This window comes from Paraburkholderia sp. J11-2 (assembly GCF_905220185.1).
GTDB lineage: Bacteria > Pseudomonadota > Gammaproteobacteria > Burkholderiales > Burkholderiaceae > Paraburkholderia.
The window spans coordinates 1-113351 of sequence record NZ_CAJMYY010000022.1; the positions used below are offsets into that span (position 1 = coordinate 1).

The 113351-nt window shown below is 64.4% G+C and carries 110 protein-coding genes and 3 tRNA genes; 73 read left to right on the plus strand and 40 right to left on the minus strand.

Going from position 1 to position 113351, the window contains the following annotated elements; translation table 11 throughout:
• The 3 genes from U5A57_RS27480 to phaR all read left to right on the plus strand — a co-directional run.
• Positions 1-610, plus strand: a 610-nt coding sequence (locus U5A57_RS27480) for an acetyl-CoA C-acyltransferase (RefSeq protein WP_321914779.1), incomplete at its 5' end; no start/stop codon positions are given.
• 156 nt (positions 611-766) lie between these two features.
• Positions 767-1507 (plus strand): 3-ketoacyl-ACP reductase, encoded by a 741-nt coding sequence (locus U5A57_RS27485; RefSeq protein ID WP_321914780.1) that lies wholly within the window; start codon positions 767-769, stop codon positions 1505-1507.
• 149 nt (positions 1508-1656) lie between these two features.
• Positions 1657-2262 carry a polyhydroxyalkanoate synthesis repressor PhaR gene (phaR, locus tag U5A57_RS27490; protein WP_321914781.1) on the plus strand — a complete coding sequence of 202 codons (606 nt, stop codon included), beginning with the start codon at positions 1657-1659 and terminating at the stop codon, positions 2260-2262.
• Between the two features lie 100 nt (positions 2263-2362).
• On the opposite strand, the gene U5A57_RS27495 is transcribed toward phaR, so the two are convergent.
• Complete coding sequence (locus tag U5A57_RS27495; protein WP_321914782.1) at positions 2363-2644, minus strand: helix-turn-helix domain-containing protein; 282 nt, start codon at positions 2642-2644, stop codon at positions 2363-2365.
• A 726-nt stretch (positions 2645-3370) separates the two neighbouring features.
• Here U5A57_RS27495 and U5A57_RS27500 point away from each other — a divergent pair.
• Genes U5A57_RS27500 through U5A57_RS27515 form a run of 4 tightly spaced genes read left to right on the plus strand, consistent with a single transcriptional unit; the run spans position 3371 to position 5211 of the window.
• Entirely contained in the window at positions 3371-3712 is a 342-nt protein-coding gene (locus U5A57_RS27500) for a type II toxin-antitoxin system RelE/ParE family toxin (RefSeq protein WP_321914784.1), read from the plus strand.
• Complete coding sequence (locus U5A57_RS27505) at positions 3702-4136, plus strand: helix-turn-helix transcriptional regulator (RefSeq protein WP_321914785.1); 435 nt, start codon at positions 3702-3704, stop codon at positions 4134-4136. Before U5A57_RS27500 ends, U5A57_RS27505 begins: the two co-directional genes overlap by 11 nt.
• Entirely contained in the window at positions 4133-4654 is a 522-nt protein-coding gene (locus tag U5A57_RS27510) for a hypothetical protein (protein ID WP_321914786.1), read from the plus strand. The genes U5A57_RS27505 and U5A57_RS27510 overlap by 4 nt, the downstream gene beginning before the upstream one ends.
• Positions 4654-5211, plus strand: coding sequence for a DUF2441 domain-containing protein (locus U5A57_RS27515; protein ID WP_321914787.1), 558 nt, complete (start codon positions 4654-4656; stop codon positions 5209-5211). Before U5A57_RS27510 ends, U5A57_RS27515 begins: the two co-directional genes overlap by 1 nt.
• A 61-nt stretch (positions 5212-5272) precedes the next feature.
• Here the strand turns inward: U5A57_RS27515 and U5A57_RS27520 are convergent, their stop codons facing one another.
• The 10 genes from U5A57_RS27520 to U5A57_RS27565 all read right to left on the minus strand — a co-directional run bounded on the left by U5A57_RS27520 (position 5273) and on the right by U5A57_RS27565 (position 9888).
• Positions 5273-5488, minus strand: a complete 216-nt coding sequence (locus U5A57_RS27520; RefSeq protein WP_321914788.1) for a hypothetical protein — start codon at positions 5486-5488, stop codon at positions 5273-5275.
• 83 nt (positions 5489-5571) lie between these two features.
• Complete coding sequence (locus U5A57_RS27525; RefSeq protein ID WP_321914789.1) at positions 5572-6180, minus strand: hypothetical protein; 609 nt, start codon at positions 6178-6180, stop codon at positions 5572-5574.
• A complete protein-coding gene (locus U5A57_RS27530) occupies positions 6177-6797 on the minus strand; it encodes a DUF551 domain-containing protein (RefSeq protein ID WP_321914790.1) in 621 nt (206 codons plus the stop codon). The genes U5A57_RS27525 and U5A57_RS27530 overlap by 4 nt, the downstream gene beginning before the upstream one ends.
• On the minus strand, positions 6794-6970 hold the full coding sequence (locus tag U5A57_RS27535) for a hypothetical protein (RefSeq protein ID WP_321914791.1): 177 nt from the start codon (positions 6968-6970) through the stop codon (positions 6794-6796). Before U5A57_RS27535 ends, U5A57_RS27530 begins: the two co-directional genes overlap by 4 nt.
• A gap of 11 nt (positions 6971-6981) precedes the next feature.
• The gene (locus U5A57_RS27540; protein ID WP_321914792.1) at positions 6982-8064 is read right to left on the minus strand and encodes a hypothetical protein; all 1083 of its coding nucleotides are present in this window, start codon (positions 8062-8064) and stop codon (positions 6982-6984) included.
• Positions 8065-8100: 36 nt separating this feature from the next.
• On the minus strand, positions 8101-8364 hold the full coding sequence (locus tag U5A57_RS27545; RefSeq protein ID WP_321914793.1) for a hypothetical protein: 264 nt from the start codon (positions 8362-8364) through the stop codon (positions 8101-8103).
• 452 nt (positions 8365-8816) lie between these two features.
• Positions 8817-9008 (minus strand): hypothetical protein, encoded by a 192-nt coding sequence (locus U5A57_RS27550; RefSeq protein ID WP_321914795.1) that lies wholly within the window; start codon positions 9006-9008, stop codon positions 8817-8819.
• Complete coding sequence (locus tag U5A57_RS27555; protein WP_321914796.1) at positions 9005-9136, minus strand: hypothetical protein; 132 nt, start codon at positions 9134-9136, stop codon at positions 9005-9007. The genes U5A57_RS27550 and U5A57_RS27555 overlap by 4 nt, the downstream gene beginning before the upstream one ends.
• Positions 9133-9585, minus strand: coding sequence for a hypothetical protein (locus tag U5A57_RS27560; protein ID WP_321914797.1), 453 nt, complete (start codon positions 9583-9585; stop codon positions 9133-9135). The genes U5A57_RS27555 and U5A57_RS27560 overlap by 4 nt, the downstream gene beginning before the upstream one ends.
• Positions 9586-9675: 90 nt before the next feature.
• A complete protein-coding gene (locus U5A57_RS27565) occupies positions 9676-9888 on the minus strand; it encodes a hypothetical protein (protein WP_321914798.1) in 213 nt (70 codons plus the stop codon).
• A 364-nt stretch (positions 9889-10252) separates the two neighbouring features.
• On the opposite strand from U5A57_RS27565, the gene U5A57_RS41710 reads away from it, so the two are divergent.
• Complete coding sequence (locus U5A57_RS41710; protein WP_415774668.1) at positions 10253-10525, plus strand: hypothetical protein; 273 nt, start codon at positions 10253-10255, stop codon at positions 10523-10525.
• Between the two features lie 45 nt (positions 10526-10570).
• Here U5A57_RS41710 and U5A57_RS27570 read toward each other — a convergent pair whose 3' ends face one another.
• Positions 10571-10990 carry a helix-turn-helix domain-containing protein gene (locus U5A57_RS27570; protein ID WP_321914799.1) on the minus strand — a complete coding sequence of 140 codons (420 nt, stop codon included), beginning with the start codon at positions 10988-10990 and terminating at the stop codon, positions 10571-10573.
• 76 nt (positions 10991-11066) lie between these two features.
• On the opposite strand from U5A57_RS27570, the gene U5A57_RS41715 reads away from it, so the two are divergent.
• Positions 11067-11384 (plus strand): transcriptional regulator, encoded by a 318-nt coding sequence (locus U5A57_RS41715; protein ID WP_415774669.1) that lies wholly within the window; start codon positions 11067-11069, stop codon positions 11382-11384.
• 218 nt (positions 11385-11602) lie between these two features.
• Here U5A57_RS41715 and U5A57_RS27575 read toward each other — a convergent pair whose 3' ends face one another.
• The gene (locus U5A57_RS27575; protein ID WP_321914800.1) at positions 11603-11836 is read right to left on the minus strand and encodes a hypothetical protein; all 234 of its coding nucleotides are present in this window, start codon (positions 11834-11836) and stop codon (positions 11603-11605) included.
• Positions 11837-11860: 24 nt separating this feature from the next.
• Complete coding sequence (locus tag U5A57_RS27580) at positions 11861-12133, minus strand: hypothetical protein (RefSeq protein WP_321914801.1); 273 nt, start codon at positions 12131-12133, stop codon at positions 11861-11863.
• Between the two features lie 130 nt (positions 12134-12263).
• Between U5A57_RS27580 and U5A57_RS27585 the strand changes: the two genes are divergently transcribed.
• From U5A57_RS27585 to U5A57_RS27730, 30 genes are all read left to right on the plus strand, one after another.
• Positions 12264-12566, plus strand: a complete 303-nt coding sequence (locus U5A57_RS27585; protein ID WP_321914802.1) for a CII family transcriptional regulator — start codon at positions 12264-12266, stop codon at positions 12564-12566.
• Between the two features lie 68 nt (positions 12567-12634).
• Positions 12635-12814: a hypothetical protein gene (locus U5A57_RS27590; protein ID WP_321914803.1), complete on the plus strand. Its 180-nt coding sequence runs from the start codon at positions 12635-12637 to the stop codon at positions 12812-12814.
• 93 nt (positions 12815-12907) lie between these two features.
• Positions 12908-13210 carry a hypothetical protein gene (locus U5A57_RS27595; protein ID WP_321914804.1) on the plus strand — a complete coding sequence of 101 codons (303 nt, stop codon included), beginning with the start codon at positions 12908-12910 and terminating at the stop codon, positions 13208-13210.
• Positions 13211-13282: 72 nt separating this feature from the next.
• A complete protein-coding gene (locus U5A57_RS27600) occupies positions 13283-16009 on the plus strand; it encodes a VapE domain-containing protein (protein ID WP_321914805.1) in 2727 nt (908 codons plus the stop codon).
• A gap of 287 nt (positions 16010-16296) precedes the next feature.
• Complete coding sequence (locus tag U5A57_RS27605) at positions 16297-16668, plus strand: hypothetical protein (protein ID WP_321914806.1); 372 nt, start codon at positions 16297-16299, stop codon at positions 16666-16668.
• Between the two features lie 141 nt (positions 16669-16809).
• On the plus strand, positions 16810-17595 hold the full coding sequence (locus U5A57_RS27610) for a hypothetical protein (protein WP_321914807.1): 786 nt from the start codon (positions 16810-16812) through the stop codon (positions 17593-17595).
• A 230-nt stretch (positions 17596-17825) separates the two neighbouring features.
• Positions 17826-18482, plus strand: coding sequence for a hypothetical protein (locus tag U5A57_RS27615; protein ID WP_321914808.1), 657 nt, complete (start codon positions 17826-17828; stop codon positions 18480-18482).
• The gene (locus U5A57_RS27620; protein WP_321914809.1) at positions 18469-20505 is read left to right on the plus strand and encodes a phage terminase large subunit family protein; all 2037 of its coding nucleotides are present in this window, start codon (positions 18469-18471) and stop codon (positions 20503-20505) included. Before U5A57_RS27615 ends, U5A57_RS27620 begins: the two co-directional genes overlap by 14 nt.
• A 1-nt stretch (position 20506) precedes the next feature.
• A complete protein-coding gene (locus tag U5A57_RS27625) occupies positions 20507-20713 on the plus strand; it encodes a phage head-tail joining protein (RefSeq protein ID WP_321914810.1) in 207 nt (68 codons plus the stop codon).
• 1 nt (position 20714) lies between these two features.
• Positions 20715-22220: a phage portal protein gene (locus U5A57_RS27630; protein ID WP_321914811.1), complete on the plus strand. Its 1506-nt coding sequence runs from the start codon at positions 20715-20717 to the stop codon at positions 22218-22220.
• Positions 22221-22301: 81 nt separating this feature from the next.
• Positions 22302-24320 carry a prohead protease/major capsid protein fusion protein gene (locus U5A57_RS27635; RefSeq protein WP_321914812.1) on the plus strand — a complete coding sequence of 673 codons (2019 nt, stop codon included), beginning with the start codon at positions 22302-22304 and terminating at the stop codon, positions 24318-24320.
• A gap of 36 nt (positions 24321-24356) precedes the next feature.
• The gene (locus U5A57_RS27640) at positions 24357-24689 is read left to right on the plus strand and encodes a DUF2190 family protein (RefSeq protein WP_321914813.1); all 333 of its coding nucleotides are present in this window, start codon (positions 24357-24359) and stop codon (positions 24687-24689) included.
• Between the two features lie 20 nt (positions 24690-24709).
• Positions 24710-25018 (plus strand): hypothetical protein, encoded by a 309-nt coding sequence (locus U5A57_RS27645; protein ID WP_321914814.1) that lies wholly within the window; start codon positions 24710-24712, stop codon positions 25016-25018.
• Entirely contained in the window at positions 25015-25446 is a 432-nt protein-coding gene (locus U5A57_RS27650) for a hypothetical protein (protein WP_321914815.1), read from the plus strand. The genes U5A57_RS27645 and U5A57_RS27650 overlap by 4 nt, the downstream gene beginning before the upstream one ends.
• A 41-nt stretch (positions 25447-25487) precedes the next feature.
• Entirely contained in the window at positions 25488-26234 is a 747-nt protein-coding gene (locus tag U5A57_RS27655; RefSeq protein ID WP_321914816.1) for a hypothetical protein, read from the plus strand.
• Positions 26235-26292: 58 nt separating this feature from the next.
• Entirely contained in the window at positions 26293-26706 is a 414-nt protein-coding gene (locus tag U5A57_RS27660; protein ID WP_321914817.1) for a hypothetical protein, read from the plus strand.
• 23 nt (positions 26707-26729) lie between these two features.
• Positions 26730-26954 carry a hypothetical protein gene (locus U5A57_RS27665; protein ID WP_321914818.1) on the plus strand — a complete coding sequence of 75 codons (225 nt, stop codon included), beginning with the start codon at positions 26730-26732 and terminating at the stop codon, positions 26952-26954.
• A gap of 19 nt (positions 26955-26973) precedes the next feature.
• The gene (locus U5A57_RS27670; RefSeq protein ID WP_321914819.1) at positions 26974-30051 is read left to right on the plus strand and encodes a hypothetical protein; all 3078 of its coding nucleotides are present in this window, start codon (positions 26974-26976) and stop codon (positions 30049-30051) included.
• A gap of 40 nt (positions 30052-30091) precedes the next feature.
• On the plus strand, positions 30092-30775 hold the full coding sequence (locus U5A57_RS27675) for a DUF2460 domain-containing protein (RefSeq protein WP_321914820.1): 684 nt from the start codon (positions 30092-30094) through the stop codon (positions 30773-30775).
• 32 nt (positions 30776-30807) lie between these two features.
• The gene (locus tag U5A57_RS27680; RefSeq protein ID WP_321914821.1) at positions 30808-31623 is read left to right on the plus strand and encodes a DUF2163 domain-containing protein; all 816 of its coding nucleotides are present in this window, start codon (positions 30808-30810) and stop codon (positions 31621-31623) included.
• On the plus strand, positions 31620-32054 hold the full coding sequence (locus U5A57_RS27685; RefSeq protein ID WP_321914822.1) for a C40 family peptidase: 435 nt from the start codon (positions 31620-31622) through the stop codon (positions 32052-32054). The genes U5A57_RS27680 and U5A57_RS27685 overlap by 4 nt, the downstream gene beginning before the upstream one ends.
• A 5-nt stretch (positions 32055-32059) precedes the next feature.
• Positions 32060-34519, plus strand: a complete 2460-nt coding sequence (locus U5A57_RS27690) for a phage tail protein (protein ID WP_321914823.1) — start codon at positions 32060-32062, stop codon at positions 34517-34519.
• A 67-nt stretch (positions 34520-34586) separates the two neighbouring features.
• Positions 34587-36791 carry a hypothetical protein gene (locus U5A57_RS27695; RefSeq protein WP_321914824.1) on the plus strand — a complete coding sequence of 735 codons (2205 nt, stop codon included), beginning with the start codon at positions 34587-34589 and terminating at the stop codon, positions 36789-36791.
• Between the two features lie 9 nt (positions 36792-36800).
• A complete protein-coding gene (locus tag U5A57_RS27700; protein WP_321914825.1) occupies positions 36801-37160 on the plus strand; it encodes a hypothetical protein in 360 nt (119 codons plus the stop codon).
• Positions 37161-37345: 185 nt separating this feature from the next.
• On the plus strand, positions 37346-37906 hold the full coding sequence (locus U5A57_RS27705) for a glycoside hydrolase family 19 protein (protein ID WP_321914826.1): 561 nt from the start codon (positions 37346-37348) through the stop codon (positions 37904-37906).
• A gap of 13 nt (positions 37907-37919) precedes the next feature.
• Entirely contained in the window at positions 37920-38333 is a 414-nt protein-coding gene (locus U5A57_RS27710) for a putative holin (protein WP_321914827.1), read from the plus strand.
• Complete coding sequence (locus tag U5A57_RS27715) at positions 38320-38727, plus strand: hypothetical protein (RefSeq protein ID WP_321914828.1); 408 nt, start codon at positions 38320-38322, stop codon at positions 38725-38727. The genes U5A57_RS27710 and U5A57_RS27715 overlap by 14 nt, the downstream gene beginning before the upstream one ends.
• Complete coding sequence (locus U5A57_RS27720) at positions 38696-38848, plus strand: hypothetical protein (RefSeq protein ID WP_321914829.1); 153 nt, start codon at positions 38696-38698, stop codon at positions 38846-38848. The genes U5A57_RS27715 and U5A57_RS27720 overlap by 32 nt, the downstream gene beginning before the upstream one ends.
• A complete protein-coding gene (locus U5A57_RS27725; RefSeq protein ID WP_321914830.1) occupies positions 38845-40050 on the plus strand; it encodes a GNAT family N-acetyltransferase in 1206 nt (401 codons plus the stop codon). Before U5A57_RS27720 ends, U5A57_RS27725 begins: the two co-directional genes overlap by 4 nt.
• Positions 39986-40582 (plus strand): formyltransferase family protein, encoded by a 597-nt coding sequence (locus U5A57_RS27730; RefSeq protein WP_321914831.1) that lies wholly within the window; start codon positions 39986-39988, stop codon positions 40580-40582. The genes U5A57_RS27725 and U5A57_RS27730 overlap by 65 nt, the downstream gene beginning before the upstream one ends.
• Positions 40583-40604: 22 nt before the next feature.
• Here U5A57_RS27730 and U5A57_RS27735 read toward each other — a convergent pair whose 3' ends face one another.
• Together U5A57_RS27735 and U5A57_RS27740 are read right to left on the minus strand one after the other, a co-directional pair.
• Positions 40605-40928, minus strand: coding sequence for a hypothetical protein (locus tag U5A57_RS27735; protein WP_321914832.1), 324 nt, complete (start codon positions 40926-40928; stop codon positions 40605-40607).
• Between the two features lie 205 nt (positions 40929-41133).
• Positions 41134-42783, minus strand: coding sequence for a recombinase family protein (locus U5A57_RS27740; RefSeq protein WP_321914833.1), 1650 nt, complete (start codon positions 42781-42783; stop codon positions 41134-41136).
• Positions 42784-42798: 15 nt separating this feature from the next.
• On the opposite strand from U5A57_RS27740, the gene rimO reads away from it, so the two are divergent.
• The 5 genes from rimO to U5A57_RS27765 all read left to right on the plus strand — a co-directional run bounded on the left by rimO (position 42799) and on the right by U5A57_RS27765 (position 48331).
• A complete protein-coding gene (gene rimO, locus U5A57_RS27745) occupies positions 42799-44184 on the plus strand; it encodes a 30S ribosomal protein S12 methylthiotransferase RimO (RefSeq protein ID WP_321914834.1) in 1386 nt (461 codons plus the stop codon).
• Positions 44185-44189: 5 nt separating this feature from the next.
• Positions 44190-45140 carry a sugar kinase gene (locus U5A57_RS27750; protein WP_321914835.1) on the plus strand — a complete coding sequence of 317 codons (951 nt, stop codon included), beginning with the start codon at positions 44190-44192 and terminating at the stop codon, positions 45138-45140.
• Positions 45141-45188: 48 nt separating this feature from the next.
• On the plus strand, positions 45189-46373 hold the full coding sequence (gene bktB, locus U5A57_RS27755) for a beta-ketothiolase BktB (RefSeq protein ID WP_321914836.1): 1185 nt from the start codon (positions 45189-45191) through the stop codon (positions 46371-46373).
• A 54-nt stretch (positions 46374-46427) separates the two neighbouring features.
• Positions 46428-47024 (plus strand): hypothetical protein, encoded by a 597-nt coding sequence (locus U5A57_RS27760; protein WP_321914930.1) that lies wholly within the window; start codon positions 46428-46430, stop codon positions 47022-47024.
• Between the two features lie 101 nt (positions 47025-47125).
• A complete protein-coding gene (locus U5A57_RS27765) occupies positions 47126-48331 on the plus strand; it encodes a cystathionine beta-lyase (RefSeq protein WP_321914837.1) in 1206 nt (401 codons plus the stop codon).
• An 81-nt stretch (positions 48332-48412) separates the two neighbouring features.
• Here U5A57_RS27765 and serB read toward each other — a convergent pair whose 3' ends face one another.
• Positions 48413-49252 (minus strand): phosphoserine phosphatase SerB, encoded by an 840-nt coding sequence (gene serB / locus U5A57_RS27770; protein WP_321914838.1) that lies wholly within the window; start codon positions 49250-49252, stop codon positions 48413-48415.
• Positions 49253-49624: 372 nt separating this feature from the next.
• On the opposite strand from serB, the gene ligD reads away from it, so the two are divergent.
• Complete coding sequence (gene ligD, locus U5A57_RS27775) at positions 49625-50677, plus strand: non-homologous end-joining DNA ligase (protein ID WP_321914839.1); 1053 nt, start codon at positions 49625-49627, stop codon at positions 50675-50677.
• Between the two features lie 307 nt (positions 50678-50984).
• Positions 50985-51554: a DUF6013 family protein gene (locus tag U5A57_RS27780; protein WP_321914840.1), complete on the plus strand. Its 570-nt coding sequence runs from the start codon at positions 50985-50987 to the stop codon at positions 51552-51554.
• Positions 51555-51620: 66 nt separating this feature from the next.
• Here the strand turns inward: U5A57_RS27780 and U5A57_RS27785 are convergent, their stop codons facing one another.
• Together U5A57_RS27785 and U5A57_RS27790 are read right to left on the minus strand one after the other, a co-directional pair.
• Entirely contained in the window at positions 51621-52433 is an 813-nt protein-coding gene (locus tag U5A57_RS27785) for an ABC transporter permease (protein ID WP_321914841.1), read from the minus strand.
• A complete protein-coding gene (locus U5A57_RS27790) occupies positions 52430-53176 on the minus strand; it encodes an ATP-binding cassette domain-containing protein (protein ID WP_321914842.1) in 747 nt (248 codons plus the stop codon). The genes U5A57_RS27785 and U5A57_RS27790 overlap by 4 nt, the downstream gene beginning before the upstream one ends.
• Before the next feature lie 123 nt (positions 53177-53299).
• Here U5A57_RS27790 and U5A57_RS27795 point away from each other — a divergent pair, with 123 nt between their 5' ends.
• Entirely contained in the window at positions 53300-55801 is a 2502-nt protein-coding gene (locus tag U5A57_RS27795) for an AsmA family protein (protein ID WP_321914843.1), read from the plus strand.
• 97 nt (positions 55802-55898) lie between these two features.
• On the opposite strand, the gene U5A57_RS27800 is transcribed toward U5A57_RS27795, so the two are convergent.
• A complete protein-coding gene (locus U5A57_RS27800; RefSeq protein ID WP_321914844.1) occupies positions 55899-56399 on the minus strand; it encodes a hypothetical protein in 501 nt (166 codons plus the stop codon).
• A gap of 502 nt (positions 56400-56901) precedes the next feature.
• On the opposite strand from U5A57_RS27800, the gene U5A57_RS27805 reads away from it, so the two are divergent.
• The 3 genes from U5A57_RS27805 to U5A57_RS27815 all read left to right on the plus strand — a co-directional run bounded on the left by U5A57_RS27805 (position 56902) and on the right by U5A57_RS27815 (position 61226).
• Positions 56902-58554 carry a sensor histidine kinase gene (locus U5A57_RS27805; protein ID WP_321914845.1) on the plus strand — a complete coding sequence of 551 codons (1653 nt, stop codon included), beginning with the start codon at positions 56902-56904 and terminating at the stop codon, positions 58552-58554.
• Positions 58555-58629: 75 nt separating this feature from the next.
• Positions 58630-59130, plus strand: coding sequence for a response regulator (locus U5A57_RS27810; RefSeq protein WP_321914846.1), 501 nt, complete (start codon positions 58630-58632; stop codon positions 59128-59130).
• A 98-nt stretch (positions 59131-59228) separates the two neighbouring features.
• On the plus strand, positions 59229-61226 hold the full coding sequence (locus U5A57_RS27815) for a response regulator (RefSeq protein WP_321914847.1): 1998 nt from the start codon (positions 59229-59231) through the stop codon (positions 61224-61226).
• 88 nt (positions 61227-61314) lie between these two features.
• Here the strand turns inward: U5A57_RS27815 and mscL are convergent, their stop codons facing one another.
• From mscL to mfd, 4 genes are all read right to left on the minus strand, one after another.
• Positions 61315-61761: a large conductance mechanosensitive channel protein MscL gene (mscL, locus tag U5A57_RS27820; RefSeq protein ID WP_321914848.1), complete on the minus strand. Its 447-nt coding sequence runs from the start codon at positions 61759-61761 to the stop codon at positions 61315-61317.
• 200 nt (positions 61762-61961) lie between these two features.
• A complete protein-coding gene (locus U5A57_RS27825) occupies positions 61962-62972 on the minus strand; it encodes a threonine/serine dehydratase (protein ID WP_321914849.1) in 1011 nt (336 codons plus the stop codon).
• 21 nt (positions 62973-62993) lie between these two features.
• On the minus strand, positions 62994-64217 hold the full coding sequence (argE, locus tag U5A57_RS27830; RefSeq protein WP_321914850.1) for an acetylornithine deacetylase: 1224 nt from the start codon (positions 64215-64217) through the stop codon (positions 62994-62996).
• Positions 64218-64398: 181 nt separating this feature from the next.
• Positions 64399-67878: a transcription-repair coupling factor gene (mfd, locus tag U5A57_RS27835; protein WP_321914851.1), complete on the minus strand. Its 3480-nt coding sequence runs from the start codon at positions 67876-67878 to the stop codon at positions 64399-64401.
• Positions 67879-68091: 213 nt separating this feature from the next.
• On the opposite strand from mfd, the gene ispD reads away from it, so the two are divergent.
• The 3 genes from ispD to U5A57_RS27850 all read left to right on the plus strand — a co-directional run bounded on the left by ispD (position 68092) and on the right by U5A57_RS27850 (position 70643).
• A complete protein-coding gene (ispD, locus tag U5A57_RS27840; protein ID WP_321914852.1) occupies positions 68092-68811 on the plus strand; it encodes a 2-C-methyl-D-erythritol 4-phosphate cytidylyltransferase in 720 nt (239 codons plus the stop codon).
• Positions 68812-68854: 43 nt separating this feature from the next.
• A complete protein-coding gene (ispF, locus tag U5A57_RS27845) occupies positions 68855-69334 on the plus strand; it encodes a 2-C-methyl-D-erythritol 2,4-cyclodiphosphate synthase (protein WP_321914853.1) in 480 nt (159 codons plus the stop codon).
• Between the two features lie 172 nt (positions 69335-69506).
• Positions 69507-70643, plus strand: coding sequence for an acyltransferase (locus tag U5A57_RS27850; protein ID WP_321914854.1), 1137 nt, complete (start codon positions 69507-69509; stop codon positions 70641-70643).
• A 16-nt stretch (positions 70644-70659) separates the two neighbouring features.
• On the opposite strand, the gene U5A57_RS27855 is transcribed toward U5A57_RS27850, so the two are convergent.
• From U5A57_RS27855 to ompR, 3 genes are all read right to left on the minus strand, one after another.
• Positions 70660-71208 carry a peroxiredoxin gene (locus U5A57_RS27855; protein ID WP_321914855.1) on the minus strand — a complete coding sequence of 183 codons (549 nt, stop codon included), beginning with the start codon at positions 71206-71208 and terminating at the stop codon, positions 70660-70662.
• A 164-nt stretch (positions 71209-71372) separates the two neighbouring features.
• Complete coding sequence (locus tag U5A57_RS27860) at positions 71373-72722, minus strand: ATP-binding protein (RefSeq protein WP_321914856.1); 1350 nt, start codon at positions 72720-72722, stop codon at positions 71373-71375.
• A gap of 53 nt (positions 72723-72775) precedes the next feature.
• Positions 72776-73510, minus strand: a complete 735-nt coding sequence (gene ompR, locus U5A57_RS27865; protein WP_027814652.1) for a two-component system response regulator OmpR — start codon at positions 73508-73510, stop codon at positions 72776-72778.
• Between the two features lie 230 nt (positions 73511-73740).
• Here ompR and U5A57_RS27870 point away from each other — a divergent pair, with 230 nt between their 5' ends.
• From U5A57_RS27870 to U5A57_RS27880, 3 genes are all read left to right on the plus strand, one after another.
• The gene (locus U5A57_RS27870) at positions 73741-74076 is read left to right on the plus strand and encodes a hypothetical protein (protein ID WP_321914857.1); all 336 of its coding nucleotides are present in this window, start codon (positions 73741-73743) and stop codon (positions 74074-74076) included.
• Positions 74077-74321: 245 nt separating this feature from the next.
• Positions 74322-75830 (plus strand): DUF1800 domain-containing protein, encoded by a 1509-nt coding sequence (locus U5A57_RS27875; protein ID WP_321914858.1) that lies wholly within the window; start codon positions 74322-74324, stop codon positions 75828-75830.
• A gap of 68 nt (positions 75831-75898) precedes the next feature.
• A complete protein-coding gene (locus U5A57_RS27880; RefSeq protein WP_321914859.1) occupies positions 75899-77134 on the plus strand; it encodes a DUF1501 domain-containing protein in 1236 nt (411 codons plus the stop codon).
• Between the two features lie 14 nt (positions 77135-77148).
• Here the strand turns inward: U5A57_RS27880 and U5A57_RS27885 are convergent, their stop codons facing one another.
• Complete coding sequence (locus U5A57_RS27885; protein ID WP_321914931.1) at positions 77149-77991, minus strand: squalene/phytoene synthase family protein; 843 nt, start codon at positions 77989-77991, stop codon at positions 77149-77151.
• Positions 77992-78423: 432 nt separating this feature from the next.
• On the opposite strand from U5A57_RS27885, the gene U5A57_RS27890 reads away from it, so the two are divergent.
• Positions 78424-78510, plus strand: a tRNA-Leu gene (locus tag U5A57_RS27890).
• Between the two features lie 143 nt (positions 78511-78653).
• Here U5A57_RS27890 and U5A57_RS27895 read toward each other — a convergent pair.
• Together U5A57_RS27895 and U5A57_RS27900 are read right to left on the minus strand one after the other, a co-directional pair.
• Positions 78654-79100, minus strand: a complete 447-nt coding sequence (locus tag U5A57_RS27895) for a MarR family winged helix-turn-helix transcriptional regulator (RefSeq protein WP_028206975.1) — start codon at positions 79098-79100, stop codon at positions 78654-78656.
• A gap of 233 nt (positions 79101-79333) precedes the next feature.
• Entirely contained in the window at positions 79334-80491 is a 1158-nt protein-coding gene (locus U5A57_RS27900; protein ID WP_321914860.1) for a glycerate kinase, read from the minus strand.
• 428 nt (positions 80492-80919) lie between these two features.
• On the opposite strand from U5A57_RS27900, the gene tig reads away from it, so the two are divergent.
• The 8 genes from tig to U5A57_RS27940 all read left to right on the plus strand — a co-directional run bounded on the left by tig (position 80920) and on the right by U5A57_RS27940 (position 90147).
• Positions 80920-82266 carry a trigger factor gene (gene tig / locus U5A57_RS27905; protein ID WP_321914861.1) on the plus strand — a complete coding sequence of 449 codons (1347 nt, stop codon included), beginning with the start codon at positions 80920-80922 and terminating at the stop codon, positions 82264-82266.
• A gap of 160 nt (positions 82267-82426) precedes the next feature.
• Positions 82427-83080, plus strand: a complete 654-nt coding sequence (clpP, locus tag U5A57_RS27910; RefSeq protein ID WP_028206978.1) for an ATP-dependent Clp endopeptidase proteolytic subunit ClpP — start codon at positions 82427-82429, stop codon at positions 83078-83080.
• A gap of 247 nt (positions 83081-83327) precedes the next feature.
• A complete protein-coding gene (clpX, locus tag U5A57_RS27915; RefSeq protein ID WP_028216418.1) occupies positions 83328-84599 on the plus strand; it encodes an ATP-dependent Clp protease ATP-binding subunit ClpX in 1272 nt (423 codons plus the stop codon).
• A gap of 190 nt (positions 84600-84789) precedes the next feature.
• Positions 84790-87216, plus strand: a complete 2427-nt coding sequence (gene lon / locus U5A57_RS27920) for an endopeptidase La (protein ID WP_321914862.1) — start codon at positions 84790-84792, stop codon at positions 87214-87216.
• Between the two features lie 323 nt (positions 87217-87539).
• Positions 87540-87812 (plus strand): HU family DNA-binding protein, encoded by a 273-nt coding sequence (locus U5A57_RS27925; protein WP_027796408.1) that lies wholly within the window; start codon positions 87540-87542, stop codon positions 87810-87812.
• A 73-nt stretch (positions 87813-87885) separates the two neighbouring features.
• A tRNA-Val gene (locus U5A57_RS27930) sits at positions 87886-87961 on the plus strand.
• Between the two features lie 59 nt (positions 87962-88020).
• A tRNA-Asp gene (locus U5A57_RS27935) sits at positions 88021-88097 on the plus strand.
• A 103-nt stretch (positions 88098-88200) separates the two neighbouring features.
• The gene (locus U5A57_RS27940) at positions 88201-90147 is read left to right on the plus strand and encodes a SurA N-terminal domain-containing protein (RefSeq protein ID WP_321914863.1); all 1947 of its coding nucleotides are present in this window, start codon (positions 88201-88203) and stop codon (positions 90145-90147) included.
• Positions 90148-90242: 95 nt separating this feature from the next.
• Here U5A57_RS27940 and U5A57_RS27945 read toward each other — a convergent pair whose 3' ends face one another.
• A complete protein-coding gene (locus U5A57_RS27945) occupies positions 90243-90590 on the minus strand; it encodes a hypothetical protein (RefSeq protein ID WP_321914864.1) in 348 nt (115 codons plus the stop codon).
• A 204-nt stretch (positions 90591-90794) separates the two neighbouring features.
• Positions 90795-91430, minus strand: coding sequence for an arylesterase (locus U5A57_RS27950; protein ID WP_321914865.1), 636 nt, complete (start codon positions 91428-91430; stop codon positions 90795-90797).
• Here U5A57_RS27950 and U5A57_RS27955 point away from each other — a divergent pair.
• The gene (locus U5A57_RS27955) at positions 91363-91590 is read left to right on the plus strand and encodes a hypothetical protein (protein WP_321914934.1); all 228 of its coding nucleotides are present in this window, start codon (positions 91363-91365) and stop codon (positions 91588-91590) included. The two genes, U5A57_RS27950 and U5A57_RS27955, sit on opposite strands and share 68 nt — an antisense overlap.
• Entirely contained in the window at positions 91587-92327 is a 741-nt protein-coding gene (locus tag U5A57_RS27960) for an ABC transporter ATP-binding protein (protein WP_415765957.1), read from the plus strand. Before U5A57_RS27955 ends, U5A57_RS27960 begins: the two co-directional genes overlap by 4 nt.
• 66 nt (positions 92328-92393) lie before the next feature.
• Here the strand turns inward: U5A57_RS27960 and pgi are convergent, their stop codons facing one another.
• The 3 genes from pgi to U5A57_RS27975 form a co-directional block, all read right to left on the minus strand.
• A complete protein-coding gene (pgi, locus tag U5A57_RS27965) occupies positions 92394-94013 on the minus strand; it encodes a glucose-6-phosphate isomerase (protein WP_321914867.1) in 1620 nt (539 codons plus the stop codon).
• Positions 94014-94309: 296 nt separating this feature from the next.
• Positions 94310-95902 carry an NAD(P)H-hydrate dehydratase gene (locus U5A57_RS27970; RefSeq protein ID WP_321914868.1) on the minus strand — a complete coding sequence of 531 codons (1593 nt, stop codon included), beginning with the start codon at positions 95900-95902 and terminating at the stop codon, positions 94310-94312.
• Between the two features lie 120 nt (positions 95903-96022).
• Positions 96023-97318, minus strand: a complete 1296-nt coding sequence (locus U5A57_RS27975) for an FAD-dependent oxidoreductase (RefSeq protein WP_321914869.1) — start codon at positions 97316-97318, stop codon at positions 96023-96025.
• A 502-nt stretch (positions 97319-97820) separates the two neighbouring features.
• Here U5A57_RS27975 and purL point away from each other — a divergent pair.
• Complete coding sequence (gene purL / locus U5A57_RS27980; RefSeq protein ID WP_321914870.1) at positions 97821-101897, plus strand: phosphoribosylformylglycinamidine synthase; 4077 nt, start codon at positions 97821-97823, stop codon at positions 101895-101897.
• Positions 101898-102115: 218 nt separating this feature from the next.
• On the plus strand, positions 102116-103231 hold the full coding sequence (locus U5A57_RS27985; RefSeq protein ID WP_321914871.1) for a Fic family protein: 1116 nt from the start codon (positions 102116-102118) through the stop codon (positions 103229-103231).
• A gap of 82 nt (positions 103232-103313) precedes the next feature.
• Here the strand turns inward: U5A57_RS27985 and U5A57_RS27990 are convergent, their stop codons facing one another.
• From U5A57_RS27990 to U5A57_RS28010, 5 genes are all read right to left on the minus strand, one after another.
• Positions 103314-104093: a peptidylprolyl isomerase gene (locus U5A57_RS27990; RefSeq protein WP_069268088.1), complete on the minus strand. Its 780-nt coding sequence runs from the start codon at positions 104091-104093 to the stop codon at positions 103314-103316.
• Between the two features lie 71 nt (positions 104094-104164).
• Positions 104165-104473: a BolA family protein gene (locus U5A57_RS27995; RefSeq protein ID WP_321914872.1), complete on the minus strand. Its 309-nt coding sequence runs from the start codon at positions 104471-104473 to the stop codon at positions 104165-104167.
• The gene (locus tag U5A57_RS28000; protein ID WP_042269484.1) at positions 104470-105003 is read right to left on the minus strand and encodes a septation protein A; all 534 of its coding nucleotides are present in this window, start codon (positions 105001-105003) and stop codon (positions 104470-104472) included. The genes U5A57_RS27995 and U5A57_RS28000 overlap by 4 nt, the downstream gene beginning before the upstream one ends.
• A 114-nt stretch (positions 105004-105117) precedes the next feature.
• On the minus strand, positions 105118-105537 hold the full coding sequence (msrB, locus tag U5A57_RS28005; RefSeq protein ID WP_321914873.1) for a peptide-methionine (R)-S-oxide reductase MsrB: 420 nt from the start codon (positions 105535-105537) through the stop codon (positions 105118-105120).
• Between the two features lie 50 nt (positions 105538-105587).
• Positions 105588-107186: a protein adenylyltransferase SelO gene (locus U5A57_RS28010; RefSeq protein WP_321914874.1), complete on the minus strand. Its 1599-nt coding sequence runs from the start codon at positions 107184-107186 to the stop codon at positions 105588-105590.
• Positions 107187-107353: 167 nt separating this feature from the next.
• On the opposite strand from U5A57_RS28010, the gene U5A57_RS28015 reads away from it, so the two are divergent.
• The 4 genes from U5A57_RS28015 (at position 107354) to U5A57_RS28030 (ending at position 113261) form a co-directional block, all read left to right on the plus strand.
• A complete protein-coding gene (locus U5A57_RS28015) occupies positions 107354-109042 on the plus strand; it encodes a 3-(methylthio)propionyl-CoA ligase (RefSeq protein ID WP_321914875.1) in 1689 nt (562 codons plus the stop codon).
• A 236-nt stretch (positions 109043-109278) separates the two neighbouring features.
• A complete protein-coding gene (locus U5A57_RS28020) occupies positions 109279-111360 on the plus strand; it encodes a 3-hydroxyacyl-CoA dehydrogenase NAD-binding domain-containing protein (protein WP_321914876.1) in 2082 nt (693 codons plus the stop codon).
• A gap of 33 nt (positions 111361-111393) precedes the next feature.
• A complete protein-coding gene (gene pncA / locus U5A57_RS28025) occupies positions 111394-112029 on the plus strand; it encodes a bifunctional nicotinamidase/pyrazinamidase (RefSeq protein WP_321914877.1) in 636 nt (211 codons plus the stop codon).
• Between the two features lie 53 nt (positions 112030-112082).
• Positions 112083-113261 carry an acetyl-CoA C-acyltransferase gene (locus tag U5A57_RS28030; protein WP_321914878.1) on the plus strand — a complete coding sequence of 393 codons (1179 nt, stop codon included), beginning with the start codon at positions 112083-112085 and terminating at the stop codon, positions 113259-113261.
• Positions 113262-113351: the final 90 nt, after the last annotated feature.

A 113351-nucleotide genomic window follows, 5' to 3' on the forward strand; every position in this document is an offset into this window, starting at 1 on the left:
TGCGGGCCGCTTCGACGCGGAAATCGTGCCGGTGGCGATTCCGCAGCGCAAGGGCGAGCCGCTGCAGTTCGCGACCGACGAGTTCGTGCGCCACGGCGTGACGGCCGAATCGCTCGCGGGCCTGAAGCCGGCGTTCAACAAGGAAGGCACGGTGACGGCGGCCAACGCCTCGGGCCTGAACGACGGCGCGGCCGCGGTCGTGGTGATGTCGGCGAAGAAGGCCGAAGCGCTGGGCCTCACGCCGCTCGCGCGCATCAAGGCGTACGCAAGCGGCGGTGTGGACCCGAAGATCATGGGCATGGGCCCGGTGCCGGCCTCAAAGCGTGCGCTGGAGCGCGCGGGCTGGTCGGTGAACGACCTCGATCTCTTGGAGATCAACGAGGCCTTTGCCGCGCAGGCGCTGGCCGTGAACAAGCAGATGGGCTGGGACACGTCGAAGATCAACGTGAACGGCGGGGCGATTGCGATCGGTCACCCGATCGGCGCGTCGGGCTGCCGGATTCTCGTGACGCTGCTGCACGAAATGCAGCGCCGCGATGCGAAGCGCGGTCTCGCCTCGCTGTGCATCGGCGGCGGCATGGGTGTGGCGCTCGCGCTCGAACGCGCTTGATTGCGCTTCATGCGATTGCCGGGGGGCGCTGTTAGCAGCGGCTAGCGGTTCGCCCCGGCGCTGCGAGCAACGCGTGGCGCGGGTGGTGGCAGCGGGAAGGAGCGAGGCCAGGGCCGTCGAAGGGCGCGCCAGGAAAACGATAATGGAGTGTGGTTTATGTCAGAGCGTATTGCGTATGTAACGGGCGGGATGGGCGGCATCGGAACCGGCATTTGCCAGCGGCTCGCCAAGCAGGGCTTCACGGTCATCGCCGGCTGCGGCCCGAATTCGCCGCGCCGCGTGAAATGGCTGGAAGACCAGAAGGCGCTCGGTTACGACTTCATCGCCTCAGAAGGCAACGTGGGCGATTGGGATTCGACGCGCCAGGCGTTCGACAAGATCAAGGCCGAAGTCGGCGAAATCGATGTGCTCGTGAACAACGCCGGCATCACGCGCGACGTGGTGTTCCGCAAGATGACGCGCGAAGACTGGACGGCCGTGATCGACACCAATCTCACGAGCCTCTTCAACGTGACGAAGCAGGTGATCGACGGCATGGTCGAGCGCGGCTGGGGCCGCATCATCAACATCTCGTCGGTGAACGGCCAGAAGGGTCAGTTCGGCCAGACCAACTATTCCACGGCCAAGGCCGGCATTCACGGCTTCACTATGGCGCTGGCTCAGGAAGTGGCGACCAAGGGCGTGACGGTCAACACCGTTTCGCCGGGCTATATCGGCACGGACATGGTGAAATCCATCCGTCCCGACGTGCTGGAAAAGATCGTCGCGACGATTCCCGTGCGCCGCCTCGGCGCACCCGAGGAAATCGCGTCAATCGTGGCGTGGCTCGCGTCCGACGAGTCAGGCTTTGCAACCGGTGCTGACTTCTCGCTGAATGGCGGGTTGCACATGGGCTGATCCCGAGCGCAGCGCGCTTGCAGGGAGCGCGCCAAGCTGGGATCGAGGACGGCAGCGGGCCTGTTTGCTCACCGGGGCAGGCCGTTTCCGGGCTAGACCAACGCGCGACGGCAACGGCCGCCGCGCGTTGGCGCTAACAAGGGCGACACATGACGACTACAAAGAAAACCGCCGAACGTCTCATCAAGAAGTATCCGAATCGTCGGCTGTACGACACGGAGACGAGCACGTACATCACGTTGACGGACGTGAAGCAACTCGTGCTGGAGCAGGAAGAGTTCAAGGTCATCGACGCGAAGACCAACGAGGATCTGACGCGCAGCATCTTGCTGCAGATCATTCTCGAAGAGGAAAGCGGCGGTCTGCCGATGTTCTCGTCGTCGATGCTGTCGCAGATCATCCGTTTCTACGGCCATGCGATGCAGGGCATGATGGGCACCTACCTGGAAAAGAACATCCAGGCGTTCATCGACATCCAGAACAAGCTCGCGGATCAGTCGAAGAGCCTTTACGAAGGCAACGCGATGAACCCCGAGGTCTGGTCGCAGTTCATGAACATGCAGGCGCCGATGATGCAGGGCATGATGACGAGCTACATCGAGCAGTCGAAGAACATGTTCGTGCAAATGCAGGAGCAGATGCAGAACCAGGCGAAGAACATGTTCAGTAGCTTCCCGTTCAAGCCCGTGACGCCGGGCGGCGCGGCGGCACCGGCACAGGGTGCACCCGCGGACGACGAGCAAGAGAAGAAGTAAGCGGCGCGACGCACACGGCGGGTGGCGCGCGCTGGCAAGGCCGCGGCGCGCCGTGGCGAAGCGTTGCCTCGCGAGCACGCCCCCCATTGGGCCGCCGTCTTCAGGCGCTTTGCAGCGCGCGCAAGGCTTCAGGGTGCGCCACGGCCAGGCGCAACAGGGTTTGCGCGGCGCCCGTCGGCTGGCGCCGGCCTTGCTCCCAGTCCTGTAGCGTACGCGTGGAAACGCCCAGCAGCGCAGCGAAGGCGCTTTGCGAGAGTCCGGCACTTGCACGCGCGAGCGAGGCGGCGGTGGATTGGCCGCGCGTGATGCGCGCTGTGCCGGCTTTCGTCTGACGCACCGGTTTCAGCAAATCGGCCTGAAACGCGTCCATTGTCTTTTTCATATTCGCGCTCTCCACGCAGCCGGTAGAAGGATGTGCTTGATCGCGCGCAATGCGCACCGGGCGAAAATTATCCCGATGCGCAGCTGGCAGGCGAGCCATAGGTGAACGAAGTTTGATCCTGCCCATATTTCATCCGACCCCGGCGCGTGCGGGTGCGTGTCTACCATGCTGCGCCGCACGATACGCCAAACGGGTAAAATGGCGGATTGGCTTGACCCTCGCGCGGCGCAACGAACGCCCTGCGCCCCACATCTGGATGTACACGTGAAAAACCCTGTTGAATCAACGACCTCCCGCAATCCTGCTCCGCGCGTCGGGATGGTTTCCCTCGGCTGCCCGTAAGTCACTCAAAATATACCGACGACGCAGATCCTCTCGGGTGGGTTTGTGATCGCGATAATGCATGCACTGCGCATATTCACCTCAGCAGCCTTTGTAGGCCGCAAAAATCACGTCGAATCGACCCTTCCGGCGCGGTAAGTAATGCTCGGTCCGATGGTAAGATTGCCGTCGAATCGATGCGACGGTCGCCCGTTGCTTTACATCCTACTTATTCCCCAATTTCCGGTTGCAGTCTTGTTTGCTTCATGTGCGCCCAAGCCCACAAGAAAATGTCAAGCTCTGCACTTGTGAGATAACTTATACGTTAATATCTTGCGTGTAGCTGCCGTTATCCAAGAAGCGTGGTCCATCTGCGAGGTGCTAAGCGCTCGTGGGGACGGTGTATTGAGTGATATCGAGGACGAGAAGGACTTGCATCGTTGCCTCGCGTTTCTTGAGCACGCAGCCAAAAACGGGCCGGAAGCGTTCGCGGAGAACAGGACGCATCACGTAGGCGACAACCCGAAGGTCTGGCAGTTTGATGTGACTGGCACCCTGCGGTTGCTGTACTTCTACGACGACGGGCGCATGATTGTTCTCACGAAAACGTTCTACAAATCCGGTGGAAAGTCTGGGAAGACCTCCAAGTCGCTGATCAAAGCCGCACAGAAGACGTACGCGGACTATTTGAAGGCGAAGCGGGACGGAACATTGGAATTTATTGTCGGAGATGAGGATGAAGATTAGTAGCCGCTACAAGGATGCATTCAAGCAGGCTCGCAAATCTCCCGAGTATTGGACTGAACGAGCGCTGCTCGAATTGACTCGACAGTTTGTCGAGTCAATGAAGAAGCTTGGGCTAACGCAAAAAGCGTTGGCGGAGCGACTGGATAAGAAGCCCGAGGCAATCAGCAGGGTGTTCAGTGGGCGTCACAATGTGACCGTGGCAACCGCTTCGCAGATTGCCCACGCGTTGGATATGCACCTTGAGATCAGATTGGAGCCGAACGTTAGTGAAGACCGCAAATCGGTTTTCAGCGTTACGTCGGATAGTGACGCGTTCGTGCCTAGAGACGGCGTCGTGGTCAAGAGCCGCCGACTTACGCTTATTCAAGGCACGAATGACACAATCACCACCGCTCCCTCATTTGACGTTCGTAAGGCAGCATGAACCGAGAGCTTCTCGAAAAAGTATTGCCGCACCTGCACGTGCAGACGGCATTTCCCACGCGCATAAGCACGACCGTGGCGCCATGGTATGACAGGCGCGTAGCGTTTGAGAGCTTCACTCGCGTAAATTGGACAGCTACCGAGATTTCAATTGCGGAGGTTGCCTATCCCGGCAACGGTGAGGAAAAAACCCTTAGCTTGCTGAAGTTTCTTGTGTCGACGCGTACGCGAGTAGTGCGGTCTGGGGAGGGCGGCCCGCCTCCAGATGACGTCGAGTTGAACGAAGATGATGTCGTCTGCGATTTGGCGGTTGATTTCGCTGTGGAATATGTCGTGGCAGGTTGCAAACCGGATGAACTCCCGCCGGAAGCATTGAGCGAGTTCACCACGCATAACATGCCGTATCACTTGTGGCCATATTACCGGCAAACCGTCCAGGACTTGGCTCTTAGGCTACAAGTGCCTATTCCAACCATACCGTCGTTCCGCGTTCCCAAGACACACCGTCCCGAGAGCTAATGTTGGCAGACACACAAGCGAATGCGTCTGGTAAATACTATTCGGTTGACCGAAGAGGCGTTTATTTCGAAGGGAAGGAGTTGGAGCTTGTGGCGAACGGTGTGGCGAACGGCGATGTTGAGTCGCACATCCATCAGCGCTATCCGCAAGGCTTTTCCCGCCACGGTCTTCAGTATTTCCGCGACTCTTGGATACCAGGCACCTTCGAAGATTGGCGCGGCGGAATGATTGAGCAACTGCTCGAGGCGACCAGGCTCGCGCACTATCCTGACAAGCCAGGCCGGTTTCAGTCGATGTTTGCGACTGATTCGCTAGATTCTGCAAAGAGATTCCGCGAGGGGCATGGGAGTCCGGAGCATGGGATCTACGAGATTCAGCCGCAAGGCAAGGTTCATCGTGGCGATATGGCGCTGCTCGCAGTTGGCAATACGTTCGCAACGACCGACCATAAGATGCATCTTTACTGGCAAGGCAAGACGCTCGAACTGGCCGGATATAGCCCGTTCTGGGAGCACGTCATCGAGCTGCCCGCGTTAGTGGTAGGACGGGTCGCTTAGCGATCCATAGTCGGCGACATTTGAGTCGCTAGAAAAAAGCGGCGCCGTGAGGCGCCGTTTTTCATTGCTTCGGCGGTTCTGGCGGTTTCGATAGTACGCGCAGATGTCCGGCGCCCCGCAGGAAGTTCCGATAGGACTCGATCGCGACATCCCATGCGGCGCGCGCTACTTCGGGCCCGGCTTCGATGACGCGCCCATCTTTGTCGACTACCGCCAGTTGTGCTGGCTCGCCATCGGGCGTGGTGAGTGTGAAGCCTTGGTAGCTGACCGCACTCATTTCGCAGTGCGTGAGCGCGGGTACCGGTGGTGCGGCTTTCGTGCTATCTCGCGTTGGCCCTTTCGAAGGATGCGTTGACTTGGTCACTTGTCGATCCTCCTAAAACTGATTACCCAGACCCACGGGTTGGCTTGCCACGATGACCCGCCGTGGATATCACGCCACAGGCGGGCAAAGCCATTGCGGTATGTTGGTTCACCGCAATGAACGGTTTTGTTGTCGCCAGCGTCAAGCCACGAAGGCGGGCAGCCTTCGGCCCGCGCGTCGATCTCGTTGACGTGATGCAGCCTTTCGCCACGCACCGCCGACACTTCCAGCGTGATCCTGGAAGCCGCGCGCGGCATGTGAATTGACGGCCGCCATTGACGACGGATTCCGTCCGGCGATTTTTCGAGGTCCGGCCCGAGTGGATCATCGAGGTAGTCGGCCCGGTAAAACACGTCGCACGCCGGCTCGTAAGGGCCGAAAGGGTGGTTGCTGTGCTGCCATGTCTCGCGTACCCAAAGACGGTCGCCGGGCTGGCCGTGAGGGCAGTGGTACGTGTCACGCATCCACAGTTCGCCTTCGCCATCGCGGCGAATCTCCGTCGAGCTGATGTGCGATTGCTTCACGATGCGGCGTGTTTGCGTCTTCCGGCCGTCGAGGATCGCGCGGACCATCACGCCGCTGAAGAGGATTGGGCGCTCTCTCATGCCTTACCCCTTGCCAGACTGGCGCTTGTCTCCTTGGCGGCCGGCAGCATCGGAAGAGGCATCCAATGTGTGACCGCCGGCCCGAGGTGTTCGATGAACTCGGAGTGTTCGTCCTGCCAGCGCTCCGAGTCATCGAGTTCGGCGCCGGACGCGAATTTGGCGACACCGGTCCACTTGCCATTGTGAGCAAGAACGAACGTCTCGAAAGGCGGGAGGTGTTCGAAGACGCTGATCCAAGGCCGCGCGAGCGGCAACAACGCCCGTACGCGCTTAACTTCGTCAGCGAGCACGATCTGGAAGCGTAGTCCTTCGTTTATGTCAAGGCCGTACGGCCCGTAGCTCTCGACAACGGCGAGCACCTCGTTGACGTGTTCTGGGACATCGCTGTGTTGCACGGACGTGCATGTGATCGTACGTCGTGCACCTACATAGCGCGCGTGGGACGCTGCAATAAATCGAATCTCTTCGTCGGATAGCGGGCAGACATGGGCCGCCGCGAATCGATCGAGCTCGTTGAGGTACATACGCAAGTGAGGCGGAATGCTGTGCCCGCCGTACAGCAGTTCTTCCATTTGTGTGCGGACGGCGAAGTCTTGGGGTTCATGCGTAGTGCTCATTGACGGGCCTCCGTTGTGCCAGTTGTACTGCCGCTCGGGCGGCCGTTGAGCCAGGCGACGCGGTTGGCGGCATCTTCGCGCTTTGCGTGGTCAGACTCGGGGTGCCAGCGGCCGGTCGGGTCGTAATGACCGACTGTCCAAACCCACGGTTCGATCTGTTCGTAGACGTACATGGCGCCTCCTGTCACCGTCCGCTGATTGGCAACATGCCGGCATCCTGCAGCGCGAGAATGTCCGCATCGATGGCGGCGTCGAGCGCATTTTTCGACTGGTACTCAACGCCGTTGAAGTAGATCTCCGTATCGATGCGCGAAAGCAAGTGCTGGTAACGCTCGGCGTCGGTGATCGCGTGGGTAGCTATAGTTGCGGCCAATGCTGCCGGCTCGGGTGTTGTTGCAGACTTTGCGGCGGCTGGTGCGGACGGAAACGGCCACGGTTCGACGGGCGAACGCGGAGGCTGCGAATCATTGAGTACAGACGGCAGCCGCGACTGTGCTTGGGGACTCGCGGACTTCTTTGCGGCCGGCGCTTTGCCGCTCTTTGCCGCGGCGGTCTTGACCGCTTTGGGCGTCACCCGTTTGCCGGCTGCTTTGGCGTCAGCGGAAGCCTTGGCGATCACTTCGGACGCTGAGCTTCCGTAGTGATCGAGCGCCTCGAGCGCGGCATTGGCGGACAATTCGTTAGCGATGACGCGGTCAAGAATCGACTTAGGAGCGGCCAATAGCCTTAGCAATTTGCCCACGTACTGGGGCGTGTAATCGACTCGCGTGCCGATGTCTTTTTCCGACATTCCATAGCCGGCCATGCGTTTGCAGACGATGGCCGTCTCGTATGGCGTGAGGCTCGCGTCTTCGTTCTCATTGATGAGTGCGGCCTGCAGGTCGGCCATATTCGTGCCGGGAGGCGTGGGAACTGCGTAGACAAAGGCCATCTCGGCGCCTTCGCTGATGGCAATATCAAAAGCCTCCAGTCGGCGGTGGCCGTCTATGAGATAGAGGATGCAGTCGTCGCCTTCGAGGACTGGGTGCAAGAGAACGGGCTTGTCTTTGCGAAAGCCGTCGCGAAGCATTGAGTCCGCATATCTGCGAACCTTGGCCCGGTACTGGGGCGTGCGAACGCGGACATTGAATTCGGGAAGAATGCGGATATTTGCCCGAGGCACCTTCCAAAGATCGTCAGATTTCGCACCAGCGGCCGCCATCGCCTTTTTCACGTTGGCGGCAGTGAGCTCGAGGTCGAACTCGTGAGGGATTGATTTCTTGCTCATGGGTTTAAACCTAGTTTTGTTGGCGGGGCGGCGGGGTTACTCGGCGCAGCGGCGGCGCGTCGACGGGCCGCAGTAGTTTCCGCGGCGCTTCGGGGCGGGGCGCCGCGACTGCGGGCACTTGCTGGCCTGCGCCGCCTGAATGGCGCTTTTGACGTCATGAGCAGAAGGGACGGAGATCGTCTCGAGCACAACTTGACGATTCCAGCGCAGCTGATGGAGCGTGTACTGGGTGTCGTCAAGGCGACGGCGCTGCACGGTATGGCCGCCAATGCTCAGCGGGGAATTTTCTCGTTCTAGCATATGCACTCCTAAGCAGTTGACTCGTCGGCATCATTGGCGCCGGCGCGTTTCAGGTCCGTCGTGACGGGCCTTCTTGTGGCTGCAAGTCGTACTCTCGTGACAGCTTCGATAACGCGCCTCATGGCGGGCGCTTTCATTCCGTGGTCAAAATCGCCGGCGCATTGACACCAGGCCCACGTGGCGCGCAGCTCGGAATCGGGCAGCGGAGGAAACTCGAATGGTGCTACATGGCCCGACCAGCGTTTGCCCGCAACGGGGCGGTAGGTTTCTTGGCGATGTGTCATTGCCGCCTCGCGTTGGTCAGGTCTGCGGGCGCCGGGCGGCCTGTTCGTGAGTCGTTGCCGAGCCGCATGCGTCCTCGAGCGCTCCAAGGGCCGAGACCGCCATAACGGCGAAGGCAGCGATCAGGCAGATCAGCCAGAGCGGCATAGGCTTGGGTGTGCTCGGCGTCGTCATCGCTTGCCCCCGGGGCGACGGGCGTCTGTGTAGCCGGACAGGTAGGCGAAGGAGCAGGACTGCGGCTCCGGCAGGTGGCGGTCCTGCCAGCCGCGCCCGTATTCACTGATCAGTACGGCTTCATCGCGTGCGAGGCGCGGTCGCTTGGCAGGGTTCGTCCACCGGACGGTCATGGCAGCGAGCGTCATGATTGGCGCTCCTGCTGGACGCTGATTTCCTCGACGGGTTCGCTCGCCCCACGAATCAACGCGGTAAGCAGCCAGGCAGCGAGCATGGTCAGAGCGAGCCAGGCGCCGAGGATCTTCACGGCGATCATGGCCGGCCTCCTGCTCTCGCAATAGCGGCCGCCCGCTCGTGGGCTCGCGTGGCGCCTTCGCCGGATACCCCGTCGCGGTCATTCAGTCGGCCCCAATCACACTTCTGGCCTGTGGTCATCAGGCCGAGCCCGTTGCGGATGATCTTATGGGCGAATTCGAGCTCCGCGAGAAGGCTCTCGACCGTCGAGGCGGCGTGCGGGACCTCGATTTTCAGGCCCGCTTCGAAGTCGCTTCGAAACTCGGTTTCGTTGAGTCCGTTCGCTTCACAGTGGGCGGCGGCGAGGAGGTCAAACGTCTCCGTGGCCGAGCTTAGGTAGAACGCAAGGCGTGCGTCGCTTTGGATGCGTTGCAGCACTGCTGCTACGGCGACGGGGGCTTTCAGCGTCGAACATTTCGGAGTAGTCGGGGCGCTTTGGGTATCGAACGCGCCGTTGGCGGAAGTGGCCATCGTTTCGGTCCATCACAGAGTTGCGATGGACCGAAGAATAAAGCAATGCTTTAAATGTAGCAAGCATTGCTTTTGTGATGTAAAGCAAGCTCACACGCTTTGTTGAGTGACTAGCTGCGCGGTCAGAGCTTGGATCAGTTCGGCGAGATCGCTGATGGCACGGGCGGTGACGCGAGAATATAACCCGCTGACCCGGACCAGAGCTGACCCGTCAGCCTGGATTTCCAGTGTAATTCGGCCGCGCATTGACGACGCATTCGTGTATCGGCGGGGTTTTGGTTTTTTGAATTTAACGACGTTCATGTCCGCCTCCAACGGGCGGCCCTGGCCTCATCGCGACGCATCTTGCCTCTCCAAAAAATGGGGGAGGACCACATTGGCTGTGATAATTGCTTTAATGACGCGCTGTAAAGAAGTGGAAAGCAGAGATTTGTTCTTAATCAAACAAAAGTCAAGAGTTTGATGTATTTATAATACATTTATATCCGTTTAACGAAATCAATCGCGAGATCGTTTCATTATCTTAATCTCCAGTTCGAGAATAATAATTATTTACTCCCGTATGGACTCTCTTGATGGATGTCAGAAAACAATCGCGTAAAAGAAAGTGATTCAATAGAGTCGTGTAGTAATAGCTCGTTGCTCTAATCCATCAACGAAAGAGGAGATGAGTGTGGTGTATTGCAGAGGCTGCGGTAGGGAGATTCACGAGAGCGCACTTGCTTGTCCCCAGTGCGGAGCGCCCCAAATCCCACAGAAGAAGACCCGAGACGTTTCGGCATTGTGGACGTTCGTGTTCGGATTCTTTTACTTTCTGGCTAAAGGGTGGATAAAGTCAGCGGTTGTTGCGCTTATACTTGCCGCCTGCACATTTGGAGTAACCTGGCTGGTCATTCCGTTTTTTGCACAGAGATTCGTGGATGCTGTTGAAGGCGATTGATTAAATATTCATGTGAAAAGCCCCGCTAAAGTGCGGGGCTTTTTGCTACGCCTTGCGTCGTTCGCTCGCTTTGGGCGCAAAAGCTGAGCCGACAGTATAAACGTCAGATTTGCCGCGGTCGGGCGTTTTTCTTTTTGCCGCTCCGAGCAAGATCTCGAGGCCATGCGCGATTTCTTCGATTTCCTTTTCACTGTGACCGCTGACCGCACGCAAGAGGCGAGCAGCTGCCGGGCTCACCTCAGTCGCCTCTGCGGAGCCACCCAGCCACCAGCTAACCGGATATCCGGTCAAGTCGGCGAGCTTGAGCAGTTGTGACTTGGCGATCCGACCGGTCCTTTTCCAACCGTTCACAGCTTGCCGTGTTACCTCGCACGCCGACGCAACCTCGGCGTCAGAGATGTTCTTATCCTCCAACACCCATGCGAGGCGCTCTCCCAAGTGCGCGAAAGTTTGATCTGAAGTCATGATCTCATTAAAGCATTGCTTTACTCGCGTGAGCAATGCTTGCTTTTCGCAAAGCATTGCTTTATAACGTGGGCCTATGAACCGTGCCCAATTTCAACTTCACCAGATTGCGATCCTGGATCTCGCTATCCGCGAGTGCTTCCAAGGAAGTGCCGCAAATTTCGCACGTGCGGTTGGCGTCTCTCCGCAGATGGTCACCCAGTGGCGTACGCGGAACGAGAAGCGGTGGCGGCCAATCAGTGCGGACCGCTGCTTCGACGTTGAAGTGGCGTGCGGCGGTCGCGTGACTCGGCAGATGTTCCGCCCCCTAGATTGGCATCGCAAATGGCCAGACCTGGTCAGGGCGACAGTCGAAAGCGAATTCTCTGCATTATCTCAAAAGGAGCTGACGTGAAACAAAGTCTGTCATCCAAGGATAGTCGGTCGGCGCCGCCGCCTGCCCAACGACCAGAGGTATGGCACGCGGTTAGTAACTGGCGGGGCATCGCACGCTGTAAGGACCCCGACGAGTGGCTCATCAGTCTGGACGGAGCCGACAACGTTGTTCGTCTCCGCATCCCCGTTAGCGCCGCCCGTGACCTCGCAGCCGCTATCAACGGTTATTGGAATTCGCTAGCGAACGATTCCCGGTGTCCAGTCAGCGAGATCGCCGGGGATTCCGAGCCTCGAGGGATCGACGTCGAGAAGTGGCACGGAGCCGACGAATAAATCGTCCGCGGCCGATCGGGCCGAGGGGTACGAACCGAGGTTTTCGCGGCCAAAGAAAATCTCCCAACGGCCGTCTCGCCTGAGTTCAATGCTGATGGTTCCGCGGTTCGTGCAGTAGCTGTATTTCGTGATGTACATGGTGTGGCCTCTGTTGTTCGAGGATCAATGGGCGAGGTCCTTTCGCATCTTGTCCACCTGGTCAGCGGCCTTGATCAGCTGGTGAGCGAATTCCCTCGTTCGGTCAGGATTGAGCGCGAAGTAGGGCGTATCGAACGTGTCTTGGTTGCCTTGGCCATCGGGCACCTGGTAGGCAAAGCGGATTGCCACGGCGTGATCGGCTTCAACTCCGCCAAGGTGCCAGGCCGAAACCGCGAAAAGCGAAAGGTCTTCTTCGCTTGCGAAGCCGTACATATCGTGTGAGGGAGGGTGGTTCACGTGTTCTCCTGTGGTTTGTAGGATTGAGTGAATTTATTCGTAGGACTAAGCATGCCGTGTCGGGTTATGGCGCGCCACCCTGGATTCTTTCACAGGCGTTGGACTCCTTCTCTCTAAATGAGGTGAGCTTTTGACTGCAGTATCGGCGACGGTCGCTGAAAGGTCACGCAAGGCACAGAGCCTCGCCTTGCAGCGCATTTCAGCAACCGGACAAAACACCATCGCGGATGAAATCGGCCTTTCAGCGGCCACGGTTTCGAGGTGGGTGGGCGAAGACCTCGAGCGCGCGTGCCAGGTGCTGAGTGCAGCCGGTCTGAAGCTGGTCCCCGCCGAGATGCAATGTTTCCCGCCCCGCAAGGTGGCGATATTGATGGAACTGGCCCGTGACCATCTCAACCAGCTTGAGACGGTTGAACAGCTTCAATGGGAGTAGCTATGCGTAGGAGATCTTTTCATGCAACTGCGGTCTATACGTTGCCATCGGGGCGCCACGCCCGTTTCGTGATGCAGCGTCGTGTCGCTGGTGACTTTGGCGGCATCGAACTGGATTTCTGCTACCTCGACACCGCGGACACAGTGTCACTCTCGGCGGCCGGCGCGCGATCGGTCAAGCCGTTCGCCTTTATTGCGGCTGTGGACGGCGCAGCAGATGTTCTGGAGCGCGGGAGCGCGGCAGGGTGAGCCATGCGATTTACGCCTGGTATGGCCTGCTGCAACGTGTACCGCGAGCAGGCCGGCTTGTGTTGCGACTACGGGCAGCAACTCGCGTGCGCAATGGGCGAACTTGCCCGACTGGCCGAGACCGCGCCGTCTTCGGTGCCCGCCTTTCTGCGTGCTGCCCTGGAGGCATTTACCGACGAGCCTGGGTGGTTGGCCTCGGCCGCCCGGCGCACATCCGTCATGCCTTCATTTGTCGAGTGCGCGGCCCGACATTGCGCGGGGCTCCCCTCGAAAACGGACCGCCGAGAGTTCCGTGACCGGATAGCCGGCTATCTGAGCGCGGACGAACTCCGCGAATTCACTGACGCGCACGCGGCCGAATGGTCGCGGCTGCGTGGTCTTTCTCCACCAGGCTGAAATCGAGTTTCCGCGTACTGAATCCCGGTGCGTGGGGCATCTCGTGTCCGGCCGTTTCTCCCAATCCACGCAATGGCTACACTCGAACAAATCGTCCAGCAGCTACAGGCTGCGGGTCACCCGCGTCTGCCGGATGGCCACCCGATAGCAGACGGAAAGCCGCACCGCTACGGGCCAAAGAAGAAACACTGGTATTCGCTCCACGAGGTCGTGCGCGCTGGCCGCGTCATCGGTTACAGAGGGGCGTTTGGTTTCTGGTCCGGCGACGATAATGGCGCATCGCCTTTTGAATGGAGCGGCGACGCATTGTCGGCCGAGGATCTTGCGGCGACGCGCGCACGGCAGGAAGCCGTCGAGCGCGAGGAAGAGCGAAAACGGGCCGAGGCGGCCCGGCTTGCCTCCAATCGCGCTCGCACGCAATGGCAGGAGGCGCGTGACGAAGGATCGTCCGCGTACCTGGAGAAAAAGAAAATTACGCCGGAGGGCGTGCGGTTCGATGACGAGGGGCAGGTGCTGGTGCCGATGTTCCAGTACGCGGACGGCTTCCGGCTCGCCGGGCTGCAGAAGATCACGCCGAACGGCGCCAAGCGATTCAACAGGGGCATGGAAAAACGTGGGGCGGCGTTCGTTCTTGGCGACATTGGGGATGACACACAGATAGCGATGATCGCCGAGGGCTATGCGACGGGGCGCTCGATCCGTATGGCGACGGACGAGGCTGTCCCGCTCGCGGTGTGCTTTGACGCGGGCGGTATCTTTCCCGTCGCCCGCTACCTTCGCGACGCTTACCCGAACCTGCGCCTTCTCATTTGCGCCGATGACGACTGGACGCTCGAGCAGCGCGTGCGTGACCACCTCGCCGAAGAGTACGGCTACGCCGGCGATATTGAAGTCGGAGGGCCGGCGGCCAGAATCGAATGCCGGCAGACCGCGTATACGGTTCAGGTGCAGCGGGTCGCGGATGAATACGGGCTCGAGCACCTCGAGCTCGTCATTGGCAACGATGCCGGGCCGGAGCGCCGGCGTCGCTTCGAGAATACGGGCCTCAAGCGTGCGTATGAGGCGTTAGCCGCGGTCGGCAACGCCGGGGTCACATGGCCGCACTTCACGGCCCGAGGCGAGCGCAAGCTGACGGACTTCAACGACCTGCATTGCGAGGAAGGGCTCGATATCGTCAAGGCGCAGCTCGAGGCCGCATTGTTGCGTGCGTTATCGGGTGATTCGGTCGACGCGCATGCTGGGGAGCACGCGGACAAGGTGGCGCCTGACCCGTTGTATGAGCAGGCCGCCGCAATCGTGTGCGAATCGGGCCGGGCGTCGATATCGCTTGTTCAACGCCATCTGCGTATCGGATATAACCGGGCCGCGATCCTGCTCGAGGCGATGGAGTCCGCTGGCATGGTTTCGCCGGCATCGAGTTCTGGCGTAAGACGCGTGATCGGCCCGCAGGGGCCGGCGGTGACTTCGGCTGACGCTGCGATAGGGGAGTCGCGCGAAAGCCCGGCCAACGGCTCCTATACGTGGCAGATGGGCCTTCGCAGGACAGACAAGGGCGCCGTGAAGCCCGATCTCGACAATGTCATCGACATCCTGCTGAATGACGAGGCTTGGGCGGGCGTGCTCGCCTACGAGCAGTTTTCGCAACGGACCATGAAGCTCAGGCCGCCGCCGGGAGAGGCCGGTACAACCGGCGAATGGACCGACGACGACGATGTGCAGCTCACGTATTGGCTCGGCAAGACGTGGTCGATTACACCTCGTCGCGAGATTGTGGTCGATGCCGTGTCGGCCGTCGCGCGGCGCCATGCTTACCACGTGGTGCGAGACTATCTCGGCTCGCTTGAGCATGATGGCGTGTCACGGCTGGAGACGTGGCTGGTCGACTACCTGGGTGTGGAAGACTCGGAGTATGTGCGGCTGGCCGGCCAGAAATGGCTGATTGGTGCGGTAGCGCGCGTGATGCGTCCGGGTTGCAAGATGGACAATGTGCTGATCCTCGAGGGCGCCCAGGGCGCCGGCAAGTCGCGCACGATTGCCACGCTTTTCGGCCAGCAATGGACCACAGACGCAAACCTGTCCCTGTCCGACGCGAACACGCCGATTGTGATGCGCGGCAAGTGGGCGATTGAACTCGCCGAGCTCGATTCACTCAGTAAGGCAGGCACGGCCGAGGCCAAGCGGTGGATCACGACCGCCGTTGATACGTTCCGGCCGCCGTATGGGCGTCGCGCGATCGATGTGCCACGACAGTGCGTGGTCGTCGGCACGGTGAATTTCGATACCTACCTCAAGGACGAGTCAGGCAACCGGCGGTTCTGGCCGGTCAAGGTGGCCGGCACCATCGATCTCGCGCGGCTGAAGGCGGACCGTGACCAGATCTGGGCAGAGGCGTATCTCGCGTTCTGTGAATGGGAACGGGCCAATGAAGAAGCCGGCGGCGAGATGCCGTCACCGTGGCAGGTGACGCGCGATGAGGCGCCGCTGTTCGAAGTGGAGCAGGCAGCGCGTTATGAGGGCGATGTGATGGAGTCGCTGATTGCCGACTTCATTCAGCATCGCGGCAGGGTGACGGTCGAGGAGATCCTGTTTGACTGCCTCAAGCTCGAGATATCTAAGGCCACCAAGAACGAACAGCGCCGTGTTGGGAGCGCAATGAAAGCGCTGGACTGGGTGCGCAAGCGTGAAACGACGGGGGCGCGACGCTGGTACTATGTGCCCCCCGAACCGGCGCTGAAGCCCGTAGTGGTTCCTCCTTCCTCATTGCGCCGGTCCGCGGAGGATGATGATGCGCCGCTCTGAATACACACGGCGCGCCACGCGCCACGATTCGGAAAACTGTTGGCGCGCGCAAGCGTTGAAACTGGCGCGCCACTTGTGCCTTTTCAGCGCGCCGCGCCTCTTCCGTCCGCCGTCCCGCTGTCCCTTGGCCGCTCCGCATTCCTGTGCGCCGGCGCGCGACATGCGCGACGTGAGGGCGCATGTCGCGCATGTCGCGCGGACCTGCTCACATTTTCTGTTTTCAAAGGACAGTGGGACAAGAGGACGGAATGTGTCCCGAACCCGCAAGCCAGCCGAGGGGAGGGCATATGACGCTCGATGAACGACTCGATAACTGGGCGAAAGCGCAACGGTATGCGGACGGGTGCGGCGGTGGTCGTGCCGCGAGTGTCTATTTCGCGGGCGGTGGCGGTGCGGTGATATCAAGCGACATTGACCTGGCGGACGCGCGGCGCGTTGAGCTCGCTTGGCGCAAGTTGATGCCGTTCGCGAAAGCGCTGCTCAAACTGCACTACATGGAACGCCAGCCCAGCATGGTGATATGCCGAAAACTCGGCATCAGGGCTCGGCCGCCGGGAGCGTACGACCAGGCGCTTTGTCAGGCCAAGCGGGAGATCGGAGGCATGCTTGAATCAGAGGCCCGCGCAGGCATGCTTGCAAATTCCGACCATACGGACTAGACTGCGCGCAAAATCTGATCCGCCTTCGTGGCGTGCGAGTTCGGGCTGTCCCCGGACCTTCGCACGCCCAGGCAAATGTGAAAGCCTCGTCGCGCAAGCGTCGGGGCTTTTGTGTTTCTGCGGTTACGCGTGGTGGCGAGCATGGGCGGTTTCGAGCTGAAGGCGAACATCGAGGATGCGCTCGGCTTCAGTGCGAAGCTCTTCTACAACCAGATCCCTTATGCGACCGCACGCGCACTGACGGCCACGGCCAAAGCCGCGCAGGAGGCGGTGCAGGCTGAGATGAAAACTCAGTTTGACCGCCCGACGCCGTACACGCTGAACAGCGTCTACACAAAGCCGGCGACGAAAGCGGACCTGATGGCGCGGGTCTGGATCAAGGACGATACCTACAAGGGTACGCCCGCGTCGAAGTATCTCGGCCCGGAAATCTACGGCGGTGACCGGAGCCTGAAGCGATTCGAGCGGGCGCTGCAAGCACGTGGTCTGTTGCCGGCCGGAATGGTGGCCGTGCCGGGTGGCGCCGCCGAGCTCGACCAGTACGGCAACGTCTCGCGCGGTCTGATTGTCGAGGTGCTGTCCTATCTCGCCGCGTTTGGCGAGCAGGGCTACAAGGCCAACATGTCCGGGCGCAAGCGCGAACGCCTGCAGCGCGGAACGAAAACGTCACGCGGTTACAACTACTTCGTCCTGCTCCAGCGTGAGGGCAAACTGCCGCCCGGCATCTACAAGCGGCTCGCTTATGGGGCTGATCCGCGTGTCGCGCATCTGGCCTATGGCGCCGCGAAACCTGTTTTCGTTTTCGTGAAGGCACCGAAGTACAAGCCGCGTTTGCCGTTCTTCGAGGTGGCGCAGCGGGTCGGTGAGGCGCGTTACGAGGAAGAGTTCGTGAAGGCATTCGAGGCGGCGGTCTCAACCGCGCGATGAGATACACCAGCGAGCGAGTGGGCGGTCGGTCCCGGCGGGCAGCGGAGGTTGCGCATCAGACCCGCCGGGGATGCCAGGCGGCGACGGGTCCTTACTCGCGATCGAAAAATGAGGGTAATTCGAACCTCGTTTTGAACGTGATTTTCGGAAATTTTCAGGGTAGCCAGTGGGGGTAGCCAGGTAGCCAATCCGGTAGCCAGTGGTAGCCGCCCGGGTCAGGAGCGCACGATATGCCGGAGGTCAGCCAGCGGGAGTTCGCGCGCATGATGGGCGTGACGCATCGCGCCGTGCAAAAAGCGATCGCGGCAAAGCGGATCTCGGTCACGGCATCCGGGAAGGTCAACCCGGAAACAGCGCGGATGGAGTGGCAACGCAACACTGATGAGGGCCGCAAGTCTTTCGAGGATCTGTCGAGGCAAGCGCAGCACGCGGTGCAGGTTGGGTCTCAGGGTTCGAACGCGGCAAGGAGTGCCGTTGAGGCGATGCCGGCGCTGCTTGACGAGCGTGACGCGGAGACGGATGTAGGCGACGCCGACGAGGCGTTGCCGGCTGCGTCGGGAAGCGATCCGCTGATGCAGCAGTATCGGGCGGCACGCGCTGCCCGTGAGCAAACGCGGCATGCACGCGAGCAGCTCGAGCTCGAGCAGCTGCGCGGCAACCTGATCGACGTGGAAGTAGCGCAGCGCCTCGCGTTCACGGCCTTGCGGACCGTACGCGACGCGGTGATGAACGTTGCAGTGCGCGTGAAGGACGAACTGGCGGCGGAGACAGACGAAGGTCGAATTCAGCGGCGTCTTGAGGACGAGCTGGCCGCAGCGTTGAATGCGATCGACAGCAAACGCATCCTGCGGGAAATCGAGGCGGACGAATCTGATGGGAGCGATTGACCGGTTCGTCCAGACGCTGGTAGAGGCCGTTCGCCCGGACGAGCGCATCGGCATCGCCGAGTGGGCCGAGCGCTTTCGCGTCCTGCCGGAGGGTAGCCCCGAGCCGGGTAAATGGCGCAACGAGCGCACGCCGTACCTTGTGGGCATCATGGACGCCCTGTCGGGCATGCCTAGCGCCGTAACGCGTCATTCGCATGATGACACGCGGCTCTTCGACAACGCCTGGGTGCGCGTTGTCGGCATGCAGAAAGGTCACCAGCTCGGCGGATCGGCGCTCGGCGAGAACTTCATCGGCAAGTCGATTACCAGCGCAGCAGGGAACATTCTCGCAGTGTTCGCGACGAACGATGACGGCGAAAAGTGGGAGCTCGACCGGTTTGAACCGATGCGCCTCTCGACGCCAGAACTACGCCGCCGCGTTCGCGACTCGGGCAAGAAGGGAAGCGACAACACCAAGCGGCGCAAACGGTTTCCGGGCGGCATGCTGAATATCGTTTCGGCTACGCGTGCTGGGCGGCTGAAGTCCACGACCGTGCGCTACGTGCTGCTCGAGGAGATCGATGAGTACGAGCTGAACGTTGACGGCCAGGGCAACCCGATCGATTTGGCGGAAAACCGCACGAGCAACTACGGGCGGCGGGCGAAGATTTTTGCGAACAGTACGCCCACGATTGAGGGGCGATCGCAGATCGCAAAACTCTACGCGCGGGGTGACCAGCGGCGCTATTTCGCGCGGTGCCCGGAGTGCAGTCATCCGCAGTTCTTCGAATGGAAGAACATGAAGTGGCAGGACGGTGAGCCAGACACAGTGCGTTACTACTGCTCCGACTGCGGTGCTGGAAGCCCGGAACACGCGTGGAAAACGCGCGGCTATGAAGGCGCGTACTGGATGCCGACCGCGACGGGCGACGGCAAGACGGCGAGCTTTCACCTCTCGGCCCTCTATGCGCCGATCGGCTGGCGCCCCTGGGCTGAATTGGTCCGGGACTGGGTGGTCGCGCAACAGGATGTCGAGAAGCTGATCGCCTTCGTGAACAACGCGCTGGCCGAGTGCTGGCGAGACAAGACGGCGGAGCTCAAGTGGGAGGTGGTCAAGCGCCGCGCGGAGCCCTATGCACTTCGCACGGTGCCGCGCGGTGTGCTGGCCATCACAGCCGCAGTCGACACGCATCCGGACCGTCTGGAAGTCGTGGTTGACGGCTGGGGCCGCCATCTCACTAACTGGACGATCGACCATATCGTGATACGCGGGGATCCGGCCACGCCGGCGCCGTGGGCGGCGCTGGACAAGGTCCGCGAGACGGCGTTCAGCAATGCGTTCGGCGTGCCGATGCGTATCGAACTGATGGGCATCGATACGGGCGGCAACCGCACGCAGGACGTGTACGACTATTGCCGGACGCGCAAGCATCAAGGCGTGTTTGCACTGAAAGGCGCGAAGGACCGGCACAAGCCGGTCATCGGTCGGCCGACGCTGCAGGACGTGACGCGCAAGGGTGCCACATTGAAGAACGGGGTCCAACTCTGGCCGGTCGGGACCGACACGGCCAAGGCGCGTATCTACGCTGCGCTCTTGGGCGATGAGGAAGCCGAACCAGCCGATCGGCGGATGCGCTTTAGTGTGGCGCTCGATGACGAGTTCTACAAGCAGCTCTTGGCCGAGGCGTACAACGCGGCGAAGGACCGGTGGGAAAACGTACGGCCGCGCAATGAGGTTCTGGACTGCAAGGTCTACAACTTGGCGTGTGCGTACCATCCGCGGCTGCGTTTGCATCTCATGACGGAGGCGGAATGGATCGAACGTGAGGCCGTCTTTGAGCCGCGCGTGAAGGACCTATTTCACGGTCCCACGGAGGTGCCTGATGAGGGCGCTGAGGCGAACGCGGAAGCGTCCGTTGAGATGGAAGCGGAAGCGACATCGCAAGAGACAGCCGGCGCGGACAGTGAAGCGGCAGACTATTCCCAATCGCGCGGCCGCTCCTCGTGGGTCGGTGCGCGTTCAAACTGGATCAACAGGCGGTGACATGGCATTCACTCAGCAGGATCTCGACAACATCGATCGCGCGATCGCCACTGGCGAGCTCGAGGTGCGCTACGACGGCAAGGAAGTGAAGTTCCGCAGCATTGACGACCTCAAGAAGGCCCGCGATCTCGTTGCTGCGGAACTGGCAGCGCAGTCTGGCAAGCCGCGGCAGCGCTCATCGATGGCCATCACGAACATGAACTTCTGATATGCGTGAGTCGCTACTCGACAGGGCGATAAGCTGGGTAAGCCCCGCGGCCGGCATTCGCCGCATGCGTGCGCGCGTTGCACTCGATTCAGCACGGTCAGTGCTGAAATCGGAGCGCGGCTACGATGGCGCGGGCAAGGACGTGCGCGGTCTGAACTGGCGCACGCCAAGCACCAGTGGCAATGCCGAGCTTGTGCCGGCGCTTTCGGTCCTGCGTAACCGGTCGCGCGATCTCGTGCGCAACAATCCGTTCATCAAGCATGCCCTGCGTGTCTGGGCCGCGAACATGATCGGTACAGGCATTGTCGCGAAGTTCGCGAAGCCGCGTGTGCAGGCGCTATGGAATGAATGGATTGCGGTTTGCGATGCGGACGGGCTGCTCACCTTTGGCGGGCTTCAGTTGATGGTCGCGCGCGCGCTCCGGGAATCGGGCGAGTGCCTGGTTCGTTTTCGCATCCGGCTCGACACGGACGGCCTGGACGTTCCGTTGCAACTGCAGGTGCTCGAGTCGGACTACCTCGATACCTCGCGCACCGGCATGATTGAGGGCGGCTTCTGTGTGGCCGGCGTGCAGTTCGATCGTATCGGCCGAAGGGTCGGCTACTGGCTTTTCGACCAGCACCCGGGCGACATCGTGCAGATCGCCTCGAACGTGCAGAGCCGCCTGGTTCCGGCAAACGAGGTTCTCCACGTCTTTGATCCGACTGACCGGCCCAACACCGTGCGCGGTTTGCCCGAGTTCGCCGTGGCGATCTGGGCGGCGCGAGACTCGGATGAATATCGCGAAGCGCAGCGCGTACGCAAGAAGATTGAGGCGTGCTTTGCGGCGTTCGTCGTGAGTGACAGTGATATGGGCCAGCCAACTGGCCGGCGGGTACCCGGTGAGCGTACGGGGCCGACGCCGGCGCCTGTGGAGGAGATCGTGCCCGGAATGATTTCGCATCTCAACCCGGATGAGGATATCCGCTTCACGACACCGTCGCCGGTCTCCGACTATGAGCAATTCATGCGGGTCGAACACCGTGGCATCGCTGCCGGTTCCGACGTGACGTATGAGCAGATGACCGGTGACTTCAGCCAGGTGAATTTCACCAGCGGCCGCATGGGGAAAATCGAGTTCAAGCGCATCCTTGAGCAGCAGCAGTGGCTCATCTTCATTCCGCGGTTTTGCGATGCAGTCGCGAACCGGTTCGTGGAAGTGGCCTATCTGGCGGGCAAGACCCAGAAGGCGTCATGCCCGCGCGACTGGACGGCGCCGCGCATCGAGATGACTGATCCGCAGCGCGAGACTGCAGCGCTTGCCATGCAGGTCGACGAACGGTTCATCAGCCGGCAGGAGGCACAACGCCAGATGGGGCAGGACCCGGCGACGATGGATCGGGAGATTGCGGAGGACCCCTACAGGAATTCGACGCCTGCCTCGCCATCGGCGGTTGACGCCGGCGAGGGCGACAGTCCGATGCCTGACGACAGCAAGCCCGGTACGCCGGCACCGAAACAGGACTGAAGGCCCGCAAATCGCGGGCCTTTTTAATTGGAGGTTTGAATGGCGAAACCGACTTTCCAGCGGCAAGGGGTTCAACCGTCAATGGAAGCGGCACTGCCGCTCTCACGTCGCGACATGCCGATCGTTTCAGTGGATACCGCCACGCGGACGGTCGACTGCACATGGACAGCCGGTGCACAAGTGTTGCGATACGACTGGTACCGCGATCGGCCCTACCTGGAAGAGCTGAGCACAGACCCGGAGCACGTGAACATGCAACGCCTCCAATCGGGCAACGCCCCGGTGTTGAATGCACACAACGCATGGGACGTAACGGATGTCATTGGCGTCGTGGAATCCGCGTCCATGACCGGCAACGGAGCTGGAACCGCACGGCTCAGATATTCGAACCGCGACGATGTCACGCCCATTTGGCAAGACATCGAGGACAGGATTCTACGTAACGTTTCCTTTGGTGCCCGCATCAACCAGCTGGAAATGATTCCTCCTGGTGCCGAGGGCAATGAACTGTGGATCTATCGCGCAACGAACTGGGAGCCTTACGAAATCTCTCCCGTTCCGGTCGGTGCAGATCCAGACGCAACGATGCGCGGCGGGGGCGGCCCGAGCGCGGACTCGCCTCGTCTTTTCCCATGCGTATTTACCGAACGATCCATCAACAACGGGGTGCAAACCTCATCGACACAGAGGGCCAACGTCATGGCGACAACCGAAGGGCAGGTACAACCGACTCAGGAAGCCACAGCGGCGCCGGTGCAACAGCCCGGGGCGAGCGGCGCAGGACCGGATGACGGAGCAACGCAACGCGCGGAGGGCGCGCGACTCGAACGCCAGCGCATCGCTGACATTCAGGGCGCTGTGCGTGCGGCGCGTCTCACCGACTCCGAAAACCTGATTCGTGGATTTATTGACGCGGGGACTTCGGCTGATACGGTTCGTGCGGAAGTGCTGCGGCGGCTTGCGGAGCAGGGCGATGCTCAGCAGGTACAGGGGCAGCGTGTCGACGCGAGCGTGGTCGACAACTCAACGCAGCGCCGCGAGGCGATGGTCAACGCGCTCATGCACCGCGTCAATCCGGCCGTCGAACTTTCCGAGCAAGGTCGGTCGTATCGCGGCATGACGTTGCGCGAACTCTGCCGCGCCTCCCTCGAGGACCACGGCATTGCTACGCGCGGCATGAACGTGCGCGAGATCGCGGGTATTGCGCTGGGTGTGGTGCAGCGTGGCGGCTACCAGACGACCGGCGATTTGCCGCTCGTATTCGGCGCCGTGATTGCGCGCACGATGCGCCAGGCGTACCAGGCCGCACCGAAGAGCTTTACCGCCTGGGCACGGCAAACCACGATCACCGATTTCCGCCCGGTGACGCGCGTGGCGTTCGACGGCGCCGTGAAACTCGAAAAGGTCAACGAGGCGGGCGAGTACAAGTACGGCAGCCTCGTTGACAGCGGCGAGACCTACCAGCTCGGGACGTTCGGCAAGATCGTCGCCTTCACGCGGCAGATGATCATCAACGACGATCTCAGCGCCCTCGAGCGCCTGCCGATGCTGTTCGGCAATGCCGCCGCTGATCTGGAGTCGGACATCGTGTACGGCATCCTCACGTCGAATCCGAAGATGAGCGATGGGCTGCCTGTGTTCGACCCGAAACACAACAACGTCGGGACCGCAGCTGATATCGACGTCGACGCGCTTTCGGCGGGCCGAACGGCGATGCGTACGCAGAAGTCCCCCGGCGGCACGCTTCTGAATCTCTCGCCGTCAACGTTGCTGGTGCCGGCCGCGCTCGAGACGCGCGCGCAACAGATGACCAGCGCCGGCTATACGCCGAACGAGGCCGGCAAACAGAACCCGTTCACCAACACGCTCACGCCGGTGGCCGAGGCGCGGCTCGATGCGTCGAGTCCGAGTACCTGGTACCTGATGGCCAGCGTTGGCCGGATCGATACCGTCGAGTTCGCGTATCTGGATGGCGAGGCCGGCCTCTATACGGAACAGGCCGTGGACTTCGATGTCGACGGGATGAAGGTCAAGGGGCGGCTGGACTTTGCCGCCAAGGCGATCGACTTCCGCGGCATGTACCGCGTGACTGCGAAGTGACCGCGCGTTAGTTCCGACCAGCTACTGGAGATCAGCATGCAGAATTTCGTACAGAAGGGCGACACGCTCACCTTTACCAACAGCAAGGCAGTAGCAAGCGGCCAGCTCGTGCTCATCGGCTCGTTGCCGTGTGTCGCGTGTGCGAACTATCCCGCGGGTATCGAAGGCGAATACCGGACGGAGGGCGTCTACGACGTGACGGCGGTTGCAGCCGATATCGCGTCAGCCGGCGATCGCGCGTACTTCAACGGTACGGCGGTGAGTGCGACTGGTACAACCGCCATCGGCATATTCGTCCTCGACAAGGCCAAGACCGCGACGACCGCGCGCGTACGTCTCGACGGCGTAAGTGTTGCGCCGGCAGCTTGAGGGGGCACGACATGGGCGGCATGGACTATGCCCGTTTCTGGCCCGCGTTCAAGTCGGCGGGCCTGCTTGAGCGTGTGACGCTCGTCGGTGAGCCGCCGCTGGAGTTCGACGGCGGTCTCAACCGGCCGGACCGTGGCATCTTCGACGAACGCGCACAGGCGGGCGAAAACATTCTGGAATACCAGACCGCAGACGTTCCGGGCATGCGCGTGGGTGCGCAGCTCGTCATCGAGCGCGGGCCGAACGCCGGAACCTACAAGGTGACCCGCAAGCCGATGCAGGACCGCGCCGGGTACTTCTCGACGGTTCCACTGGAGCGCTTGCGATGACGTCACCCGTTGACGAAGTGCTCGACGCGTTCGCAGAAGCGGCGGGAAAAGTCCCCGAGCTTGCAGGGCACGTCTGGATCGAGCGCGAAGACGTGGTGACGCGCGAGGAGATGCCGGGCCTGCTGATCCTGCCGGGGGCACTCAATCCGGTGGACCTCGGCGACGACACGACGGTACTGCAGCTCGGCGTGCGCCTGCTGCTCTACGTTGCAGGCGCACGACCGTCCCGCAGTTTCTACCCGCTCTCGGCGGCTGTGCATCGGGAGCTCTGCTGGAGCGAGACGCTTCAGCGGCTCGCAACTGACTTGCCCCAGCCAATCGTTGAGGAGCCGACCTACAACGACTTCGACGGTTTCAGCGGGTGCGCAGAGGTGCGCTATACGCTGCGCCTGCCTGTCGAGCGTGATGACCCTTCACAACCAGCGTAATCGCGCGGCATACGCGCCAGCGCATTCAACAAGGAGGCTGTATGTATTCCAAACCGCATTGGAGCTTCGGCGCCGGCCGGCTTTACTATCGACCGCCCGGCGGTACGCCCATCAAGGTTGCCACCCTGCAGGGCGTCGATATTGATATCAGTGGCAGCCCCAAGGACCTCATCGGTGAAAACCAGTTTCCCGAAGCGACCGTCCGGGCAGGCACAAAAATTACGGGCAAGGTGCAGTCCGGCCGCTTCGATGGCCGCGTGATTTCGAACCTCTTCTTCGGCGCGTCCGAGACGGCAGGAACGATCCAGCAGGGCCTGCTTGTTCCGGTCGAAAACCAGCCGGCGCAGATCGGTGCGGACGGTACGGTGACGCCGCCGCTCGGCTCCGCAACATTCGACACGGACCTCGGCCCGACCGACCCGAAGACCGGCTGGGCATTCAAGCGGGTCGATGAAAACCCGGCAGAGGGCGAATACGTGGTCGACATTGATACGGGCGAGTACACGTTCGATGTGGCCTCGTCCGGCCGGTCCGTACTGCTCAGCTACATCAAGAGCGATGCGTCGCTGGGGGAGACGACGACAATCGCCAATGACCTCATGGGTGAAGCGCCAACGTTTGGCCTGATTTCGTACGACAAGAAAATCCTGATCGAACTGTATTCGTGCCAGTTTTCCAAACTGTCGCTACAGCGAAAGAACGAGGACTTTCTCATCCCGAACATGGAGTTCGGCGCCAGCGCAGATGATGTGCTCGGCGTGGGCCGGATCTCGATGACGACCGCCTGAGCCTGCCTCCCTGTGACTACCAGGCGCTCAACGGGGCGCCCTCTTTTTTTCGACCACGATGAACAAACGAATCCAATTGCCGCCGGACTCCGTGCTGGCCGAGGGCAGCGCGGCGCCTGCGGGCCGCGCGCACACCGTTGAACCTGATTCCATTTTCCGGTTCGCGGACCACCTCCCACGTATCGGGGGCGTGGAAGCCACGATCTGCGGCCAGAAGCTGATGATGCCGGCCCTCCTGATGCACCGCGGCGTCGAGCTCACCGAGGCAACCGAGCGTGCGGGAGCGGGCGAGATGGCCGGCGGCGCATTCCTCAGACTGCGCAACCAGATCATTGAAGAAACGCTACGGCGCAACTACCCGACCCTGCCTGATTCATGGTTCCAGTTGCTTGACGCTGCGGACTATATGGAACTGTTCGAAAAGATTGGCGAGGCGGCCTCGTTGGGAAAAACGAGGGCGGTGAGCCACTGACGCGCGAGTGGCTCGGCGAGGTCGTGCTGATGATCTGCGCGGCGTTTCCCGGCTGGACGATCGAATATGTCGAATCCATTCTGGACGCCCCGCAGTTGAACCGGTTCGTGCGCCACCTCAAGCGTGACCCCGCCACGCATTCGCTGGTCAAGTGGTTCGTGGGATATGAGCCGCCGGAGGATGAGCCAGAGAGCGAGGACGCACGCCTCGAGTCGTTTGTGACCGCCTTTCAGAGTGCAATCCGCTAACGGAAAGATGTGAGCAGCAATGGCCGATCAGCAAATCAAGTTTGACTTCGTTGCGAGTGACGACAAGCTCCTCAGCACGGCCAATTCCGTCACGCAGGCGTTGACGGGTGTAAAGGCGGCTTCGGACAAGGCGTCAGAAGGGCTCAGGCAGACGACGAAGGACGCTGAGAATGCTTCAGCGGTCTGGGGCAAGCAGAAGACCGAGATCGAGCAGCTGTACACGACGATGGGCCGCACGCCGTCAGGTGAGGTCTCCAAGCAGCTCGATACGCTCGAAAAGAAGTTTCTGGAGTTGGGCGAAGCGGCCGCAAAGGGAAACAAACTCGCGGCGGACAGTATGCGGTCTTTACTGTCCGAGGCGAAACGTGTTTCGTCGGCCGACGCGTTGCGGGCCGAGGACAAGCAGGACCCGAAGACCGGCTTCGCCGCCATGCAGGCGATGTTCACGAGCGGCGTGGGTCAGGCCGAGGGCGCCCTCGGCTCGTTGATGGGCGTGGTCAAGCAGGCGACCGGCATCCTCGGCGCGTTCGGCGCCGTGCTCGCCGGTGGCGCGGCTTTCAAGGTATCGGTCCAGTCCACGCTGGCCCTGACCGGCGAAGTGGCGGGCCTCGCGAAAAAGCTCAGCATTACGACCGACGCCGCGTCCGGCCTGAACGTCGCACTCAAGCTGGTCGGTGGTGACGCCGATGCCTACGGCGAAGCGGTGACGCACCTGAACCGGAAGGTGCGGGAGAACGAAGAAGCGCTCAACAAGATGGGCGTCCAGACGCGTGACGCGAACGGCCAGTATCGCAATCAGCAGGACATCCTCAAAAGTGCCCTGACGGCGCTGGGCAGCTACAAGGAGGGCACGGACCGCAATCTCGCGTCACAGGCGCTTTTCGGCAAGGGCGCGGACGATGTGACGAAGCTCCTGAAGATCAACGCCGAGACGATGACACGGGCGAACGATCTCGCGAAGGCCTACGGCCTGACGGTCGGCTCGGAGAACGTCGCGAACATGAAGGCGTACAAGGAGTCGCTCGCCGAGATGAAACTCGCTTTCGCGGGTATCGAGAATGCGGTAGGCAATGCCGTCCTGCCGATTCTGGTCAAGCTCGGAAGCTGGTTCACGGAGACTGCGCCGCCCGTTGTCAGCGCGTTCATTGCGATCATCCAGACGGCGGGAAGCGTGCTCGGCACGCTTGCGGAAGTGGTCGGCGACGTGTGGACGCAGGTGAAGGAGTTTTTCACTGACTGGCTTCAGGGGGCGGGCGAGATCGCGGCCGATATTGCGCAGGTGTTCGGCACGCAGATCCCGAAGGATTTCAATCTGTTCCGCGAAGTGCTCATCGGAGTGAAAGAGGCGGCCATCGGATTTCGCGTCACGATCGGCACCGTGGTCGATACGGTAGGCGCGTCGCTGCGTGTCCTGATGGAATCATTCCAGACGCTCGCCCGGGTCGCGATCGCCGCGTTCAGGCTGGACTGGAATGGGGTGGTTGCTGCCTACAACGATGGCATGAAGCGGGTCTCGAGTACGGTCTCGGGCTACGTCGACAGGATTGTGGCCAAGGTGGCGGAGGGCAACGCCCAGATTGCCGGGCTCGTGAACCAGGCCGCAAACGCAGGAAGCAAGGAAGCGCCCAAGGCCGGGGGAGGCCGCAGCTTTGAGGACTTCGCGCACGAAAAGAAGGAACGCGGTGGTGGTACGAAGTCACGCGCAGCGGAATGGGAGAACGAACTTAACCAGCTCAAGCTGGCCCATGAGAAGGAGAACGCCGAAAACGGGACGTTCATCGAATTCTCGAAGGCGCAGGAACAGGCGTTCTGGAAGGCGAAGCTCGATACCGTCCGCATGTCGAATGAGGAGCGGTATGCGATCGAGCAGAAGTATCTGTCCGCCACCCAGGAGATCAACAAGAAGGCTTTCGAGGCACGTATCGCCCAGCAGAAGGAAACGATCGCGGCGCTCGACAAGAACTACGCGGCGCAGCTTGTGATTGCCGAGGACATCGTCAAGCAGATGGCCCGCGCCTATGGCGAGGACTCGAAGGAGTTTGCCGACGCGCAGAAAGCGAAGATCGAAGTGCAGAAGCGGTTCTATGAGCAGCAAAGGCAGCTCGCGGATCTCGCCACCGCCGATCGTATGGCGCAGGCGCAAATGGAAGTGGAGGGTCAACGGGAGCTCGCGCAGCTTCGGCTCGGCCTGGGGATGAGCACGAACCAGGCATACCTCGATCAGGAGCGCGAGTTCGAGCAGCAGCTCAACGAACTCAAGCGGCAGGCGCTGCAGGACCGGCTTGCCCAGATCGACCCGCAGCGCGATCCGGTGGCTCACCAGCAGTTGCTGAATCAGCTGCTCGAGCAGGACCGGGCATATGCGCTCGCCCGGCAAAAACTCGAATCGAAGATCACGCTGGAGAAAGCGGCGCCCGGAAAGTCGGTTTTCGATTCGTTTGAACAGAGCTTCGCGAAGAGCGCGACCGGCATCCTGACCCGGGCCACGACGCTGAAGAAAGGGCTGGCGAATATCTGGACGGCGGTGGGACAGACGTTTATTGAGGAAGTGGTAGTCAAGCCGGTTGCCCGGTATGCGGCTGGACTCGCGGAGCAACTGGTGTTCGGGCAGACCGCCGCCACCACGCAGACCGCGCTGGCGACATCGACAGCAGCCACGAAGGTGGCCGCGTCATCATCGGCCGCGATGGTCGAGGGGACGAATAATGCGGTGGTGGCCGGTACAGGCGCGATGAGCGCCCTTGCCCAGATTCCGATTGTTGGACCCGCCCTCGCAGCGGTAGGTGGCCCCGCAATGATCGCGATGGTGATGGGCATGCTGGGGACAATCCGCTCGGCCTCTGGTGGCTTCGATATTCCGCGTGGCGTCAATCCATTGACCCAACTGCACGCTGAAGAAATGGTGCTGCCGGCGCAGTACGCCAACATGATTCGCTCGGCCACGAACAACGGTGGCGGCAGCACACGAAGCGATGGCGACGTGCATGTTCACATCAATACGGTCGATCGCCGTGGCGTGGAGCGCTTCTTGAGGAGCAACCAGGACGCGATGAAAGTTGCCGCGACGCAGATGAAACGCACGTTCAAAAGCAAATGATGGGCGCAGCGCTGCGCCTGGATCGAAAACGGGTTTCCAGATGAGTGATGCAGTCTATCCGACACTGCGCGGCCGGACATGGCCCATTACGCGCGAGCCGCACTTCGCCACGGTTACGCATACGGCAGCGTCCGGGCGCGAGTTCCGGTTCACGAACCAGACGATCCCGAAATACAACTTCACACTGAAATACAACTACCTCCGGCAGGACCAGAAAAGGCAGGATCTCGACGTGCTCGAGGGATTCTTTCTGGACCGGTACGGTGCGCTCGACACGTTCCTGTTTGCATATCCAGTGTCGATGCCCGGTGACGAAGCGCTCTGGAATACGCAGATCGGGACCGGCGACGGGACGCGTACAACGTTTGACCTTGTCCGCCGGCGTGCCGGCCGTCTCGAGCGTCTCTATAACTTCATCGAGGGCGAATACACGTTTGCGCCACTTATGTGGCATCCGTGGAATCCGGCGCAGGCGATGTGGACGGCAGGTAATGCTCCGATGTGGGTCAACGGGCGGGAGTGGCAGCGTGCACAGTGGAGCATCGCGAACGGCCAGGTGACGTTCAACACACCGCCCGCGGCATTGGAACCGGTCGTGCTGACGACAAAGGTGTACTGGCGGGCGCGGTTTGCCGAGGACTATGTGAGCCTGGATCACTTTTGCAAGGAGTTTCACGACGCGCAGGAGGTCAAGCTGGTAGCGACGATGGGGCCATACCTATGAACAGGCTCGATCCTGCTTCGCAGGCGTGGCTGATGAGCGATTCGCCGAAGGCCTATCACACACTCGTAGAGGTCTATCTGGCAAGTGGGAGTGCGTACTTCTGGAGCGACGGTGACGTGGACGCGGTCTGGAACGGCCGGACGTATTCCGCGAGCGGACCGGAGATTGAACGCGACACGATTACGCGCAAGCTCGGTATCGAGGTGGGCGAGTCCACGATTACCTTCCGGGCGGGACCAGAGATCGAGCTCGAGTCCATGCCGTTTGTGCAGGCAGCCCGTCTGGGCCTGTTCGACAGCGCGCGTATCATTTTGCGCGATGCAGTCTTTGCGCTCGGGGAGACGACGCCGCGCGTGGTGGTGCATCTGTTCGAAGGACAAACCGGTGAGCTCGATGTGGGCCGGTATTCGGTCCAGACGCAGATTCTCAGCTATCTCGTGCAACTGAATGTCCAGATTCCGCGCGGCGCCTTTCAGCCCCAATGCCTGTGGACCCTGTATGACCAGGGGTGCCGCGTTGACCGCAGCAAATGGATGGTGCAGGGCGCGGCCCAGGGTGGGAGCGCACGCCTCGCTGTGGTGATGGATCGGGCGCTTGTCGATGGCCAGTATGCGGGCGGCACGCTCACGGGTATCAGCGGGGCGAACATCGGGGTAAGCCGCACGATTCGCGCGAATGCCGGTTCGACGGTGAGCCTGATGATTGCGCTTCCGGCTGACGTGGTACCGGGCGATCGCTTCACGCTGCTGCCCACGTGTAACCGGACCATTGCGCGGTGCAAATCTTTCGGCAATATCGCGCGCTACCGCGGTACGCCCTTTGTACCGCAGCCGGAGGCGAGCGTATGAGCGAGGCCGAACAGCGTGAATCGATCGTGGCGTGCGCGCGAACCTGGCTACGGACGCCCTGGCATCATGCGGCGAGGGTAAGGGGCGCCGGGGTGGACTGCGTCCAGTTCGTCAACTGCGTCTACCACGAGGCGCTGGGAACGCCCCTGGTCGATGTGGACTACACGCCCGACCAGTATCTCCACCACGGGCAAGAAGTGCTGCTCGAGTACCTCTCACGGCTCTCCCGTCCCGTCCATGCCGCGTTGCCCGGCGACGTCGTGGTGTACCGGTTCGGCCGCGCGATGAGCCATGCGGGGATCGTCGTGCGGTGGCCGGAGATCATTCACGCCTCCCGCCCGGATGCGGCCGTAGTGCTCGCAGACGGGGAAGGAGGTTATCTAGCCGATCGCGAACGTGGCGTTTATCGCTGGACAGGATTCAGGGAGTAACAGGCATGGCAGGCAGCAGTACCATCGAAAACAAGTCGGTGCCGGAAATTGCGCTGCGCTTGCAGGACAGTGGATACGGAAAGCCACCGCCAATGGTGTGGGGACGCACGCGTATTCAGCCGAACCTGATCTGGTTCGGCGACTTCACCGCCATACCGCACACGACGAGTCAGTCCGCCGGTGGCAAGGCAGGCGGCACGACGATGAAGAACACGTCCTATACCTACACAGTCGCGGCCATGCTCGCCCTGGCAAACCAGATCGAAGGTGTCGGGAAGGTCTGGGCGGGAAAGTCGGTTTATACGCCGGCGGCGTTGAATCTGACCATCTTTCGCGGGGCGGACGACCAGCAGCCGTGGGGCTATCTGGTCACGAAGCATCCGGACGCGGCGCTGAATTACCCGCGGCTTTCGTATGTCGCGAGCGGGGCGTATGACCTTGGGGATTCCTCATCGTTGCCGCAGCATACCTTCGAGGTGCAGGGGCTCGGGCGCTTTGCACCGGACATACCGGACGCGACGCCGCTGCGCATCGTGACGGACATGTTAACTGACCCTGCAGGCGGTGCCCTGTTCCCGGCGGAGCACATTGGGGACATGACCGCTTTCGACGACTATTCGGTCGCAATGGGGCTGTTCATGTCCCCGGCGCTGGTTGACCAGGTGGCGGCGGTTGATGCTCTGGCGCACATCGCCGAGTTGACGGGCTCGGCGTGGGTTGACAGCAATGGCCAGATCCGGCTCGTACCGCTAACAACGGTACCGGTGGCAGGCAATGGGCGCGTGTACGTGCCGGACCTCGAGCCGGTCTTTCGGCTCACGGACGATGACTATCTCGACACGGACGGCAACGGCGAGCCGGTGCTGTGCCGGCGTGTCTTTGATACGGACGCCTACAACGAATTGCCGCTGGCCTTCAGTGACCGCGACAATGACTACAACACAAGTGTCTTTACCGCCAAGGACCAGACCAATATTGACCAGAATGGCGAGCGGCCCGCACAGCGGCTCGATGGGGGCTGGATATGCACGGCGGCAGCGGCCGAAAACGCCGCCTACCTCAAGCTCGGAAGGATGCTGTATGGGCGCAACGAATATACGTTTTCGTTGCCGCCAAAATATTTGACGCTTGAGTGCGGCGACCTCCTTGCAATGAACGACAGGAACCTCGGCATGGTCGACGAGCTCGTGCGCGTGACGCAGATCGATATCGCCGCAGACCGGCGCATGGATCTGACTGCGGAAGAGGTCACGATTGGCTACGGTGCGCCAGTCGCCTATGGGACGCAGGCCGCCCTCGGATATCGGGTCAACTTCGGTGCATCGGGTGCGAGCGTGAGCGACCCGGTCATCTTCAATGCGCCGCAGTCCCTGACCGACGGCAAGCAGGAGGTGTGGATTGCGGCCGCGGGATCGACTTCGGACTGGTCAGGGTGCGACGTGTGGGTAAGTCTCAACGGGCAGGGCTATACGAACATTGGCGCGGTGACCGCGCCAGCAGGTTACGGCATGCTGGTGAGCGCAGTCGGACCTGACGCCAACGCGCTGGACATCGATATGTCGCTATCAGGGGGCACGCTCGAGAGCGGTGACGCCGAGCATGACACGACGCTTTCCTGGCTGGGCGGCGAACTGGTGAGCTATGAGCGTGCGACGCTGCAGAGCGACAAGTCATATTCGCTCGAAGGTGTCCTGCGTGCGCGGCAGCGCACGGTCGAAGCTGAGCATGCGGAGTCGACGCGTTTCGTGCGAATCGACAGTGCCATTTTCCGGTACCGCGTGCCCGACTCGTATCTCGGTACAGAGGTGTACATCAAATTCACCAGCCGCAACGCCGTTGGCGGGGCCACAGAGGCGCTCGCGGACGTCGACGCCTATGTGCATCTGCTCGAGAGCGCGCAAACGCTTCCAGGCGGCGTGCTGCAACTTATCCTGCTCGACGCGGTTGGTGGGGACCATTTCCGCGTTGGCTGGGCTGCACAGTCTGGCGCTGCGTATCAGGTTCAGCTGCGCAGCGCCGGCGGCATAGTTCGCTCGACAGCGACAACGCTGAACGAGTGGACGTACTCCGCGAGCGACGCCGCTTCGGACGGCGGCGCACATCGGGCCTACGTGGTGACGGTCACACCGGAGAACGACATCGGAACTGGCGAGGCGTCTTCGCTTGCCGTCTCCATTCCGGCGCCACCGGCACCCAGCGCAATCAGGGAGGCGGATGGCGTACTGAGCTGGAGTGTCGTCCCGGACGCGAGCGTGGCCGGGTATATGGCGTGGCTGGCGACCGTGCCGAATTTCGACCCGAGGCGCGGCGAGGGGATACTCATCTATGACGGGCCAGATACCCAGGTACAACTCAGCGGAGTGACGCCCGGCATGACTTATTACGCACGGGTCGCCAGCTATGACGGATGGTCGAAGGATGTGGCGGACCTGAAACTCAGTTTCGTTTTCGAGTTCGTTGCCTGAGCGGCAAGCGGACACCGCCGGACAATTTGCGACCCTGCTGCGGCAGGGTCTTTTTTTGGATATCGCAATGGCCAACACTCCAACTCCGGATTTCCGCAAGATTGCGGAGGAGATGAATACGGCAACGCCTGTATCGATTACGCAGGCATGGTGGCGCAAGCTGTTCGCGCGCGTGTTTGACTGGTTTGCGGATCAGCTCTGGAAAATCCCCGCGCTGCTTGGCAACGGGACACCGGAAGATGCGCGCCGGCTGCTCGGCCTGGAGAACGTTACGATCGCCTACACGGATCGCGGCGACTGGCGGCCGGATACTGACTACAACACGAATGATCTGGTCTGGTGGGAAGGCAGCACGTACGGGGCAATGGTCACGCACCACTCGGGTAACGACTTCCGGACGGACCTGCAGGCGGGACTCTGGCGCGCGGTCGGTGGCGATCTCGGGGAGCGGTTTGATGAGCAACTGAAGTTTCGTATCGAGTATGTAGCGAACTCGGCAACCGAGCTACGGGCGCTTTCCGGAAAGGTGTATACGCGCGCGCACCTTGCCGGCTATTACGCGCCCGGAGACGGCGGTGGTGGTGGGAACTTCATCGTGGGTACGCCGGGGGCGGCCGCCGACGATGGCGGAACGGTATTTGCGGGTCCAGACGGGCCCTGGATCATTGAGCATACGGGGGACATGCGGTTTGCGAATTTCGGCGCGCTCGGCGTTCTCGGCAACGACGGCAAGCCGGTTCGCGATGAGACCGCGCAGGTCCGCGCGGCGTGTGACTGGGCGGCGAAGCGTGGAGGGACGATCAGTGCCGAGCCGTGGCAGCGCTTTATGACGTCAAGCACCATCCACATGTTTCTGCCTGGCGACTTCCAGATGAGCGGGGCACGGATCGTTGCGGCGAATGGTTTCCAGGCCACGCCGTACAACTATCGCGGCGACATTGCGTACCCTGTCGTGGTTGTCAGTGGCCGCCCGGGCGCAAACTCACCTGCGGCTGGGACCCGCGTTCAACATATCGCGGTGCAGGGACCGTACGGGGGCGACATCATGAAGCCGCCCAACATCCCGATTGATCAATACACGGTCCTGGACGGCATCCTCGTATGCGGTGACTATGCCCAGATCAGCGAGGTCTCGCTGAAGATCCTGAGTGAAGGTTTTCGGGACTGCCTGATTGTTGGGGGCGCGCATACGTATCTTGTGAAATTCGATGCGCCTAGCGTAGGCAAGGCATGGCGGCGAGGCTGGAGGTGGACCCGCACGGAGGACACGGGCGAGAATTTTTCAATCTTCGGCGGCGTCACGTACAACTGCGTCAACAGCGCAGGGAATGCAATCGCGCACTACGAGGACGGTTCGACCAATCTGGATTGCGGCATCCATAACCATTCGTTCGACTACTGCGACCGGTTCGGAGAGCTTCGCAGCGGTCGCTGGACACTGCTCGGCTGCCACACCGAGAACAACAACAACCTTCCGCAGTTCGATCTCTACAAGACTGCCCAGATGCCCGCCACCCGTCTCGTCATTGTCGGCGGTTCGTTTGGCAGCGGGAATCTGGGCAACAGGGACCCGTACATTCCGGTTGAGGTGGCCGGCGGCCGTCCGTATTTCATCGGCCTGCACGGCGGCGTGTCCCTCGAGTTCGATGCGCTTGTGTCGGGCTACAACGGCTATAACAGCACGATTGCTAAACCAGTGGAGGGGAGTCAACTGAAATGCGAGGTGAGAGGCTACGGGGACACGCGCTCGAACCAGCAGCCAGGTTTGCCAGTGCCCTACGCGGGCGCCAACCTTGTCTATAACGGCGATTTCGAATACGGCTACACCACGCCGGCTGGACTCGGCGACCAGCCGAAGGGCTGGAAGAACAATCCGGCCAGCGGTAATACCATCAACGTCATTGACAACGGCGGGCGTACCGGTGCGCATTGTCTCGAGTTCATGCTGACGAACGCGGCGTCTGGCGCGTCATGCGTTCAGGACATTCCCGTGTCCGCGGGTGACGCGCTCTACATCGGGGGATGGGTCAACGCGATCGCCATGGCCGGCGGTTACGTCACGTTGCAACTCCTGCTCTATGCCGCGGATGGCACGCTCATCAGCAGTTCGGTAGCAACATGCGGTCAGGTGACAGGTCCAACGGGCGGCTATACCGCCCTCGGTGGCCAACTCATTGTCCCGGTGGGCGTGTCGCGGCTCAACCTTCAGTGCTATGTAACTGCCACGGTTGGCCAGATCCGGTTTGACGATATTTTTGCCTGCAAGATTTGAGGACTACAAATGGACTTGTGCATCAAGGCCGCCGCACTGGCTGCGTTCGAGGGTGTTTCATCCACGATGCTTCGGGTGACGCTTTCGACGCCCACCGGCGGCACCGCGTACAACGTGGACGGCTACGACTATCAGCCCGCTTCGCTGCCCGTAGGGGGCGGCATAGCAAGGTTCGCCTGTGCGGTGCCCGGCGTCTATATCGCAGCCGCGATTGCGCGCGATGCGAACGATACGCCGGCCTCTGAGCAGGTCACGCAGGCGTTCGTCGTGGCCATGTCCGCGAGCGGTCCGGTTATCACGCTTGGTACGCCGGACAAGCTGGAACAGCCTGCGCCCGACGCGCCGATTGAGGTCACGGTGACGGACTAGGCTCCCCCTTGTTTTGTAGCGTTTCTTTTAGATTCTGAACCGCCTCCGGGCGGTTTTTCCGTTTACGGCCGCCTCTCGCGGCCGTTTTTCTGGGGAGGTGGCAGATGGATAAGAGCGTCTTTCAACGCGCAGCACGGCTGACCGACGCGCTTGCGGCTCGCTGGTACGGGCCAGTGAGTGCGGCGATGAGCGAATTCGCGATTAACACGCCGAAACGTCAGGCGGCATTTATCGCGCAGATCGGACACGAGTCCGGCGGGTTTACACAATTGGTCGAGTCCTTCAACTACGCTCCGGCGGCGCTGGCGCTCTTCTCGCGCGTGCCTGCGCTCATGCGCGAGAAGCTTGGCCGGCAGCCGGGAGAGAAAGCCGTGCCGCTCGAGCGGCAGCAGCAGATTGCCAATCTTGCCTATGGCGGTCGGTATGGAAACGGCGACGTGGCCAGTGGTGATGGCTGGCGCTATCGGGGACGCGGCCTGAAGCAGGTCACGTTTCGCGATAACTACACGGCGGCAGGTCGCGCTCTCGGTGTGGATCTTGTCACGCAGCCTGACCTGCTCGCCACTAACGATACGCTCGCGGCGCGCTCGGCCGGCTGGTTCTGGAAGGCGAACGGTTGCAATGAGAAGGCCGACGCCGGGGACTTCGCCGGGACCACGCGAATCATCAACGGCCCGGCCATGGAGGGCCAGGACAAGCGCGTCGCGCTGTGGGCGGCGGCGAAGTCGGCGATCGGACTCGCCTGAGACAGGAGGCTCGATGCCAGCTACTACGACAACGGCCCTCGCGGTGCTCGCTGGGGGCAGTGCAGCCGGGGCGACGGCCGCGAGCATGTGGATGGGGGTGCCGCTGCACGGCGCTATCTTGGTGGGCAACGTTTGTGGTGCCTTCATTTACCTGTTGGAAACCGAGGAAAGCCACCGGTGGAAGAAATATCTCTACTGGTTCCTTTCCCTGGTGCTGGGGTACGGCGTAGCGCCGAGCATTGCGCTGCGCATCAGTTGGCTACCCGACATGCTCGCCGGCGCCTTGGTGAGCGCCTTGGTCGTTGTCGTCATGACCGCGCTGTTCAAGCAGGCCACGAAGAGTGCACCGGACATCGCCAGGAGTATCGGTACTGCTGCCAAGAATCGCGTTGATCAGTTCACCGGGGGCGACCATGACAACCAATGAACTCGTGATGCGCGTTGTTCACGCACTCATGGCTGAAATGGAGGCGCCGACCTACGAGATCTTCGCCTGGCGCCTCGCGAATGCGGTGGTGCTCGGCATCCTCTCATGGCGGGTGGGTTTTCCGAACGGACGGCCAGGGCGCGCGCTGTCCCCAGGTGAACGCATCGCGCGCACGCTGGTCGCCGCGATGGCGGGGGCCACCTGCGTCGCCATCCTTGTCGGTATCTACGGATTGCCTTTCGAAGTTGTCCTGAACGTGGTGTACGCGGGTGCCGCCTGGATCAGGGGCGGGGCGTTGACGGCGTTCGCGGACGGTGGTGCCCATATCGTTCAGGAGGCGGGCCATGACGGACTCGGCAAGGGTGGATCTCCCGGTACGGATTCCGGGGCGTAACGGCTTCAAGTACCGGCCACAGTACGGCGTGATTGTCGTATGCCGCAACGAGGCCGAACAGCGTTCAATCTACGAGGCGCTGCGCGCGCAGGGCCACAAGGTCAAGGTGGTGTGCGTATGAAGGTGTCCATTCATCACCGCTGCCCGGAGGCCGACTCGTACCGGGCCGCGCGCGTCAAAAGCCTCTTCAACGTGGAGAGCGGTGCGACGTTCGACCTCGAGGCCGAGCTGCGCATCGATGACGACCGCTGGAGCATTGGCGTCATCGTTGGGCCGTCCGGCTCGGGCAAGTCGAGCATCGGGCGGCAGCTCGGCGCGTGCTATGAACCAAAGTGGCCGGAGGACGTTCCGATCATCGACGCCATCGGGGACAGCGGCGACAGCGGCGCCGGCCGCCCCTTCGATGAGGTGGCGGGGGCGCTCTCGGCCGTGGGCCTCGGGAGCGTGCCGGCGTGGCTCAGACCCTACCGCGTCCTCTCCAATGGTGAGCGTTTCCGGGCGACGCTCGCGCGCCTGGTGTGTGAGGCGCCGGCGCTCGCGGTGGTCGATGAGTTCTCGTCGGTGGTCGACCGCCAGATCGCGCGTGTGGGTGCCGGGGCCTTTGCGAAAGCCTGGCGCCGCACGCGCGGGCGGGCGGTGCTGCTCTCGTGCCACTACGACATTCTTGAGTGGCTCGAGCCGGACTGGGTGTTCGATACGGCGACGGGCGAATTCGACCGGGGGCTGCTTCGACGTCGGCCTCGACTGGAACTTCACATTCACGAAACCGACTGGCGTCACTGGCCGGAGTTTGAACCGCATCACTATCTGAAGCTGCCCCGCATGATTGCGTCGACGTGCTACGTCGGCTGGATCGACGGAGCGGCCGTCGCGCACGTGGCGGTCAGCACGCGGCCGGGGCTCGTCGAGGCACGGGCGTGTCGGCTTGTGGTCATGCCGGAATGGCAGGGTGCGGGCGTCGGCATGCGGTTCCTCAACGCGGTCTGTGAGGCGTGGCGCGGGGGCCGGAATCGCTATGGCAAGCCTATGCCGATGCTGTTCCACACGAGCCACCCCGGACTGGCCGCCGCGCTGCGGCGGGACCCGCTCTGGACGCAGGTATCTGCCAGTCTCTGCGGAGGGGACAAGGCACGCAGCGCCGAATCCATCGCAGGCAGCGCCGCGCGTGCCGGCTATTGCGAGACCGTCAAAAGCGGTTATGGCGGCCACTTCCGGGCCGTCCAGGGGTTCCGCTATCTCGGGCCGGAGGAGGGCCAGCATGCGCGTGATGATCGTGGGCCAGAAGTGGCTGGCCGTGGAACTGCTCAGGCAGTGCCGGCGTGAGGGCCACGCGGTGGCCGCGGTGGCCGGGGTGCCGGGCGACCGGCTCCTCGAGGCGGCGGCCGTCGAGGGCGTGCGGTCGGTCGCCGCCACGGGGGCACTGGACCCGGCCGCCGTGCCCGCCGGCGTCGACGTGATCCTGTGCGCGCATGCGCATGGCTTTGTACCGGCCGCCGCGCGACAGCGGGCACGGTTCGGGGCGCTGGGCTTTCATCCTTCGCTGTTGCCGCGGCATCGCGGGCGGGATGCCGTGCGCTGGACACTGCACATGCGCGAGCCGGTGGCGGGGGGCTCGCTTTACTGGCTCGATGACGGGGCCGATACCGGGCCGGTGGCGCTGCAGGACTGGTGCCACGTGCGGCCGGGCGATACGCCGGCGGGGCTGTGGCGCCGGGAGCTCGCGCCGATGGCGCTGCGCCTGTTCTCGCTTGCGCTCGGGCTGCTCGAGGCGGGTGGATTGCCGGCGGTGCCGCAGGACGCGGCGCTGGCGACATGGGAACCGGCGTTTGCGGCCGGGCCGCTGGTCCGAGGGTAGGCGGGCCGCACGGCGGTGCTGCTCAGCCGCCCTCGCGCCGCCGGCGCCGGGCGCGGCCCGGGGTTTCGCCGGGGTAGGCCAGGCCGCGCTGGCGAGGCGTGGGCGGGTCGGTGAGGCAGGGCTCGGCGTCGAGATCCGCGCAAAACAGCGTCCAGATGGTGCCTGGGGTGTTCACGGCGCCGGCGCGACGGGCATCGAGCGCCACGCGCACCGCGTTCGCGGTCCGGATGGTGCCGTGCAGGCGGTCGATCTCGCGCAGCAGGCGCAGCACGACCGGCGTGGGGTGCGCGTCGTAGATCGCAGCGAGCTCGGCTGCGGTGAGCGGCGGGCGGTGGCGGTGGTCCATGTTGTCATTACGCGACACTGTGATTTTATACAGTATCACGCCATGCGTCAGCGGGAAAGCGGGAGGGCGGCGGGCAGGCAGAAAAGGGGCAGAAAAGCGCCCGCCGGCGCTGCTACAGGACTGCTACAGCAGGGGGAGGGAGGGCCGCCGGGCGGGCGGTGGCGGTGTCATTCCACCCCCTGAACTATAGGGCGGTTTAGGTCGCTTACGTGGTCGCCGGCGGCGTGACCATGGCTGTATCGAAGTCCTCACCCGCACGCCATTCGCCGGTGCGCCTGTCAACGTGAAGGATGCGGGTGCTACCGCGCTTTGCGACGAGAACGAGCCCGATCGTATCCTGACCAGTACTCGGTTCGAAGCCGGACTGATAGATGACAATGCGCGAAAACGTATCTGCGACGAGTTGTCGGGCCATCATGCGTGCGTCGTAGTCGAGCAGTTCGACACCCTCGACGAGGGCGCGCCACGCATCGGCGGCGGCGGGGGTAGCTGATGACGCCGACGCGGCAACGTGGTGCTCGAGCGACTCCACTTCGCGACGCTCGCCGGCGAGCTGCTTTTCGAGTTCTCGAAGCCGCTGCAGGATGGCGGCCGGGGTGTCGCCGTCGTCAACCAGTAGCGCGTCGGTGACGCGTTTGACCTTCGTTTCGAGGTCGGAGACGCGGCCACGCGCGCCGGCCAGTTGGGCGTTGAGCGTAGCTGTTCCATCATCGCCCTCCAGCAGACGCGTCAGGTTCAGTTGGTCCGAGCAATACAGCATGAGCGCCCGTTCGATCGGTACAACACTGGTGGTCGTGCTGATCTTGCAGCCGTTGCCCGTGGCGTAGGTGACGCAGTTGATGCGGCGGTGACCAGGCTGCGGCCGACCGTCCTCCATACGCTTACGCCCCATCGAATTCTGAGCCACGATCGCCGACCCGCAATAGCCGCAGTAGGTAATCCCGAGGCCGGTCACCACGCCAGGTATCTCGCCCTTGCCCTTGCGGCGGCCACGCTGCTCGGCGAGATAGCGCAGATCGGCGAACTCGGCGGGTGTCAGGAGAGCAGGGTAGTAGCCTTCGAGCCGATACGCTTCGCCATCGATCTCGACCGACTTCTCACCGACCAGCATCCGGTTCGCGAGAAGCTTGTAGATATGTGATGACTTGGTGAGGCCGGACTCGCTGATCTTGAGCCCGAGCTCGGCCAGTTCGCGCACGATGCGTACTGCGCCGTGCCCTTGCCTGAACATCTTGACGACCTTCTTTACGGCTTCCGCCCGCTCGGGCATCAGCTCGAAGCCGCCTCCCTTCGATTCCTGCACCCAATGCGGGTCCTTTCCGACCCTGATTGGCGCGCGCCACGTGCCCGCAATCCAGCCTTGGCATTGCCGCCGGATCGCGGCCTTTACGCGCTTGCTTTTAGTGTCCGATTCCTCATGCGCACGAATCATCACCAGCAGGCTGTAAACGAGGTCCATCGGCTGTGCTTTTAGACGGGCGCGGTTGTATTCGCGGCCGTCGCTTGCTGTTACCACCGTAATCCCGGCGTTTACAATCTGCGCGAGCTGCGCCTGAGCCTGTAGGGGCTCGGCGCGGCTCAGGCGATCCAGGCCCTCGACGACCAGCACCGACCCCGCAGGCACCTGACCATCCTCAACCGCGCGCAGGAAAACGCCGAGGGCTCCTTGGCGAACGTGGCGCTGGTGGTAGGCCGAAAGACCCTCGTCCCGGAGTGATAGGGACGAATCAAGATGCATCTCATGGTTTTCCGCCCATCTGGCGGCATATTCCAACTGCCGATCAATGCTTCCACCGGCCGCTTGTTTTGGGTCGGAGAAGCGCAAATAGCTGTAAACTCTCGGCTTTGTTGTCATTCCAAGAATCCCCACATGTCCAAGCTGCAAACCGCCACGAATTCAGACGCTCCGCGTATAGGTATAGTATCCCTCGGCTGCCCGAAGGCGCTTGTCGACTCCGAGCAGATCATTACCCAGCTGCGCGCCGAGGGTTACGAAATCTCGGGGTCTTACGACGGTGCGGACCTCGTCGTCGTCAACACGTGCGGCTTCATCGACGAAGCCGTGCAGGAGAGCCTCGACGCCATTGGCGAAGCGCTTTCCGAGAACGGCAAGGTGATCGTGACCGGTTGTCTCGGCAAGAAGGCGAGCGCGAGCGGGTCGAACCTGATCGAAGAAGTGCATCCGAAGGTGCTCGCCGTGACGGGCCCGCACGCGGTGGGCGAGGTCATGCAGGCGGTGCACAGCCACCTGCCCAAGCCGCACGATCCGTTTGTCGATCTCGTGCCGGCCGCCGGCATCAAGCTCACGCCGCGCCATTACGCGTACCTGAAGATCTCCGAAGGCTGCAATCACCGCTGCACGTTCTGCATCATCCCGTCGATGCGCGGCGACCTCGTGTCGCGCCCGGTCGCCGAGGTCATGCTCGAAGCGGAAAACCTCTTCAAGTCCGGCGTGAAGGAACTGCTCGTGATCTCGCAGGACACGAGCGCTTACGGCGTGGACGTGAAGTACCGCACCGGTTTCTGGAACGGCAAGCCGATCAAGACGCGCATGACCGACCTCGTTGCCGCGCTCGGCGAACTGGCTGCGCAATACGGCGCCTGGGTGCGCCTGCACTACGTCTACCCGTATCCGAGCGTGGACGAAGTCATTCCGATGATGGCCGAAGGTCCGTTCAAGGGTCACGTGCTGCCGTATCTCGACGTGCCGTTCCAGCACGCTCACCCTGAAGTCCTCAAGCGCATGAAGCGCCCCGCGAACGCGGAGAAGGTCATGGAGCGCGTGAAGGCCTGGCGCGAGATGTGCCCCGATCTCACGATCCGCAGCACGTTCATTGCCGGTTTCCCTGGCGAAACGGAAGAGCAATTCGAAACGCTGCTCGACTTCATCCGCGAGGCCGAACTCGACCGCGTGGGCTGCTTCGCCTATTCGCCGGTTGAAGGCGCAACGGCGAACGAACTCGACGGCGCGTTGCCCGACGAGGTGCGTGAGGAACGCCGCGCACGCTTCATGGAAGTCGCGGAGGAAGTCTCGGCCAAGCGTATTCAGCGCAAGGTCGGCAAGACGCTCAAGGTGCTGATCGACGAGATCAACGCCGACGGCGGCATTGGCCGCACCGCGGCGGATGCGCCCGAGATCGACGGCGTGGTCTATGTCGCGCCGGCGACCAAGGCGTCGAAGCGCTACAAGGTCGGCGACTTCGTTTCGGTGAAGATCACCGGCGCGGACGGCCACGACCTCTGGGGCGAGGTCTGAGCGGCATGACGAGCGTCGCCCCGCAAGTCCTCGCTTATGGCGAGGCCATGGTCGAGTTCAACCAGGCGTCGAAAGACCGCCCCGAGTATTTGCAGGGCTTCGGCGGCGATACGTCGAACTTCGCCATCGCGGCGGCTCGCCAGGGCGCGCGCACGGGCTTCGTCTCGGCGGTCGGCGACGATCATTTCGGACGCCTCCTGACCGACCTTTGGACGCGCGAAGGCGTCGATACCTCGACGGTGCGCGTGGACGCGACGGCGCCCACTGGCGTCTACTTCGTCTCGCATGGCCCGAGCGGCCATGCCTTCGACTATCTGCGCAAAGGGTCGGCCGCGAGCCGGTACACGCCGCGCGATCTGCCGCTCGACACCATTGCGGCTGCGCGCGTGCTGCATCTTTCCGGCATTAGCGTGGCGATCAGCGACAGCGCCTGCGACGCGGCGCTCGCCGCTGTCGAGCATGCGCGCGCCAACGGCGTGCGCGTGAGCTTCGACACCAATCTGCGCCTGAAGCTGTGGCCACTCGCGCGGGCGCGCGGCGTGATGAACGAGGTGCTGCGGCTCACCGATATCTGCCTGCCTAGCTGGGACGACGTGGCGGTACTCACGGGCCTCGAAGACCGCGACGCGATTGTCGATTACCTGCTCGCGCGCGGCGCTCGTGTGGTTGCGCTCAAGCTGGGCAAGGACGGCGCCTACGTCGCGACGCCCGACGAACGGCGCGTCGTGCCTGGCCACGTGGTCGCAGCCGTGGACGCCACGGGCGCGGGCGACTGCTTTGGCGGCGCATTCGTCGCGCGCCTCGCGGCCGGCGACGAACCGTTCGCGGCGGCACGCTATGCGAACGCGGCCGCCGCGCTTTCGACGCTGGGTTTTGGCGCCGTGGCGCCTATTCCTTATCGCGAGGACGTCGAGCGCTTGCTCGCCGATGGCCCTCCGGGCGCAACGCGCCAATAACGCGCCAATAACGAGATTCATCCAATCAGGAAGACGAGGAGCGAGACTATGGAACGCGAAGTAGTGGTGGCAAGCGGTGTGCGTACGGCAATCGGCGACTTCGGCGGCAGCCTGAAGGACTTCTCCCCGACGGATCTCGGCGCACGCGTGGTGCGCGAGGTGCTCTCGCGGGCGAACGTGGAGGGCGACGCGGTCGGTCACGTGGTGTTCGGCAACGTCGTGCACACGGAGCCCAAGGACATGTATCTCGCGCGTGTGGCCGCGATCAACGGCGGCGTTGCGCAGCACGCGCCGGCGCTGACCGTGAACCGCCTGTGCGGCTCGGGCCTGCAGGCGATCGTGTCGGCTGCGCAAACCATTTTGCTCGGCGACGCCGACATCGCGATCGGTGGCGGCGCGGAGAACATGAGCCGCGCGCCGTACTCGATGCCGGCCGCGCGTTTCGGCCAGCGCATGGGCGACACGCAACTCGTCGACATGATGATCGGCGCGCTGCACGACCCGTTCCAGACGATCCATATGGGCGTGACGGCGGAAAACGTCGCGAAGAAGTTCGGCATCACGCGCGAGGCGCAGGACGCGCTTGCGCTCGAATCGCACCGCCGTGCGGAGCGCGCGCTCGCCGAAGGCCGCTTCAAGGATCAGATCCTGCCGGTCTCGATCAAGTCGAAGAAGGGCGAAGTGCTGTTCGACGCCGACGAACACGTGCGCCACGGCGCCACGCTGGAGGACTTCTCGAAGCTCAAGGCGGTGTTCGCGAAGGAGAACGGCACGGTCACCGCGGGCAACGCGTCGGGCATCAACGACGCGGCGGCCGCCGTGCTGCTGATGAGCGCCGACGCCGCTCGTGCGCGCGGTGTGAAGCCGCTCGCGCGCCTCGTCTCGTATGCGCATGCGGGCGTCGATCCGGCGTACATGGGCATCGGCCCGGTGCCGGCCACGCAGAAGGCGCTCGAGCGCGCAGGCCTGAAGGTCAGCGACCTCGACGTCATCGAGGCCAACGAAGCCTTCGCGGCGCAGGCCTGTGCGGTATCGCAGGAACTCGGGCTCGACCCGGCCAAGGTCAATCCGAACGGTTCGGGCATCTCGCTCGGCCACCCGATCGGCGCGACCGGTGCGCTCATCACCGTGAAGGCGCTGTATGAACTGCAGCGTATCGGGGGGCGCTACGCGCTCGTGACGATGTGTATCGGCGGCGGCCAGGGCATTGCGGCCATCTTCGAACGCATCTGATACGCACTACGCCCCGCCAGCTGTGCAAGTGAAGGAAGGATTCAGATGGAAGCAATGACGCAAGCACAGCGGCCGCCGCGCGCGGCCGCCCGACGGGGCGGCGCGATCAAGGCGCGCGGCTGGATCGCCGCCGCGGCCGCGGCTGCGGCGGTCATGGCGCTCGCGCTGCCGCTCGCGGCGCGCGCGCAGGACGCGAGCGCGCCGCCGCCCGCCAAGTCCACGCTCAAGCCGAACCCCGAGTTCGCGAAGCTGCCGCAATACGTCGGCACGCTCGGTAACCGTCAGATCGTCATGCGCCTCGGCGCAAAAGCCGGCGACGACGACCCGACTGGCGTGCATGGCGAATATCAGTTCACGGATACGGGCGAGGTGGTCCTGATCGCGGGCGACCGCGCGGAGGCCACGCTCGAAGCCGAGGACTCGAACGACGGCACGCATATCTCCGGCAACTGGGTGGGCACGTTCGCCGACGACGGCTCGCTGTCGGGCGACCGCATGGATCCGGACGACTCGCACCCGGTCCCCTTTGATCTGAAGCCGCTCGCGGCGGGGGCTGCGGCGCCCGCCGTGTCGACTGGCGCGGCGAGCGCATCGACGCCGAACGGCGCGCACGCCGTGAACGGCGTGAGCAATCTCGTGATCGGGCAATAAGCGCCGCTACGGGTGTTACTCTTCGCTATGCGGCGTCGCGCGCGTCTTTCGCGCAGGCCCGCGCCGCAACGTTCTCGCGCCTCAACCGAATTCGCTCCAACATGACCCAATCCGACTCCCGCCGCGCGTTGCAGACGCGCATCATTCACCCGCAAGACGACCTCACGCCCGGCTTCGAATCGTTTGCCGCGCCGGTCACGCGGGCTTCGACCGTGGTGTTTCCCGACCTCGCTTCGGTGCGCGCGCTCGACTGGCGCAACGACGCGCAATGGCGCTACGGCCTGCACGCCACGCCCACCTCGGCCATGCTGCAAAAGCGCATCGCCGAGATCGAAGGCGGCACGCATGCGCTGCTGCAACCCTCGGGACTCTCGGCCATCTCGAACGTCTACTTCGGACTGCTGAAGTCAGGCGACGACGTGCTGATTCCCGATAACGTCTATTCGCCGAACCGCGATCATGGCGACTGGCTCGCACGCGATTTCGGCCTCACGGTGCGCTACTACGACCCGATGATCGGTGCGGGCATCGCCGAGCTGATCCAGCCGAACACGAAGCTGATCTGGCTGGAAGCACCCGGCTCGGTGACGATGGAAGTGCCCGACGTGCGCGCGATCACCGCGGCGGCGCGCGCGCGCAATGTGGTGACGGCCATCGACAACACGTGGTCGGCTGGCCTCGCCTTCAAGCCGTTCGAGCACGGCATCGACATTTCGGTGCAGGCGCTCACCAAGTATCAGTCGGGGGGCAGTGACGTGCTGATGGGCGCGACCATCACCGCCGACCGCGATCTTTATCTCAAGCTCAAGGCCGCGCGCATGCGCCTTGGCATCGGCGTTTCGGTCGACGACTGCTCGCTCGTGCTGCGCGCGCTGCCGAGCATGAAGGCGCGCTTCGAGGCGCACGATCGCACCGCGCTCGCACTCGCAGGCTGGCTCAAGTCGCGCCCCGAAATCGCGGCGATGCTGCACCCGGCGTTCGAAGATTGCCCGGGCCACGAGTTCTACAAGCGCGACTTCACGGGCGCGGGCGGCCTTTTCTCCGTGGTGTTCGACGAGCGTTACAGTGCGGCGCAGATCGACACGTTCTGCGAGTCGCTCGAGCTCTTCGCGTTGGGCTGGAGCTGGGGCGGGGCGCATAGCCTCGCCATGCCGTACGACGTCGGTTCGATGCGCACGGCAGCGAGCTGGCCGCATCGCGGCACGCTGGTGCGCTTCTACATCGGCCTCGAAGAAGAGGCCGATCTGCGCGCCGACATCGAGCGCGCGCTCGCAAGGCTTGCGGAAAAAGCAAGTACGCCTGAATAATCCGCGCGAAACAACAACGGCCGCTCGCGTCCACGAGGACACGAGCGGCCGTTGTCTTTTCTAACCGCGGCGCAATCCCGATCAGAACAGACGCAGCAAGCCGTCGAGCCCGACGAAGTTGAACGCGACGCTCGCGGCCTCGCGCACCACCGGCTTCGCGCGGAACGCAACCGACAAACCCGCTACGCCCATCATCTTGAGGTCGTTCGAGCCGTCGCCCATCGCGATTGCGCGGCCTGGCTCGATGCCGATCTGCGCACAGGTTTCGGCAAGCGTACGCGCCTTCACGTCGGCGTTGACGATCTCGCCGGTCACGCGTCCCGTGAGTTTTCCGTCGACGATTTCGAGCGAGTTCGCGCGCGTGTAGTCGAGCCCGAGACGCGCCTTCAGGCGCTCGGTGAAGAACGTGAAGCCGCCGGACACGAGCAGCGTTTTCAGGCCCGCTGCCTTCGCGCCCGCGAGCATCTGCTCGGCGCCCGGCGAGAGCAGCAGTCGCTCCTCATACACACGCTCCAGGGCGCTCGCGTCGAGCCCCTTGAGGAGCGCCACGCGGCGCGTGAGGCTTTCGTTGAAGTCCTTGATCTCGCCGCGCATCGAAGCTTCGGTAATCGCCGCGACCTCGGCCTTGAGGCCGCAGAAGTCCGCGATTTCGTCGATGCATTCGATCGTGATGAGCGTCGAGTCCATGTCCATCGCCACGAGGCCGAAATCGGCCAGCGTGCGCTCCGCTTCGACGAATGCGTAGTCGAGCTGGTGCGTGCCGCAGTAGACCTCGAGGTCGGCCCGCTGGGCAGGCTCGGCATGCTCGATGCGGACCGCGTGAGCGTCGATCGGCGTGAGGCGGCTGCCGCGGGCGAGGCCGAGAAGCGGCTTGTGATGGACGGTGTCGAGCGGGGCGGGACTCTGGATGACGAGGTTCATGGCAGGACGGGCAAAGCCGACGCACGGCGTCGTCGGATTGATCGGATGAAATCGGATGAAAAAGGGCGCTGTCGCGCGTGCAAGAGCCGGAATTGCGCTCTGCAGTGCGCGGCAAAGCCCGTCATTGTAACTTCCCGCCGATCGCAACGGTCGTCTGCCACGTTCGCCGCGCGCTTCTCCTCATGGCAGATATTTCCCCGTTTTTCGGCACACGCTTGCGATCACCTTGCAGCGACGAAAGCGCTCATTCGAGGCACAATGAAAGCTCGTGCGGCAGTCTGACGGGGGCGGCTGCCGCGTGCCGTCAACCGAACGTGTCGCGACTCGCGTCGCGCGACGCGTCATGTGCGCGAGGGCGCCAGGGGAACCGGTATGCAGGACGCTCGCAAGGCCCCAACCAGGACATCTGCCCGAACGCCGCGCGGCGAGCGGGCCTCGAACTCGGACGCCGCCGCGCCGGCCACGCCTGCCGCGTCCGTGCACCGCTTGCCTCGAACCACGCGGCGCCGGCGCGACGACTCGGCAGAAACCGAAATCGACGGTATACGCATCACGAGTGCGAGACGCGTTATCGATGCCGACAGCGGCACGCACAAGCTCGAACTCGTGCGCTACTACGCGCGCGCTGCGGGCTGGATTCTGCCGCAACTGCGCGATCGCCCCGTGTCGCTCGTGCGCGCACCGCGCGGCTTGAGCGGCGAGATGTTTTTCCAGCGCCACTGTGGGCGGGCGCCGCTGCCCGAACTCACCGAACACGAAGGGCTCGACCCGGGCCATCCGCCGCTGCTCACGATCGATACAGCGCGCGCGCTGGTGAGCGCCGCGCAGATGGACGTTATCGAGTTGCACACCTGGAACGCCAGCGTCCACGACATCGAGCGGCCCGATCGGGTTGTCTTCGACCTCGACCCCGATCCGGCGCTGGGCTGGGACCGCGTGATCGAGGTGGCGCAGTCCACGCGTGCACTGCTTGCGGAACTCAAGCTCGAGTCATTCTGCAAAACGAGCGGCGGCAAGGGGCTGCATATCGTCGTGCCGCTCACGCCCGAGGCGGGCTGGGAGGACGCGAAGGCATTCGCCCGTGCGGTTGCGCAGCATCTGGCCGCGGTCTGGCCCACGCAGATCACGGCCACTATGGGCCCAGAGCACCGCAAGAAGAAGATCTTCATCGACTATCTGCGCAATGCGCGCGGCGCGAGCACGGCGCTCGCGTATGGCGTGCGGGCGCGCCCGGGCATGGGCATATCCGTGCCGATCGGCTGGGACGAACTGGAGGCGACGACGGGTGGCGCGCAATGGACGCTTGCAACCATCGACGCGCGTCTCGCCCGGATCGAGCAGGCTGATCCCTGGGGGGCCTATGGAAGCGTTCGGCAGAAGTTGACGGCGGAGCTGACGCTGAGTCTGGAGTCAACCGGCAAGTAGTGACGCCGTGAGCGTGAGGATGTTTTGCGCGCCGCCTATGCACAACGGATCGTCGATGCCGATGAAGTACGGCGCATGACCACGCACAGACGGACAGCAAGCAAATTACCCGCGATGACAAGCAGGATAAAACCTGGTCCGTTCGATGCATGCGCTCGGCGCAAGGCAGCGCGCGGCGCGCTAGACTGCTAACAGACCATCCGCCGCACGGGAGCGGTGCGTCGTACCGGCTTTTCGCGGCTTGCCGCGTTCGTTGCGTACGCCGCCATTGCCCACGGGCGCGGCCGTTCCCGCCAGGAGGTGACGCATGCCTTGCCGCAGCTCCCGCCATACTCGCCGCCGTCGCGCGGCGCTCGTCCCGTTCGTCCTAGCCGCGTCTTGCGTCATCGCGCTGCCCGCGCTCGCGGCCACGCCGATCACGGTCACCTCGAAGGCCGCGACCGACGGGCCGATCCGCTACACGGTACGGGTCGTGTCGAAGGCGTTCGGCGACGCTCAGGAGACCCGCACGCTGCGCTCGGGCGACACCGACGACTTCACGTGGCGCACCACGCCGCCGGGCGGCGCAGTCGCGACGCCGCAAGGCTGCCCGGACTACGCCTCGTTGCCGCTCGACGCGAACGGCGCGATGGTCAGGCAGACCCAGGTTCGCCTTGCGCCAATCGTCGCGAGTAACGGCACGGCCACCGTGCAGGTGAGCTTCCGCGCCCAGGCGCCGCACGGGACGCAAACGGTGTCGAGCAACGGCGCATCGCTTACGTGTCCTGCTGTGGTTGCGCATAGCGAGGTCGCGCACCTCACGATGCCCACCAATGGCACTGCGAAAACGCTCAAGCTCAGCGACGGCACGCAGATCACGATCTCGGCGCAGCGCTAAAGCGCGCCGTAAGCGGGATGGCCGGCGTAGCGCGTAAAGCATCGAGCGCGGGCCGGCCGCACACGTCTAGGCGCGTGCCTTGCGTTCGATAAGCCGCGCCGCGAGAAAGCGGTGTTCCGGCGAGAAGAGGCGCCGGTACGCGAGCAGCACCGCGCCCACCGTGCCGAGCGCCGACGAAGCCGCGATCAGGAACATGATCACGATCTGATAGCGCACGGCTTGCAGCGGCGATTGCCCCGCGAGCACCTGACCCGTCATCATGCCGGGCAGGCTCACCACACCGACCACGGCCATCTGGTTGAGCGTCGGGATCATGCCGGCGCGCACCGCCTCGCGGGCGCTAGCCTGCGCGGCCTCCCAGCGTGTCGCGCCGAGCGCGAGCGCAGTCTCCACACGGTCGCGCCGCGCGGTCAGCTCCTGCATCATGCGCTCCACGCCGAGCGATACGCCCGTGAGCGTGTTGCCGAGAATCATGCCGAGGATCGGAATCGCGTATTGCGGCTCGTACCACGGCCGGATGCGGATCACCACGAAAAGCCCGACTGCCGCCACGAGCCACGCGCTCACCCAGATCGACACGATGCTGTCCGCGCGTTGCCCGCCATACGTGCGTGCGCCGCGCTGCGCCCCGGCGAAACCGGCGATCAGCGTCATGAGCGCCATCAGCGGCAGCACGACGTACCAGCGGTTGAATGCGAACACCCAGCCGAGCACATAGCCGATCGCGAGCAACTGCACGACGGTGCGCACGGCGGCCCACGCCAGCTTGCGCTCGAGGTCGAGCTTGAGCAGCACGGAGACCGCGCCGTTGACGAACACGAGCAGCGCCGCGATGGCGACGTCGCCGATGCCGAGGTTCTGCAGTACGCCGGGGCTCATTGTGCGGCTCCCTGAGTGAATGCCGCGCGCGTGGCGGGTTCTTCGAGCACGCCCGCGCGCATTGTCAGATGCCGCTCGCCCACGCGCTGTGCCTGGGCGGGATCGTGCGAAACCCAGACCGTGGCGCGCGCTGTGCGCGCCTCGTCGAACCAGCCGGCCACCAGCGCCTCGACGGCGCGCGCCGATTCGGGGTCGAGAGAGGCGGTCGGCTCGTCGAGCAGCAGCGCTTCGGGATCGAGCTGGAGCACGCGCACGAGTGCCACGATTTGCGCTTCGCCGCCCGAAAGCTCGGAGGTATCGCGCGCGAGGAAGTCGCTGGAACGGCCAATGGCGGCGAAGAGGGCGTTCGCGCGTGCCGCGTCGAATCGCGCGTCGCGGTAAGCCGCTAGCGTATAGGGGTAGCGCAGGTTGTCTTCGACGCTGCCGTCCAGCAGCGCGGGCCGCTGCCGCAGGTACGCAATATGCCGCCGATACTGGGCGATGCGCCCGCGCGTGACCGGTTTGCCGTGCCAGCGCACCTCGCCGCCGTCGAGCGGGTCGAGCAGCGCGAGCGCGCGCAGGAACACGCTTTTGCCGGAGCCGGACGGGCCCGCCAGCACGGCGCGCTCGCCCGCTAGCAGCGCGAAATCGGTGGGATGCAGCAGCCACTGGCCGCGTTGCGCGTCGCGCCGGGCGATCTGGCGGGCCTCGACGAGCGGCGCGCCATCGGCGTGGAGTGGGGGGAGTGGGTTGTGCTTGAGCATCGAAAGATTGCAAACATGGCGGGTACGACAAGGCGTGCGAAACAGTATGTAACCGGGCACGCTGACTGCTCTTGCGGTATTGCAACATGGCAGGCCGACAACAACGCATAACGTGGAGTCCGCATGACGTCACCGCAGCCCAAGCCCTTTAACCTTGGCCGCACGCTCGCCAGGATCATCGCATGGCTCGTCGCGGTTGTCGTCGTGTTGGTTGCGGTGCTCGTCGTTTTCATCCTGACGTTCGACTGGAACCACGCCAAACCCTACGTAAACGAAAAGGTCACCGAAGCCATCGGGCGGCCGTTTGCGATCGAAGGCGATCTCAAGGTGGGCTGGCAGAGGCCGCCCGGCGAAACGGGCTGGCGCGCGTGGGTGCCCTGGCCGCGCTTTTCGGCCACGCAGATCGCGATCGCCAATCCCGACTGGACGAAGTCCCCGCATTTCGCCACGCTCGACGCAATCGACTTCGAGGTGGCCGTGCTGCCGCTGCTGGCTCACGACATCGTGATTCCGGCGATCAATCTCGTGAATCCGTCGATCGACGTCGAGCGTCTTGTCGACGGGCGCAACAACTGGACCTTCAAGCTGCCCGCCTCGAGCGGGCCTTCGACGTGGCGGCTCGACCTGCACGACATCACGTTCTCGAGCGGCAATATCGCCGTGAGCGACCAGCAGACGAAAACCGACGTGAAGATCGCGGTGAGCCTGCTTGGGCAGGGCATCCCGATCGGCAAGGTGATGGAGGAGCAGGAAGCGGCGTCGCGCGAGGGCTCTGCGCAGGTCATAGGGCGCGCGGGCGCGAACCGGCTGACACAGCAGGTCAACAAGCAGGCTTCGGAGGCGGCTGCTGCCAGCGCGGCTAGTGCGACCAGCGAGGCGAGCGCAGCGGCGGCTTCAGGCACGACGGCCGTAACAAGCGCGCCTGCAACGGGCTCGCAAACGCTCGCCGCGAGCGGTGCCAGCGGTCCGATCGCCGGCTCGGGTGCCGCGCCCGCACAGCCGCTCACGCAAGAGCCGTTCTACGCGATCGGCTGGACGATCAAGGGCACGTACGGCAAGACGGCGCTCGCGGGCAGCGGCAAGCTCGGCGGCGTGCTCGCCCTGCAGGACGCGAAGCGTCCGTTCCCGATTCAGGCCGACATGCGCGCGGGCGACCTGCACATCGCGCTGGTCGGCACGCTCACCGACCCGACGCACCTGGCCGCCGTCGATCTGCGCCTATGGCTGCAGGGACAAAGCCTGGCGCATCTGTACAACCTCACCGGCGTGACGCTGCCCGAAACGCCGCCGTATGCCACGGAAGGCCACTTCGTCGGCAATTTCAGGCGCGGCGCGAGCGTGTTCCGCTATGAGAACTTCACGGGCCGCGTGGGCGGCAGCGACCTGAACGGCACGGTGGTGTACCAGCAGCGCACGCCGCGGCCGCTCCTGAGCGGCGAACTGGTTTCGAACCTGCTGCAGTTCTCGGACCTCGCGCCGATCATCGGCGCAGACAGCACGGCGAGCAAGGCAAAGCGCGGCGACACCGTTGCGCAGCCGGCCGATCGCGTGATCCCGGTCGAGCCGTTCCGCACCGACCGCTGGAGCGCAATCGACGCCGACGTCAAGTTTACGGGCCGGCGCATCATCAAGCAGGGCAGCTTGCCGGTTCAGGACCTCTACGCGCACGTCATGCTGACGAACGGCGTGCTCGTGCTCGATCCGCTGCAGTTCGGTGTGGCGGGCGGCACGCTCGGCACACGTGTTTCGCTCGACGGCAGCGGCGCGCCGCTCAAGGCGCGCGGCACGCTGGAGGCGCGTCACCTGAAGCTCAAGCAGCTATTCCCGAACTTCAAGACGATGCAGTCGGCGCTCGGCGAGATCAACGGCGACGCTTCGCTTACGGCGACCGGCAACTCGCCGGCGGCGCTCGCCTCGACCTCGAACGGCGAGGTGAAGCTGCTTGTCACGCAGGGCACGATCAGCCGATTGCTCATGGAGGCGGCGGGCCTGAACGTGGCGAACGTGGTGTACGAGAAGCTGTTCGGCACGCGCGACGTGAATATCAACTGTGCGGCGGCCGACTTCGTCGCCACCAACGGCGTGCTCGATCCGCGCGTGTTCGCGCTCGACACCGACGACGCGGTGATCAACATCGACGGCCCGATCGACCTGCGCGACGAATCGATGAACATGAAGGTCCATCCGCATACGAAGGGCTTTCGCATTTTCACGCTGCGCTCGCCGCTCTACGTGAGGGGCACATTCAAGAACCCGCACGTAGGCGTGGATGCGACGGCGCTCGCGCTGCGCGGCGGCGCGATGATCGGGCTCGGACTTATCAACCCGTTCGCCGCGCTGATTCCGCTCATCGCGCCGAGCAACAACAAGCCGCTGCCATGCGACGCGCTGTTCGCGCAGATGCGTGAACATCCCGTGGCGCCGCCGCCGGGCCAGAAAATGCGCGCGCTGCCGAAGCCGGACCTCGCAAGCGCAGGCGCGGGCGCGAGCGCCGCTGCGGCGACGGATAAGGGCAATAAAGGGGAAGGGGGCGTGAAAGCGAGCCCGGCCACGCGCGACGCGCCGTCGCCAGCCTCGACTGCAACGCCGACGCAAGGGCAGCAGCCGCTCTACAAGGGAAGCTGATTCGGGAAGCTGAAGCGGAAAAACCGCTGCGCCGGGTGTATCGACCCGGCGCAGCGGTGCAGTGAACTTCGTTGAGCGCGCCGACCTGGCGCAACGACTAGCGCAACGAGCGCGGCGCGGTGTCGCCGGCGGCGTCCTGGCGGCGCGTGACGCGGCGGGTGGTCATGGTCGGACGTGCCGCACCGAACTCGGGCAGGACCCGGCTGCGTGCGCGGCTCGCGAACACAAGAAAGCCGAAGCCGTCCGCTTCATACCAGTAACCGCCGTTCTCGAGGCCTTCGATCGGCTGCTCGAGCGCGTGAGCGATCGATTCGATGCAGCGCTTGCGCAATTCACTCGTGCCCGGATACGGTGGCTGCGCTCCGCGCACGCTGCACAGGAGCACATCGAGCCCCGGCAGGATATGCGCATAGAGCACGGGCTCGTCCTGCGCGCGTGCTCGCGCGATCTTGGTATCGAGTTGGCCGAACGGCTTGAAGTGGCTCAGCACGGCGAGAAATGACTCGTCGCCGTCAGCCTTGACGCGTTTGCGCTTTTTCGGGAAGGACATAAAAATTCGCCTGAAAAAGGTGGATTGCAGTACACGCAGCGTTCCCATGCGACCACTCCCGGACTGGTGCGCCGCACGTCGATCCTTTATAGCACACGGATTTGCTGCGTTCACGAGGATAGAGATGGGGACGGTCCGCTCTTGCGGCGCGCGGAGCGCCTGAAGCGATCCGGACCTGCGCGGCCCGCCTGCTGCCCCTCTTTCAAAACCCTCATTGCGTTCGCAAACGCCATGCCGGATCGCACGTCGCGCTCATGTAGATATCCCGGCGCTCTCTCGCTCGTCTCCGTCTCAATAATAGACCTGTGTGTGCGCTCGGTGTGGCGAATTGCCGCAAAAAAACGGGTTTTCCGCGACTCAACGTGTGTGGTGTCACATACATTGTCATCCTGAAAAATCGCGCAGATAATGTTGCGGTTCTGTTGCCCGCGGTTGTCCGGGGCGCCTCGGGCCGATTGGCGTTGCGTGGGTGCATGCCGCGGGACGCATTGCAAATAAACTGGCGAAAAGCACGGCGCGCCGCCCAGACCCGCCACCGAAGCAGGCCAACATGAAACTCTTCGCCAAGGGGCTCTTGCTGATCGCGATTCCGAGCGTCGTCGAACTGGCGCTGCTCGGCGTCGTGTTCGACACCCAGGGAAAGGCCGCGCTCGCGGCCAAACGCGCCGAAAACACGCAGCAAATCCTTTGGCAAGCCAACAGTCTCGTCGACCCGCTGCTGCGCGAAGCCGCGCGCGTGCGCACGGGCATCGTGCTCGAAGATCCTTCATTCATCGATCGCCACGCCGTCTGGACCGAGTTCGCCGACCGCATCACGTTGCTCGCGCGTATGGTCGCCGACAATCCTCCCCAACTCGCGCGCGTCGAGCATATGCGCAACGCCGCCTATGCATGGCGCAAAGAAGCGGGTGAAATTGCCGATGCACTACGCATGGGCCGCAGCACGTCGTTCGCTCAGGTGGCGGGCAACGGCATGCCTCCGGAGATCGAGACGGTGCGCGAAGTGCTCGGCGACTTCATCGCCGAGGAAACGCGGCTCGACGAGGCCCGCGCGGCCATGCTGCGCGAGACGCGCGAGCGCCAGCAGGACGCGCTGATCTTCGCGGTGGTGGGCTCGATGCTGATCTGGGGGTTCACGGCCATGGCGTTCGCACGCAACGTGGGCGTGCGCCTTGCCGCGCTCAGCGCGAACGCCGAGCGCCTTGGGGAAAGTGCGCCGCTTGCGCCGCCGCTCACGGGCAACGACGAAATCGCCGCGCTCGATGCGGTGCTCCATCAGACGAGCGCGCAGCTGCGCGTGGCCGAGCGCGAGCAGGCCGCGCTGAAGGCGCAGCTCCAGGCGCGCGCCGCGGACCTCGCGAGCGCCAACGAACATCTGCGCCAGGAGAGTCAGGACAACGAGATGTTCATCTACAGCGTCTCGCACGATCTGCGCTCGCCGCTCGTGAACCTGCAGGGCTTTTCGAAGGAGCTGCAGGTATCGTGCGACGACTTGCGCGCCCAGGTCGACGCGGCGGGCTTGCCCGAGCACGAGCATCGCGCGATGACCGAAGTGCTCGACGGCGACGTCGACGAATCGTTGCAATTTCTGCGGCAGGCGGTGGCGCGCGCAGCGGCGATCATCGACGCGCTGTTGCGTCTCTCGCGCGCCGGGCGCCTTGAATACCGTTGGCAGCGCGTGAACGTGGCGCGGCTCGTCGAGCGCGTGCTGGGCGGCCTCTCCGAGGAACGCGCGCAGGCGGCGCGCATCGAGGTGGGCGAGCTGCCGCCCGCCTGGGGCGATCCGGCGGCCATTGAACAGATATTCGGCAACCTCATCGAGAATGCGTTGCACCATCTCGATCCCGCGCGCCCGGGCCGGGTCGAGATCGGTGCGCTCGCTGCCGCTAGCGAATCCGCCGACGAAGCCGGCAAAAGCGCGGGCAAGGATGCAGGAAAAACAGGGGCCGCGGAGCCTCTCGAGCGTACGCGGACTTATTTTGTGCGCGACAATGGCGTTGGTATCGCGCAAGCGTATCTGCCCAAGCTGTTCCGCGCGTTTCAGCGGCTGCACGGCGGCGAATCGCCCGGGCAGGGCACGGGCCTCGCGCTCGCCAAGCGGATTGTCGAGCGGCACGGCGGGCGCATCTGGGTGGAATCGGCCGAGGGCGCGGGCTCGACGTTCTTCGTCGCGCTGCCTGACCAGCCGTTGCGCACCACATAGCGGGCACTCGGGCGCGCCTGCCGGCAAGCTTTCAACAAGTTTCGAAAAGTTCATGCGGTACGTAGGAGAGTCGAGATGACGAACGGGGAACAGGTCAGCATCGTGCTGATCGAAGACGACGACGGGCACGCCACGCTGGTCGAGCGCAACCTGCGGCGTTCGGGGATTTCGAACAGCTTCCTGCGCTTTCGCGACGGCCAGGAGGCGCTCGATTACTTTTTCGGCACGCCGGGCGACAATCCGGCAGCGGCGGCGAACTGGGCGACGCGCGACGCGCTCAGCAATTTCGTCGTGCTGCTCGACTTGCGCATGCCGCGCGTGGACGGCTTCGAGGTGCTGCGGCGCCTGAAAGCGGAGCCCGCCACGGCGTCGGTGCCGGTGATCGTCCTCACGACCACCGACGACCCTCGCGAGATCGAACGCTGCTATGAACTCGGCTGCAACGTGTACATCACGAAACCGGTCGAATATGACGCGTTCATCGAGGCCGTGCGCCGACTCGGCTTCTTTCTCCAGGTCGTCAAGCTGCCGCCGGGCCATCGCTTCGTCCAGGCGCGACCGGCCGGCGCCCAGTAACGGATCGCGCGGGCATCGCGCATGGAAACATCACGCATTGGCAACCGAATGAAAGCAAGGCGACACGCTCGACCCATGCCTGAAGGGACGCTTCGCGCATGACGGAGGAACCCACGATGCTGGACGGCGCGCGCGTGCTCGTCGTCGACGACGACGAAGGCATCCTGCGCCTCGCCCGCAAATCGCTACTGCGCGCGGGTGCGCGCGTGGACACCTGCACGGGCGTGGGGGAGGCGCGCGCGTTGCTCGCCGTGCAGACGCCCGACGTGCTCGTACTCGACTATCAGCTCGACGGCGCGGAAACGGGCCTCGACTTCTTCCGCCGTCTGCGTGCCGACGACGTGCGCGTGCCGGCGATCCTCGTGACGGGCTTCACCGACGAGTCCCGCGTGATCGCCGCGCTGCGCGCGGGCGTCTCGGACGTGGTGCCGAAGTCGGGGGACTATCTCGACTATCTGCCGGAAGCCGTCGCGCGCGTGCTCTCGCAGGTGGCGCTGCAGCGCGCCTCCGACGAAGCGCTACTGCTGCGCGATCGCGAAGAGCACTACCGTACGCTCTCCGAAGCGTTGCCGCACCTCGTGCTCACCTGCGGCGCGGACGGCAATTGCGACTTTGTCTCGAAGCAGTGGCTCGACTATACGGGGCTCGACGCCGGCCAGTCGCACGGTCTCGCCTGGCTCGACGCCGTGCACGCCGACGATCGCGAAGAGATTCGCCACACCTGGCTCGAAGCCGTGGGCAGCGGCGCCACCGACTATCGCCATGAGTTGCGCATTCGCCGCCGCGATGGCGTGTATCGATGGTTCGACGTCCGAATCGTTGCGATGCGCGACCCGCGAGGCGGCGTGAACAAATGGTTCGGCAGTTGCACCGACATCGACGCGCAACGCGAAGCGACCGAGGAGCGCGAGCGCCTCCTTGCCTCGGAGCAGGCAGCGCGTCAGACCGCCGAAGAAGCCAACCGCGCGAAAGACCGCTTCCTCGCCATGCTCTCGCACGAGTTGCGCACACCCCTCACGCCGGTGCTCGCGGGCACGCGGCTGCTGGAGCAGATCCCGGCCCTGCCCGACGCCGCGCGCTCGGGCGTACTGATGATCCGCCGCAATATCGAACTCGAGGCACGTCTGATCGACGACCTGCTCGATCTCACGCGCGTGGCCAATGGCAAGCTGAGCCTCGCGCTCGACACGGTCGACGTGCACGAGGTGATCGAGGCCGTGCTCGAGCTTTTCCATAGCGAAATCCAGATCAAGCAGCAGGATGTCCATGTCGACCTGCGCGCCCAGCAGCACTATGTGCGCGGCGATCGCGCGCGCCTGCAGCAGATGCTCTGGAATCTCGTGCGCAACGCCGCGAAGTTCACGCCCGACGGCGGCCACATTTACGTACGCACGCGCGACGAGCGCACGCACGTGGAGATCGAGGTCGAGGACACAGGCATCGGCATCGCGCCCGAGCAGATCGGCAAGCTCTTTCATGCCTTCGAACAGGGCAGCCACAATCTCACGCGTCAGTTCGGCGGGCTCGGGTTAGGCCTCGCCGTGACGCGGGCGCTGACCGAGGCGCACGGCGGGAGCGTGAGTGCGAGAAGCCCCGGTGCGCATTGCGGCGCGACCTTCACCATCGTGCTGCCGAGCGCCGCGCGAGGCGAGGGCGCCGCCGCGGTGGCCGAGCGTCGCGGGCCGCATCGGGTGGGCGCGCTGAACATCCTGCTGATCGAGGATCACGAGGATACCGCTGAGGTCATGTCGCAACTGATGCGCTCGGGCGGCCACGAGGTGGCGGTGGCAGGCAGCGTGGCCGGTGCGCTCGCGCTCACGGCCAGCATGGCCTTCGACCTCGTGGTAAGCGACATCGGTTTGCCGGATGGCTCGGGCATCGACTTCATCCGCGCGTTCCGTGCGCAATCAACGGCGCCTGCCGTCGCGCTCACCGGCTTCGGCACCGACGACGACGTGCGCCGCAGCGTCGAAGCGGGCTTCACCGCGCATCTCACGAAGCCCGTCAACTTCGAGCAACTCGAACGGCTGATCGAAGAGGCCGCGGCCGCGCGCAGTGCGTCGGCCGCGCCCGATTCCGCCGCGCCGGCTCCCTGAGTCTTCCTTGAGCCTCGCTTGAACCGGGCATAAAAAAGCCCGCGCGGCCTTGCGGCGGCGCGGGCTTATGTCTGGACGCTCGCGCGGATCAGCGCGGATTGTTCTGCAGCGAATCGCGGATCTCGCGCAGCAGCAGCACGTCTTCAGGCGTGGGCGCCGGCTCGGCGGGTGCAGCGGGCTGCGGCTGGCGCAGCTTGTTGATGAACTTCACCATCAAAAAGATGATGAACGCGAGGATGACGAAGTTGATCACCGCGGTGATGAACGAGCCATAGCCGAACACGGCCACGCCCGCAGTCTGCAGATCCTTGTACGACTCGGGGTTGCCTTTATAGCTGGCCGGAATGTGTCCGAGCCGCACGAACATGTTTGAGAAGTCGAGGCCGCCCGTGATCACGCCGATGACCGGCATGATGAGATCTTTCACGATTGAGTTGACGATGCTCGAGAACGCACCGCCGATGATCACACCGACGGCGAGATCCATCACGTTGCCTTTGACGGCGAATTCCTTGAACTCCTGGACGATGCTCATGAGCGGGCTCTCCCTGAATGGCGCGGCACGGGGCTGGGGTCAATACGGCGTATTGGCGCAATCATAGCGAACGCATCCGTATCGCGGTAGCAATTTGACATTCCCTGACCTTTCTCCGGGGACTGGCGACGAAGTTCTACCGGACGCACGCGGCGTGCCCACCGCGCTGATTGAAGCCCGTCTTTGGCCTGCTTTCGACTTCAGTGCGCGAGCGAGATCTGCTCGTGAAAGGTTGCTGGATCGGTGTTGCTGCCACCCAGCAGCACGCCTACGCGCTTGCCTTGCAGCGTGTCGCGCAGCGGCCCGAGCAGCCCCGCCGTGGCTGCGGCGCAAGCGGGCTCCACGGCGAGCTTGAGTTGCTCGAAGAGCACGCGCATCGCGCTGCGCAGCGCGTCGTCGGAGACCGTGACGATGCGCTCGAGATGACGGCGGCACAGCGTATAGCTGTATTGCTCTGCATGCGACGCCATGAGCGAGTCGGCGATCGAGTGCATATGCGTCAGGCGCACCGTGTGGTTTGCGGCGAAGCTGCGGCTCATCACGTCCGAACCCTCGGGCTCGACGCCATACACGCGCACGCGCGGGTTCGCGAGCCGCAACGCTGTGGCAACGCCCGCAGCGAGCCCGCCGCCGCCGACGGGCACAACGACCGCGTCGAGATCGGGCGCCTGGGTGGCCCATTCATAGCCGAGTGTGGCCGTGCCGAGCACTGTGCGATAGCCGTTGAACGGATGCACGAAATAGCGTCCCTCGTCGGTCTCGATACGGCGCACGATCTCGAACGCCTCGCTGCTGTTGCTTGCCACGACGATTTCCGCGCCAAAGCGCCTGCATTGCGCGACACGCGCCGCGCTCGTGGTGCGTAAGAGCACGACCTTCGCGCTGATGCCCAACCGCATCGCCGCATACCCAACCGCCATGGCGTGATTACCGCCCGACACGCACGTGACGCCGGCGCTGCGTTGCGCGGCATCGAGCGCGAGCAGATGCGTGAACGCACTGCGCACCTTGAAGCTGCCGCTCGACTGCAGCAGCTCGAACTTGAAGTTCACGAGCGTCGCTTCGAGCGTGGACAGATCGTGGCGGTCGAACACCGGCGTGCGCAACACCCACGGCGCGAGCGCGAAATGCTGCGAAGCGATCTCGTCGAGGGTGGGGATTGCCTCACCGTCTATCGTGTGGCTGGTGGGAAGCGGCGAGGCGGTGGACATGATAGTGCGCGTCCAGCGAGATTACTGCGCCAGGGCTTCGACGGACATGCCGTGCACGAGCTTGCGCAGGAAACCTTCGCACGCCGCGAGCTGTTCGAGCGAGACATATTCGTTCGGCTTGTGCGCCTGCTGGATGTCGCCGGGCCCGCACACCACGCTCGGAATGCCCGCGCGAGCAAAGAGGCCCGCCTCGGTGCCGTAGGCCACCTTGCGGCGTGCGTCATCGGCGGTGAGCGCGCGCACGAGTTGCGTGATCGCGGCCTGCTCGGTGGCGTCGAGGCCGGGGGCCGCAGCGATCTTCGTGAACTCGATCGCGCCCACCGCGTGCTCGCGTTGCATCTTCGGCACGAGCGTTTCGCGCGCGTACTGTTCGATGCGCGCGAAGATCGTGTCGGGGTTAAGCGTCGGCAGATTGCGGAACTCGAACGCGAAACGGCATTCGGCCGGCACCGTGTTGATCGCATTGCCGCCTTCGATCGTGCTGGTTTGCGCGGTCGTGAACGGCACGTCGTAGAGCTCGTCGAACGGGCCGTTCGCGCGGAATTCGTCGGCCATGTCGCGGATGTAGCAGATGAGGCGCGCCGCGTACTCGATCGCGTTCAGCCCGCGCGGCGTGAGCGACGAATGCGCGGCCTGGCCGCGCACGCAGCACTGGTACGCGTTGATGCCCTTGTGCGCCACGATGGGGCGCATGCTCGTGGGTTCGCCCACGATGCAGCCTTCGGGCTTCACGCCGCGCTTCACGAGTTCTTCGATCATGAGCGGCGCGCCCACGCAGCCCACTTCCTCGTCGAACGAGAGCGCGAGGTGCAGGGGCTTGGCGAGTTTCGTCTTCTGGATCTCGGGCACGAGCGTGAGCGCCGCGCCGATGAAACCCTTCATGTCGCAGGTGCCGCGGCCATAGAGCAGGCCGTCGCGGATCTCGGGCTTGAACGGGTCGCTGTCCCATTTCTGGCCGTCCACGGGCACCACGTCGGTGTGGCCGGAGAGCACGATGCCGCCGTTCGTTTCGCCGTCATGCGCGGGGATCGTGGCGAACAGGTTGGCCCATTTGCCGTCGCGGCCATAGGTGAGCGTCGATTCGATGCCGCGAGCACGCAGATCGTCGCGCACGGTCTCGATCAGGCCGAGATTCGGATGGCGGCTGACCGTGTCCATCGAAACGAGGCGGGTGACCCAGGGGAGCGAGGCGGGAAGGGAGGCGGAAGGCGTAGACGACTGCGCTGTTTCAGCGGCGAGGGACATATTGGGCTCCAGCTTGCTTGTATTCTTCATCTTACCCAAAAAGAATGCGGCAAGCCAAAGCGGGCAGTGCGGCGTCACACGTTCCCGACGATTGCGGTGTACATGGCGCGCTGCAGCATGACGTGAAAACGCCCGCGCGGAGGGCAAACCGCGCGGGCGTCCGAAGATGCGCTAAGGGCGCTTAGCGCGACGCGCCAGCGCGATTGGGTGCACCGAGCGCGCGCAACGTCTCCTTCACGGTAGCCACGCGCACGGCGAGGTCGGGGCTGCGCGTTTCGATGCGCAGCTTGTCCTGGCCCGCGAGCTTGATGTGCTTGTGCTTCTGCACCATCTCGATGATGCGCATGGCGTCCACGGGCGGATTCGGCACGAACTGCAGGCCGATGACCGCTTCGCCCGCATCGATCTTCGTGATGCCGAGCGGCTTCGCCGCCAGTCGCAGACGATGCGTTTCGATCAACGCGTGGGCCTGTGCCGGCATCTTGCCGAAGCGGTCGATCAGTTCTTCCTGGATGCCGTCGATCGAATCGTCGTGCTCGCAGTTCGCGAGGCGCTTGTAGAGCGACAGGCGCTCCTGAACGTCGCCGCAATAGTCGGCTGGCAGGATCGCGGGTGCGTGCAGGTTGATCTCGGTGGTCGCCGCGAGCGGCGCGTTGAGATCGGGCTCGCGGCCGTCTTTGAGCGCTTTCACGGCGTCGTTGAGCATGTCCGTGTAGAGCTGGAAGCCGATCTCCTGGATCTCGCCCGACTGCTTGTCGCCGAGCACTTCGCCCGTACCGCGAATTTCGAGGTCGTGCATCGCCAGATAGAAGCCCGAGCCGAGTTCCTCCATCTGCTGGATGGCTTCCAGCCGCCGTTGCGCCTGCTTCGTGAGCCCTTGCGGATCGTGCACGAGCAAATACGCGTACGCCTGGTGGTGCGAGCGCCCGACACGGCCGCGCAACTGGTGCAACTGCGCCAGACCGAACTTGTCGGAGCGGTGGATCAGGATCGTGTTCGCGGTCGGCACGTCGATGCCGGTCTCGATGATCGTGGTACAGAGCAGCACGTTCGCGCGCTGCGCCACGAAATCGCGCATCACGGCTTCGAGTTCGCGCTCGTGCATCTGGCCGTGCGCCACCGCAATGCGCGCTTCGGGCACCAGCGCTTCGAGCATCGCACGGCGGTTCTCGATGGTCTCGACTTCGTTGTGCAGGAAGTACACCTGGCCGCCGCGCTTGAGTTCGCGCAGCATGGCCTCGCGAATCACGCTGTCTTCCTCGCGGCGCACGAAGGTCTTGATGGCGAGCCGCTTTTGCGGCGCGGTCGCGATCACGGAGAAGTCGCGCAGGCCTTCGAGCGCCATGCCGAGCGTACGCGGAATCGGCGTGGCGGTGAGCGTGAGCACGTCCACTTCCGCGCGCAGCGCCTTGAGCGCCTCCTTCTGGCGCACGCCGAAGCGGTGCTCCTCGTCGATGATGACGAGCCCGAGGCGCTTGAACTGCACATCGGACGACAGCAGCTTGTGCGTACCGATTACGATATCGACGCTGCCGTCGTTGATCTGCTGGATCGCGCCGCTCACTTCCTTCGCGGACTTGAAGCGCGAGAGTTCGGCAATGCGAACGGGCCAGTCGGCGAAGCGGTCCGTGAAGGTTTGCGTGTGCTGCTCGGCGAGCAGCGTGGTGGGCGAGAGAATCGCCACCTGCTTGCCGCCCATCACGGCGATGAACGCCGCGCGCAACGCGACTTCCGTCTTGCCGAAGCCCACGTCGCCGCACACGAGGCGGTCCATCGGCTTGCCGCTCGTCATGTCGCCGATCACGGCGGCGATCGCGGCCGCCTGGTCGGGCGTTTCCTCGAAGCCGAAGCTTTCCGCGAACTTGACGTAGTCGCGCGGTTCGAGCGCGAACGCGTGGCCTTCGCGCGCGGCGCGGCGCGCGTAGAGATTCAAAAGCTCGGCCGCGGTGTCGCGGATCTGCTGCGCGGCCTTGCGGCGTGCCTTTTCCCACTGGCCGGAGCCCAGCGCATGAAGCGGCGCGCTATCCGGATCGGCGCCGCTGTAGCGTGAAATCACGTGCAATTGCGAGACCGGCACGTAGAGCTTGCTGCCGTTCGCATATTCGAGGTGCAGGAATTCGGTATCGCCTTCGCCGAGGTCCATCGTCACGAGGCCGTGATACCGGCCGATGCCGTGTTGCGCATGGACCACCGGATCGCCCACCTTGAGTTCGGAGAGATCGCGCACCATCGAATCGACGTTGCTCGCCTGCTCCTGGCGGCGACGGCCCGCACGGCGCGCAAGCGGGCCGTAAAGCTCGGTCTCGGTGATGACCGCAAGCTCCTCGCCCCGCAGCGAGAAGCCCGTGGAAAGCGGCGCGACGCCCAGCGCGAAGCGCTCGTCGCCGGTGAGCCAGTCCTCGAAGCTGTCGGCGCCCGCGGGGCGCAGATGGTTGTCGGCGAGCAGTTGCGCAATGGTTTCGCGCCGCCCCGCCGACTCCACTGCGAACAGCACGCGGTTCTTCGTCGTGTCGAGATAGCTGCGCAGCGAGGCGAGCGGGTCGTCGGCGTGGCGGTCGATTGCGAGATTCGGCAGCGCCGTGGCCCAGCCGCCCGCGCTCGCAGCGGGCAGCACGAGGCGCGCGAACGGCTTTGCGAACGCGAAGAAGTCCTCGTCGGTCAGGAAGAGGCGCTGCGGCTCCAGGATCGGCCGCTCGCGGTCGTGCGAGAGGAAGTTGTGGCGCTGCTTCGTGTCGTTCGTGAAGCGGCGGATCGACGCGTCGAGGTCGCCCGAGAACACCAGCTGGGCGTTTTCCGGCAGATAGTGGAAGAGCGTAGCCGTCTCTTCGAAAAAGAGCGGCAGGTAGTATTCGATGCCGGCCGACGGCACGCCATTGCCCATGTCCTTGTAGATCGTCGCGCGGCTCGGGTCGCCCTCGAACACTTCACGCCAGCGGCTGCGAAACGCCGTGCGCGCTGCTTCGTCGAACGGAAACTCGCGGCCAGGCAGCAGGCGCACGTCCTTCACGGGGTACAGGCTGCGCTGGCTGTCCGGGTCGAACGCGCGAATCGAGTCGACCTGGTCGTCGAAAAGGTCGATGCGGTAGGGCAGCGGCGAGCCCATCGGAAAGAGGTCGATGAGCGAGCCGCGCACGCAGTATTCGCCGGGGCGCACCACCTGGCTCACATGCTCGTAGCCCGCGAGCGTGAGCTGCGACTTGAACTTCGCTTCGTCGAGGCGCTCGCCCTGCGAGAACGAGAACGTATAGGCCGCGAGAAACGACGCGGGCGGCATGCGGTAGAGCGCCGTGGTGGCCGGCACGATCAGGATGTCGCAGCGGCCTTCGCCGAGATCGTGGAGCGTAGCCAGACGCTCTGAAACGAGGTCCTGGTGCGGCGAGAACGTGTCGTACGGCAGCGTTTCCCAGTCGGGCAAGAGGCGCACGCGCGCCTCCGGCGCGAAGAACGGAATCTCCTGAGCGAGCCGCTGGGCATCCACGGCGCTGGCGCAAATCACGGCCAGCAGCGGCGCCTGGCGTGCGCCGGCGCGCGCGGCCTCGCGGTAGCGCGCGATCAAGAGCGCGTCGGACGAGCCGTGCGTGCCGTCGAACGCGAAGCGCTGCCCCGGCTTGACGACGGAGACGGGGGACGGAGATTGCGAGGAAGCGGCGATATCGGACATAGGCAACAGGGTGGCCGACGCGTGTGTCGGTAGGGTGGCCAGTTCAGTTCGGGCGGAGTGCAACGCCAGAATATGGGGGCCGGTTACTGGTCTTCAAGTGAATCCGGCGCGTTTCGACGACGTTTCGCCGACGTTTTGCGGGCGTCCGGCGTGCGGGTAAGGGACCTATTATAAAATCCGTCCTTTACTTTGACTCATGCGGCTCGCGACACCGTGACTTCACGCCTTTTTGCCCTGATTCCGTGCGCCGGCACCGGCAGCCGTTCGGGCTCGGCCATGCCGAAACAATATCGAATCGTTGCCGGACGCGACCTCCTGCACTATACGCTCGCCGCTTTCGACGCCTGCAACGAATTCTCGCAAACCCTCGTGGTGATTTCTCCCGACGATAACCACTTCGACGCCCGGCGCTTCGGCGGCCTGCGCTTTGCCGTGCGGCGTTGCGGCGGCGCCTCGCGCCAGGCCTCGGTCTATAACGGCCTGGCTGCGCTCGCCGAATTCGGCGCAACCGACAACGACTGGGTGCTCGTGCACGATGCGGCGCGCCCCGGCATCACGCCCGCGCTGATTCGCACGCTCGTCGAGTCGCTCAAGGACGACCCCGTGGGCGGCATCATGGCGCTGCCGGTGGCGGACACGCTCAAGCGCGTCGCCCCGAAGGACCCCGCGGCGCCCGGCGTACACATCGCGCGCACCGAATCGCGCGACGGACTCTGGCAGGCCCAGACGCCGCAGATGTTCCGTATCGGCATGCTGCGCACGGCCATCGAGCGCGCGCAGCAAGACGGTCACGATCTCACCGACGAAGCGAGCGCGATTGAATGGCTGGGTCACGCGCCGCGTCTCGTGCAGGGCAGTCTGCGCAACTTCAAGGTGACGTACCCCGAAGACTTCGCGCTCGCCGAAGCGATCCTCAGCCGGCCCGCAGAATAAGCGCACCGCAATCCCTACACCTGAAACCCCTGGAACCCCACACATGGACATCAGAATCGGACAAGGCTACGACGTGCACGCGCTGGTGCCTGGCCGCCCGCTCGTGCTCGGCGGCGTGACGATCCCCTATGATCGCGGCCTGCTCGGCCACTCGGACGCCGACGTGCTGCTGCACGCCATTACCGACGCGCTGTTCGGCGCCGCCGCGCTCGGCGACATCGGCCGCCATTTCCCCGACACCGACAAGCAGTTCTACGGCGCCAACAGCCGCGTGCTGCTGCGCGAATGTCTGCGCCGCGTGCAGGAGGCGGGCTTCGCGCTCATGAACGTCGATACCACGGTGATCGCCCAGGCGCCCAAGCTCGCACCCCACATCGAATCGATGCGCAAGACGATTGCCGAAGACCTGAACCTGCCGGTCGAACGCGTGAACGTGAAGGCGAAGACGAATGAAAAGCTCGGCTATCTCGGCCGCAGCGAAGGGATCGAAGCGCAGGCGGCTGTACTGCTGCTGCGCGCGTGATCTTCCGTTCAGCCCTTGTTTTGAAGGGCTGAACGGCGCAGAGCAGGGCGCGTGCCTGCTCCGCGCCCTACGGCGATGATTGCAATTGCAATCATCGCCGTTGCTTTTCTTGTCGATTAATTTCCGTTTTTTTCGTCCCATACTGAACCGCTATCCGGAAGTGGGGAGGGCAATGGCGGGAGTTGAAAAACGCGTGAAAGGCCTCGACGGCCTGCGGGCGCTTGCAGTCGTGCTCGTGTTCCTCTCGCACAAGGCCCACGTCGACGCGATCGATGCGGGCAAGATCGGCGTCTGGCTGTTCTTTCTGATCAGCGGTTATCTGATCATTGGAGAGCTGCATCGCAATCGGGTTCGCATCGAACAGCGCGGCGCTCGCACGGCCGCGCTGCTGTACGTTTTCTTCATGAAGCGCACGCTGCGCATTTTTCCGGTGTACTACCTGCTGCTCGTTGCACTCACCATCGCGCATGCGAGCTTCTATCAGCGCGAGGTTGACCTCGGGCTCGCGTGGCATTTCGTATTCCTCTCCAATTACTGGATCGGCGTGGTGCACGATGGCTGGCCCGGCACCGTTTCGCATTTCTGGAGCCTCGCGGTCGAACAGCAGTTCTATCTCGTCGCGCCGTTTGCGCTGCTGTTCATGCGCGCGTCGCGCCATCTCGCGCTTTGCGCGGTGGTCATTGCGGCGGCTGCGTTCGCGCATCTCGCGCTGTACGAGGAAGGGGCGATCGCGCCGCTGATTTACGCGTTTTCGCCATGGAATTTCGCCATGCTCGCGCTCGGCGGCGCACTGGCGATCGGCGGTGCGCGCGTGCCGTTGCGCCCGGGGGTGTTCAGTGCGGTGTGGTTCGTCGGGGCGTGTGCGGCGATCGCCGGCTTCGCGCTGGCGCGCGCCGATTGTGCCGAAGGCGTGAACGGCGCGACGATACAGTCGGGCTTCTTCGACATCGGACTCGCGCTCGCGCTCGGCACGCTGTTTCTGTGGCTCGTGCGTCGCCAGGACAGCATGGTCGTTGCGGTGCTGGAAGTGCGGCCGCTCGCGTATCTCGGCACGATCAGCTACGGCTTCTATCTGTTTCACAACCTCGTGCCGTCGCGCCTTGGCGTGGCGCCGGGGTTTTACGCGCGGCTCGATGTGCCCGATGGTGCGCAGCCCGTTCTTGCGCTCGTGCTGCAGTTCGCGTTAGCCGTGCTGCTCGCGCATCTGTCGTGGCAGGTTCTGGAAAAACGCGTGCTCGAGTGGAAGCGACCGCTCGAAACGGCAATACGCAACCGCCTGCCCACGCGCGCAGCGGCGAGCCGGACTTGATGCAACAGCGCGAGGTCTAGAGCGTCTCGCCGCCCACCACGCGGCCGTCGGGGCACAATTCGCCGGTCTGCAGCCCGTCGAGCACGCGCAGTACTTCTTCGGCGCTGCGCCCGACGTTCAGGTTGTTCACCGTGACATGCTGGATCGTGTTGTCGGGATCGACGATGAACGTTGCGCGCAGCGACACGCCCGCTTCCTTGTCGCGTATGCCGAGCTGATCGATGAGCTCGCCCTTCACGTCGCCAAACGAATAGTGATTGAGGCGATCGAGCGTCTTGTCCTCGCGCCGCCACGCGAGCTTCACATATTCGTTGTCGCAACTGCCGCCCATGACGACCGTTTCGCGGTCATCGAATTCCTTGATGAGCCTTGCGAACGCGATGATCTCGGTGGGGCAAACGAGCGTGAAATCCTTGGGGTAGAAGTAGATGACCTTCCACTTGTTGGCGAAGGTCTGTTCGGTGATCTCGATGAACGCCGATTCGCCGTTTTCCACGGGATGGTTGAAGCCGGGCTTCGCGGCGGTGACGGTGAAGGCCTCGAGTTTGTCGCCGACGGTTTTCATGGGGCAGTTCCTCAGACGAGAGGCGGGCAGCGCGGCCCGCTTTGACGCCGCGCGCGCGAGAGCGCAACGCGGCATGCCGATGAAAACGATTGTCGCAGGTGCGGGCGGCGCGTGATGCGAGGGTGCGCCGCCGCCGGCTTTCGGTCAAGCTAGGGGAAAGCGGCTCAGGTGCCCTTGGCGAGCGGGAACTCGATCGTCACTTCGAGACCGGGGCCCGGCAGCCGGTTGCGCAGGCGCAGCGCGCCGCGATAGCGGCCCACGAGGCGCTGCACGATGGCCATGCCGAGGCCGGTGCCGTTCGCCTGCGTGCGAGCCGTGTCGACGCGGTAGAACGGCCGCGTGACGAGCGGGAGCTGATCCTCGGGAATGCCCGGGCCTTCGTCGACCACCGAAAGTTCGACGCGCGAGTGCGAGACGCGCGTTTCGAGCATGATGTGCGGAATACCGTCGGTTTCGCTCGCGCCGTATTTGCGTGCGTTTTCGATCAGATTGCCCACCACGCGGCGCATGTCGGTGTCGTCGGCTTCGATCATGGCCGAAGGCGCGAGCCGCGTGATGAGGCGCACGCCGTCTTCGCTCGCCATGCGCGCGGCCATCTCGCCGGCAATGACCGAGAGATCGACGCGCTCGGGCATGCGCTGGGCGGGGCGCGCGTAATCGAGGAAGCGGCCGATGATCATGTCCATCTGCTCGATGTCGTCGATCATCGCGTCCTTGGTCGCCTGATCGGACGGACTCATCTCCGTTTCGAGCCGCAGGCGCGCGAGCGGCGTGCGCAAATCGTGCGAGATGCCCGCGAGCATCAGCGCGCGGTCGGCCTCCAGCTGCTCGAGGTCGCGCACCATCTGGTTGAACGAGCGATTCGTTTCGGCGGCGACGCCCATGCCGCTCTCGGGCAAGGGCGCGGGAGGCTGCCCGGAGCCCAGCATGCGCGCCGACATGGCCAGACGCGCGAATGGCCGGTTCACGAGGCTCGTGATGAAGGCCGCCCCGAAAAGCGATAGCGCGAGCGCGGAAACGCCCCATCCGACCCACTGCAGGCCTGTGACGTTGTCGAGCTGGTCGCGGTCGAGCGCGACCCAGTAGTCGTCGTCGTCGATCTTGAAGCTGATCCACACGCCCGGAATGTCGTTCACGGACTGCGCGATGATCGTGTCGTCGCCAAGACGCCCGCGAATGTCATGCTCGATCAGACGATTGAGCGACTCGTCGGGCTGGAGCTTGTACTTGTCCGTGGTTTCGCGCGGGTACACACGCACGCCCTCGTTGCTCTCGAGATCCTGCAGCAGCGCGCGGCGCAGATCGGGATCGGAGTAGAGGAGCGCCGTGCGCGTGAGCTTCACGATCGCGACGAGCTGGAGCGCCACGCGCTGCGCGCGCGGCTCCCGCTCGATCACGCGAAAGCTCTGGAACCACGCGGCGAGACTCACCGCGATGAGAAGGGCGATCAGCAGGAAGGTGCGCCAGAACAGATCGCCGAACGCGAGCGTGAGCAAACGCCGGTCAATCCGCATGGACCCTTCCCGTTTCAACAGAGGCAGTGCAGACAACGAGACTCCATCCAGGATCAGGCGGCGCCGTCGGGGATGAACACGTAGCCGAGGCCCCAAACCGTTTGAATGAAACGCGGGCTGCCCGGATCGGGTTCGATGAGCTTGCGCAGGCGCGAGATCTGCACGTCGAGGCTACGGTCGAACACTTCGTATTCACGGCCGCGCGCAAGCTCCATGAGCTTTTCACGCGAGAGCGGCTGGCGCGGATGACGCGCGAACACCTTGAGCACCGAGAATTCGCCCGTGGTGAGCGGAATTTCCTGGCCGGCCTTGGTGAGCGTGCGCGTGGCGAGATTCAATGCGAATTCGCCGAACTCGAACACCTCGGTGGTTTCCGAAGGCGCGCCCGGCAGTTCAGACGGCGCCTGACGGCGCAGCACCGCATGAATACGTGCGACAAGTTCGCGCGGGTTGAAGGGCTTGGGCAGATAGTCGTCGGCGCCCATTTCGAGCCCGACGATGCGATCCACGTCCTCGCCCTTGGCGGTGAGCATGATGATGGGCGTGCGGTCGTTGCTGCCGCGCAGACGGCGGCAGATCGACAGGCCGTCTTCGCCTGGCAGCATGAGGTCGAGCACCAGCAGGTCGAAGCGCTCGCGCACCCACAGCTTGTTCATGGCGGGGGCGTTTTCGGCCACGTAGACATTGAAGCCCTGCTCGCCGAGGTAGCGGCGCAGCAGGTCCCGGAGTCGGGGATCGTCATCGACAACGAGAATTTTGGACGGGTTTTTGGTTTCCATGCCTGGCATCTTAGCGCGATTGGATACTGATGCGAGTTTGCACCAATTATCAGGTTACAGTCAGTTACAAAATTTACCCGTGCTGTGCCACGACGGCAAGCACTGACAGATAGACTTCTTTACGTAAAGCGGCTGTTCGGTAGATACTTCATTCGACTTTAAAATTCATGCCCGCGCCGAGCCGGGTTCGCACATGTATTCGAGGTAGCCGTTTGCCGCGTCAAGAAGGGAACAAAACGATGGGAGGGGTCAGGCCGACAATGCGCCACACCATGCTTGCACTGGCGCTAGCCGGTGGCGTGGCGGCTGCACTGGAGTCGTTGCCGGCCCGGGCCCAGCCCTCCGCAGACCGCTACGAGAACCCGCAGTCCTTTGCCCGCTCTCAGGGCGGCAAGCCATCAATGCGGCGCATACGCAGCGATACGGTTCCGCGTCCAGCGTCTGACATCAACCAGCGTCCTGCCGTTCCCCCCGACCTCGATCAGCGCCGCCGCGACGGCCATATGACGCCCGACGAGCGACGTCTCTTGCGTCAGCATATCGAAGACGCTGTGCGCGAACTGTACAAGCGCTAATACTGCTTTCGGCGTGCGTCAACGCCGCTGCGCGGCGATAACGTTTACGCAATATTCAATTCGCGACGCGTTCACGCCTTTCTCGCGCCTTTCACGATTTTATCGGCATGCCATCGTGCATTCGCGCCGTGCAAACGCGCTGAAAAAAACCGTAGCAATTGCGTAGTCAACATCCGTTTTGCCACAGCCGTTAAGCCGGTACATTCATTGACTGCGCCGGCGGTTTCGTCGTGCGCCCGTTTATCATGAGCGACTCCAGACGGTCGAGGCCAAACGCGCAGTCCGACGTGCACGCGTCGGCGCCAGACACTGGCGCGGATGCGCGGCTCGACGCCGACGACGCCCGCCATCTTCTCGTACGTACGGGCTTCGCGCCGCGCGAGAGCGAAGTGGCGCCTTATGTGGGTCTCACGCGAGAGCAGGCTGTCGCGCGACTCGTCGGCAGCGCGCGCAGCGAGGCGCTCACGCCGCTGCCCGCATGGACCGCCGAAGTGCCGCCGAGCCGGGCGCAGCGCAATGCACGGACCCCGGAAGAGCGTCAGGAAGCGCAGCGCCAGCGCGGCGCGCGCTACGACGAATTGCGCGCGTGGTGGCTGCGCGAGATGCTCGTCACGTCGTCGCCGTTGACCGAGCGCATGACACTTTTCTGGCACAACCACTTCACCTCGGGCCAGGACAAGGTTGGTGAGCCGCAGTTGATGGCCGCGCAAAACGCGCTCTTGCGGCGCGACGCGCTGGGTAGTTTCGCGAACCTGCTGCATGCCGTCGCGAAGGATCCCGCGATGCTGCTTTACCTCGATGGCGCGAGCAATCGCAAGGGCAGGCCCAACGAGAATTTCGCACGTGAAGTGATGGAGTTGTTCACGCTGGGCGAAGGCCAGTACTCGCAGCGCGACGTTGCCGAAGCGGCGCGCGCGTATACGGGTTGGAGTCTCGATCCCGACACTCAGGCGTTCGTCTGGCGCGTCGACCTGCACGACGGTGGTGAGAAGACCGTGCTTGGCCGCAGCGGGGCGTTCGACGGCGATCAGGTGCTCGACATCCTGCTCGCGCAGCCGCAAACTGCCCGATATGTATCCGGCAAGCTGTGGCGCGAGTTCATCTCCTCGACGCCTGACGAGGCGCAGCTCACAAACGTCGCCGATCGTTTTCGCGCGAGCGGCTATGAGGTCGGCGATGCGCTTCGCGCGCTACTCGTGACGCCAGCGTTCTGGGATGAGCGCAACCGTGGCGTGCTCGTGAGTTCGCCGGTGGAGTTCATCGTCGGCACGGTGCGCCGGTTCGACGTGGTGTACGGCGACACGTTGCCATTTGCGCGCCGCTCGGCGGCGTTGGGCGAGAATCTGTTTTACCCGCCAAACGTGAAGGGGTGGCCAGGCGGGGCGTCGTGGATCAACAGCGCGACGCTGCTCGCACGCAAGCAGTTCGTCGAGCAGTTGTTTCGTGCGACGGAAGCGGGGCGGCCGCCTGTGTCGGGCGCACCCGCCAAGGTCGCGGCAAGCATGCCGCAAAGCATGCAAAACGTGGCGAACGCAATGCGCCGCGATGTATTGCAAGGCGGTATGCGCTTCGATCTGGATGGCTGGCTTTCGCGTTACGGTCTCACTGCCGATGCCACGCCCGGTCTTTCAGCGCAGTTGCAAATGCAGCACGCGATCTTGCCGCTCGCGCCTGTCGATGCGATCGCGGTTGGCAGCAGTGCGGGTTCCTGTCTCCAGGCACTGCTGATGGATCCGGTGTATCAATTGAAGTGACGCATGGGCATGAACGGCCGAATCCCTGGCGGCAGCGTATGCCGCTGCACTGACAAGCGAGGCAAGCCATGAAGCGACGCGACTTTCTTGCAGCCGGTGCGACGGCCGCCGCCGCGATGGCGAGCTCTGCGCTATGGCTGCCTGGCGCCGCGCGCGCACAAGGGGCAACGCCCGCGCCCCCGGGCCTTGCTAGCGGCTACGAGAACCTGCTGATTCTCGTCGAGCTCAAGGGCGGCAACGACGGCCTCAACACGGTCGTGCCTTTTGCCGATCCGCTTTATTACCGCTACCGGCAAGCCATTGGCGTGCCACGCGCGCAGGCGATACAACTGGACGAGCGCACGGCGCTGCATCCGGCGCTCGCGCCGCTCATGCCGATGTGGCGGGCGCACGAGCTTGCAATCGTGCAGGGCGTGAGCTACGCGCAACCGAATCTGTCGCACTTTCGTTCGATCGAGATCTGGGACACGGCTTCGCGCTCCAATGAGTATCTGCGCGAAGGCTGGCTCACGCGCGCGTTCGCACGCGAGCCGGTGCCGCCAGGATTTGCCGCCGATGCGCTCGTGCTCGGCAGCGCCGAGATGGGTCCGCTCTCGAACGGCGCGCGCGCCATCGCGCTCGTGAATCCGGCGCAGTTCGCGCGCGCGTCGCGCCTCGTCACGCCGGTCACGCTCAAGGAGCGCAACCCGGCGCTCGCGCATATCCTCGATGTCGAGAACGACATCGTGCATGCCGCCGATGCCCTGCGGCCACGCCCGGGCAACTACGCGCTGAAGACGGCGTTTCCTTCGGGTGCATTCGGCGCCTCGATCAAGACGGCCATGCAGGCGCTCGCATCGAGCGACACCGCGCAAGGCGCGCCGGTGGCGGGGCGCGGCGTCGCGGCGATTCGTCTGACGCTGAACGGCTTCGACACGCACCAGAACCAGCCGCAGCGTCATGCCGATTTGCTGCGCCAGTTCGCCTCGGGCATGGAGGCGATGCGCTCGGCGCTCGTGGAACTCGGGCGTTGGGATCGCACACTGATCGTGACGTATGCGGAATTCGGGCGGCGCGTGCGCGAGAACCAAAGTCGCGGCACCGATCACGGAACGGCTTCGGCGCACTTCGTCGCAGGCGGGCGGGTAGCGGGCGGGCTCTATGGGCAGGCGCCGCAACTCGCGCAGCTCGATGGCAATGGCAATTTGCCCGTAAGCGTCGACTTCAGGCAGATCTACGCGACCGTGCTAGGCCCGTGGTGGGGGCTCGACGCACAGGCCGTCCTGCAGCAGCGCTTCGAGCCGCTGCCGTTGCTGCGCGCGTAACGTAAGCGCGAGCCTCAGCTTCGGCGCGCGGCGCGCCAGGCGATCCACAGTTTGCGCACGGGCGTGAGCACGATCTGCTGATGCAGCACCTGGTAGCCTTCGCGCTCGACTTCGTCGAGCAGCGCGAGTTCGAGCGCGGCGAGCGCACGCAAGGTGCGCTGGTCGCGGCGCGCCGAGGCGGGAATCGCGTCGAGCGCGGCGTGCACCGCTTCGCGCGCACGCGAGGTCTGGAACTGCATGAGTTCAGTGAACTCCGCGCTGTAGCGCCGGTTGATGAGATCGGCGGCGGTGACGTTATAGCGCTGCAATTCGTCGATAGGCACGTAGATGCGGCCATGGCGCGCGTCGTTGCCGATCTCCGGCACGAACTGGGCGAGCATGAGCGCGTTGCCAAGCGGCGCGGCCCAGCGCGCGGCGTCCTGGCGGTCCTCTTGCGTGCGCGCGCTGAGTTGCGCCACGAGCGAGGCGAACGTGCCGCCCACGCCGTCCATATAGCGGCGCAGATTCGGCAGATCGAGATAGCGCGCCTGCTCGAAATCCATCTCGAAGCCAGCGAGCAGCGCCTGCAAGCCAGGATAGACGGCCTTCGAATCGCCGAGATGCGTGGCGAGCGCCTGCGTGACCGGATGCGCGGGATTGCCCGCGGCGAGCGCGGCCAGTTCCTTTTGCCACCAGGCGAGCTTCGTGCGGCCGACGGTGGGGTCGCTCGTTTCTTTCGCGGTTTCCTCGAGTTCGCGGCGCAGCGCGAAGAGCGCGGTCAAGAGCGGCTGGCGTGCGGCGCGGGCCTGACGCAGCGCGTAGTAAGTGCTCGAACCAGGGGGAGCCGCCTTTTGCAGGCAGTATTCGTCGAAGTTCACGGCGTTTGGAGATGTGGGGCAAAGCGGCTCGCGCGGCGACCAGAGCGCGGCGCGACGGTAGAGCCGCGATTCTAGCATCGGCGCGGCTTCGGCCAGGCCGGGCGGGGCTCGCCTGCGCCCTCGACGATGCGCCTGCCATGACCCCTCGCGCACTGTTTTCAGGATGCAGACAAGCGCCAGGCAATCGGTTAGAATCTCGCGCTTGCGCTTTCTGACGCTTAGCTGGAAGCACGCGGCCGGCACATAATGAAGCATCGCCGCCGGCAGGCGTAGTCAGAAAGCAGGCTGGATTGCGGGCGAGGTGGACAACATCGACCGGCGTCTCACGAGGACTCGATCAGTCGGCATGTCGCACAGGGTTGTATCGCGCGCGTTTTCTGGAGTGAAGCGCAGCGGTCCTGCCGGGCGCAAGAACAGAAGCGCAAAGAATTCGCGTGAGTGGCGAAATTGGTAGACGCACCAGGTTTAGGTCCTGACGCCCGCAAGGGTGTGCCGGTTCGAGTCCGGCCTCACGCACCAAAGTAAAAAGGCCATGTACCGTCAGGTACATGGCCTTTTTGTTTGTGTGACGTTTGCGCGATGCACTCGCGATGGCGGCCTGGATGTTGCCCGATCCTGCCCGCCATCTGTTTAGCTTATTGCCTCTGCTCGCGCGGACCGCCTTACAGTTCGGTCTGCATGGCTTCGATCACCTTGTCGAGCGCACGCGCGAGTGCGTCGCGCTCCTTGTCGTCGAGGCTCGCGAAGAGGTCGACATTCCACTTGCGCGCGATGGGCATGACCTTGCGATACAGCGCGCGTCCATCGGTTGTGAGCGAAACGAGCACGAGGCGTCCGTCTTCCTCGCTCGTGTCGCGCTGCATGAGGCCGCGGCGCATCAGCGCCTCGGCTGCACGGCTTGCCTGGCTCTTGTCGAGATTCGCGTGACGCGCAAGCTCCATCACGGAAAACGGGCCGAACGCCCCCACAGCTGCAATGAGCCGAGCCTCCGGAAGTGTGATGCCGAGCTTCGCCTGGTAGCGTTCGCTGGCGCCCCGTTCGGAGAGTTTGTTCAGGACATGCAGCCGATAGGTGAGGAATTGTTCGAGTCCGGCTTTGCTTGCCTTCATGGGAGTCCTGGTCTGGTCGCTTGGGAAGGGCGCGATCGTGTCGCGATTCCATGATTGTTGCCCCATCTTGCGCGCGGGTCAACGCATCCGAACCCTTGTGCGGCTCGTTCGGTTCGGTGCACGAATCTATTAATCGCTTACTGCGGAATGTGTGGCCCGCGTATTCAACAGATCGGACTGCGAAATCCCGGGGGCATCGCCAAAGCCGGGGCGGCGTGCCCCGGCGAATTTGCCTAGTTGGATGTACGCGCAGCGTATTTGAGGCGGGCGAGCTGCTCCGCTTCGTTGGCGAGCAGGCGTGCGGCGTCGCGAATCGCGGTTTCGAGCGTGATGGGGCCCGGCGCAGGCGAGAAGCAGCCGCTGAAATGCTCCGCGAGACGCGGCAGGGCGGCTGCGTCCACGGCGCCCGAGAGCAGCGTGGCGGGCACGCCCACGGCTGCGGCGTGGCGGCAGGCGATGAACGGCGCCTTGCCGTGCAGTGTCTGCACGTCCGAGCGGCCTTCGCCGGTGATGAGCCAGTCGGCGCGATCGAGTGCTTCGTCCAGACCGATGGTGCGCGCAACGACTTCGGCGCCGGGCTCGAAGCTCGCGCCGAGCATGCGTAGCGCGAAACCGAGGCCGCCGGCCGCACCGGAGCCGGCTTCGTCGCGCACGCGGCGACCCAGCGCCGCTTCGAGCAGGTCAGCGAAACGGCCGAGCGCCGCGTCGATCGGCGCGACCTGCTCCGGCGTCACGCCTTTTTGCGGACCGAACACGGCAGTCGCGCCGTGCTCGCCCGTGAGCGGATTGTCCACGTCCGACATGCCGACGAACGACGCCTCGCGAAGTCGCGCGTCTAGCCCGGAAACGTCCACCCGTGCGACTTGCGCGAGCGCTTGCGGCGTGGGCGCCAGCGGCTTGCCAGCGGCGTCGAAGAGTTGCAGGCCGAGGCCCGCGAGCAAACCGGCGCCTGCGTCGTTGGTGCTGCTGCCGCCGAGCGCCACGTAAAAGCGCCGCACGCCTTCGTCGAGCAGCGCGCGGATCGCTTCGCCCATGCCGCGCGTGCTGCGCGCCTCCACCGGCACGCCCATGCCGACAGGGTCCGTGATGCCGACGATCTCGGCGGTTTCGACGATCGCGCTGCCGTCGCTCAGCAGCCCGACCGCGGCGTCGCGCTTCGGGCCCGCTGCGCCTTCCACGGTCATGACCCGGCGCTCGCCGCCGATCGACAGCATCGCGTCGAGCGTGCCTTCGCCGCCATCGGCCATGGGACGGATACGGATGTCGGCGTCGGCGCGCACGCGGCGGATGCCCTCGGCGATCGCGGCGGCGACCCCGTCCGCGCTGAGCGAGCCTTTAAAAGAGTCTGGAGCAATGACGATAACGGGAGCGTCAGTCGACGAATTCGGCATGGTGTCTCTGCTGGAAGAATTGTGTTGGGAGCGGCTGCGGCCGGCGGGGCGTCCGGCGCGAGCGTAAGCTTAACAGCCTCGCCGCGTGGGCTGGATAACGGCGTTGCGATAGCGCGCATCGGAGCGCGCTTCAGGCGCGTAGCGGTTCAAAAGCAGGCCGAAATCAGGTCAAAAACAGGCACATAACACACGCAAACGGCAATTCCACTGGTACCGGGAAATAGTTTGCTAAAATACTTGGCTCTTTTGACGGAACCGCACCGCAAGCCGCCCGTTTCGGCGCTGTTGAGCGGCGCACGAGGCGCCTGCGTTCAGCTCCAAAGCGGGTTGCTGGACCCCGGTTGACCCCGGCGGGCCCCCAGCGGACTGCGGCACGCAAAGACCACAGATTACTGATTCGCTCGAACAATTTTAGGACGATTGAAGCCATGGCTAACGTTGTTGAAAACCTCGGCAAGCTCGAACGCCGCGTGACGATTTCCCTGCCGAAGGACGCCGTGCAGAAAGAAATCGATTCGCGCATCCGTAAACTCGCAAAGAACGTGCGCATGCCGGGCTTCCGCCCGGGCAAGGTGCCGCTCAAGATGGTCACGCAGCAGTATTCGGGCCAGGTCGAAGCCGAAGTCCTGAGCGACAAGGTCGGCAAGGAATTCTTCGACATCAGCCGCGCCGAGAATCTGCGCGTTGCCGGCCAGCCGAGCTTCGCACCGAAGTCGGAAGCCGCTGAAGGCGACTACGCGTTCGACGCGACCTTCGAGGTCTACCCGGAAGTGAAACTCGGCGACGTCGCAACGGCCGAAATCGAGCGCACGACCACGAGCATCACCGAAGCCGAAATCGACCGCACGCTCGACATCCTGCGCAAGCAGCGCGTGCACTTCCACGCTCGCGGCGAAGCCGGCGAGCACGGTGACGGCGGCGCCGACACCGCAGCGAAGGAAGGCGACCGCGTGACGGTCGACTTCGTCGGCAAGATCGACGACGTCGCGTTCCCGGGCGGCACCGCCGAAGGCTTCGCCTTCGTGCTGGGCGAAGGCCGCATGCTGCCGGAATTCGAAAAGGCCGCGATCGGCCTGAAGAAAGGCGAGTCGCGCGAATTCGACCTCGCGTTCCCCGAGGACTATCACGGCAAGGACGTCGCCGGCAAGACGGCGAAGTTCACGATCACGATGCAGCAGATCGAGTGGCCGCACCTGCCGGAAATCGACGGCGAATTCGCCAAGTCGCTCGGCATCGCCGACGGCGACCTCGTGAAGATGCGCGCTGAAATCAAGGACAACCTCGAGCGCGAAGCGAAGCGCCGCACGCAATCCATCGTCAAGAACCAGGTGATGGACGCGCTGCTGAAGATCGCTGAGCTCGACGTGCCGAACGCACTCGTCGAGCAGGATCAGGAACGCCTCGTCGAAATGGCGCGCGCCGACCTCGCGCAGCGTGGTGTGCCGAACGCCAAGGACGCGCCGATCCCGGCCGAAATGTTCAAGGAACAAGCCGAGCGCCGCGTGAAGCTCGGTCTCGTGCTCGCCGAACTCGTGAAGGCCAACAGCCTCGAGGCGAAGCCGGAGCAAATCCGTGCTGAAGTCGACGAATTCGCGAAAAGCTATGAGGACCCGAAGGAGGTCGTGCGCTGGTATTATTCCAACCAGCAGCGTCTGGCCGAAATGGAAGCCTACGTCGTCGAATCGAACGTCGTGGACTTCGTGCTCGGCAAGGCCAAGGTGACGGACAAGCAAGTTAGCTTCGAAGAACTGGCAAGCGCGACGGCGCAGGCTTAAATCTGCCCGCTACGGCGTGCCGGCTGTCGGAGCGACCGACGGCCAGCACGCCGTTTTTGTATCCGCAGGTTTTAGCCATGCTGCCCGTGTGGTTGATTTAACCAGGGTCCGTCGCCATACCGGTATATCAGAAGAACTTTTCCAGACAAGGATGCACCGCATGACCATTCGCGCTCAATCGCTGGATACGTTGACCTCCCACTCGTCGCGAGACTTCGACCCGCAGGCGCTCGGCCTCGTGCCGATCGTCGTCGAAACGAGCGGTCGCGGCGAACGTTCCTACGACATCTACTCGCGCCTGCTCAAGGAGCGCGTGGTGTTCCTGGTCGGCGAAGTGAACGACCAGACGGCGAACCTCGTGGTCGCCCAGCTGTTGTTCCTCGAAAGCGAAAACCCGGACAAGGACATCAGCCTGTACATCAACAGCCCGGGCGGCTCGGTCTCGGCCGGCATGGCGATTTACGACACGATGCAGTTCATCAAGCCGGACGTTTCGACCCTTTGCATGGGCCTCGCGGCCAGCATGGGCGCGTTCCTGCTGGCGTCGGGCGCCAAGGGCAAGCGTTTCGCGCTGCCGAATTCGCGCGTGATGATTCACCAGCCGCTCGGCGGCGCGCGCGGCCAGGCTTCGGACATCGAAATCCAGGCTCGCGAAATCCTGTACCTGAAAGAGCGCCTGAACCAGTTGCTCGCGCACCATACGGGTCAGCCGGTCGAGCGCATTGCGCGCGACACGGATCGCGACAATTTCATGTCGGGTGACGACGCTCAGGCATACGGTCTCGTCGACCAGGTTCTGCACAAGCGTCCTTAAGCTGCGAGAGCGGTTTTGCGCGTCCGACCCTGCGAAGGGCGGCGCGCAGGCGCAGTCCTGAAGGATCAGCTCGGCCCCCGTACAAAAGGGGATAGCCGACGCCGCGCAGACCTTGTGGAATAATCGGCAAACGCGCTTCGCGGCCTGCGGCCCCCAACGCCGTCACAGCAAGCGGTTCACGCACCCTCCGGCCTCGCTGGGGGAAACGGCGTATCATGTAACAGAGTGTCCGGAGGCTCATTTATCCATGGCGGACAAGAAAGGTTCTAACAGCGAGAAGCTGTTGTATTGCTCGTTTTGCGGCAAGAGCCAGCATGAGGTGAAAAAGCTCATTGCTGGTCCGTCGGTCTTCATCTGCGATGAATGTATCGACCTGTGCAACGAGATCATTCGCGACGAAGCCGCCGGTGCGGGCGTCGACGCGGCGCTGTCGCGCTCGGACCTGCCGAGCCCGCAGGAGATCCGCGACATCCTCGACCAGTACGTGATCGGGCAGGAACGCGCGAAGAAGATCCTCGCAGTGGCGGTGTACAACCACTACAAGCGTCTGAAGCACCTCGACAAGAAGGACGACGTCGAACTCTCGAAGAGCAACATCCTCTTGATCGGGCCCACGGGCTCGGGCAAGACGCTGCTCGCGCAGACGCTCGCGCGCCTTCTGAACGTGCCGTTCGTGATCGCGGACGCCACCACGCTGACCGAAGCCGGTTACGTGGGCGAAGACGTCGAGAACATCATTCAGAAGCTGCTGCAGAACTGCAATTACGAGGTCGACAAGGCCCAGCGCGGCATCGTCTATATCGACGAAATCGACAAGATCAGCCGCAAGTCGGACAACCCGTCGATCACGCGCGACGTGTCGGGCGAAGGCGTGCAGCAGGCGCTGCTCAAGCTCGTCGAAGGCACGATGGCTTCGGTGCCGCCGCAGGGCGGCCGCAAGCATCCGAACCAGGATTTCATCCAGGTCGACACGACCAATATCCTGTTCATTTGCGGCGGCGCGTTCGACGGTCTGGAAAAGGTCATCACCGACCGCACGGAAAAGACCGGCATTGGTTTTGGCGCGAGCGTGAAGAGCAAGCAGGAGCGCGACACGGGCGAAGTGCTGCGCGAAACGGAACCGGAAGACCTGATCAAGTTCGGCCTGATTCCCGAACTGATCGGCCGTCTGCCGGTGGTCGCGACGCTCGGCAAGCTCGACGAAGCCGCGCTCATGAAGATTCTGGTCGAGCCGAAGAATGCGCTCGTCAAGCAGTATCACAAGCTCTTCAACATGGAGCGCGTGGAGCTGGAAATTCGTCCGGCCGCACTGCAGGCTGTCGCCCGCAAGGCGATCCGCCGCAAGACCGGTGCGCGTGGCCTGCGCTCGATCCTGGAACAGGCATTGCTCGACGTGATGTACGAGCTGCCGGCCATGAAGGGCGTGAGCAAGGTCATCATCGACGACAACGTGATCGACGGCGACGGCAAACCGCTCTTGATCTACGAAGACGCTCCGAAGGTCGCAGGGTCGAACTGATGGTGGTGATCGGCTAAAGAGTTCCGGAAAAAGGCCGTTCATACAATGGGATGAACGGCTTTTTCGTTTATCTTGTGGTCGATGGCGCACTATTTTGGAGTCACTGAACTTTTCCCACACGCGCGAGGCTTGCAATCGGTATCTCAGGCCTCAATTACCGAACAATTGATTCCACTCATGGGGAAATGAAATGTCAGGAACCCAACTCCTCCCGCCGGAACGCACCACGCTCCCGCTGCTGCCGCTGCGAGACGTCGTAGTTTTCCCGCATATGGTGATTCCCCTTTTCGTGGGCCGACCGAAATCGATCAAGGCCCTCGAAGCGGCAATGGAAGGCGGCAAGCACATCATGCTCGTCGCCCAGAAGACTGCCGCGAAGGATGAGCCGACCGAAAAAGACATGTATGAAGTAGGGTGTGTCGCCAACATCCTGCAAATGCTCAAGCTGCCCGACGGCACCGTGAAGGTGCTCGTGGAAGGCCTGCAGCGCGCGAAGACGCTTTCCATCGAAGAGCAGGAAACGCAGTTCTCGTGCGAAGTGATGCCGCTCGAGCCGGACCACGCCGACAGCGCAGAAACCGAAGCGCTGCGCCGCGCGATCGTCTCGCAGTTCGACCAGTACGTGAAGCTCAACAAGAAGATCCCGCCGGAGATCCTGACCTCGCTGTCGGGCATCGACGAAGCCGGTCGTCTTGCTGACACCATTGCCGCGCATCTGCCGCTCAAGCTCGACCAGAAGCAGCACATCCTCGAGATGTTCCCGGTCGTGGAGCGTCTGGAGCATCTGCTCGCGCAACTCGAAGCCGAAATCGACATTCTCCAGGTGGAGAAGCGCATTCGCGGCCGCGTGAAGCGCCAGATGGAAAAGAGCCAGCGCGAGTACTACCTGAACGAGCAGGTCAAGGCGATCCAGAAGGAACTGGGCGAAGGCGAAGAGGGTGCGGATCTTGAAGAACTCGAGAAGCGCATCACGGCCGCGCGCATGCCGAAGGAAGCCAAGAAGAAGGCCGACGCCGAGCTCAAGAAGCTCAAGCTGATGTCGCCGATGTCGGCCGAAGCCACCGTCGTGCGCAACTACATCGACACGCTGATCGGCCTGCCGTGGCGCAAGAAGAGCAAGGTCAACAACGACCTCTCGAACGCCGAAGCCGTGCTCGATGAAGACCACTTCGGTCTCGAGAAAGTAAAGGAACGCATTCTCGAGTATCTCGCGGTGCAACAGCGCGTGGACAAGGTCAAGGCGCCGATCCTGTGCCTCGTCGGCCCTCCGGGCGTCGGCAAGACGTCGCTCGGCCAGTCGATTGCGCGCGCAACGAATCGCAAGTTCGTGCGCATGGCGCTGGGCGGCGTGCGTGACGAAGCCGAGATCCGCGGCCACCGTCGTACGTACATCGGTTCGATGCCGGGCAAGATCCTGCAGAGCCTGACCAAGGTCGGCGTGCGCAATCCGCTCTTCCTGCTCGACGAAGTCGACAAGATGGGCATGGATTTCCGCGGCGATCCGTCGTCGGCGCTGCTCGAAGTGCTCGATCCGGAACAGAACCACACGTTCGCCGACCACTACATCGAAGTCGATTTCGATCTCTCCGATGTGATGTTCGTCGCCACGTCGAACTCGCTGAACATCCCGCCGCCGCTGCTCGACCGGATGGAAGTCATCCGCCTCTCGGGTTACACGGAAGACGAGAAGGTCAGCATCGCCCAGCGTTATCTCCTGCCCAAGCAGAAGAAGAACAACGGGCTGAAGCCGGGCGAAATCGAAGTGACCGAAGACGCGATCCGCGACATCATTCGTTACTACACGCGTGAAGCGGGCGTGCGTTCGCTCGAGCGCGAAGTGTCGAAGATCTGCCGCAAGGTCGTGAAGATGCTGCTGCTGAAGAAGGCCGACAAGGCCGTCACGGTGGACAGCGCCAACCTCGACACCTTCCTCGGCGTGCGCAAGTACGACTTCGGTCTGGCCGCGAAGGAAAACCAGATCGGTCAGGTCACGGGCCTCGCGTGGACGGAAGTTGGCGGCGATCTGCTGACGATCGAAGCGGCGGTCATGCCCGGCAAGGGCAATGTGATCCGCACGGGTTCGCTCGGCGACGTCATGAAGGAATCGGTCGAAGCGGCACGCTCGGTGGTGCGTTCGCGTTCGCGTCGCCTTGGCATCAAGGACGAGGCGTTCGAGAAGCAGGACATCCATATCCACGTGCCGGAAGGCGCGACGCCGAAGGACGGTCCGTCCGCAGGCGGTGCGATGACGACGGCGCTGGTGTCCGTGCTCACGGGCATTCCGGTGCGCGCCGATGTCGCGATGACGGGCGAGATTACGCTGCGCGGCGAAGTGCTGCCGATCGGCGGGCTGAAGGAAAAGCTGCTTGCAGCGCATCGCGGCGGCATCAAGCTCGTGCTGATTCCGGAAGAGAACGTCAAGGATCTCACCGAGATTCCGGACAACGTGAAGAACTCGATCGAGATCGTGCCGGTTCGCTGGATCGACAAGGTACTCGAACTCGCACTCGAACGTGTGCCGCAGCCGCTGCCGGAAGAAGAAGTGAAGGCCGAGGACGCCAAGGCGCCCGTGGCCGAATCGAAGGACGCCGGCACGACGGAAGTCGTCAAGCACTAAGCCTTCTGTAAGCGCTCAAGCACAGCGCACTCCACCCCGAAAAGCCCGCGGCATGGTCCGCGGGCTTTTTTTTTGCGCGTCACAATCCATGACGTTGCGGTGACAACCAGCGGTCTTTTCCGCGATTTCCCACTTGTTCGAATAATCCCTCGAATATTCCCTCGAATATTCCCTCGAATCGCCCGCCAAATCAGGCTGAACCCCGCTTGACACGGCCCTTTCGGCCCCGTTAAATGAGCGGTCCCCGCGCTACGCCGGGGACGTCTATCCAATAAGTTGACCTTCTTTCTTACGATTGCCCAAACACATTCTCGGGGGCTGGAATGAATAAAACGGAACTGATCGACCATATCGCGCAACAAGCCGACATTTCGAAAGCGGCTGCGGGACGCGCACTCGACGCCGTGATCGGCGGCGTCAAAGGCACGCTCAAGAAGGGCGGCTCGGTCACGCTCGTCGGCTTCGGCACGTTTGCCGTCGGCAAACGCACGGCGCGCACGGGCCGCAATCCGCGCACTGGCGACGCGATCAAGATCAAGGCGGCGAAGGTGCCCAAATTTAGGCCTGGCAAAGCGCTGAAGGATGCGCTAAACTAGCGGGCTCGCTACCTGATAAGGGTAGCGCAGCAGAAGTCGCAGTGCCGGAAGCAGCGCAGGAAAGCATGAAGCTGGGTGCTTAGCTCAGTTGGTAGAGCGGCGCCCTTACAAGGCGTAGGTCGGGAGTTCGAGCCTCTCAGCACCCACCACAGCTTCAGTTCCGGTACCTTGCGCCGCGAGTGGAAACACAAAAGCGCGCAAACCGCATGGAGCGGTAGTTCAGTTGGTTAGAATACCGGCCTGTCACGCCGGGGGTCGCGGGTTCGAGTCCCGTCCGCTCCGCCAAGGATATCTCGACAAGAAGGCGAACTCCGGTTCGCCTTTTTTGTTGGCCGCTGTTGTAATATCGGGCGTTCCATTTTTTGGCGCCCTCAACGTCTGGTCACGCATGCTCGACTTTTTCCGCAATCACAAACGCCTGATGATGTTCATGCTGCTCCTGGTCATTCTGCCAGGGCTGGGCTTCGTCGGTATTCAAGGTTTCCGCGGCTTCTTCGATGAAAGCGCGAACGTCGCAAGCGTCAACGGCCACAAGATCACGCGTGTCGAATACGACAACGCTGCGCGCCAGCAACTCGACCAGGCCCGCCAGGTCCTCGGCGCGCAATTCGATGCCAGCCTGTTCGACACGCCCCAGCATCACAAGGACATTCTCGACGGGCTGATCCAGCAGCGCGTGCTCGTGGACGAAACGCAGCGCCTGCATCTCACCGCCTCGGACGACGCCGTGCGCCGCGCGCTGCTCGCCGACCCGGTGATCTCGTCGCTCAAGAATCCCGACGGCTCGATCAATCTCGACCAGTACAAGCAACTGCTCGCCATGCAAGGCATGACGCCCGAGCAGTACGACGAGCGCGTGCGCTATAGCCTTGCCATGCAGCAATTGCCGGCGTCGATCATCAGCAGCGCGTTCACGCCGAAGGCGCTCGCGCAGCAGCTCACCGGCCTCTCGGAGCAGCAGCGCGAAGTGCAGGGCCTGGCGTTCCACGCGAGCGACTACGCGCCCAAGGTCCAGCCGACCGATGCACAACTGCAGGCGTATTACGACGCGAACAAGAACGCATTTGCCACGCCGGCCACGGCGCAGATCCAGTATCTCGTGCTCTCGGCGGCTACGGTGGCCGCCGGCGTGCAGCCGAGCGACGCCGACCTCAAGAAGTACTACGACGACAACATTGCGCACTACCGTACGCAGGAAGAAGTGCGCGCGAGCCATATCCTGATCACGGTGCCGAAGAACGCGAGCGCCGACGTGCGCAACGCCGCGAAGCAAAAGGCCGAATCGATCCTCGCCGAAGTCAAGGCGCATCCGGATCAGTTCGCGCAGATCGCGCAGAAGGAATCGCAGGACCCGGGTTCGGCCTCGAAGGGCGGCGACCTCGGTTACTTCGGCCCCGGCATGATCGCGGGCGGCCAGGCGTTCGACGACGCGGTCTTCAAGCTCAAGAAAGACGAGATCAGCGGCGTGATCCAGTCGGATTTCGGCTATCACATCGTCAAGGTCACCGACCTGAAGCCGGCGGTCACGAAGCCGTTCGACGACGTGAAGGCGCAGATCGCGAACGACGTGAAGGCCCAGCAGGCCGCGAAGCTGCTCGCCGAAGCGAGCGACGGCTTCACGTCGGTGGTCTACGAGCAGGCCAAGAGCCTGCAGCCGGCCGCGGACAAGTACAAGCTGACGATCCAGACGGCCACGGTCACGCCGAAGCCCAATGCAACGCTGCCGCCGGATAGCCCGCTGAACAACCAGAAGTTCCTCGACGCCGTATTCGCGAGCGACTCGGTAAATCAGCACAACAACACCCAGGCAATCGACGTCGGCAACAACACGCTGATTTCGGCGCACGTGACGAACTACCAGCCGGCCGCCGTGCCTGCCTTCGCCGCGGTCAAGGATGCCGTGCGCCAGAAGGTTGTCGCTCAACTGGCCGCCGACATGGCTCGCAAGGACGGCGAGGCCAAGCTCGCAGAATTCCAGAAGTCGAAGTCGACCGATGGCTTCTCCTCGGCGCTCAAGGTGTCGCGTAACGACGCTCAGGGCCTGCCGCCTGGCGCGCTCTCCGCGGTCTTCAAGGTCGATTCGCAGAAGCTGCCCGCCTACGTGGGCGTGGACCTCGGCAAAGACGGCTATGCGATCTACCGCGTGAACAGCGTGACGAACGGTCCGGCCGCTGACGGCCAGCGTCTGGCCGCCGCGCAGCAACAGCTTGCCCAGGTGGGTGGGCAGTCGCAGGTGCAGTCGTATCTCGACGCACTGCGCGACCGCTCGAAGGTCAAGCTCTACGGCTCGCTCGGCTCGGCCAGCCAGTCAGGCGACGGCGACAGCGGTCAGTAAGCGCGACCCGCGTATCCGCCCGTTAGCGGAGAACGCCGCAGCAAAAAAAGCCCCGCGATGCATCGCGGGGCTTTTGCGTTGTGGCGAGCGCGAAATCAGAGGCAGGCGTTGATGTCGCCGGTGGCGTCTGCGCCCCCACTGCCGCCGGAGCGGAAGCCAACCCACGTCTTCGCGCTGGCACTCCACGCCGGGCGCACCGTTGCGGCTGCGCCGTTGGGCGGCTGCTGGCCAGGGACGTAGACGTCGACAGCCTGGTTGTTGGCGAGCACGGACTGCGAGACGACTTGCTGTTGCGACTTGTCGGCCCATTTTTGCGCGATGCATTGCGCAACCGCCGTGGGCGGTTGCTGGCTGGTGCCGACGGACTGCGCTCCGCTCGGCATCGGCTGATTGGCGCAGGCAGCAAGCGCTGCTGTAACGACAATGAGAGGTAAATATTTCACGCTTCTTCCCTCCAGTCAGGGTCGGTCGGATTCAGACGACGCAGCTTCTCGGGCTCGCGTGTCTGACGCAAACGGTGGCCAATGGCGAGACGCGCTTACCCGCCGCCACGCCGTCCAAGGCGAGATCGGCCTGAACGCGCCAGGGGCGGGGCCTTGCGGCCGGGCGCCCGGTGAGGACGCCCGCAGATTTGTCCTGTTGCCGCCTCAGCGCCGTGCGCTGTCGCCTAGCAACGGCTTGAGCGTTGGCCACACGTTGTCGAGCAGCAATGGCTGTGCCTGCTGGGTGGGATGGATCTGATCGGCCTGGAAGAGTTCGGGCTTGTCGGCGAGGCCGGCGAGGAGAAAGGGCACGAGCGGCACGTTCAGTTCCTTCGCAAGCCGTTCGTAGATCGCGTGGAAATCGCGCGTGTAGTCGGGCCCATAGTTGGGCGGCACGTACATGCCGATCAGCACGGGCTTCGCGCCGCCCTTGCGGATCTGCGCGACGATGGCGCGCAGATTGCTCTCGGTTGTCGTGAGCGGCACGCCGCGCAGCGCGTCGTTCGCGCCCAGTTCGACGACCACGATCGAGGGCTTGATGCGCTGCATGACGAGCGGCAGGCGGGTGAGTCCGCCGCTTGTCGTGTCCCCGCTGATGCTCGCATTCGCAACGTTATAATCAATGCGCTCACTGGCCAGGTGCTGGCGCAGCAGGGCCACCCAGCCTGTATCGCGGGGCAGGCCGTATTCGGCGGAAAGGCTGTCGCCGAGCACGACGATATTGGGTTTTGCCATGGCGGCGGGGCTCGTCGCCGCGTTGGCAGTGGGCGCGGGCGTAGCCGCGAGCGCGGCGCCGGTCATGCCAAACGATGTGCCAAGCACTGCAGCGGCGGTTAAGCTGGTGATCGAGGCAAATGCAGAAACAAACGCGCTGAAGCGGGACCCGGTGCGGGAGAGGGTGGCGCGCCGCGCGGCGCGTTTCTGGTTCACGGCTAACCTGTGCGTCATCATGTGCGAATGAATAGCGATCCAGTCATCGAAGTACGGGGTTTGTGCAAGCGGGTGACCGACGCCACCGGCGAGCTGACGATCCTCGACGGCATCGACCTCACCGTGCAGGCGGGCGGGAGCGTTGCGATCGTCGGGGCGTCCGGTTCCGGCAAGTCGACGCTGCTCGGCCTGCTGGCCGGCCTCGACAGCGCGAGCGCGGGTTCCGTGCGCCTGCTCGGTCATGAGCTTACCGGCATGGCCGAAGATCAGCGCGCGGCGCTGCGCAACGGCTCGGTGGGTTTCGTGTTCCAGTCGTTCCAGCTGATGCCGCATCTCACCGCTTTGGAAAATGTCGCGCTGCCGCTCGAACTGCAGGGCGGGATGTCGACGCGTGATGCTTTCGCCCGCGCGCGTACGTTGCTCGAGCGCGTGGGTCTTGCCGAGCGCACGGGCCACTATCCGAAGCTGCTCTCGGGCGGCGAGCAGCAGCGCGTGGCGCTCGCCCGCGCATTCGTGACGCGCCCGGCCGTGCTGTTTGCCGACGAGCCCACCGGCAGCCTCGACGCCGCCACGGGCCACGCCGTCATCGACCTGATGTTCGAGCTCAATCGCGCCAACGGAGCGACGCTCGTGCTCGTCACTCACGATGTCGATCTTGCGCAGCGTTGCGATGCGATCATCACGATCGAAGCGGGCCGCCGCGTGGCCAACACGCCGCATGGCGCGGCCGCTTCGCGCAGCGCAAGCAACGTCGAAGCCGGGCGCTAGTGCGCGAGCAACCAGCAAACCAATAAACGGCGTGCGCAGCCCATGCGCACGCCGGATCGACGCGAATTAACGCTTGAGCGCCGCACGGGCGCGCGCGATCAGCGCGGCCGTGGACGAATCGTGCGGCTTCACGTTCCCGCTCGCCGCGTTCAGGTCGGCTTCGACCACCTTGCCGAGGATCTTGCCAAGCTCCACGCCCCACTGGTCGAACGGGTTGATGTCCCACACGCAAGCCTGCACGAGCACCTTATGCTCATACAGCGCGATGATCGCGCCGAGCGAGCGTGCGGTAAGCGCGTCGACGAGCAGCGTGGTGGTCGGCCGGTTGCCGGGGAACATGATGTGCGGCACGAGTTCTGGCTTGTCCGGGCCCGCGATCTTGCGCGCTTCTTCCTCGGTGCGGCCAAGCATCAGCGCCTCGCTCTGCGCGAAGCAGTTCGCGAGCAGCTTCGGATGATGGTCGGCCAGCGGATGCTCGGGCGTGAGCACGGCGATGAAGTCGATCGGCACGATCGTCGTGCCCTGGTGCAGCATCTGGAAGAACGCGTGCTGGCCATTCGTGCCCGGCTCGCCCCAGGTGATCGCCGAGGTCGCATAGTCGACGAACTTGCCGTCGAGGCGCGCCTGCTTGCCGTTGCTCTCCATTTCGAGCTGCTGGAGATACGAGGGCAGGAAGTGCAACGCTTCGGAATAGGGCGCGACGAGATAGCTCTGCGAGCCGAAGAAGTTGCGATACCAGACGCCGATCATGCCGAGCAGCACGGGCAGGTTCTTCTCAAGCGGCGCTTCGCGGAAGTGCTTGTCCATGTCGTGCGCGCCGGCGAGCAGTTCGTCGAACTGCTGCGGCCCGATGGCGATCATGATCGAGAGGCCCACAGCCGACCACAGCGAATAGCGGCCACCGACCCAGTCCCACATCTCGAACACGTTTTCTTGGGCGATGCCGAATTTCACGACTTCGGCCGGATTGGCCGAGACGCCCACGAAGTGCTTCGCGAGTTCGCTTTCCGGGCAGCCGTGCTTGACGAACCAGTCGCGCATGGACAGCGCGTTGGTCATGGTTTCGAGCGTCGTGAACGTCTTCGAAACGATGATTGCCAGTGTTTCTTCCGGGTCGATGTTTTCGATCGTGCGCCACAGGTCCGCGCCGTCGACGTTCGAGACGAAGTGCGAGGTGATCTCGGGCAGCTCGAGATGCTTGAGCGCGTGCACGACCATCTTCGGCCCGAGGTCCGAGCCGCCGATGCCGATGTTCACAACGTGGCGAATGCGCTTGCCGGTGTAGCCGGTCCATGCGCCGCTGCGCACGGCGTCGGCGAACTTCGCCATCTTTGCGCGCTCAGCGAGGATCTGCGCGTGGAACGGGGCGTCGGGCTCGGTGGCGCGCAAGGCGGTGTGCAGGGCCGCGCGGCCTTCAGTCGGGTTGACGACTTCGCCTTTGAACATCGCATCGCGGCGCGCTTCCACGCCGGCCTCGCGAGCGAGCTGCACGAGCAGCTTGAGCGTGGCGTCGGTGATGCGGTTCTTCGACAAGTCGGCGCCGAGGCCGGCGCCTGCGAACGTGAAGCGTTCGGCGCGCGTCGGCGCAGGGTCGTTGGCGGGAGCGAACCAGTCGCGCAGCTTTTCGTCGCGGATCTGTTCGTAATGCGTCTGTAGCGCGGACCAGGCGGGGAGCGGATTCGTCATGTTCGTCTAGCGAGGGATCACGAATAGGAGGGCGGCAGGTGCGGTTCGCCGGTCAGGCCGAACGCGCGCTTCGCGCGCCGCGGAGAAAGCACGGGCCGCCTCCGGTGAGAGGCGGCGTGCGGAGGATCAGTATAGCGGCCCCGCGCGACACTGCGCAGCGTTCTGGCGCTTGCGGCGGCAATGTGCGCGAGAGGCGGGGCGAAGGTCCTGGCGAAGCAAACTGCGTGCCGCGCGGGCGAACGTGCGGCGTGCGGCGTGCGGCTTCGGGCTGCGCTCAGGCTCCTTTCATGCTGCGTTCAGGCAGTGAAGCCCGGCGCATAAAAGAGCCGGTTCATGAGCTTGCGCACAACCGGCGCGAGTTCGCCGGCGGTGAGGCCCGCCGGGCCGTCGCCTTGTGCGCACAGCGTGTCGGCGGCAAGGCCGTGCAGATAGACGCCCGCGAGCGCCGCCTCGTAGGGCGGCAGGCGCTGGGCCAGCAGCGCGCCGATCATGCCGCCGAGCACGTCGCCGGTGCCGCCCGTGGCGAGGCCGGCATTGCCGGTGGGATTGACGGCCACGCGGCCGTCGGGTGCCGCGATCACGGTGCCGCTGCCCTTGAGCACTGCAACCGCCGCATAGCGGGCCGCGAGTGTCCGCGCTGCGGCCACTCGGTCGCGCTGCACGGCGGCGGTATCGCAGCTCAACAGCCGTGCCGCTTCAAGCGGGTGCGGCGTGAGCACGCAAGGCGCCCCGCGCGTGGCGGCCGACTGTACGACGTGCGACGCAAGCGCTTCGTCGCGCGCGACGAGATTGAGCGCGTCGGCATCGAGCAGCACGGGGGCGTGGAGGCGCAGGATGGTGTCCACCAGCTGCCGTGCGGACGCGCTGCCGCCCATCCCGCATCCTGCCGCCACGGCGTCCATCGCATCGAGCGCGAGCCGGGCCGCCGCGTGCAGCATGAGTTCGGGGTGCGGGGCGTCGTACGGCGGCGCGTCGTTGCCGAGAAAGCCCACGTGAACCTTGCCCGCGCCGGTGAGGAGCGCCGCGCGCGCCGCGAGAATCGGCGCGCCGCACATGCCTGTGTCGCCGCCCACGACGGCCAGTGTGCCGAACGTGCCCTTGTGAGTGGCGAAGTCGCGCGCGGGCATTGCGGCGGCGAAGAGCGACGGTGCGTTCAGGCGCACGGCGCCCGCGGTGTTTTCGGTGTCGATGCCGATCGGCGCGACCGCGACGGCGCCCGCGTAGTCGCGCCCGAAACCCGTGTACAGGCCGGGCTTGGCGGCGATGAACGTGACGGTATGTGTCGCGCGCACGGCGGGGCCGCTGCCGACCAAGTTGCCCGTATCGCTGTCGAGGCCGCTCGGCACGTCGAGCGAGAGCACGTGGCCATGGCTGCGCGCGCGTGCCGACAGTCTTTCGGCGAGTTCGGCGAACACGCCTTCGAGCCCGCGCGCGAGACCGATGCCGAACATCCCGTCGACGAGCCAGCCGTAAGCGTCGAACGACGCGGGCACGGACGAAGCGAGGGGCACGCCCGCCGCGCGCGCCTCGGCGAGCGCCCAGCGCGCGTCGTCGGGCTTGACCTCGGCTGGCATACAGACTTCCACGGTGACGCCCGCGCGATGCAGTTCGGTGGCGACGACGAGCGCGTCGCCACCGTTGTTGCCGGGCCCCGCGACGAGCCACACGGGTTTGTCGCTCGCCCACGAGGGCGCGTGCGCGAGCTGCTCGCTCAGGAAGTGCGCGGCGGCGGCGCCTGCGCGCGCCATCAGGGCGTGTGCAGGCAAGGCCGACTGTGTGGCGACTTCGGCCTTGCGCAACGCTTCGACGGCAAGAAGCGGCACCGCACGATCGTGCGGATTGACGAGCACCGGTTGCCCGGCGCCAGAGAAGTGGGGAGCGTGCGTCATGGCGATGCGGTTCCGGGAAGCGACATCGCAACGATACCCGAGCATGCCTTCAGACGGCACGCCTCAGATGCGCGGCGGACCGGCGCGGCGGCAAGGCAACGCCGCGCACGCACGCCTCGCTTAATCGCGGCCTGGCCAGAGCGCCTTGATGGTATCGGCCGGCAGGTCCGGCGCCGTGTTGGAGATCTGCTGGGCGACGAGGCGCGCCGAGCCGAGCGAAAGCGCCCAGCCCGCCGGCCCGTGGCCTGCGTTGACGAACAGGCGCGGGTGGCCCACGTTGCCGACCGCCGGCAGGCCGTCGGCGGAAAGCAGCTTCATGCCTTCCCACGCAAGCGCGGCCGAAATGCGCGCGGCGCCCGGCGCCCAGTCGCGCGACGCTTCGCCGAGCAGCGCGAGCGCGTCCTCGGTGAGCCCCTCCGGCAGTGCGTCGTCGACTTCCTTCGCACGCAGCAGCACGGCGGCGCCCGATATGCGCAGCCGGTGATTCATACGCGCGATGGCGATGCGCTTGCCTGCATCGACGATCGTGGTCTGCGGCACGCATTCCTCACGCGCCACCGGCGAATTGAGCGTGTGCATGCGCAGCGGATAGAACGGCATCTTGAGGCCGAGCGGCGCGAGCAGCCCTGGCGTTTGCGCACCCGCGGCGACCACGATCGCGTCGCCCGAGATCACCTCGACGTCGTGCGAGCGGCCCGCTTCGTGCGCAGGCGGCGCAAGTTCTACTGCCGCGCGCCGGTCTTCCAGGCGAATCGCGCTGACTTCGCGGCTCGTTTCGAACTGCACGCCGCCCTGGGTGTCGAGCACCTGCTTGAGCAGCTTCACGAAGAGCGGGCAGTTGGCGACCCGGCCAGTCTCGAAGTGCACTCCGCCCGCAAACGGCGGATCGGCGGGGATGGTATGGTCGAACGCCACGCATTCCGCGGGCGAAAGCGCGTGGTGGGGCGTCTCGAAGCGGCGCAGCTGTTCAAGAGCCGGCTGGGTGAGCGACCATTCATCGCTGCCGCGCACGAGATAGAGCAGGCCGTCGCGCTGCTCGTAGTCGAGCTGGAAGCGGGCGTCGATGTCGGCGAGTGCCGCTTGCGCGGACTCGATAAGCGGGCGCAGGAGCGCATAGCGCTCGGCGAACGCCTCGGAGCCGTGCAGCGTGGCGAGGCGCTTGACGAAGCCATGCGCCTGGCCGCGCCAGCCGGTCTTGCTGATCACACCGCCGGACGATTGCCGGCCATTGCGCAGGAAGGTGGGGCCGAACCAGACGTCGAGCGGCGTGGGCAGCGCAATGCCGCTATGGCCATAGGTCGCGCCTTGCGCAACGGTGGCGTGGCGTTCGATCACGCAGACGCGGTGCCCGGCCGCGCGCAGCTGCCAGGCGGTGGCGATGCCGGCGATTCCGCCGCCGATGACGATGACATCCATGACGATACGATCTGCAGGCAGGTGACGCGCCAAGGTGCGGGCGTCCTGCGAAGGTGGGGCGTGCGGCGCGCCGAAACCATGCCCGGGTGCGCCGATCAGACGAAACGCGCAATCATAGCAGCGAAAGCGCCCGCGTCGCCATGCGCGAGGCCGGGGTGCCACATGCGTCTTGCGAGGCCGCCGGCGCCTTGCGGGCCAAGCCTCGGGCACGTCGAGGCGCATGCATCGATGCGCCCGGCATATCGCAAATTCAGTGCTTTTCGCGTGCGGTTTGCGTTGCCGTCCGTCATGACTGTCTCGAAATACGGTGCGATGCGCCTGCAAAGCCGTCCGCGGCGCGGCCGCAGGGGCGGCCAGGACAGTCCTTCCGGGTTATAATCGCGGTCTCCCTTCGCCTGACCGTCGCCATCCCCGCGCGACGCATCGCCACCTTGCGACGTGTTTCGCGCGAGGCGAAGCCGCGACGCAACTCTGACGCAACCTCGACGCAACGCCCCAGTCCATGGCCCACTTCTCGTGTTTCCCCGGCGCTTCGGCCCTTTCCGACTTCCGTCAGACCCGCCTGCTCGAGACGCTTCAGCGTATCGACGCCAACATCGTCGGCGTGCACGGCCAGTATCTGCATTTCGTCAACTCGGCCACGCCGCTCTCCGCTGACGACAGCGCGAAGATCGAAGCGCTGATGCACTACGGCGCGCCCTTCGCGGCCCCGCAGGAGCGCGGCAGCGCGCTCACGTTCCTCGTCGTGCCGCGTTTTGGCACCGTGTCGCCGTGGGCGAGCAAGGCCACGGACATCGCACACCATTGCGGTCTCGAGCACCTGCGCCGCATCGAGCGCGGCGTCGAGTACACCGTGGTGCTCAAGTCGGGTCTGCTCGGCGGCAAGAAGACGCTTTCGGAAGAGGCGCACGCGGCCGTCGCGGCGGCGCTGCACGACCGCATGACGGAGAGCGTGGCGCCTTCGCGCGACGCGGCGCTGCACCTGTTCGACGAACTGCCGGCCCGCCCGATGCAGACGGTCGACGTGCTGGGCCACGGTCGTGCGGCTCTCGAAACGGCCAACGGCGAATTGGGCCTCGCGCTCGCCGACGATGAAATCGACTACCTTGTCGAGAACTTCAAGAAGCTCGAGCGCAACCCGACCGACGTCGAGTTGATGATGTTCGCGCAGGCCAACAGCGAGCACTGCCGCCACAAGATCTTCAACGCGAGCTGGACGATCGACGGCCAGGACCAGGATATGTCGCTGTTCGCGATGATCCGCAATACCGAGAAGATCAGCCCGCAAGGCACGATCGTCGCGTACTCGGACAACTCGTCGATCATGGAAGGCGCGGTCGCGGAGCGCTGGTTCCCGCGCAAGACCAACGCCGACGGGACGCCTGGCGAACAGTACGGCCGCCACACCGAACTCACGCACACGCTGATGAAGGTGGAGACGCACAACCACCCCACGGCGATCTCGCCGTTCGCCGGCGCGGCCACGGGCTCGGGCGGCGAAATCCGCGACGAAGGCGCGACGGGCCGCGGCGCGCGCCCGAAGGCGGGTCTCACGGGCTTCACGGTCTCGAACCTCGATCTGCCCGACGCGCGCGAAGCATGGGAAGACGCCCGCGACGCGGCTGTGCCGCTCACGCTGCGCAATCCCGCCGACACGCAGGGCGCCTATGGCCGCCCGGACCGCATCGCTTCGCCGCTGCAGATCATGATCGACGGCCCGCTCGGCGGCGCCGCGTTCAACAACGAATTCGGCCGCCCGAACCTCGGCGGCTACTTCCGCACCTACGAGCAGAACGTTGCGGGCACCGTGCGCGGCTATCACAAGCCGATCATGATCGCGGGCGGCCTCGGCAACATCAGCGCCCAGCACACGCACAAGCACGACCTGCCGGCCGGCACGCTGCTGATCCAGATCGGCGGCCCGGGCATGCGCATCGGCATGGGCGGCGGCGCGGCCAGCTCGATGGCGACCGGCACCAACACCGCCGAACTCGACTTCGACTCGGTGCAGCGCGGCAATCCCGAGATCGAGCGCCGTGCGCAGGAAGTGATCAACTCGTGCTGGCAGCTGGGCGAGCGCAATCCGATCCTGAGCATTCACGACGTGGGCGCGGGCGGTTTGTCGAACGCGTTCCCGGAACTCGTCGACGGCGCGGACAAGGGCGCGCGCTTCGAACTGCGCGAGGTCCAGCTCGAAGAGTCGGGGCTTTCGCCGCGCGAAATCTGGTCGAACGAATCGCAGGAACGCTACGTTCTCGCGATCGCGCCCGCCGATCTGGCCGAGTTCAAGGCGATCTGCGAGCGTGAGCGCTGTCCGTTCGCCGTCGTGGGTGTCGCAACCGACGCGCGCGACCTGAAGCTCATCGACACCGACGAGCACGCACTCGCAGCCAACGGCGGCCACCAGCCCGTCGACATGCCGATGGACATCCTGCTCGGCAAGCCGCCGCGCATGCATCGCAACGTCGAACACGCGAGCGTGCCGCTTTCGCCGGTCGAAGTCACGGGCATCTCGTTCGACGAAGTCGCGAAGAGCGTGCTGCGTCACCCGACCGTGGGCAGCAAGACGTTCCTCATCACCATCGGCGACCGCTCGGTGGGCGGCACGACGGTGCGCGACCAGATGGTCGGCCCGTGGCAGGTGCCGGTGGCCGACTGCGCGATCACCGCGCTCGACTACGCCGGTTACAAAGGCGAAGCGATGACGATGGCCGAGCGTACGCCGCTCGCCGTGATCGACGCGCCGGCATCGGGCCGCATGGCCGTGGGCGAGGCGATCACCAATATCGCGAGCGCACCGATCCTGTCGCTCGACAAGCTCAAGCTTTCCGCGAACTGGATGGCCGCGTGCGGCGCACCGGGCGAAGACGCCGCGCTGTACGACACCGTGAAGGCGATCGGCATGGAGCTGTGCCCGGCGCTTGGCATCGGCATTCCGGTGGGCAAGGATTCGCTCTCCATGCGCACGAAGTGGAACGAGGAGGGCGTGGCGAAGGAAGTGGTCGCGCCGGTTTCGCTCATCATCTCGGCGTTCGCGCCGGTCGAAGATGTGCGCCGCCATCTCACGCCGCAACTGCGCCGCGTTGACGAAGTGGGCGAGTCGGTCCTGATCGCCATCGATCTGGGCCGCGGCAAGAACCGCATGGGCGGCAGCATCTTCGCGCAGGTCACGCAGCAAGTAGGCGACGCGGTGCCCGACGTGGACAGCGCCGAAGACCTCAAGCAGTTCTTCACGGCCATCCAGCAACTGAACGCGAACGAGCAGCTGCTCGCGTACCACGACCGATCGGACGGCGGCCTGTGGGCGACGGTTTGCGAAATGGCCTTCGCGGGCCACACGGGCGTGTCGCTGAATGTGGACATGCTCACGCTCGACAGCGAGCACGAGTCCGACTACGGCGACGCCAAGGACTGGGCGAAGCAAACGAGCGGCCGCCGCGAAGACCGCACGCTGCGCGCGCTCTTCTCCGAAGAACTCGGCGCCGTGATCCAGGTGCCGGCACAGCAACGCGACGCCGTGATGGCGGTGCTGCGCACGCACGGCTTGTCGGTCTGCTCGCACGTGATCGGCACGCTGAACCCGCGCGACTCGATCGAAATCTACCGTGACGCCAAGCGCATCTACGACGCGCCGCGCGCCGAACTGCAGCGTGTGTGGAGCGAAGTGAGCTGGCGCATTGCGCGCCTGCGCGACAACCCCGCCTGCGCCGACTCCGAATACGACGCGCTGCTCGACGCCGCCGACCTTGGCATGCAGCCGCATCTCACGTTCGATCCGGCCGAGGACATCGCCGCGCCGTTCATCGGCAAGGGCGCGCGTCCGCGCGTGGCGATCCTGCGCGAGCAGGGCGTGAACTCGCACCTCGAAACCGCGTACGCATTCGACCGCGCCGGCTTCGACGCGCACGACGTCCACATGAGTGACCTGCTCGAAGGCCGCGCCACGCTCGCCGACTTCGCGGGCGCGGTGGCCTGCGGCGGCTTCTCGTACGGCGACGTGCTGGGCGCTGGCGAAGGCTGGGCCAAGACGATTCGCTTCAACGCGAAGCTCGCGGACATGTTCGCGGCGTTCTTCGCGCGTCAGGACACGTTCGCGCTCGGCATCTGCAACGGCTGCCAGATGCTGTCGAGCCTCGCCTCGATGATCCCGGGAGCCGAAGCCTGGCCAAAGTTCACGCGCAACAAGTCGGAGCAGTTCGAAGCGCGCTTCTCGCTCGTGGAAGTAGAGAGCTCGCCGTCGATCTTCTTCAACGGCATGGAAGGCTCGCGCATTCCGGTGGCGGTCGCGCACGGCGAAGGTTTCGCGGACTTCTCGCAGCAGGGCGACCTTTCGAAGGTGGCCGTGGCGATGCGCTACGTCGACCATCGTGCCCAGGCCACGGAAGCCTACCCGTTCAACCCGAACGGCTCGCCGCAAGGCATCACATCGGTCACGACGCCCGACGGCCGCTTTACGGTGCTCATGCCGCACACCGAGCGCGTGCAGCGCACGGTGACGATGAGCTGGCACCCCGAAGCCTGGGGCGAGGCGAGCCCGTGGATGCGTGCGTTCCAGAACGCGCGCAAATGGGTGGGCTAACACGCTGACCGGACCGCGCGCGGACGTTTGACGCCGGGGCACGCCAACGCGTTCGCCTCGACTGAAAACCCCGGCCATGCCTCGATTGCGAGTGCGGGCCGGGGTTTTTGCCTTTCGGACGCCGACCGGTGAGTCTTGCGGCGAATACCGGCGCTAATCGCCGCATTTTTCGCGGCGATTAGCTTGTGCGTGCGGCGAATACGTCTCATAATCGCCGCATGAATAGCGGCGAATACACCTACATCTGGCAAGCCGGCGACTGGCCTCAGTGGCGCTTCGATCTGACGGCGCTCGCCGAGCCCATGGCCGAGGTCAGTCGCGCCCAAGGCTTGCTGGTGGGCCGGCTGGCCGATGTCGGCATGGCGCTGCGCGATCAGGCGAGCCTCGCGGCGCTCACGGAGGACGTGCTCAAGACGAGCGAGATCGAAGGCGAACAGCTCAATGTCGCCTCCGTGCGCTCGTCCATTGCGCGTCGAATGGGCGTGGACATCGGGGCGCTCGCGCCCGTGGATCGCCACGTTGAAGGCGTTGTGGAAATGGTGCTCGACGCGACCACCAACAGCCGCGCGCCGGTCACGCGCGAGCGCCTGTTCGGCTGGCACGCCGCGCTGTTTCCTACGGGCTACGCGGGTCTCTCGCGAATCAATGTCGGCGCATGGCGCGACGATGCGAGCGGGCCCATGCAGGTGATCTCGGGGCCGATTGGCCGTCAGCGCGTGCATTTCGAGGCACCGCCCGCGACCCGGCTGGAGGCCGAGACGCGGCGCTTTCTCGACTGGCTCAACGGCCCGGCACAGGAGCCGCCGCTCATCAAGGCCGCCCTCGGCCATCTATGGTTCGTCACGCTGCACCCGTTCGACGACGGCAACGGCCGGGTGGCGAGAGCCATCGGCGACTTGCTGCTCGCGCGCGCGGACGGCAGTGCGCAGCGCTTTTACAGCCTCTCCGCGCAGATCCAGCGGGAGCGCAAGGGCTATTACGACATTCTGGAGCGCACGCAGCGCGGCTCGATGGACGTCACGCTGTGGCTCGCCTGGTTCTTCGACACGCTGCATCGCGCGGTCGATCAGGCGCAGATCACGCTGGACGCGGTGCTCGCCAAGGCGCGTTTCTGGCGCGACTGGGCCACGACGCCGTTCAACGAGCGGCAAGTCAAGCTGCTCAACCGTCTGCTCGACGGTTTCGACGGCAAGCTCACGAGCGGGAAGTGGGCCGCCATCGCCAAATGTTCGTCCGATACCGCGTTACGCGACATCAACGATCTCGTGGCGCGCGGCGTGCTGCGCAAAGCGCAGGGCGGCGGGCGCAGCACGAGCTACGAGCTCAACGCGTAGCCACAAACAAAAACCCCGCGCCTTCGAAAGGTCGCGGGGTTCTTACGAGCGGCGCAAGTGACGCATGTGCCGCGATTCGGCCTTACTGAATCTTCGCTTGCTTGCGCAGATTCTCTTCGAACGCCTGCAGCTTTTCCTGCTGGATCTGCTGAACGATCTGCGGGCGCACCTGCTCGAGCGGCGGCGGCGTGACCGGGCGGATATCGTCCACGCGGATGATGTGCCAGCCGAACTGCGTGTGCACCGGCGTATCGGTCATCTGGCCTTTCTGCAGATGCGTGGCCGCGGCCGCGAATTCCGGCACATACGCCTTCGGGTCCGACCAGTCGAGGTCGCCGCCGTTCTTGGCCGAGCCCGGGTCCTTCGAGTATTGTTTCGCGAGGTCTTCGAAGCTGGCGCCGGCCTTGATCTTCGCGATCAGGTCCTTGGCCTGCTGCTCGTTGTCCACGAGGATGTGGTGCAGGTGGTATTCGCTGCCGCCCGCGTCCTTCGTGAGCTGGTCGTAGCGCGCCTTGACTTCGGCGTCGGTCGGCTGGTTGTTCTTCACGAAGTTCTGAATCAGCGCGCGCAGCACGACGGTCTGCTGGGCCACGGCGATTTGCGCCTTCACGTCGGGGTTGTTCGGAATGCCCTCGCGAATGGCTTCCTGCATGAGGATTTCGCGGTTCACGAGCTCTTCGCGCACCGCCATTTGCAGTTGCGGCGAATCCTGCTGGCCTTGTTGGACGAGTTGCTGGACCAGCGCATCGGCGCGCGCTTTGGGAATCGGCGTGCCGTTCACGACGGCGATGTTCTGCGCAAAGGCGGGGGCCGCCGCGCACGCAGCCAGCAACACCCAGAGATGGGTCTTCTTCAAGGTCATCGGAAAGTCCTAACGGGGCGAACCAAAATGGCGAACAAAAGAATCAAGCAGATCGAAATCTAACGTGGGGCTTACCGGGGCAGCGCCGCGGCTTCTTCGGGCGTGAGCGCCGTGATCGCGAGTGCGTGAATGCCGCGCTGCATGGCTTCGGCCAGCGCATCATACACCATGCGATGCCTTGCCACGCGGGCTTTCCCCGCGAATGCGGGCGCAACGATCGTGACATGATAGTGACCGCCGGCAGCGGCGCCGGCGTGTCCGGCGTGCTGCGCGCTGTCGTCGCGCACCTCGATGGAAACGGGCGCGAGCGCCGCGGTCAGGCGCGTTTCGATGAGCGCCATACGCTCGGCCGGGCTCGCGTTGAGAAAGACGTCGCTCATTCTTCTTCCTTCATGTAACGCGAAAGCCACAGGCTCTGGCCGACGATGAACACCACCAGGATGCCGGTCGCGCCGAAGAGCTTGAAGTCGACCCACGCGTCGGTGGAGAAGTGGAACGCCACGAACAGATTGAGAATGCCGAGCAGCGCGAAGAAGATCGACCACACGAAGTTCAATTGCGTCCAGATGCGCGGCGGCAGTGTGATCTGCTTGCCCATCATCGCTTCGATGAGGTTCTTGCCGAAGGCCACTTGTGAAACGAGCAGCACGACCGAGAACGCCCAGTAGAGCACCGTGGGCTTCCACTTGATGAAGGTTTCGTCGTGCAGCATCAGCGTGGCGCCGCCGAACACGACGACGATGCCAAGCGAAAGCCACAGCATCGGGTCGACCTTGCGGTGGCGGAACGCCACCCAGGCGATCTGCACGAGCGTCGCACCGATCGCCACGGCCGTCGCCGTGAAGATGCCCCACAGCTTGAATGCGACGAAAAAGAGGATGATCGGGAACAGATCAAACAGGAATTTCATTATCGGCCTGAGAGGTTACAAAATGAGCCCCGTGCAAAAGAGGGCACGTCGCTTTCAAGGCCCTGTTTCACCCGATGGGGCCCCGCGCGGGGCGCGGGGCTGCCTTGCCAGCGTTCACTTGGGCTCGAATTGTAGCGCAGCCGAATTGATGCAATACCGAAGGCCCGTTGGGGCCGGACCATCTTCGAACACGTGGCCGAGGTGTGCGCCGCAGTTCTTGCAGCGCACCTCGATGCGCAGCATGCCGTGCGTACGGTCGGTTTTCTCCTCGATCACCTCGCCGTTGATCGGGCGGAAGTAGCTCGGCCAGCCGCAGCCCGCGTCGAATTTCGTGTCGGACTCGAAGAGCGGCGTGCCGCAGCACACGCAGTCGTACACACCCCGGTCGAAGTGGTCCCAGTACTTGCCCGTGAACGCGCGCTCGGTCGCGGCGTGGCGCGTGACCTGGTACTGCGTTTCGTCGAGCTGCTCCCGCCATTGCTCGTCGGCTTTGTAGCCCGGGTAGGCGGTGGAGTTATGGTCGTCCTGGCTCATGTTGGGTTCCTGTCGGGTGGGAAACACGGATCACGTAGATGGGGGCGCGCTCACGAAGAGCAACTGACTTCGAGCGAACTCGCCCAGTCGGGCGGCAGCCCCGCGTACGACGCGTGCTCGGGCTGCTCGTCGAATGGCCGCTCCAGCACCTTCGCGAGCCGTTCGACCTCGCTGAAGTCCTTTTGCGCGGCGCGCTCGATCGCGGTTTGCGCGAGGTGATTGCGCAGCACGTATTTCGGATTCGTGCGGTTCATCGCCTCGGCGCGCGCGGCGTCGTCGCGTGTTTCGTGCGCAAGGCGCGCGCGGTAGTCGGCCGCCCAGGCGTCGAAGGCGGCGCGATCGAGAAAGAGGTCGCGCACGGACGTGTCGCCGCTCGCGTCATGCTTCGACACGCGCGCGAGATTGCGATACGTGAGCGTGAAATCGGCCCGGTTGGCATGCATGATTTCGAAGAGCTTGTTCGCGAGCGCGTCGTCGCCTTCGCGCGCATGCGCGAGGCCGAGCTTCGCGCGCATGCGCGCTTCGAGTGCCGGCGCGAAGTGCCCCTTGAAGCGCTCGAGCACGCCTTGCGCGTCGGCCACCACGCGCTCGCCGCGCTTCTTTTCGTCGGCGATGTCGTAGTGCGCGCCGAACAGCGGCACCAGGGCCTGCGCGAGGCAAAAGAGATTCCAGTAGGCAATCTGCGGCTGCATGCGGTACGCGTAGCGGCCCTGCGAATCCGAATGATTGCAGATGTGGTTCGCGTCGAAGCCGTCCATGAAGCCGAACGGACCGTAGTCGATCGTGAGGCCGAGAATCGACATGTTGTCGGTATTCATCACGCCGTGGCAGAAGCCCACGGCCTGCCACTCGACCATCAGCGCCGCCGTGCTGCGCACCGCTTCGTCGAGCAGGGCGAGGTACGGGTCGTCGGCTTCGCGCAGTTGCGGATAGAAGCGCGCGATCACGTGGTCGGCGAGCGCACGCAACGCATCGACGTCGTCGTGCGAGTAGAAGTGCTCGAAGTGGCCGAAGCGCACGAAGCTCGGCGACACGCGCGTGACGACCGCGGCCGTCTCCATCTCTTCGCGGCGCACGGGCTGGTCGGAGCCAGTGACCGTGAGCGCACGCGTGGTCGGAATGCCGAGATGATGCATGGCCTCCGAGCACAGGAATTCGCGGATCGACGAGCGCAGCACCGCGCGGCCGTCGCCCATGCGCGAGTAGGGCGTGCGGCCCGCGCCCTTGAGCTGGATCTCGTTGCGTTTGCCCTCGTGCCCGACTTCACCGAGCGTGAGTGCGCGGCCGTCGCCGAGCTGGCCTGCCCATACGCCGAACTGGTGGCCCGAGTAGACCGTTGCGTACGACATGGTCGATGGCGAGCGCTCGCGCGTGAAATTCCCGCAAAAGAACGCCGCGAATGCGGGATCGGCAGCAGCGGATGCATCGAGCCCGAGTTGCGCGGCTATGCCCTTCGAAAAGCCGACGACGTAGGGTGCTGGCAGTGGCGCGCCCGGCAGCCGCGTATAGAAGCGGGCGCCGAGCGCGGCAAAGGCGTCGTCGCGCGGCGCGATCAAGGCGCGTTCGAAGTCGGCGAGCGGACCGGTGGCGGGCGTGTGCGTAGCGGACGAGCCGCCTTGGGATTCGGGTGTGCCTGGTGAAAACGACATATTGAGGGCCTGTTGAATACTCGATATTGTAATTCCGCACCCGCCGGCGTGCTGGAGCACGTTCGAAGCCTGCCGGCGTGCCGCCCGATGCGCGAAAGTAAAACGTGAAAGCGCGACGCGAAAGATTACGACACACAACGCCGATCAACGCGAGGAGACCGCCAACGATGAGTGCGCCGCTGCTGGGACAGATGATGGATGTGCCGCTCACGCTCTCGTCGTTGATCGCGCATGCGGCGCGCCATCATGGCAGCGCGCAAATCGTCTCGCGCCGTATCGAGGGCGATATTCATCGCTACACCTACCGCGAATGCGAGGTGCGCTCGAAGCAGCTTGCACAGGCGCTCATCGCGCTTGGCGTGGCGCCGGGCGAGCGCGTGGGCACCCTGGCCTGGAATGGCTATCGGCATCTCGAAGCGTATTTCGGCGTGACCGGTTTCGGCGCCGTGTGCCACACCATCAATCCGCGTCTTTTTCCCGAGCAGATCGCATGGATCGTCAATCACGCCGACGACCGCTACGTGCTGTTCGACATCACGTTCGCTGCGCTCGTCGATACGATCGCGCCGCAATGCCCGAACGTACGCGGCTGGATCGCGCTGTGCGACGAGTCGCACCGGCCGCCCATGCGCACGGAAGTGCTCTGCTACGAAACACTGCTCGCGGCGCAAGACGGCAACTACACGTGGCCCGAACTCGACGAGCGTAGCGCGTCGAACCTTTGCTACACGTCCGGCACCACGGGCAATCCGAAGGGCGCGCTCTACACGCACCGGTCTTCGGTGCTGCACGCCTACGCCGGCTCGCTGCCCGACGCGCTGGGACTATCCGCGCTCGACGCCATTCTGCCCGTCGTGCCGATGTTCCATGTGAATGCGTGGGGCATCCCGCATGCCGCGCCGCTCACGGGCACGAAGCTCGTGGTGCCCGGCAAGGATCTCGACGGCAAGTCGCTCTACGAACTCATGGAGGCCGAAGGCGTGACCGCCTCGGCCGGCGTGCCGACTGTCTGGCTCGGCCTGCTCGCGTACATGCGCGGCGCGGGCGTGCGCTTTTCCACGCTCAAGCGCACGGTGATCGGCGGTTCGGCGTGCCCGCCCGCCATGCTGCGCACCTTCGAGGACGACTACGGTGTGCAGGTGATCCACGCGTGGGGCATGACGGAGATGTCGCCGCTCGGCACGCTTGCGAAGCTCAACTGGGAGCAGTCGAAGCGCCCGCGCGAAGCGCAGCAAGCGCTGCTCGAGAAGCAAGGGCGCGTGATTTTCGGCGTGGACATGAAGATCGTCGGCGAGAACGGGCGGGAGCTGCCGTGGGACGGCGTGACGTTCGGCGACCTGCATGTGCGCGGGCCGTGGGTGATCGACCGCTACTTCCGGCAGGACGGCGGCTCGCCGCTCGTGGAAGGCTGGTTCCCCACGGGCGACGTCGCCACGATCGACCCCGACGGCTTTCTGCACATCACCGACCGCAGCAAGGACGTGATCAAGTCGGGCGGCGAGTGGATCAGCTCGATCGACCTCGAAAACATCGCGGTGGCGCATCCGGCCATTGCGGAGGCCGCGTGCATTGCGTGCGCGCATCCGCGCTGGACCGAGCGGCCGCTCATCGTTGCCGTGAAGAAGCCCGGCGCCACGGTCACCCGCGAGGAACTGCTGGCCTTCTTTGAAGGCAAGGTCGCGAAATGGTGGCTACCCGACGACGCCGTGTTCGTCGAGGAATTGCCGCACACGGCAACGGGCAAGCTGCAAAAGCTCAAGCTGCGCGAGCAGTTTCGCTCGTACGTGCTGCCGACTGCGCTTGCGGTGGAAGGTTGCCCGTTCGATCCGGCGCAAGACGTCGCGAAACACGACTAAACCACAGCGCGCAACCGCGCAAAGGTTCTCCGGCGCAGCCTCTGGCTGCGTTTTTTTTCTTCCGACTTTTGCCCGCCGGCCCGCCAGATCCGCCCATTCAGTACAAACCCTGGCATGCGCAGCGCAGCAAAAAATTGAACGAACGTTCTTTTTTGGGTATTCTGCCTGCTGACCGGGAATGTCGGACAATGAAGCCGACGACGCACATCGCGGCCCGCAAGCATGGAGGCAGGCAAATGGCAGTGGACTACACGACTCGCGACGGCGTTGCCGTCATCACGCTCAATAATCCGCCCGTCAACGGCCTCGGGCATTCGACCCGCGCGGGCATTGTCGAGGGCCTCGCGCGCGCCGCGAGCGATCCGGCCGTTTCGGCCATCGTGATCACGGGCGCCGGCAAGGCGTTCTCGGGCGGCGCGGACATCACCGAATTCAATACGCCCAAGGCGATGCAGGAGCCCACGCTCCACACCGTCATCAAGGAAGTCGAGAAGAGCGCGAAGCCGGTCGTCGCCGCGATCCACAGCGTGGCGATGGGCGGCGGTCTCGAACTGGCGCTCGGCGCGCACTACCGTATTGCCGCGCCGGGCGCGCAGATCGCGCTGCCGGAAGTGAAGCTCGGCATTCTGCCGGGCGCGGGCGGCACGCAGCGCCTGCCGCGTGCGATCGGCCTCGAAGCCGCCCTCAACATGATCGTGACGGGCGCCCCGGTGATGAGCGAAAAGCTCGCGAATTCGGGGCTGTTCGACGCGATGGCGCAAGGCGATCTGCTCGAAGAGGCCATCGCTTTCGCGCGCAAGGCGGCTGACAAGCAAGGGCCGCATCCGCTCGTGCGCAACCGCAAGATCGAGCATCCGAACCCCGAAGGCTTCCTGCAGTTCTCGCGCAACACCGTTGGCGCGATGGCGAAGAACTATCCCGCGCCGGTGAAGTGCGTGGATGCCATCGCAGCGGGCGTGAAGCAGGGCTTCGACAAGGGTCTCGTGTTCGAGCGCGAATGCTTCCTCGAACTCGTGCAGACGCCGGAAAGCCGCGCGCTGCGCCACGCGTTCTTCGGCGAGCGTGCCGCGAGCAAGATTCCCGACGTGCCGTCGAGCACGCCCACGCGCGACATCCAGCAGGTGGCCGTGATCGGCGCGGGCACGATGGGCGGCGGCATCACGATGAACTTCCTCAACGCGGGCCTGCCCGTCACGCTGCTCGAAACGAAGCAGGAAGCGCTCGACCGCGGCGTCGCCACGATCCGCAAGAACTATGAAGCCCAGGTCAAGAAGGGCAAGCTCACGCAGGAGAAGGTGGAAGCGCGCATGGCGCTCATCAGCCCGACGCTTTCCTACGACGATCTCAAGCAAGCCGATCTCATCATCGAAGCGGTGTTCGAAGAACTCGGCGTGAAGGAGCAGGTGTTCAAGCGCCTCGACGAAGTCGCCAAGGCCGGCGCGATTCTCGCCTCGAACACCTCGACGCTCGACGTCGACAAGATCGCGGCCTTCACGAAGCGTCCGCAGGACGTGGTGGGTCTGCACTTCTTTAGCCCTGCCAACGTGATGAAGCTGCTGGAAGTCGTGCGTGGCAAGGAAACGGCCAAGGACGTGCTCGCCACCGTCATGCAGGTCGCGAAGAAGATCCGCAAGACGGCCGTGGTGTCGGGCGTGTGCGACGGCTTCATCGGCAACCGCATGATCGAGCAGTACGTGCGCCAGGCGCTCTATATGCTCGAAGAAGGCGCGCTGCCCGCGCAGGTGGACCGCGCGATCGAGAAGTTCGGCTTCGCCATGGGCCCGTTCCGCATGAGCGACCTGGCCGGCAACGATATCGGCTGGGCGATTCGCAAGCGCCGCTATCAGGAACATCCGGACATGAAGTACTCGAAGATCGCCGACCGCCTGTGCGAAACCGGCCGCTTCGGGCAGAAGACCGGCGCGGGCTGGTACGACTACAAGGCGGGCGAGCGCAACGCGCTGCCTTCGAAGCTCGTGGACGACATGATCGTGGCGTACTCGAAGGAAGCCGGTGTCGAGCGCCGCAAGATCAGCGACGAGGAAATCGTCGAGCGTCTCGTGTTCTCGCTCGTCAACGAAGGCGCGAAGATTCTCGAAGAGGGCATCGCCTCGAAGGCGTCCGACGTCGACATGGTCTATCTCACGGGCTACGGCTTCCCGCTGTGGCGCGGCGGCCCGATGCTGTACGCCGACACGGTCGGCCTCTATAACGTCGCGCGCGCCATTCGCCGCTATGCGCAGCAGCGCAACGGCGAGGCGTGGGAAGTCGCGCCTTCGATCGTCGAGCTGGCTGCCAAGGGCGGTACGTTCAACTAAGTTTCATCGAGAGCGAACAGGCGGACGAACATCATGAGAAGCGCAGACGACGTGCTCCTGCTGATCGACCTGCAATACGACTTCATGCCGGGCGGGGCGCTTGCCGTCGCGCATGGCGATGAAGTCGTGCCGGTCGCCAACCGGCTTGCGCAGGGCTTCAGCCATGTGGTGCTCACACAGGACTGGCACCCGGCGCAGCACGTTTCGTTTGCGGCCAACCACGCGGGGCGCGCGCCGTTCGAGACAACGACGCTGCCCTATGGCGAGCAGGTGCTGTGGCCCGTGCATTGCGTGCAGGGCACTGAAGGCGCGGCGTTGCATCGCGACCTGAATGTGCCGCATGCGCGCGCGGTGATCCGCAAGGGCCATCACGCCGACGTGGACAGCTACTCCGCGTTTCTCGAAGCCGACCGCAAGACGCCCACGGGCCTCGCGGGTTACTTGCGCGACGTGGGCGTGAAGCGCGTGTACTGCTGCGGCCTCGCGACCGACTATTGCGTGGCGTGGTCCGCGCTTGACGCGCGCGCCGCGGGCTTCGAAACCGTGCTGATCGAAGACGCTTCGCGCGCCATCGACCTGAACGGCTCGCTTGCCGCCGCGTGGGAGCAGCTGCTCGCCGCCGGCGTGAAGCGCGCGCAGTCGGCCGAGGTGCTGGCATTGTCCGCTTGAACGCTCGATCAAAGACATCCTCTGGATTCAATATTCGTAGTGGGAGACATCGCATGACTGACGCCGTAATCGTATCGACCGCCCGCACGGGCCTCGCCAAGTCCTGGAAGGGCGCCTTCAACATGACGCACGGCGCCACGCTGGGCGGCCATGTGACGCAAGCCGCCGTCGAGCGTGCGAAGATCGACCCCGCGCGCGTGGAAGACGTGATCATGGGTTGCGCGAACCCCGAAGGCGCGACCGGCGCGAATATCGCGCGCCAGATCGCGCTGCGCGCAGGCCTGCCCGTGAGCGTGGCGGGCATGACGGTGAACCGTTTCTGTTCGTCCGGACTCCAGACGATCGCGCTCGCCGCGCAACGCGTGATCGCGGGCGAAGGCGATGTGTTCGTCGCGGGCGGCGTGGAATCGATCTCGTGCGTGCAGAACGAGATGAACCGCCACATGATGGCCGAAGGCTGGCTCAACCAGCACAAGCCCGAAATCTACTGGAGCATGCTGCAAACGGCCGAGAACGTCGCGAAGCGCTACGAGATCTCGAAGGAGCGCCAGGATGAATACGGCGTGCAATCGCAGTTGCGTGCTGCGGCCGCGCAGGCCGCGGGCCTCTTCAACGACGAAATCGTGCCGATGACGGTGCTCGCCGGTGTCGCCGACAAGGCCACCGGCCAGCTCGTCACGAAGGAAGTGACGATCGCCGCCGACGAAGGCATCCGCGCCGACACCACGCTCGAAGGCGTGTCGAAGATCCGCACGGCGATGCCGGGCGGCGTCATCACCGCCGGCAACGCGAGCCAGTTCTCGGACGGCGCGAGCGCCTGCGTCGTGATGAACGCGAAGGTCGCGGAGCGCGAAGGCCTGCAGCCGCTCGGCATCTTCCGCGGTTTTGCCGTGGCGGGCTGCGAGCCGGACGAGATGGGCATCGGTCCCGTCTTCGCGGTGCCCAAGCTCCTCAAGCAGACGGGCCTGAAGGTCGAGGACATCGGCCTGTGGGAGTTGAACGAAGCGTTCGCAGTGCAGGTGCTGTATTGCCGCGACAAGCTAGGCATTCCCGCCGACCGCCTGAACGTGAATGGCGGCGCGATTGCCGTCGGCCACCCGTATGGCGTGTCGGGCGCTCGCCTCACGGGCCACGCGCTCATCGAAGGCAAGCGCCGCGGCGCGAAGTTCGTCGTGGTGACGATGTGCATCGGCGGCGGGCAGGGTGCTGCCGGCCTCTTCGAAGTCGTTTGACGCAGGGCGCGGCGGATTCGCAAGCGTTCGCCGCTGTCCCGGCCAGGCCACCGCTTTGCGCGCGTTGGCGTGCGCCGGGCCGCCCTCGCG

Coding starts and splice junctions, on each gene's coding strand:
- U5A57_RS27815 (WP_321914847.1), top strand. CDS start 59,229: ATGACGGAGGAACCCACGATGCTGGACGGCGCGCGCGTGCTCGTCGTC.
- U5A57_RS27985 (WP_321914871.1), top strand. CDS start 102,116: ATGAATAGCGGCGAATACACCTACATCTGGCAAGCCGGCGACTGGCCT.
- purL (WP_321914870.1), top strand. CDS start 97,821: ATGGCCCACTTCTCGTGTTTCCCCGGCGCTTCGGCCCTTTCCGACTTC.
- U5A57_RS27620 (WP_321914809.1), top strand. CDS start 18,469: ATGGGAGCGATTGACCGGTTCGTCCAGACGCTGGTAGAGGCCGTTCGC.
- U5A57_RS27505 (WP_321914785.1), top strand. CDS start 3,702: ATGAAGATTAGTAGCCGCTACAAGGATGCATTCAAGCAGGCTCGCAAA.
- U5A57_RS27625 (WP_321914810.1), top strand. CDS start 20,507: ATGGCATTCACTCAGCAGGATCTCGACAACATCGATCGCGCGATCGCC.
- U5A57_RS28020 (WP_321914876.1), top strand. CDS start 109,279: ATGGCAGTGGACTACACGACTCGCGACGGCGTTGCCGTCATCACGCTC.
- U5A57_RS27795 (WP_321914843.1), top strand. CDS start 53,300: ATGACGTCACCGCAGCCCAAGCCCTTTAACCTTGGCCGCACGCTCGCC.
- U5A57_RS27530 (WP_321914790.1), bottom strand. CDS start 6,797: ATGAGCACTACGCATGAACCCCAAGACTTCGCCGTCCGCACACAAATG.
- U5A57_RS27615 (WP_321914808.1), top strand. CDS start 17,826: ATGCCGGAGGTCAGCCAGCGGGAGTTCGCGCGCATGATGGGCGTGACG.
- clpP (WP_028206978.1), top strand. CDS start 82,427: ATGACCATTCGCGCTCAATCGCTGGATACGTTGACCTCCCACTCGTCG.
- mscL (WP_321914848.1), bottom strand. CDS start 61,761: ATGAGCATCGTCCAGGAGTTCAAGGAATTCGCCGTCAAAGGCAACGTG.
- U5A57_RS27940 (WP_321914863.1), top strand. CDS start 88,201: ATGCTCGACTTTTTCCGCAATCACAAACGCCTGATGATGTTCATGCTG.
- U5A57_RS27780 (WP_321914840.1), top strand. CDS start 50,985: ATGCCTTGCCGCAGCTCCCGCCATACTCGCCGCCGTCGCGCGGCGCTC.
- U5A57_RS27750 (WP_321914835.1), top strand. CDS start 44,190: ATGACGAGCGTCGCCCCGCAAGTCCTCGCTTATGGCGAGGCCATGGTC.
- mfd (WP_321914851.1), bottom strand. CDS start 67,878: ATGTCCGATATCGCCGCTTCCTCGCAATCTCCGTCCCCCGTCTCCGTC.
- U5A57_RS27895 (WP_028206975.1), bottom strand. CDS start 79,100: ATGAAGGCAAGCAAAGCCGGACTCGAACAATTCCTCACCTATCGGCTG.
- U5A57_RS27735 (WP_321914832.1), bottom strand. CDS start 40,928: ATGGACCACCGCCACCGCCCGCCGCTCACCGCAGCCGAGCTCGCTGCG.
- U5A57_RS27975 (WP_321914869.1), bottom strand. CDS start 97,318: ATGGATGTCATCGTCATCGGCGGCGGAATCGCCGGCATCGCCACCGCC.
- U5A57_RS27875 (WP_321914858.1), top strand. CDS start 74,322: ATGAGCGACTCCAGACGGTCGAGGCCAAACGCGCAGTCCGACGTGCAC.
- U5A57_RS27950 (WP_321914865.1), bottom strand. CDS start 91,430: ATGACCGGCGCCGCGCTCGCGGCTACGCCCGCGCCCACTGCCAACGCG.
- U5A57_RS27555 (WP_321914796.1), bottom strand. CDS start 9,136: ATGATCGCCGTGAAGATCCTCGGCGCCTGGCTCGCTCTGACCATGCTC.
- U5A57_RS27740 (WP_321914833.1), bottom strand. CDS start 42,783: ATGACAACAAAGCCGAGAGTTTACAGCTATTTGCGCTTCTCCGACCCA.
- U5A57_RS27705 (WP_321914826.1), top strand. CDS start 37,346: ATGAGCGAATTCGCGATTAACACGCCGAAACGTCAGGCGGCATTTATC.
- ompR (WP_027814652.1), bottom strand. CDS start 73,510: ATGCCAGGCATGGAAACCAAAAACCCGTCCAAAATTCTCGTTGTCGAT.
- U5A57_RS27860 (WP_321914856.1), bottom strand. CDS start 72,722: ATGCGGATTGACCGGCGTTTGCTCACGCTCGCGTTCGGCGATCTGTTC.
- U5A57_RS27515 (WP_321914787.1), top strand. CDS start 4,654: ATGTTGGCAGACACACAAGCGAATGCGTCTGGTAAATACTATTCGGTT.
- U5A57_RS27540 (WP_321914792.1), bottom strand. CDS start 8,064: ATGAGCAAGAAATCAATCCCTCACGAGTTCGACCTCGAGCTCACTGCC.
- U5A57_RS27510 (WP_321914786.1), top strand. CDS start 4,133: ATGAACCGAGAGCTTCTCGAAAAAGTATTGCCGCACCTGCACGTGCAG.
- U5A57_RS27810 (WP_321914846.1), top strand. CDS start 58,630: ATGACGAACGGGGAACAGGTCAGCATCGTGCTGATCGAAGACGACGAC.
- U5A57_RS27690 (WP_321914823.1), top strand. CDS start 32,060: ATGGCAGGCAGCAGTACCATCGAAAACAAGTCGGTGCCGGAAATTGCG.
- serB (WP_321914838.1), bottom strand. CDS start 49,252: ATGAACCTCGTCATCCAGAGTCCCGCCCCGCTCGACACCGTCCATCAC.
- U5A57_RS27955 (WP_321914934.1), top strand. CDS start 91,363: ATGGCGGCGGGGCTCGTCGCCGCGTTGGCAGTGGGCGCGGGCGTAGCC.
- U5A57_RS27715 (WP_321914828.1), top strand. CDS start 38,320: ATGACAACCAATGAACTCGTGATGCGCGTTGTTCACGCACTCATGGCT.
- U5A57_RS27630 (WP_321914811.1), top strand. CDS start 20,715: ATGCGTGAGTCGCTACTCGACAGGGCGATAAGCTGGGTAAGCCCCGCG.
- rimO (WP_321914834.1), top strand. CDS start 42,799: ATGTCCAAGCTGCAAACCGCCACGAATTCAGACGCTCCGCGTATAGGT.
- U5A57_RS27645 (WP_321914814.1), top strand. CDS start 24,710: ATGGACTATGCCCGTTTCTGGCCCGCGTTCAAGTCGGCGGGCCTGCTT.
- U5A57_RS27485 (WP_321914780.1), top strand. CDS start 767: ATGTCAGAGCGTATTGCGTATGTAACGGGCGGGATGGGCGGCATCGGA.
- tig (WP_321914861.1), top strand. CDS start 80,920: ATGGCTAACGTTGTTGAAAACCTCGGCAAGCTCGAACGCCGCGTGACG.
- U5A57_RS27725 (WP_321914830.1), top strand. CDS start 38,845: ATGAAGGTGTCCATTCATCACCGCTGCCCGGAGGCCGACTCGTACCGG.
- U5A57_RS28015 (WP_321914875.1), top strand. CDS start 107,354: ATGAGTGCGCCGCTGCTGGGACAGATGATGGATGTGCCGCTCACGCTC.
- U5A57_RS27545 (WP_321914793.1), bottom strand. CDS start 8,364: ATGCTAGAACGAGAAAATTCCCCGCTGAGCATTGGCGGCCATACCGTG.
- U5A57_RS27990 (WP_069268088.1), bottom strand. CDS start 104,093: ATGACCTTGAAGAAGACCCATCTCTGGGTGTTGCTGGCTGCGTGCGCG.
- U5A57_RS27605 (WP_321914806.1), top strand. CDS start 16,297: ATGACGCTCGATGAACGACTCGATAACTGGGCGAAAGCGCAACGGTAT.
- U5A57_RS27660 (WP_321914817.1), top strand. CDS start 26,293: ATGAACAAACGAATCCAATTGCCGCCGGACTCCGTGCTGGCCGAGGGC.
- U5A57_RS41715 (WP_415774669.1), top strand. CDS start 11,067: ATGAACCGTGCCCAATTTCAACTTCACCAGATTGCGATCCTGGATCTC.
- U5A57_RS27970 (WP_321914868.1), bottom strand. CDS start 95,902: ATGACGCACGCTCCCCACTTCTCTGGCGCCGGGCAACCGGTGCTCGTC.
- pgi (WP_321914867.1), bottom strand. CDS start 94,013: ATGACGAATCCGCTCCCCGCCTGGTCCGCGCTACAGACGCATTACGAA.
- U5A57_RS27610 (WP_321914807.1), top strand. CDS start 16,810: ATGGGCGGTTTCGAGCTGAAGGCGAACATCGAGGATGCGCTCGGCTTC.
- U5A57_RS27640 (WP_321914813.1), top strand. CDS start 24,357: ATGCAGAATTTCGTACAGAAGGGCGACACGCTCACCTTTACCAACAGC.
- U5A57_RS27785 (WP_321914841.1), bottom strand. CDS start 52,433: ATGAGCCCCGGCGTACTGCAGAACCTCGGCATCGGCGACGTCGCCATC.
- U5A57_RS27680 (WP_321914821.1), top strand. CDS start 30,808: ATGAGCGATTCGCCGAAGGCCTATCACACACTCGTAGAGGTCTATCTG.
- U5A57_RS27710 (WP_321914827.1), top strand. CDS start 37,920: ATGCCAGCTACTACGACAACGGCCCTCGCGGTGCTCGCTGGGGGCAGT.
- U5A57_RS27650 (WP_321914815.1), top strand. CDS start 25,015: ATGACGTCACCCGTTGACGAAGTGCTCGACGCGTTCGCAGAAGCGGCG.
- U5A57_RS27900 (WP_321914860.1), bottom strand. CDS start 80,491: ATGCCGAATTCGTCGACTGACGCTCCCGTTATCGTCATTGCTCCAGAC.
- phaR (WP_321914781.1), top strand. CDS start 1,657: ATGACGACTACAAAGAAAACCGCCGAACGTCTCATCAAGAAGTATCCG.
- U5A57_RS27675 (WP_321914820.1), top strand. CDS start 30,092: ATGAGTGATGCAGTCTATCCGACACTGCGCGGCCGGACATGGCCCATT.
- U5A57_RS27995 (WP_321914872.1), bottom strand. CDS start 104,473: ATGAGCGACGTCTTTCTCAACGCGAGCCCGGCCGAGCGTATGGCGCTC.
- ligD (WP_321914839.1), top strand. CDS start 49,625: ATGCAGGACGCTCGCAAGGCCCCAACCAGGACATCTGCCCGAACGCCG.
- U5A57_RS27870 (WP_321914857.1), top strand. CDS start 73,741: ATGGGAGGGGTCAGGCCGACAATGCGCCACACCATGCTTGCACTGGCG.
- U5A57_RS27695 (WP_321914824.1), top strand. CDS start 34,587: ATGGCCAACACTCCAACTCCGGATTTCCGCAAGATTGCGGAGGAGATG.
- U5A57_RS27560 (WP_321914797.1), bottom strand. CDS start 9,585: ATGGCCACTTCCGCCAACGGCGCGTTCGATACCCAAAGCGCCCCGACT.
- argE (WP_321914850.1), bottom strand. CDS start 64,217: ATGTCCCTCGCCGCTGAAACAGCGCAGTCGTCTACGCCTTCCGCCTCC.
- U5A57_RS27760 (WP_321914930.1), top strand. CDS start 46,428: ATGACGCAAGCACAGCGGCCGCCGCGCGCGGCCGCCCGACGGGGCGGC.
- ispF (WP_321914853.1), top strand. CDS start 68,855: ATGGACATCAGAATCGGACAAGGCTACGACGTGCACGCGCTGGTGCCT.
- U5A57_RS27790 (WP_321914842.1), bottom strand. CDS start 53,176: ATGCTCAAGCACAACCCACTCCCCCCACTCCACGCCGATGGCGCGCCG.
- U5A57_RS27960 (WP_415765957.1), top strand. CDS start 91,587: ATGAATAGCGATCCAGTCATCGAAGTACGGGGTTTGTGCAAGCGGGTG.
- U5A57_RS27805 (WP_321914845.1), top strand. CDS start 56,902: ATGAAACTCTTCGCCAAGGGGCTCTTGCTGATCGCGATTCCGAGCGTC.
- U5A57_RS27570 (WP_321914799.1), bottom strand. CDS start 10,990: ATGACTTCAGATCAAACTTTCGCGCACTTGGGAGAGCGCCTCGCATGG.
- clpX (WP_028216418.1), top strand. CDS start 83,328: ATGGCGGACAAGAAAGGTTCTAACAGCGAGAAGCTGTTGTATTGCTCG.
- U5A57_RS28000 (WP_042269484.1), bottom strand. CDS start 105,003: ATGAAATTCCTGTTTGATCTGTTCCCGATCATCCTCTTTTTCGTCGCA.
- U5A57_RS27525 (WP_321914789.1), bottom strand. CDS start 6,180: ATGAGAGAGCGCCCAATCCTCTTCAGCGGCGTGATGGTCCGCGCGATC.
- U5A57_RS27495 (WP_321914782.1), bottom strand. CDS start 2,644: ATGAAAAAGACAATGGACGCGTTTCAGGCCGATTTGCTGAAACCGGTG.
- U5A57_RS27575 (WP_321914800.1), bottom strand. CDS start 11,836: ATGTACATCACGAAATACAGCTACTGCACGAACCGCGGAACCATCAGC.
- lon (WP_321914862.1), top strand. CDS start 84,790: ATGTCAGGAACCCAACTCCTCCCGCCGGAACGCACCACGCTCCCGCTG.
- msrB (WP_321914873.1), bottom strand. CDS start 105,537: ATGAGCCAGGACGACCATAACTCCACCGCCTACCCGGGCTACAAAGCC.
- bktB (WP_321914836.1), top strand. CDS start 45,189: ATGGAACGCGAAGTAGTGGTGGCAAGCGGTGTGCGTACGGCAATCGGC.
- U5A57_RS27855 (WP_321914855.1), bottom strand. CDS start 71,208: ATGAAAACCGTCGGCGACAAACTCGAGGCCTTCACCGTCACCGCCGCG.
- U5A57_RS27825 (WP_321914849.1), bottom strand. CDS start 62,972: ATGTCCACCGCCTCGCCGCTTCCCACCAGCCACACGATAGACGGTGAG.
- U5A57_RS27600 (WP_321914805.1), top strand. CDS start 13,283: ATGGCTACACTCGAACAAATCGTCCAGCAGCTACAGGCTGCGGGTCAC.
- U5A57_RS27850 (WP_321914854.1), top strand. CDS start 69,507: ATGGCGGGAGTTGAAAAACGCGTGAAAGGCCTCGACGGCCTGCGGGCG.
- U5A57_RS27800 (WP_321914844.1), bottom strand. CDS start 56,399: ATGGGAACGCTGCGTGTACTGCAATCCACCTTTTTCAGGCGAATTTTT.
- U5A57_RS27535 (WP_321914791.1), bottom strand. CDS start 6,970: ATGTACGTCTACGAACAGATCGAACCGTGGGTTTGGACAGTCGGTCAT.
- U5A57_RS27700 (WP_321914825.1), top strand. CDS start 36,801: ATGGACTTGTGCATCAAGGCCGCCGCACTGGCTGCGTTCGAGGGTGTT.
- U5A57_RS27595 (WP_321914804.1), top strand. CDS start 12,908: ATGGGCGAACTTGCCCGACTGGCCGAGACCGCGCCGTCTTCGGTGCCC.
- U5A57_RS27520 (WP_321914788.1), bottom strand. CDS start 5,488: ATGAGTGCGGTCAGCTACCAAGGCTTCACACTCACCACGCCCGATGGC.
- U5A57_RS27670 (WP_321914819.1), top strand. CDS start 26,974: ATGGCCGATCAGCAAATCAAGTTTGACTTCGTTGCGAGTGACGACAAG.
- U5A57_RS27685 (WP_321914822.1), top strand. CDS start 31,620: ATGAGCGAGGCCGAACAGCGTGAATCGATCGTGGCGTGCGCGCGAACC.
- U5A57_RS27655 (WP_321914816.1), top strand. CDS start 25,488: ATGTATTCCAAACCGCATTGGAGCTTCGGCGCCGGCCGGCTTTACTAT.
- pncA (WP_321914877.1), top strand. CDS start 111,394: ATGAGAAGCGCAGACGACGTGCTCCTGCTGATCGACCTGCAATACGAC.
- U5A57_RS27635 (WP_321914812.1), top strand. CDS start 22,302: ATGGAAGCGGCACTGCCGCTCTCACGTCGCGACATGCCGATCGTTTCA.
- U5A57_RS27565 (WP_321914798.1), bottom strand. CDS start 9,888: ATGAACGTCGTTAAATTCAAAAAACCAAAACCCCGCCGATACACGAAT.
- U5A57_RS41710 (WP_415774668.1), top strand. CDS start 10,253: ATGAGTGTGGTGTATTGCAGAGGCTGCGGTAGGGAGATTCACGAGAGC.
- U5A57_RS28010 (WP_321914874.1), bottom strand. CDS start 107,186: ATGTCGTTTTCACCAGGCACACCCGAATCCCAAGGCGGCTCGTCCGCT.
- U5A57_RS27730 (WP_321914831.1), top strand. CDS start 39,986: ATGCGCGTGATGATCGTGGGCCAGAAGTGGCTGGCCGTGGAACTGCTC.
- U5A57_RS28030 (WP_321914878.1), top strand. CDS start 112,083: ATGACTGACGCCGTAATCGTATCGACCGCCCGCACGGGCCTCGCCAAG.
- U5A57_RS27550 (WP_321914795.1), bottom strand. CDS start 9,008: ATGACGCTCGCTGCCATGACCGTCCGGTGGACGAACCCTGCCAAGCGA.
- U5A57_RS27925 (WP_027796408.1), top strand. CDS start 87,540: ATGAATAAAACGGAACTGATCGACCATATCGCGCAACAAGCCGACATT.
- U5A57_RS27765 (WP_321914837.1), top strand. CDS start 47,126: ATGACCCAATCCGACTCCCGCCGCGCGTTGCAGACGCGCATCATTCAC.
- U5A57_RS27880 (WP_321914859.1), top strand. CDS start 75,899: ATGAAGCGACGCGACTTTCTTGCAGCCGGTGCGACGGCCGCCGCCGCG.